71 protein-coding genes and 3 pseudogenes (1 of these 74 running past the window's edge) are annotated in these 81,457 nt (G+C 69.8%); 52 read left to right on the forward strand and 22 right to left on the reverse strand.

What is annotated here, in order from left to right; all coding sequences use genetic code 11:
• Window positions 1-518, reverse strand: partial view of a histidine kinase gene (locus AB0I51_RS30845; RefSeq protein WP_362980736.1) — the 5' portion only. 250 nt of this gene lie to the left of the window's left edge; 518 of the gene's 768 nt are visible here — the first part of the coding sequence; the start codon lies at window positions 516-518; the stop codon falls past the left edge of the window.
• A gap of 325 nt (window positions 519-843) precedes the next feature.
• Window positions 844-1,455 carry a GAF domain-containing protein gene (locus AB0I51_RS30850; protein ID WP_362980738.1) on the reverse strand — a complete coding sequence of 204 codons (612 nt, stop codon included), beginning with the start codon at window positions 1,453-1,455 and terminating at the stop codon, window positions 844-846.
• 588 nt (window positions 1,456-2,043) lie between these two features.
• Between AB0I51_RS30850 and AB0I51_RS30855 the strand changes: the two genes are divergently transcribed.
• From AB0I51_RS30855 to AB0I51_RS30915, 13 genes and pseudogenes are all read left to right on the forward strand, one after another.
• The gene (locus AB0I51_RS30855; protein ID WP_362980740.1) at window positions 2,044-2,517 is read left to right on the forward strand and encodes a hypothetical protein; all 474 of its coding nucleotides are present in this window, start codon (window positions 2,044-2,046) and stop codon (window positions 2,515-2,517) included.
• Between the two features lie 362 nt (window positions 2,518-2,879).
• Window positions 2,880-3,023 (forward strand): annotated as a pseudogene (locus AB0I51_RS30860) (DUF3151 family protein); the annotation flags it as partial.
• A gap of 157 nt (window positions 3,024-3,180) precedes the next feature.
• Window positions 3,181-4,020, forward strand: coding sequence for a tryptophan 2,3-dioxygenase family protein (locus tag AB0I51_RS30865; protein WP_362980742.1), 840 nt, complete (start codon window positions 3,181-3,183; stop codon window positions 4,018-4,020).
• Entirely contained in the window at window positions 4,013-5,239 is a 1,227-nt protein-coding gene (kynU, locus tag AB0I51_RS30870; protein WP_362980744.1) for a kynureninase, read from the forward strand. Before AB0I51_RS30865 ends, kynU begins: the two co-directional genes overlap by 8 nt.
• Window positions 5,240-5,545: 306 nt before the next feature.
• On the forward strand, window positions 5,546-6,439 hold the full coding sequence (locus tag AB0I51_RS30875) for an alpha/beta hydrolase (protein WP_362980746.1): 894 nt from the start codon (window positions 5,546-5,548) through the stop codon (window positions 6,437-6,439).
• Between the two features lie 182 nt (window positions 6,440-6,621).
• Window positions 6,622-7,683 carry an alpha/beta hydrolase gene (locus AB0I51_RS30880; protein ID WP_362980748.1) on the forward strand — a complete coding sequence of 354 codons (1,062 nt, stop codon included), beginning with the start codon at window positions 6,622-6,624 and terminating at the stop codon, window positions 7,681-7,683.
• The gene (locus AB0I51_RS30885) at window positions 7,676-8,866 is read left to right on the forward strand and encodes an acyltransferase (RefSeq protein ID WP_362980750.1); all 1,191 of its coding nucleotides are present in this window, start codon (window positions 7,676-7,678) and stop codon (window positions 8,864-8,866) included. Before AB0I51_RS30880 ends, AB0I51_RS30885 begins: the two co-directional genes overlap by 8 nt.
• A gap of 10 nt (window positions 8,867-8,876) precedes the next feature.
• Window positions 8,877-10,262: a sensor histidine kinase gene (locus AB0I51_RS30890; protein WP_362980752.1), complete on the forward strand. Its 1,386-nt coding sequence runs from the start codon at window positions 8,877-8,879 to the stop codon at window positions 10,260-10,262.
• Window positions 10,259-10,936 carry a response regulator transcription factor gene (locus AB0I51_RS30895; RefSeq protein ID WP_362980754.1) on the forward strand — a complete coding sequence of 226 codons (678 nt, stop codon included), beginning with the start codon at window positions 10,259-10,261 and terminating at the stop codon, window positions 10,934-10,936. Before AB0I51_RS30890 ends, AB0I51_RS30895 begins: the two co-directional genes overlap by 4 nt.
• 150 nt (window positions 10,937-11,086) lie before the next feature.
• Window positions 11,087-12,400 (forward strand): histidine kinase, encoded by a 1,314-nt coding sequence (locus AB0I51_RS30900; protein WP_362980865.1) that lies wholly within the window; start codon window positions 11,087-11,089, stop codon window positions 12,398-12,400.
• Window positions 12,397-13,065 (forward strand): response regulator transcription factor, encoded by a 669-nt coding sequence (locus tag AB0I51_RS30905; protein ID WP_362980758.1) that lies wholly within the window; start codon window positions 12,397-12,399, stop codon window positions 13,063-13,065. Before AB0I51_RS30900 ends, AB0I51_RS30905 begins: the two co-directional genes overlap by 4 nt.
• A 286-nt stretch (window positions 13,066-13,351) precedes the next feature.
• Window positions 13,352-13,621: pseudogene (locus AB0I51_RS30910) on the forward strand (RICIN domain-containing protein); the annotation flags it as partial.
• Window positions 13,622-13,701: 80 nt separating this feature from the next.
• Window positions 13,702-14,907 carry a cytochrome P450 gene (locus tag AB0I51_RS30915; protein ID WP_362980760.1) on the forward strand — a complete coding sequence of 402 codons (1,206 nt, stop codon included), beginning with the start codon at window positions 13,702-13,704 and terminating at the stop codon, window positions 14,905-14,907.
• Between the two features lie 85 nt (window positions 14,908-14,992).
• Here the strand turns inward: AB0I51_RS30915 and AB0I51_RS30920 are convergent, their stop codons facing one another.
• Together AB0I51_RS30920 and AB0I51_RS30925 are read right to left on the reverse strand one after the other, a co-directional pair.
• Window positions 14,993-16,603: an ABC transporter permease gene (locus AB0I51_RS30920; protein ID WP_362980762.1), complete on the reverse strand. Its 1,611-nt coding sequence runs from the start codon at window positions 16,601-16,603 to the stop codon at window positions 14,993-14,995.
• Complete coding sequence (locus AB0I51_RS30925; RefSeq protein ID WP_362980764.1) at window positions 16,600-17,487, reverse strand: ABC transporter ATP-binding protein; 888 nt, start codon at window positions 17,485-17,487, stop codon at window positions 16,600-16,602. Before AB0I51_RS30925 ends, AB0I51_RS30920 begins: the two co-directional genes overlap by 4 nt.
• A 73-nt stretch (window positions 17,488-17,560) precedes the next feature.
• Between AB0I51_RS30925 and AB0I51_RS30930 the strand changes: the two genes are divergently transcribed.
• Window positions 17,561-18,058, forward strand: coding sequence for a MarR family transcriptional regulator (locus AB0I51_RS30930; protein ID WP_362980766.1), 498 nt, complete (start codon window positions 17,561-17,563; stop codon window positions 18,056-18,058).
• Window positions 18,059-18,164: 106 nt separating this feature from the next.
• Here the strand turns inward: AB0I51_RS30930 and AB0I51_RS30935 are convergent, their stop codons facing one another.
• Window positions 18,165-19,676, reverse strand: a complete 1,512-nt coding sequence (locus AB0I51_RS30935) for an APC family permease (protein ID WP_362980768.1) — start codon at window positions 19,674-19,676, stop codon at window positions 18,165-18,167.
• Window positions 19,677-19,836: 160 nt separating this feature from the next.
• Between AB0I51_RS30935 and AB0I51_RS30940 the strand changes: the two genes are divergently transcribed.
• The 3 genes from AB0I51_RS30940 to AB0I51_RS30950 are packed head-to-tail and all read left to right on the forward strand — an operon-like array spanning window position 19,837 to window position 22,633.
• The gene (locus AB0I51_RS30940; protein WP_362980770.1) at window positions 19,837-21,225 is read left to right on the forward strand and encodes an ethanolamine ammonia-lyase subunit EutB; all 1,389 of its coding nucleotides are present in this window, start codon (window positions 19,837-19,839) and stop codon (window positions 21,223-21,225) included.
• Window positions 21,222-21,989, forward strand: a complete 768-nt coding sequence (gene eutC, locus AB0I51_RS30945; RefSeq protein WP_362980772.1) for an ethanolamine ammonia-lyase subunit EutC — start codon at window positions 21,222-21,224, stop codon at window positions 21,987-21,989. The genes AB0I51_RS30940 and eutC overlap by 4 nt, the downstream gene beginning before the upstream one ends.
• Before the next feature lie 35 nt (window positions 21,990-22,024).
• Window positions 22,025-22,633: a Uma2 family endonuclease gene (locus tag AB0I51_RS30950; protein ID WP_362980774.1), complete on the forward strand. Its 609-nt coding sequence runs from the start codon at window positions 22,025-22,027 to the stop codon at window positions 22,631-22,633.
• Here the strand turns inward: AB0I51_RS30950 and AB0I51_RS30955 are convergent.
• Window positions 22,614-23,474, reverse strand: a complete 861-nt coding sequence (locus tag AB0I51_RS30955) for a diacylglycerol kinase (RefSeq protein WP_362980776.1) — start codon at window positions 23,472-23,474, stop codon at window positions 22,614-22,616. The genes AB0I51_RS30950 and AB0I51_RS30955 overlap by 20 nt on opposite strands.
• A gap of 187 nt (window positions 23,475-23,661) precedes the next feature.
• Between AB0I51_RS30955 and AB0I51_RS30960 the strand changes: the two genes are divergently transcribed.
• The 5 genes from AB0I51_RS30960 to AB0I51_RS30980 all read left to right on the forward strand — a co-directional run bounded on the left by AB0I51_RS30960 (window position 23,662) and on the right by AB0I51_RS30980 (window position 31,278).
• Window positions 23,662-24,945 carry an adenylosuccinate synthase gene (locus tag AB0I51_RS30960; RefSeq protein ID WP_362980778.1) on the forward strand — a complete coding sequence of 428 codons (1,284 nt, stop codon included), beginning with the start codon at window positions 23,662-23,664 and terminating at the stop codon, window positions 24,943-24,945.
• 207 nt (window positions 24,946-25,152) lie between these two features.
• Window positions 25,153-26,976: a 5'-nucleotidase C-terminal domain-containing protein gene (locus AB0I51_RS30965; RefSeq protein WP_362980780.1), complete on the forward strand. Its 1,824-nt coding sequence runs from the start codon at window positions 25,153-25,155 to the stop codon at window positions 26,974-26,976.
• A 275-nt stretch (window positions 26,977-27,251) separates the two neighbouring features.
• A complete protein-coding gene (locus AB0I51_RS30970; protein ID WP_362980782.1) occupies window positions 27,252-30,677 on the forward strand; it encodes a DNRLRE domain-containing protein in 3,426 nt (1,141 codons plus the stop codon).
• Window positions 30,678-30,688: 11 nt separating this feature from the next.
• Window positions 30,689-31,003, forward strand: coding sequence for a hypothetical protein (locus tag AB0I51_RS30975; protein WP_362980784.1), 315 nt, complete (start codon window positions 30,689-30,691; stop codon window positions 31,001-31,003).
• 20 nt (window positions 31,004-31,023) lie between these two features.
• Window positions 31,024-31,278, forward strand: a complete 255-nt coding sequence (locus AB0I51_RS30980; protein WP_362980786.1) for a hypothetical protein — start codon at window positions 31,024-31,026, stop codon at window positions 31,276-31,278.
• 1 nt (window position 31,279) lies between these two features.
• Here AB0I51_RS30980 and AB0I51_RS30985 read toward each other — a convergent pair whose 3' ends face one another.
• Together AB0I51_RS30985 and AB0I51_RS30990 are read right to left on the reverse strand one after the other, a co-directional pair.
• Window positions 31,280-31,519 (reverse strand): DUF397 domain-containing protein, encoded by a 240-nt coding sequence (locus AB0I51_RS30985; protein WP_362980788.1) that lies wholly within the window; start codon window positions 31,517-31,519, stop codon window positions 31,280-31,282.
• Window positions 31,516-32,355 carry a helix-turn-helix transcriptional regulator gene (locus AB0I51_RS30990; protein WP_362980867.1) on the reverse strand — a complete coding sequence of 280 codons (840 nt, stop codon included), beginning with the start codon at window positions 32,353-32,355 and terminating at the stop codon, window positions 31,516-31,518. The genes AB0I51_RS30985 and AB0I51_RS30990 overlap by 4 nt, the downstream gene beginning before the upstream one ends.
• A 125-nt stretch (window positions 32,356-32,480) precedes the next feature.
• Here AB0I51_RS30990 and AB0I51_RS30995 point away from each other — a divergent pair, with 125 nt between their 5' ends.
• The 5 genes from AB0I51_RS30995 (at window position 32,481) to AB0I51_RS31015 (ending at window position 35,012) form a co-directional block, all read left to right on the forward strand.
• On the forward strand, window positions 32,481-32,876 hold the full coding sequence (locus AB0I51_RS30995) for a hypothetical protein (RefSeq protein ID WP_362980790.1): 396 nt from the start codon (window positions 32,481-32,483) through the stop codon (window positions 32,874-32,876).
• A gap of 150 nt (window positions 32,877-33,026) precedes the next feature.
• Entirely contained in the window at window positions 33,027-33,830 is an 804-nt protein-coding gene (locus tag AB0I51_RS31000; RefSeq protein ID WP_362980792.1) for a hypothetical protein, read from the forward strand.
• A gap of 120 nt (window positions 33,831-33,950) precedes the next feature.
• On the forward strand, window positions 33,951-34,214 hold the full coding sequence (locus tag AB0I51_RS31005; protein WP_362980794.1) for a hypothetical protein: 264 nt from the start codon (window positions 33,951-33,953) through the stop codon (window positions 34,212-34,214).
• Window positions 34,211-34,624 carry a hypothetical protein gene (locus tag AB0I51_RS31010; RefSeq protein WP_362980796.1) on the forward strand — a complete coding sequence of 138 codons (414 nt, stop codon included), beginning with the start codon at window positions 34,211-34,213 and terminating at the stop codon, window positions 34,622-34,624. Before AB0I51_RS31005 ends, AB0I51_RS31010 begins: the two co-directional genes overlap by 4 nt.
• A 97-nt stretch (window positions 34,625-34,721) precedes the next feature.
• Window positions 34,722-35,012 (forward strand): hypothetical protein, encoded by a 291-nt coding sequence (locus AB0I51_RS31015; RefSeq protein ID WP_019070351.1) that lies wholly within the window; start codon window positions 34,722-34,724, stop codon window positions 35,010-35,012.
• Between the two features lie 73 nt (window positions 35,013-35,085).
• On the opposite strand, the gene AB0I51_RS31020 is transcribed toward AB0I51_RS31015, so the two are convergent.
• From AB0I51_RS31020 to AB0I51_RS31035, 4 genes are all read right to left on the reverse strand, one after another.
• Window positions 35,086-35,736, reverse strand: a complete 651-nt coding sequence (locus tag AB0I51_RS31020; RefSeq protein ID WP_362980798.1) for a hypothetical protein — start codon at window positions 35,734-35,736, stop codon at window positions 35,086-35,088.
• A gap of 90 nt (window positions 35,737-35,826) precedes the next feature.
• The gene (locus tag AB0I51_RS31025; protein ID WP_362980800.1) at window positions 35,827-38,259 is read right to left on the reverse strand and encodes a glycosyltransferase; all 2,433 of its coding nucleotides are present in this window, start codon (window positions 38,257-38,259) and stop codon (window positions 35,827-35,829) included.
• Window positions 38,260-38,285: 26 nt separating this feature from the next.
• The gene (locus tag AB0I51_RS31030) at window positions 38,286-38,987 is read right to left on the reverse strand and encodes a GntR family transcriptional regulator (RefSeq protein ID WP_362980869.1); all 702 of its coding nucleotides are present in this window, start codon (window positions 38,985-38,987) and stop codon (window positions 38,286-38,288) included.
• Between the two features lie 155 nt (window positions 38,988-39,142).
• Window positions 39,143-40,498, reverse strand: a complete 1,356-nt coding sequence (locus AB0I51_RS31035; protein ID WP_362980802.1) for an aspartate aminotransferase family protein — start codon at window positions 40,496-40,498, stop codon at window positions 39,143-39,145.
• Window positions 40,499-40,755: 257 nt separating this feature from the next.
• Between AB0I51_RS31035 and AB0I51_RS31040 the strand changes: the two genes are divergently transcribed.
• On the forward strand, window positions 40,756-43,017 hold the full coding sequence (locus tag AB0I51_RS31040) for a protein kinase (RefSeq protein WP_362980804.1): 2,262 nt from the start codon (window positions 40,756-40,758) through the stop codon (window positions 43,015-43,017).
• A 119-nt stretch (window positions 43,018-43,136) separates the two neighbouring features.
• Window positions 43,137-43,396: pseudogene (locus AB0I51_RS31045) on the forward strand (hypothetical protein); the annotation flags it as partial.
• A gap of 68 nt (window positions 43,397-43,464) precedes the next feature.
• On the opposite strand, the gene AB0I51_RS31050 reads toward AB0I51_RS31045, so the two are convergent.
• Entirely contained in the window at window positions 43,465-44,184 is a 720-nt protein-coding gene (locus tag AB0I51_RS31050) for an SLATT domain-containing protein (RefSeq protein ID WP_362980806.1), read from the reverse strand.
• Between the two features lie 263 nt (window positions 44,185-44,447).
• Between AB0I51_RS31050 and AB0I51_RS31055 the strand changes: the two genes are divergently transcribed.
• The 3 genes from AB0I51_RS31055 to AB0I51_RS31065 all read left to right on the forward strand — a co-directional run bounded on the left by AB0I51_RS31055 (window position 44,448) and on the right by AB0I51_RS31065 (window position 46,114).
• Window positions 44,448-44,792, forward strand: a complete 345-nt coding sequence (locus tag AB0I51_RS31055; RefSeq protein ID WP_026178802.1) for a YbaB/EbfC family nucleoid-associated protein — start codon at window positions 44,448-44,450, stop codon at window positions 44,790-44,792.
• Window positions 44,793-44,859: 67 nt separating this feature from the next.
• Entirely contained in the window at window positions 44,860-45,459 is a 600-nt protein-coding gene (gene recR / locus AB0I51_RS31060) for a recombination mediator RecR (protein WP_019070339.1), read from the forward strand.
• Complete coding sequence (locus tag AB0I51_RS31065) at window positions 45,452-46,114, forward strand: DUF5063 domain-containing protein (RefSeq protein WP_362980809.1); 663 nt, start codon at window positions 45,452-45,454, stop codon at window positions 46,112-46,114. The genes recR and AB0I51_RS31065 overlap by 8 nt, the downstream gene beginning before the upstream one ends.
• A 24-nt stretch (window positions 46,115-46,138) precedes the next feature.
• On the opposite strand, the gene AB0I51_RS31070 is transcribed toward AB0I51_RS31065, so the two are convergent.
• Window positions 46,139-46,858, reverse strand: a complete 720-nt coding sequence (locus AB0I51_RS31070) for a sulfite exporter TauE/SafE family protein (RefSeq protein WP_362980811.1) — start codon at window positions 46,856-46,858, stop codon at window positions 46,139-46,141.
• A gap of 100 nt (window positions 46,859-46,958) precedes the next feature.
• Here AB0I51_RS31070 and AB0I51_RS31075 point away from each other — a divergent pair, with 100 nt between their 5' ends.
• Together AB0I51_RS31075 and AB0I51_RS31080 are read left to right on the forward strand one after the other, a co-directional pair.
• A complete protein-coding gene (locus AB0I51_RS31075; RefSeq protein WP_362980813.1) occupies window positions 46,959-47,150 on the forward strand; it encodes a hypothetical protein in 192 nt (63 codons plus the stop codon).
• A gap of 105 nt (window positions 47,151-47,255) precedes the next feature.
• The gene (locus tag AB0I51_RS31080) at window positions 47,256-47,756 is read left to right on the forward strand and encodes an SgcJ/EcaC family oxidoreductase (protein ID WP_362980815.1); all 501 of its coding nucleotides are present in this window, start codon (window positions 47,256-47,258) and stop codon (window positions 47,754-47,756) included.
• Here AB0I51_RS31080 and AB0I51_RS31085 read toward each other — a convergent pair.
• Entirely contained in the window at window positions 47,722-49,011 is a 1,290-nt protein-coding gene (locus AB0I51_RS31085) for a HAMP domain-containing sensor histidine kinase (RefSeq protein ID WP_362980817.1), read from the reverse strand. The two genes, AB0I51_RS31080 and AB0I51_RS31085, sit on opposite strands and share 35 nt — an antisense overlap.
• Window positions 49,008-49,694, reverse strand: a complete 687-nt coding sequence (locus AB0I51_RS31090; RefSeq protein WP_362980819.1) for a response regulator transcription factor — start codon at window positions 49,692-49,694, stop codon at window positions 49,008-49,010. Before AB0I51_RS31090 ends, AB0I51_RS31085 begins: the two co-directional genes overlap by 4 nt.
• 196 nt (window positions 49,695-49,890) lie before the next feature.
• On the opposite strand from AB0I51_RS31090, the gene AB0I51_RS31095 reads away from it, so the two are divergent.
• From AB0I51_RS31095 to AB0I51_RS31110, 4 genes are all read left to right on the forward strand, one after another.
• A complete protein-coding gene (locus tag AB0I51_RS31095; RefSeq protein ID WP_043667409.1) occupies window positions 49,891-51,162 on the forward strand; it encodes an aspartate kinase in 1,272 nt (423 codons plus the stop codon).
• Window positions 51,162-52,229 (forward strand): aspartate-semialdehyde dehydrogenase, encoded by a 1,068-nt coding sequence (locus AB0I51_RS31100; protein ID WP_362980822.1) that lies wholly within the window; start codon window positions 51,162-51,164, stop codon window positions 52,227-52,229. The genes AB0I51_RS31095 and AB0I51_RS31100 overlap by 1 nt, the downstream gene beginning before the upstream one ends.
• Window positions 52,230-52,629: 400 nt before the next feature.
• Window positions 52,630-53,283, forward strand: coding sequence for a SigE family RNA polymerase sigma factor (locus AB0I51_RS31105; RefSeq protein ID WP_362980824.1), 654 nt, complete (start codon window positions 52,630-52,632; stop codon window positions 53,281-53,283).
• Window positions 53,280-54,629, forward strand: a complete 1,350-nt coding sequence (locus tag AB0I51_RS31110; protein WP_362980826.1) for a hypothetical protein — start codon at window positions 53,280-53,282, stop codon at window positions 54,627-54,629. The genes AB0I51_RS31105 and AB0I51_RS31110 overlap by 4 nt, the downstream gene beginning before the upstream one ends.
• A gap of 54 nt (window positions 54,630-54,683) precedes the next feature.
• On the opposite strand, the gene AB0I51_RS31115 is transcribed toward AB0I51_RS31110, so the two are convergent.
• Complete coding sequence (locus tag AB0I51_RS31115; RefSeq protein ID WP_362980828.1) at window positions 54,684-55,478, reverse strand: SURF1 family protein; 795 nt, start codon at window positions 55,476-55,478, stop codon at window positions 54,684-54,686.
• A gap of 159 nt (window positions 55,479-55,637) precedes the next feature.
• Between AB0I51_RS31115 and AB0I51_RS31120 the strand changes: the two genes are divergently transcribed.
• Window positions 55,638-57,455: a prolyl oligopeptidase family serine peptidase gene (locus AB0I51_RS31120; protein ID WP_362980830.1), complete on the forward strand. Its 1,818-nt coding sequence runs from the start codon at window positions 55,638-55,640 to the stop codon at window positions 57,453-57,455.
• 106 nt (window positions 57,456-57,561) lie between these two features.
• Here the strand turns inward: AB0I51_RS31120 and AB0I51_RS31125 are convergent, their stop codons facing one another.
• Window positions 57,562-59,457 carry an NAD-binding protein gene (locus AB0I51_RS31125; protein WP_362980871.1) on the reverse strand — a complete coding sequence of 632 codons (1,896 nt, stop codon included), beginning with the start codon at window positions 59,455-59,457 and terminating at the stop codon, window positions 57,562-57,564.
• A gap of 180 nt (window positions 59,458-59,637) precedes the next feature.
• Between AB0I51_RS31125 and AB0I51_RS31130 the strand changes: the two genes are divergently transcribed.
• The 6 genes from AB0I51_RS31130 (at window position 59,638) to AB0I51_RS31155 (ending at window position 63,735) form a co-directional block, all read left to right on the forward strand.
• Window positions 59,638-60,699, forward strand: coding sequence for a permease (locus AB0I51_RS31130; RefSeq protein ID WP_362980832.1), 1,062 nt, complete (start codon window positions 59,638-59,640; stop codon window positions 60,697-60,699).
• On the forward strand, window positions 60,696-61,460 hold the full coding sequence (locus AB0I51_RS31135) for a TIGR03943 family protein (RefSeq protein ID WP_362980834.1): 765 nt from the start codon (window positions 60,696-60,698) through the stop codon (window positions 61,458-61,460). The genes AB0I51_RS31130 and AB0I51_RS31135 overlap by 4 nt, the downstream gene beginning before the upstream one ends.
• Window positions 61,461-61,670: 210 nt before the next feature.
• Entirely contained in the window at window positions 61,671-62,339 is a 669-nt protein-coding gene (locus tag AB0I51_RS31140; RefSeq protein ID WP_362980836.1) for a hypothetical protein, read from the forward strand.
• A 145-nt stretch (window positions 62,340-62,484) separates the two neighbouring features.
• On the forward strand, window positions 62,485-62,811 hold the full coding sequence (locus tag AB0I51_RS31145; protein WP_362980838.1) for a MerR family transcriptional regulator: 327 nt from the start codon (window positions 62,485-62,487) through the stop codon (window positions 62,809-62,811).
• 211 nt (window positions 62,812-63,022) lie between these two features.
• Window positions 63,023-63,226, forward strand: a complete 204-nt coding sequence (locus tag AB0I51_RS31150) for a cold-shock protein (protein WP_019063123.1) — start codon at window positions 63,023-63,025, stop codon at window positions 63,224-63,226.
• 179 nt (window positions 63,227-63,405) lie between these two features.
• Window positions 63,406-63,735 (forward strand): SCO5918 family protein, encoded by a 330-nt coding sequence (locus tag AB0I51_RS31155; RefSeq protein ID WP_262061246.1) that lies wholly within the window; start codon window positions 63,406-63,408, stop codon window positions 63,733-63,735.
• A gap of 293 nt (window positions 63,736-64,028) precedes the next feature.
• Here AB0I51_RS31155 and AB0I51_RS31160 read toward each other — a convergent pair whose 3' ends face one another.
• Entirely contained in the window at window positions 64,029-65,087 is a 1,059-nt protein-coding gene (locus tag AB0I51_RS31160; RefSeq protein ID WP_362980841.1) for a helix-turn-helix domain-containing protein, read from the reverse strand.
• A 242-nt stretch (window positions 65,088-65,329) separates the two neighbouring features.
• On the opposite strand from AB0I51_RS31160, the gene AB0I51_RS31165 reads away from it, so the two are divergent.
• From AB0I51_RS31165 to AB0I51_RS31175, 3 genes are all read left to right on the forward strand, one after another.
• Entirely contained in the window at window positions 65,330-65,992 is a 663-nt protein-coding gene (locus AB0I51_RS31165; protein ID WP_362980843.1) for a hypothetical protein, read from the forward strand.
• A 352-nt stretch (window positions 65,993-66,344) separates the two neighbouring features.
• Window positions 66,345-68,492, forward strand: a complete 2,148-nt coding sequence (locus AB0I51_RS31170; RefSeq protein ID WP_362980845.1) for a flotillin family protein — start codon at window positions 66,345-66,347, stop codon at window positions 68,490-68,492.
• Window positions 68,493-68,643: 151 nt separating this feature from the next.
• Window positions 68,644-73,374 carry a DNA repair ATPase gene (locus AB0I51_RS31175; RefSeq protein ID WP_362980847.1) on the forward strand — a complete coding sequence of 1,577 codons (4,731 nt, stop codon included), beginning with the start codon at window positions 68,644-68,646 and terminating at the stop codon, window positions 73,372-73,374.
• On the opposite strand, the gene AB0I51_RS31180 is transcribed toward AB0I51_RS31175, so the two are convergent.
• Window positions 73,349-73,693, reverse strand: coding sequence for a hypothetical protein (locus AB0I51_RS31180; RefSeq protein ID WP_362980849.1), 345 nt, complete (start codon window positions 73,691-73,693; stop codon window positions 73,349-73,351). The genes AB0I51_RS31175 and AB0I51_RS31180 overlap by 26 nt on opposite strands.
• A gap of 191 nt (window positions 73,694-73,884) precedes the next feature.
• Window positions 73,885-75,225 carry a helix-turn-helix transcriptional regulator gene (locus tag AB0I51_RS31185; RefSeq protein ID WP_362980851.1) on the reverse strand — a complete coding sequence of 447 codons (1,341 nt, stop codon included), beginning with the start codon at window positions 75,223-75,225 and terminating at the stop codon, window positions 73,885-73,887.
• A gap of 203 nt (window positions 75,226-75,428) precedes the next feature.
• Between AB0I51_RS31185 and AB0I51_RS31190 the strand changes: the two genes are divergently transcribed.
• The 4 genes from AB0I51_RS31190 to AB0I51_RS31205 all read left to right on the forward strand — a co-directional run bounded on the left by AB0I51_RS31190 (window position 75,429) and on the right by AB0I51_RS31205 (window position 80,514).
• Window positions 75,429-76,175, forward strand: coding sequence for a DUF4232 domain-containing protein (locus AB0I51_RS31190; RefSeq protein WP_362980853.1), 747 nt, complete (start codon window positions 75,429-75,431; stop codon window positions 76,173-76,175).
• A gap of 751 nt (window positions 76,176-76,926) precedes the next feature.
• Window positions 76,927-77,385, forward strand: a complete 459-nt coding sequence (locus tag AB0I51_RS31195; protein WP_362980855.1) for a hypothetical protein — start codon at window positions 76,927-76,929, stop codon at window positions 77,383-77,385.
• A gap of 936 nt (window positions 77,386-78,321) precedes the next feature.
• Complete coding sequence (locus AB0I51_RS31200; RefSeq protein ID WP_362980857.1) at window positions 78,322-79,140, forward strand: serine/threonine-protein kinase; 819 nt, start codon at window positions 78,322-78,324, stop codon at window positions 79,138-79,140.
• A 3-nt stretch (window positions 79,141-79,143) separates the two neighbouring features.
• Window positions 79,144-80,514: a hypothetical protein gene (locus AB0I51_RS31205; RefSeq protein WP_362980859.1), complete on the forward strand. Its 1,371-nt coding sequence runs from the start codon at window positions 79,144-79,146 to the stop codon at window positions 80,512-80,514.
• On the opposite strand, the gene AB0I51_RS31210 is transcribed toward AB0I51_RS31205, so the two are convergent.
• On the reverse strand, window positions 80,507-81,319 hold the full coding sequence (locus tag AB0I51_RS31210) for a hypothetical protein (protein ID WP_362980861.1): 813 nt from the start codon (window positions 81,317-81,319) through the stop codon (window positions 80,507-80,509). The two genes, AB0I51_RS31205 and AB0I51_RS31210, sit on opposite strands and share 8 nt — an antisense overlap.
• Window positions 81,320-81,457 lie beyond the last annotated feature (138 nt).

An 81,457-nucleotide genomic window follows, 5' to 3' on the forward strand; every position in this document is an offset into this window, starting at 1 on the left:
TCGCGCAGTACGGCGATCAGCTGGTCGGCGAGGTCGTCGGCGACCTGGGTGTCCAGCCGGCCGGTCATCCGCAGCGCGGGGCTGAAGCCCAGGACCGCGGAGGCCCGGCCGGTCTCGGCGACCAGCCGGGTCCGCAGGCCGGTGCCGGTGCGGGTGCGGGTGCGGGTGTCGTGCGGTGTGAGGGCGCGGACCGTGGACCGGATGATCTTGATGGCTTCGTCGAGGTCGTCCACGACCCCTTCGATGCGTTCGGTGGCCGGTGGGCGGTCGGCGCACTGTGCGCGGAGTGAGCGCAGGGACAGTCCGGCGGCGAACAGCCGCTGGACGGCGAGGTCGTGCAGGTCACCGGCGATGCGGTCGCGGTCGCCGGCGATCAGGAGTTGTTCGGCCGCGCGACGGTGTTCGGCGATCTCCAGGGCGAGCGCGGCTTGGTTGGCGAATCCGGCGATCATCGCGACGACCGCGTCGCCGAAGGCGGGGCGGCCGGGAAGACCGGAGACCTGGAGCACGCCGCGCACGTGCTCGGGGGTGCCGAGCGGGACGAGGAAGGCCGGCCCCGGGGGAGCGGGGTGGTGTCGTGTTCCGTTCGGGGGTCGGTGCTCCAGTCGTCGGTGGTGATGGTCTCCCGGAGCTGTAGACGCTCGCGGCCAGGTTGGTGTCCGGCAGGACCAGCCCGCGTACGCGGTCGGTGTCCCGGCCTGTGGCGGCCCTCGACGACCAGGACCGAGGTGCCGGGAACGGGCACGGCAAGGGTCACCAGAGCGGCCTCGGCCATCTCGCGGACCGTGGCGGTGAAGGCGTTCAGGACCTCCGCGGGGTCCCTTCCGTGCAGCAGGCTTCGGGTCAGTTCGCCGCTGGCCGACAGCCGGCGTTCGCGGCGCTGGGCGGCGTCGTACAGGCGGGCGTTGTCGATCGCCACCCCGGCCGCGGCGGCCAGCGTCGCCAGCACCACCTCGTCGTCTGCGTCGAACTCCGCCCCGCCCCGCCGCGCTTGTCGGTCAGGTACAGGTTGCCGAACACCGCCTCACGTACCCGGACGGGAGCACCCAGGAAGCCGTGCATCGGCGGATGCCCCGCCGGGAAACCGGTGGCGTCCGGGTGCGCGTTGAGGTCGGCCAGCCGCAGCGAGCGGGGCTCGCGGATCAGCAGTCCCAGGATGCCCCGGCCCTGCGGGTGGTGCCCCGTGGCGGCGACGGTCTCCTCGTCCATGCCGACCGTGACGAACTGCTTCAGGCCGCCTTCCTCGCCCAGTACTCCCAACGCCCCGTACTCGGCATCCACCAGCGTGATCGCCGACTGCAGGACCCGTCGCAGCACCACGGCCAGGTCCAGATCGGTTCCGACGGCCAGGACCGCCTCCAGCAGCCCGTGCACACGCTGCTGGGTGGCACGTACCCGCGCGATCTGCGCCTGCAGATCGTCCAGCAGGTCATCCAGCCGCAGCTGAGGCGCCACCGCTCCCTCCCGCGGTGCAGCGCCCGTGCGCCCGTCCACGCCGGCTCCCCTCGGGAAGGCACTCTCCTCAGCATGCACCCGGTGAGTCCGCGGTGACCCTCCACGCGCGAACTGTAGCCATGTGTTCACTTGAAGTGATACCCGTCGGTGTCTGCCTTTGGGTCGGGCTCTTCTCCCCGCACCGAGCCGCACCCTCTCGGTGCAGTGGGTCCCATGCCCCAACGAGGCAGACGGCGAAGTCGTTCGGCGGGGACATCGCGAGCCGCGGTGTACAACCGAAAGTGCCGTCCGGGGTGCGCTCGGCAAGCACCGGTCGCTCGACGCGGATGCCTCTCTTACGGCGCCGACCGGTCGTCGGCCACGAGCGTGGTCCGGACCAAGCGGCCGCTCCCTGGACGTACATCGTGATTCACTCAAAGTGGCATATCCCGTGCGGCGTCAGCGGTGTAGCGTCGCTCCCAGGTCCCAGCCCCCGGCCTCGCTCTCCGGTGAAGGCCGCAGAGGTGCGCACCTCGGTCCGGCCATGAATCGCTCCGTTCGTACTCACGAACATCAGGGACACAGCCGATGGGACATACCGTTCACCTCGTGGGACTGCCCTACATCCAGCGGCAGGACCAGGACGACTCCGCAGACATGCCGACAGCCGGGGTGGAGATCTCCCTCTGCCTGGAACTGCCCCGTGTCACCGACAGCAACATGGCCACGGGGCAGGTGGCCCGCGCGGTCCTCTCCGCGATCGGAACCCCTGCCTGGATGCTCCAGGACCTCGCCGAGACGGCCCGTGTAGCCGCTCAGTACATGGTCCTCCACAGCATGGCACCGTCCTACCAACTGCTGCTGAGTGCCGACGAGGACGGAATCACGGTATCCGTCACCGACTACACGCCACCCGCCCTCACCGCCTCGCCGGCCTGGCAACCGGTGCCCCACGGCAACGGAGCCGACCCTGAGGCAACCTGGGCGCCCTCTTCCGACGGCATGCAACTTCACCGCACCCCTGACGGTCACCTACGCCTCAGGACCGAAACCCGCTGGAGGAAACCGGCTCCCTCGGCGTGATCCGTGGAGGGGCGAAGCCACTGCTCGTCGCCTCGCCGTGCGTGAGCGGATGAGGTGGCAGAGACCATCACTGCGTGGACTGGGCATGGAGCAGCACCCGTCTTGACCTGCTGGTTCCGGACGCCGAAGCAGCGTCCGGAACCACCCAGCAAGCTTTGGCCAGGACTTTAATCCATTGGACGCGCGTGGATCTCTCCCGTCGGCGGCTTGTCCCCTGCCCACTCCGCGGAGCAGATCCTGGCAAGCTCCGCCACCCATTGCAGGTCCCGCTCCGGCAGCTGAGTCGCGAAGTTGTCCAGCCACTCCTGCTCGGTCGTACCGTGACCCCCTCCCATTCTCGGTTACATCTTCTGCCATTCTTCTGGGAGCACGAGCAGAACCGTGGCTTCCTGCGTGCCCTGCACGCCCTCGCGCGAGCCGCGCAGGCGATCGGTGAGCAGGAGGAGTACGCGCGGTGCAGCCAGTTCCTGAAGGACTCCTCGCCGACGGCGGCCCAGACGCTGGGCCAGCCCGGGTGTGGTGATGCGGGTCCGCCTGGTGTGACCAGGCGGACCTTGCGGTCTCGGGGGACCATTGGGGAGGATGCCCGGTGGGGACCGGGGCCCCCGTGTCGGAATTCGGCAGGGGCGGACCGCTACCCGGAGTACGCATCAGGAGACAGCGATGTCCCAACCGGCTCAGCAATCGCAGGAGCCCGAGGCCCCGCATCTCGACTTCCAGGGGACGACCCCGTACGAGGACTACGTCCAGGCGGACGTCCTCACCCACCTCCAGCACACCCGCTCCGACGACCCCGGCGAGATGGTCTTCCTGGTCACCACCCAGGTGATGGAGCTGTGGTTCACCGTCATCGTGCACGAGTGGGAGACCGCCGCGCGGGCCCTGCGCGAGGACCGGGTGCCGGTCGCGGTCGACGCGTTGAAGCGTTCCGTACGGGAGCTGGAGGCGCTCAACGCCTCCTGGCGGCCCCTCGGCCAGCTCACGCCGGCGCAGTTCAACTCGTACCGCGCGGCCCTCGGCGAGGGCAGCGGCTTCCAGTCGGCGATGTACCGCCGGATGGAGTTCCTGCTCGGCGAGAAGTCCTCGTCCATGCTCGTCCCGCACCGCGGGGCACCGCGCGTGCACGCCGAGCTGGAGAAGGCACTGCACGAACCGAGCCTCTACGACGAGGTGTTGAGGCTCCTCGACCGGCGCGGGCATACGGTCCCGGAGGCCGTGCTCACGCGTGACGTGTCGCTGCGCTACGAGCCGTCGGAGGAGGTCGAGAAGGTGTGGACCGACCTCTATTCCGGTGACCCCGGTGTTGAACTCGCCCGGCTCGGCGAGGCGTTGACCGATGTCGCCGAGCTGGTGTGGCGATGGCGCAACGACCATCTCGTCGCCACCCGGCGCGCGATGGGCGCGAAGACCGGGACGGGCGGCTCCGCCGGGGTGGCCTGGCTGGAGAAGCGCGCGCAGAAGAACGTCTTCCCCGAGCTGTGGACGGCGCGCTCCCATGTCTGAACTCGCGCTGAAGGCAGAGAAGTTGGATGCCGCCGACGAACTGGCCGGCGTGCGCTCGCAGTTCGTCCTGGATGACGTGGTGTACCTGGACGGGAACTCGCTCGGCGCGCTGCCGGTGGCGGTCCCCGGCCGGGTCGAGGACGTCGTACGGCGGCAGTGGGGCGAGCTGCGGATCCGGTCCTGGGACGAGAGCGGCTGGTGGACCGCGCCCGAGCGGATCGGCGACCGGATCGCCCCGCTGGTCGGGGCCGCGGCCGGGCAGATCGTCGTCGGCGACTCCACAAGTGTCAATGTTTTCAAGGCGGTTGTGGCGGCCGTGCGGATGGCGGGCTCGGGGCGGGACGAGATCGTCGTCGACGCCACGACCTTTCCCACGGACGGGTACATCGCCGAGTCGGCGGCCCGGATGACCGGGTGCACGGTGCGGCCGGTGGCCCCGGCCGAGGTGCCGGGCGTGCTCGGCGACCGTACGGCGGCGGTGCTCCTGAACCACGTCGACTACCGCACCGGCCGGCTGCACGACCTGCCCGCGCTCACCGCCGCCGTACACGCGGCGGGTGCGGTGGCCGTCTGGGACCTGTGCCACAGCGCGGGTGCCCTGCCGGTCGGGCTCGACGAGCACGGGGTGGACCTCGCGGTCGGCTGCACCTACAAGTACCTGAACGGTGGCCCGGGTTCACCGGCGTATCTGTATGTGCGCGCCGATCTCCAGAGCCGCTTCGACTCCCCGCTCCCGGGCTGGAACTCGCACGCCGAACCCTTCGGCATGCGGCCCGCCTACGAACCGGCGCCGGGCGCGCTGCGCGGCCGGGTCGGCACCCCGGACATCCTGTCCATGCTCGCCCTGGAGGCGGCCCTCGACGTGTGGGACGCCGACGGTGTCTCGGTCGGGGCGGTGCGGGCCAAGTCCCTCGCGCTGACGGACTTCTTCCTGGAGTGCGTGGCGTCGTACGTGCCGTCGGGGCGGGTGGAGTCGGTGACTCCGGCGGCTCATGCGGAGCGGGGGAGCCAGGTCGCGCTGCGCTGCTCCCCCACTCTCGACTTCGCTCGAGCGGGAGGGGCACCCATCGCCGGCGACGTGATGAAGCGGCTGATCGAGCGGGGTGTGGTCGGCGACTTCAGGCACCCGGACGTGCTGCGGTTCGGGTTCACGCCCCTGTACGTCGGGTTCGGGGACGTGGAGCGGGCGGCGCGGGTGCTGGGGGACCTGGTCCGCTAGAACCTCTGGAGACCGCCGGAACCTCTGGAGACCGCGTACCTTCACCTAACTGCCGTGGGTCGATGGAGCGGTTAGAAGCCGGTGACGTGCCGGTGACGTGCACCGCAGAACCGTTTACGCCTCACCGGGCGTGACAACCGCGGTCTCCGTGCACGTCACCGGCCTGGTAGCGTCCCGGCCGACGGCCGAATTTCTCCGCGTGTTTCTCTCGTGGTCGCCATATCCCGTCACATCCCGTTCCGTCCAAGTCCTCCCCCAGTGCCGAAAGCCTGGGAGGTGCCCCCATCGTCGCTGAGAGGTTGGAGCATGCCGGACGACTCCGCTGCCGCACGTGCCGCCGCAGCCGCCGTGGAAGAGGAGTCCGCCTTCTCGCACCCCGCCGTGGAACCCGACAGCACCGCCGCGTACGGCGACCACCCCGACCAGGTGATCGACTTCTACGCCCCGCACGGCGAGCGGGTGCCGGGCGAACCGGCGCCGCTGGTCGTCGTACTGCACGGGGGCGCGTGGCGGGCGCCGTACGACCGTCGGCACATCACCCCGTTCGCGGACTTCCTGGCCCGCCGGGGGTTCGCGGTGGCCAATGTCGAGTACCGGCGGGGGGCCGCGCTGCCCGCGCAGGGCGGTACGAGCCCGGTCGCGGGCCGTTGGCCGGAGACCTTCGACGACGTCGCGGCGGCGCTCGACGCACTCCCCGCGCTCGTCCGGGAGGCGCTTCCGCAGGCCGATTCGCGCCGCACGGTGCTCACCGGGCACTCGGCGGGCGGCCATCTCGCGCTGTGGGCGGCCGCCCGGCACGTCCTCCCCAAGGACGCCCCCTGGCGCACCGACGCCCCCGCCGCGCTGCGCGGCGTGGTCGCCCTCGCCCCGATCGCCGACTTCACGGTCGCCGAGAAGCTCGCGGTGTGCGGGGGAGCGGCGGGTCAACTCCTGGGTGGAGAGGCCACGTTCGCGGAGCGCCTGCCGTACGCCGATCCGACGCTCCTGCTTCCCACCGGCATCGCGACCACGCTGGTCCAGGGCCGCGCAGACCTCGACGTCCCGCAGGCGGTCGCCGAGTCGTACGCGGACGCGGCGGCCAAGTCCGGCGAGGTCGTGGGCCTCACGCTCCTTGAGGACGTCGGCCACTTCCCCCTGATCGACCCGGCGGCAGACGCGTGCGCGGTGGTGGCGGAGGAGATCGCACAACTGGCTTGGTGAGCCGCCGACTTCGGGCGGGTTCCGTCCACCCCGGTCCACCCCGGTCCACCCCGGTCATACCCGTAGTACCTCAGAGCTACGGCGCAGGTGAGTTCCCTGGCGGGACGCGGACGACGACCGCGGATCCGTAATTTCCCTTCCAGATCGGCCCGACGGCGGGCGGAGCGGGAGGGGAGACGGACATGGGGGTTGTTGAGGCCCGAGCGGATACCGGTACTGCGGTGGCCGACTCGGTGGAGAGGGGCCCGGCGGGAGAGGCCGAGGCGCCACGCGCCCGCAACAAGCCCCGCCGTAAAGGCGGTTGGCACCGCGCGCTCCTCGCCGCGCTCGTCATGGGCGCCGTCGTGATTCCCCTCTCGGCCGCGGCCCGGCCCGAGATCCCCGCCCCCGCTCCGGCCGCGCTCGCGCCGCTCACCCCGGCCACGTTGGACGAGACGTACGCGGCGAACGGCGCCAACGCCGCCGAGGCGTCCCGCATGGCCGCCGCCGACGGGGACGAGCGCCGCGCCGCCGCGGACCGCACCATGGCCGACCCGGCCCGTCACCTCCTCGCCTACGACGGCCGCGGACCGGGCCTGGCGACGGAGGTCCTCGGCGACCTGGCCCACGCCGACCGCATAGCCGTCCTGGTGCCGGGCTCGGACACCTCGCTCGACACCTACGACCGCTTCCGCGCCACCGCGCTGAACCTCCGCCGCCAACTGACCCACGACGCCCCGGACTCCCGTACGGCGGTCGTGTCCTGGCTCGGCTACGACACCCCGCGCACGGTGAGCGCCACGGTGCTGACCGCGGGCCGGGCGGACCAAGCGGCCCCGTATCTGCGGGAGTTCATACGGCAGCTGCGCAGCGTCACCGGCCGCACGGCGCGGATCGCGCTGCTCTGCCACTCGTACGGCACCGTCGTCTGCGGGCGAGCCGCCGCCGGCCTGGACGTGTCCGACCTCGTCCTCGTCGGCAGCCCCGGCACGGGCGCCGACTCCGTCGCGGGACTGCGTACTCCGGCCCGCGTCTGGGCGGCGCGCGGCGCCGACGACTGGGTGGGGGACGTTCCGCACGTCCGCGCCGACCTGTTCGGCACGACCGTCGGCTTCGGCACCGATCCGGTGTCCCCGGAGTTCGGCGCCCGCGTCTTCGCGGCCGGCGACGGCGGCCACAGCGACTACTTCTCACCGGGCTCGGCCTCCCTGGCCAACCTCGCCCGGATCGTCCTCGGCGAGACCACGGAGGTGACCCATGCGTGAACGCCTCCGGCGGGCAGCCGTCCGCCTCGACGCCGCGACCCCGCCCGACCGGGACCGTGCCGTGGACGCCCTGCGTGCCATCGCGATCCTCGGAGTCGTCCTGGGCCACTGGCTGGTGACCGCGCTGGTCGCGGACAGCGGCACCCTGCGCACGGCGAGCCCGTTGCGGGACATGCCGTGGCTCGCGCCCATCTCCTGGGTGTTCCAGACGCTGGCGGTGTTCTTCCTGGTCGGCGGCCATGTGGCGACCCGGGGCTACGCCTCCGCACGCGCCCGGGGCACGACGTACGGACAATGGCTGGCCGCCCGGCTGTCCCGGCTGTTCACCCCGGTCGCCGCGGTCCTCGTCGTGTGGACCGTGACGGCCGCCGCGCTGCTCCTGTCCGGCACGGACTTCGACACGGTCCGCGCCCTGGTCAAACTGGCGTTGTCGCCGATGTGGTTCCTGGTCGTGTTCGCGGGCCTGACGGCGGCCACTCCTCTGCTGACCCGGCTCAACCCGCTGTGGCCGCTGGCCGTCGTACTGCACGTGGACCTGATCCGTTTCGGGCTCGGCGGCCCGTCCTGGCTCGGCTGGGTCAACGTGGCGGCGGGCTGGCTCGTGCCCTACACCCTCGGCGCGGCCTGGACCCGCGGCGAGCTGGACCGGGCCCGGGCGGGCTGGGTCCTGCTGGCCGGCGGTACGACGGCGACGGCGGCACTCGTCCTGTGGGCTGGCTACCCGGCGTCGATGGTCGGCGTCCCCGGCACCACGATCTCCAACCTGGACCCGCCGACCCTGGCCGCCGTCACCTTCGGCCTCGCCCAGTGCGGCCTGGCCCTGCTGCTCCGGGACCGGTTGCGCCACGCATTGCGCCGGCCGCTCGCCTGGTCGGCGGTGGCCCTGGTCAACCTCTCGGCAATGACGGTCTTCCTCTGGCACCAGACGGCCCTGATGGCCACCACGGCCGCGACCCTGCCCCTGGGCCGTCTGCCCGGCCTGCACACCCGCCCCGACGACCTGACCTGGGTGGCGGCCCGACTGGCCTGGCTCCCGGTGTTCGCGCTGGCGCTGACGGTCTGCTGGGCGGCGTTCCGGATGTACGAACAGGGTCCGAGGCGCCGCCCGTCACGCCGCTCACGGGTCGTCCGCGCCCACACCCACCCGCCCCGCCCGGCAGCGAAGCGCCCTCACCGTGCCTAGGGTTGACCGGGTGAACGCAACCGCCGACGGCGCCGGGTCCCCGCACACCGCGCCCATCCTGTTCCCCAGGCACCGTCGGCTGCGCCACCTCACGTACGTGCTCGTCTCCCTCGCCGCTCTCGGCCTCTCCCTCACCGGCACGGACGAGATGGTGAGCGAGTACGGACTGGGCGTATTCCAGGGCGTGTTGGCCGGTTTCGCGCAGGGCGTCGCCCTCGTCCTCGCCCTGCGTCGGCCCGTCCCCGCCTGGGCCCTGTCCCTCGCCGCGACGGCTGTCACGGCGTTGGCGGCGCGTGCCGCCATGGATCCCATCCCGGCCCTGATCCCCGCCCCGAGGTGGCCCTGGAGCACCACCGAAGTCATCGTCCAGGCCGTCGTCCTACTGCTCGTGGCCCTGCGTGTGCCCACCCGCAGAGCTCTCGCGGCGCTGGCCGCGACCGCCGTGACGACGTTCGTCATCCAGGGGCTCGTCGGCGCCTGGAGCTACTCCTCGACGGGCGTGGCCGCGGTCGTTGTCTGCGCGGTGGCCGTCCTCATCGGCACCGCCCTGCGCGGACGCAGCGAGGCCCGTACCCAACTCGTGGAGCAGGTCACGATCACGGCGGAGGAGCGCAACCGCCGCACACTCCTGGAGGAGCGCAGCCGTATCGCCCGCGAGCTGCACGACGTGGTCGCCCACCACATGTCGGTGATCTCCATCCAGGCCCAGGTGGCGCCCCTCCTGGTCGAGAACCCGTCGGAGGAACTCAAGGAGAACCTCGCCGGCATCAGACAGAACGCCCTCGAAGCTCTCGCCGAACTGCGCCGGGTCCTCGGTGTGCTCCGCTCGGAGAACCCGGAGTATCCCGACGACCCCTACGCCCCGGGCGGCCCCGGCACCGGCGCGGCCCCCGACGCCCCGCAGCCCACCCTCGACCGCCTGGACGCCCTGATCGAGAACACCAGGGCCGCCGGTCTCGACGTGCGCGGCGACGTCAGGGGCGAGGTGCGCCCGCTGGCACCCGGCGTGGAGCTGTCGGCATACCGGATCGTCCAGGAGGCACTGAGCAACGCGCTGCGGCACGCCCCCGGTTCCACCGTCGCCGTCGAGGTCGCCCACGACCCCGACGGACTGCGGCTGATCGTCACCAACTCCCGCCCGCAGCAGGCCGCCCCGCCCTCCCCGGGCGCCGGACACGGCCTGCTCGGCATGCGGGAGCGCGCGGCGATGCTGGGCGGCCACCTGACCGCGACGAGAACGTTCCAGGGCGGCTTCGCGGTCGTCGCGTTCCTCCCCAGGGACGGCGTGGCACTTCCCGACGGACCCGATGGCCCGGACAGCCCCGACGGATCCGATGCCCCCGACGGGCTCGCCGCCCCCGAGATCATCTTCCCGACAGGAGACGAGACCCCATGACGAGCGGCACCATCCGTGTACTCATCGCCGACGACCAGCAGATGGTCCGCCAGGGCTTCACCGTGCTGCTGAACGCCCAGCCCGGCATAGAGGTGGTCGGCCAGGCGGTCGACGGCCTGGACGCGGTGGCCAAGGTGGCCGAACTCGCCCCGGACGTCGTCCTCATGGACATCCGCATGCCCGAACTCGGCGGCATCGAGGCCACCCGCCGCATCACGGAGGCGACCCCGCACATAAAGGTCCTGGTACTCACCACCTTCGACCTCGACGAGTACGTGTACGAGGCGCTGCGCGCCGGCGCCTCCGGTTTCCTCCTGAAGGACGCGTCCGCGGAGCAACTGGCCGAGGCGGTACGGGTGGTGGCCGCTGGTGACGCACTGCTCGCGCCGGGCGTCACCCGCCGGCTGATCGCCGAGTTCTCCCGGCTGAACGGGACACCGCGCACCCCTCTCAAATCACGCGTCGGCGACCTCACCGAACGCGAGACGGAGGTGCTCGCACTGATCGCGCAGGGCCTGTCCAACGCGGAGATCGCCGAGCACCTGGTCGTCGCCGAACAGACCGTGAAGACCCATGTCGGCCGCATCCTGGTGAAGCTGGGGCTGAGGGACCGCACACAGGCGGCGGTGTTCGCGTACGAGTCGGGGCTGGTGCGGCCGGGCGGGGGCCGCTGAGGCGGCTGAGGGCCGTTCACCGCCAGGTCTCCGGCATACCCGTAGTACCTGAGACGGACGGGCGAAGACCCGACTCACAGGTGACGACGGCGACGGACCGCTCCGCCTACCGTTTTGAATGTGACCGAGACGACCCAGCAGTTGCCGCCGATGGGCGGGGCCAAGCCGCGCAGCCCGGAGTTCAGGCTCGCGGCGGGCGCCCTGCGCGGACTGCGGCAGGACCTGTTCCACGACGCCTTCGCCTACCGCCCGTTGCCCCGCTCCACCGCCGACGGCCCGCTGACCCGGCGCCTCAGGGGCCGGGCGCGGGAGTACGCGGCCTGGGGCCCGCACGCCCTGATCACCGCGGTCGGCCTGCTCGCGATGTTCATCGCGACGAACGACGAGGCCCGCGGCGCGGGCGGCAACCTCGTCCTCGGCCTGCTCGCCCTGGTGCCGGTGCTGCTGACCATGGTGCGGCCGGTCGGCGCGTTCTGGCTGTCCATGGCCGCGACCCCGGTCGCCACCGTCCTGGCGACCGGGTTCGACGACGAGTGGCCGTGGCGGACCGGCAGCTTCGTCTGCCATCTGTCGGTGCTCGCGATCGTGGCGATACGCACCCGACCGCGCACGGCCGCCTGGATGTGGGCGCTGACGGCGGTCTACGGCATCGGCGCCAGCAGCTTCGCCGGCGGCCACGCCTTCGGTTCGAACAGCGCGCAGATGCTGTTCCTCTCCGCCGTGGTTCTGCTCGGCGTCACCGTCCGCCACATACGCCACGATGCCGAGCAGGAGGTGACCGCGCAGCAGACGGTGACGGCGCACGAGCGGTCCCGGCGCACCCTCCTGGAGGAGCGCACGACCATCGCCCGTGAGCTGCACGACGTGGTGGCCCACCACATGTCGGTGGTCGCCATCCAGGCGGAGGCCGCGCCCTACCGGGTGGAGAACCCGCCGCCGGAGCTGGAGCGCGCGTTCGTCACGATCCGGGAGAACGCGGTGGCGGCCCTGACCGAGCTGCGCCGTGTCCTGGGTGTGGTGCGTGCGGAGGACTACGAGGCGCCGGACGCCCCGCAGCCCACCCTCGCCGACATGGACGCGCTGCTGGCCAATGTGCGCGACGCCGGCCTGAGCGTCGAGAAGGCGGTGACGGGGGCGGTGCGTGAACTCCCGCAGGGCGTCGAGCTGTCGGCGTACCGGATAGTGCAGGAGGCGTTGAGCAACACCCTGCGGCACGCGCCCGGTGCGAGCGCCCGTGTGGAGATCGGTTATGTGCTGGGCGGGTTGGGCCTGCGGATAGTCAACGGTCCGATGCCCGAGCCGAGTCTGGTGAAGCCCTCGCCCGGCGCGGGCCACGGCATCACGGGGATGCGGGAGCGGGTCTCCATGCTGAACGGCGAGATGACGGCGGCCCCGGCGGACGACGGCGGCTACGAGGTGACGGTGTTCCTGCCGGTCCCGAGCGCGAGCGAAGGTGAGGCATGACGATCCGTGTGCTGATCGCGGACGACCAGATGATGGTGCGCGAGGGCTTCTCCGTCCTGTTGGGCGCGATGCCGGACATCGAGGTCGTCGGCGAGGCGGTGAACGGACGGGACGCGGTCGAGCGGGTGCGTGAACTGGCCCCGGACGTCGTCCTGATGGACATCCGCATGCCCGAGATGAACGGCATCGAGGCGACCCGGGAGATCGTCGCGGCGGACGGTGCGGCGAAGGTGCTGGTGCTCACCACCTTCGACCTCGACGAGTACGTGTACCAGGCGCTGCGCGCGGGAGCCTCCGGCTTCCTGCTCAAGGACGCCTCGGCACGCCAACTCGCCGACGGGGTAAGGGTGGTGGCGGCCGGCGAGGCACTGCTGGCCCCCTCCGTGACCAAGCGGCTGATCACGGAGTTCTCGAAGCTGTCCGACTCACCCCGTCTCATGCCGACGGCACAGCAGGCGGCGTACGGAGACCTGACCGAGCGGGAGACGGAGGTGCTGGTCCTCATCGCCCAGGGGCTCTCGAACGTGGAGATCGCCGAGCGGCTGGTGGTCGCCGAGTCGACGATCAAGACCCATGTCAGCCGTGTCCTGGTGAAGCTGGGGCTGCGGGATCGTACGCAGGCGGCGGTGTTCGCGTACGAGGCGCGGCTGGTGACGCCGGGGTAGGAGGCAGCAGGCGGCACCGCCGTATGTTGATCGTTCCTGCGGTGAATCCGTGCGGCCGGTCGGGTGAACGGCCGTGCCCCGGCCTGTCGTCGGGAGCCGGGATCCCGCTGCATCAGAGCCATGATCAATCATCTGGAGCGCGATGTGACCGCGCTCGCCCTCACGGCTCTTCCCCTGCTCGCCGGCACCCCGCCGGTTCGGGCCTCGGCGGGTCTCTCGCAGTACTTCCAGATCACCACGCACCTGAACGGCAAGTGCCTCGCGACCAACGGCGACAACGTCGAGGCGGTGCAACGACGGCACCGGCAACCGGCTCTGGTACTGGAGGAACGGAAAGGTGCTGGTCAACGGCGCCGAACAGCAGTGTCTCGACGTCAAGAACGGCGAGGTGAACGCGGCGGTGCAGGCGGTCGGCGACTGCCACGGTCCGGCCAACCAGCGCTGGTTCAAGGACGGCGGCCGGCTGCGCACCGAGGTCAACAACCAGTGCCTCGGCATCCAGAACAACGGTGACCAGAGCGAGCACACCGGCATCGACGTCCGCAACTGCGGATAGAACACCTGGCAGGGGTGGACCTTGCCCAACCCGCGAGTCCCCCCTGGTCAGAGGGGGGCGAGCCGGGCTAGCGTCCGTGCATGGCAGCCTTTGACCCCTGGGACCCCGCGTTCGTCACCGACCCGTACCCCGCCTATGCCGAGCTGCGTGCGCGGGGTCGGGTGCACCACTACGAGCCCACCGACCAGTGGCTGGTGCCCCGGCACGCGGACGTCTCGGCACTCCTGCGCGACCGCCGCCTGGGCCGCACCTACCAGCACCGCTTCACCCACGAGGACTTCGGCCGTACGGCACCCCCGCCCGAGCACGAGCCGTTCCACACCCTCAACGACCACGGGATGCTCGACCTGGAGCCCCCGGACCACACCCGCATCCGGCGCCTGGTCTCCAAGGCGTTCACCCCGCGCACGGTCGAGCAACTCAAGCCGTACGTCAGCCGGTTGGCCGGTGAGCTGGTGGACGGCCTGGTGGCCCGGGGTGGCGGCGACCTCCTCACGGAGGTGGCCGAGCCCCTCCCCGTCGCGGTGATCGCGGAGATGCTCGGTATCCCGGAGTCGGACCGCGCCCCGCTGCGCCCCTGGTCGGCGGACATCTGCGGGATGTACGAGCTGAGTCCGTCGCAGGACACGGCGGCCAGGGCGGTCCGCGCCTCGAACGAATTCTCCTCGTATCTACGCGAGTTGATCGCGGCCCGGCGCAAGGAACCCGGTGACGACCTCATCTCCGGCATGATCGCGGCCCACGACGAGGACGACGACCGCCTCACCGAGCAGGAGCTGATCTCCACCGCCGTACTGCTGCTCAACGCGGGACACGAGGCGACGGTGAACGCCACGGTCAACGGGTGGTGGGCGCTGTTCCGCAACCCCGGCCAGCTGGCGGCCCTGCGCGCGGACCACTCGCTGATCCCGTCCGCCGTCGAGGAGTTGATGCGCTACGACACCCCGCTCCAGCTCTTCGAACGCTGGGTGCTGGACGAGATCGAGATCGACGGCACGGTGATCCCGAGGGGTGCGGAGATCGCGATGCTGTTCGGCTCCGCCAACCACGACCCGGACGTCTTCGCGTCCCCGGAGCGCCTGGACCTCGCCCGCGCCGACAACCCGCACATCAGCTTCAGCGCGGGCATCCACTACTGCATCGGCGCGCCCCTGGCCCGTATCGAACTGGCCGCCTCCATGCGGGCGTTGCTGGAACGGGCCCCCACGCTCACCCTGGCGGCGGACCCGGTCCGCAAGCCGAACTTCGTGATCCGGGGGCTGGAGGGACTGAGCGTCACGGTTTGACGCGGACGGCTGGTCGGCGCCTGTGTCGGGTGGCGGGTCCGGTCTTGCGGGGTTCCGGGCCGGCCGGAGGTTTCCGTGCCGTCGGTCAGGTCGTGAGGTCGCGTCGCCGCAGGCCCGCCAGTCCTACGGCGACCAGGGCGGCGGCGATCCCGGTGAGCACGGCCACCGGCCCCCAGGCCATGTCACCGCCCGGCAGCTTCGGCAGGTGGCCGAAGGGGGAGATGTCCAGGACCGCCTGGGGGAGGTTCAGCGCCGGGCCGATCCAGCCGAGGAGGAGGGCGAGGCCGGCCGCCGCCCAGGACAGTGGGGACAGGCGTGGGGAGAGGCCGTGGAGGAGGACCGCCAGGGCGCCCAGGGTCCAGATCGCCGGGAGCTGGACCAGCGTGGCGGTCAGGATCGGGCCCGGTTCGGCGCCGTAGCCGAGAGTGAGGCCCAGGCCGCTCAGGAGCATGATCAGGGCCGCGCCCGCGAAGGCGATCGTCAGGTGGCCGGCCGCCCAGCGCAGGCGGCCCACCGCGTTCGCCAGGACGGGTTCGGCGCGCCCGCCGGTCTCCTCGCTGTGCAGCCGCAGGACCGACGAGACGGCGTAGAGCGCGGCCAGCATGCCGAACATGCCGACCATCGTGGCCAGGAACGCGTCCTCGATGCCGGACTGGCCGCCCATCCGCTCGATGATCTCGCGGGTCTTCGCGTTGTCGCCGACCAGGTCCGCGGCGCCCTTGGTGATGCCGCCGAAGGCGACCCCGGCAGCGAAGAAGCCCAGGCTCCAGCCCAGTACGGCACCCCTCTGGAGGCGCCAGGCCAGTGCGCCCGCCGTGCCGAGCCGTCCGTCGGCCGGTCCCGGGCGGGCGGGCAGGAAGCTCATGCCGACGTCCCGGCGGCCGGCCAACTCGTAGGCCGCGAAGCCCTGCAGGAGTGCCGCCGCCGCGAACAGGGCCAGTACCCACCAGCGTTCGGACGCGAACGGGCGCAGGTTCTCCAGCCAGCCGATCGGGGAGAGCCAAGTCGCGGGCGACGAACCGTCGTCGGCTGTCGAGTCGCCCACGGCGCGGAGGACGAACGCCGCACCCACCAGGCCGCCGGTCAGGCCCTTCGCCAGTCGGCCGCTGTCCGTGAACTGCGCGACGATCGCCGCGAGCGTCGCGAACACCATGCCCACTCCGCCGATACCGAGGCCGAGCGCCAGTGCGCCTCCCGCCCCCTGCCCGGCCATCCCGCCCGTGATCAGCAGCGCCAGTGCGGAGTTGGCGACGAACGCCGTCAGCAGGGCCGCCGTCAGGGGTGCGCTGCGGCCCACCATCGCCGACGAGACCAGTTCCTGTCGGCCGCTCTCCTCCTCGTCCCGTGTGTGCCGTACCACGACCACCAGGCTCATGATTCCGGCGAGGATCGCGGCGTAGCCGCCGATGCGCCAGGCGGTGAGGCCGCCCAGGGAGTCGCTGAACACCGGGCCGTAGGTGGCGCGCAGCGAACTGTTGGTGAGCATCTGGCGGGCGATGTCGGCGCGTTCGGCGGGGGTGGAGTAGACGCTCTTCAGGGAGCCGGGCAGCGACAGCACCAGCAGGCCCGTGACCGCCACCCAGGTCGGGATCACCACGCGGTCGCGGCGCAGGTTGAAGCGCAACAGGGCGCCCGTGCCCGCGAGTTGGCGCGAGGCGCCGGTGCCGGTGCGCGTGGGGAGCGCGGTGGCGGTCATTCCGTCTCCTGGTAGTGGCGCAGGAACAGTTCCTCCAGCGTCGGTGGCTTCGAGGTGAGCGACCGTACGCCCGTGTCGCTCAACGATCGCAGTACGGCGTTGAGTTGGTCCGCCTCGACCTGGAGGCGGACGCGATGGCCCTGTACGTCGAGGTCGTGCACGCCGGGCAGGGACGCCAACCCGTTGGGCTCACCGGTGAGTTCGGCGCTCACGCTGGTGCGGGTGAGATGGCGCAGGTCGGCCAGTGAACCGCTCTCCACCGTGCGGCCCTTGCGGATGATGCTCACCCGGTCGCACAACTCCTCGACCTCGCTGAGGATGTGGGAGGAGAGGAGGATCGTCCGGCCCCGTTCGCGTTCCTCCTCGACGCAGCGCTGGAAGACCTCCTCCATCAGCGGGTCGAGGCCCGAGGTCGGTTCGTCCAGGATCAGCAGGTCGACGTCCGAGGCGAACGCGGCGACGAGGGCGACCTTCTGGCGGTTGCCCTTGGAGTACGTGCGGCCCTTCTTGGTGGGGTCGAGTTCGAAGCGGTCGATCAGGTCGGCGCGGCGGGACCTGTCGAGGCCGCCGCGCAACTTGCCGTAGAGGTCGATGACTTCGCCGCCGGACAGGTTGCGCCACAGCGTCACGTCGCCGGGGACGTAGGCGACCCGGCGGTGCAGTTCGACGGCGTCGGCCCAGGGGTCCCGGTCCAGGAGCCGGGCGGTGCCCGAGTCGGCGTGCAGCAGGCCGAGCAGCACGCGGATGGTCGTGGACTTGCCGGAGCCGTTGGGGCCGAGGAAGCCGTGCACCTCGCCGGTCTCGACGTCCAGGTCGAGGCCGGCGAGGGCATGTGTCCTGCCGAACGACTTGTGCAGTCCGGAGACGGTGATTGCCTTCGTCATGAAGCCGAACGTACGCTACGTTCAGAAATTTGTGAAGTTAAGGAAGTGTATGAAGCGTGGGTAGGGTGGGTCCATGACGGATACAACCGGTGGGCGGGACGCGGAGTCCGTGTCGAAGTTCGTCGAGTCCTTCGCGGCGCAGCTTGTCGAGGCCGGGATGCAGCGCATGCCCGCGCGGATCTTCGCCGCGCTGCTCTCCTCGGACGAGGGCGCGATGACCTCCGTCGAGCTGGGGGAGCAGCTGCGGATCAGTCCGGCTGCGGTGTCTGGTGGGGTGCGTTATCTGGCGCAGCAGCACATGGTGTCGCGGGAGCGTGAGCCGGGTTCGCGGCGCGAGCGGTACCGGGTGCAGGGCAACCAGTGGTACGAGGCGCTCACCAATCGCGAGGCAGTTCTCAAACGGTGGGAGGCGGCTCTGAGCGAGGGGGTTGCCAGCCTTGGCGCGGACACACCTGCGGGGCGTCGTATGGCCGAGACCCTCGCCTTCTTCGAGTTCGTGGACGGGGAGATCGCGGCGATGATGGAGCGGTGGAGGGTGCACCGGGAAACGCGTTTCGGTGGAACTGCCTAAGGGCGTGGGGAACTGCGCGACCGGGCACGACGCTCCCGCAGGTCCGCACTCGCCTGCGGCCCGGTGGTGGGCCGGTCGCGCAGTTCCCCGCGCCCCTGAAGGAACCTCAGCGCTCCTTGGTTTCTTCGAGCACCGTGCGGCCGAGCAGGGCATAGCGCTCGGGCGACCGGCGCTTCAGGTACTGGGCGTAGCCGATGCCCGTCGCCGCGACCAGGGCTACCAGCCAGGGCGTTGCCTTCAGGAGCAGTGAGTCGGACTCCGAGCCCGCCGCCACACTCATGTTGGAGACCAGGAGCAGTACCACCGCGAGCATCGCGATGCCGCCGAGGAGCGGAGCGGTGAAGGTCTTGAACCAGTGGCGGCTCTCGGGGTGGTGGGTGCGGAAGTAGGCCAGCACCGCGAACGAGCACACCGCCTGTACGACCAGGATCGCCATGGTGCCGAGGATGGCGAGCAGGACGTAGAGGGCGTTGGCCGGGTCCTTGCTCGTGGCCCAGAACGCGACGATCAGGACGGCGCTGATCACGGTCTGCACGAAGCCCGCGATGTGCGGGGAGCCGTGCTTGGCGTGGGTGCGGCCGATGGTGTTCTTGAGGGAGGGGAGGACGCCTTCGCGGCCCAGCGCGTACATGTAGCGGCTGGCGCAGTTGTGGAAGGCCATGCCGCAGGCGAGCGAGCCGGTGATCATCAGCCACTGCATGAGGTCGACCGCCCAGTGGCCGACGTAGTGCTCGGTGGGGTTGAAGAAGAGGGCGAGCGGGTTCGCCGAGGAGGCGACCTTGACGGCCTCCGTCTCGCCGTTGCCGATGATGGCCATCCAGGAGACGAAGACGTAGAAGACGCCGACGCCGAGGACCGAGATCATCGTGGCCTTGGGGATGATCTTCTTGGGGTCGCGGGACTCCTCGCCGTACATGGCCGTCGACTCGAAGCCGACCCAGGACCAGAAGGCGAAGAAGAGGCCGAGACCCGCGCTCGTGCCCTTGAACGCGTTGACCGGGTTGACCGGGCCGAAGGTGAAGCCGTGCGGGCCGCCGCCGTGCAGGGCGACCGAGATCGCCATCGCGGCGAGGACGGTCACCTCCGTGCCGAGGAGGACGACGAGCAGCTTCTCCGCGACCGAGACGCCGAACCAGGTGCCCGTCGCGTTGACGGCCAGCATCACCAGCGCGAAGACCCACCACGGGATGTCAAGTCCCGTCTGGTCCTTGAAGGTTCCGGTGGCGAAGGTCGAGAAGATGCCGATCAGGGCCGGCTCGAACACGACGTACGCGAAGGTGGCGAGGAGGCCGGAGGCGAGGCCGACGGTGCGGCCGAGGCCGTAGGAGATGAAGCCGTAGAACGCGCCCGTCGAGGTGATGTGCTTGGCCATCGAGGTGAAGCCGACGGAAAAGATTGCCAGGACGACCATTGCGACGAGATAGCTCGCCGGGGCGCCTATGCCGTTGCCGGACGAGACCATGAAGGGCACGTTGCCCGTCATCGCGGTGATCGGGGCGGCGGTCGCGACGGCCATGAAGACCACGCCCAGCAGGCCGATGGCGTTGGGCTTGAGCCGGTGAACGGCGCCGTCCTCGCTTGTGTTCGCCGCGGGGGCGATTCCTTCGTCCACTGCCATCGGGATGGCTCCTCTCCTGCTGCTCGGGTGGTCCTACGGTGCGGAACTCTGTCGGCCGAATGAGTCCGGCAAGGGCTGCGATGCGTTAAATGTTTGTCAACCAGACCTTTAGAAATCTGAGGAAATCCGGTGGCAACACGCGCCTCGTACGGTCGCCGCCATGAGTACGTACACCTCGACCCTCGGCGGCCGTCGCTACCGCTTCGGCTCCCTCGCGCGTCTGCTCGCCGCCGCGAGCCCCGAGCGCTCCGGCGACCGGCTGGCGGGGCTGGCCGCATCGTCCGCCCAGGAGCGGGTCGCTGCGCGGTGGGCGCTGGCGGACGTACCGCTGGCCGCGTTCCTGGCCGAACCGGTGATCCCGTACGAGACCGACGACGTGACCCGGCTGATCGTCGACACGCATGACGCGGCGGCTTTCGCGCCCGTGGCCGGACTCTCGGTCGGCGGTTTCCGGGAGTGGCTGCTGACGGCCGACACTGCCCAACTGTCCGCCGTGGCAGCTGGGTTGACACCTGAGATGGTGGCGGCGGTGTCCAAACTGATGGGCAACGCCGATCTCGTCGCGGTCGCGCGGAAGGTGAGCGTGGTGACGGCGTTCCGGTCGACGATCGGGCTGCCGGGCCGCCTCGCCACCCGGCTCCAGCCCAACCACCCCACCGACGACCCGGCGGGCGTGGCCGCGGCCCTGCTCGACGGGCTGCTGCTCGGCTCCGGCGACGCGGTGATCGGCATCAACCCGGCGACGGACAGCCCCAAGGCGGTACGCGACCTGCTGGAACTCCTGGACGGGGTCATCCAGCGCTACGCCATCCCCACCCAGTCCTGCGTCCTGTCCCACGTCACGACGAGCATGGACCTGATGGCGCGCGGAGCGCCGGTCGACCTCGTCTTCCAGTCCATCGCCGGCACCCAGGCGGCCAACGCGTCCTTCGGTGTGACGCTGGGTCTCCTCGACGAGGCGTACGAGGCGGCACGGGCGCTGGGCCGGGGCACGGTCGGCTCGAACGTCATGTACTTCGAGACCGGCCAGGGCAGCGCACTGTCGGCCGACGCGCACCACGGGGTGGACCAGCAGACGGTGGAGGCGCGGGCGTACGCGGTGGCCCGCCGCTACGACCCGCTGCTCGTGAACACGGTGGTCGGCTTCATCGGCCCGGAGTACCTGTACGACGGCCGGCAGATCCTCCGCGCCGCCCTGGAGGACCACTTCTGTGGCAAGGTCCTCGGCCTGCCGATGGGCCTGGACATCTGCTACACCAACCACGCCGACGCGGACGACGACGACATCGCCACCATGCTCACCATGCTCGGCGTGGCCGGCGCGTCCTTCGTGATCTGCACACCGGGCGGCGACGACATCATGCTCAACTACCAATCCGCCTCGTACCACGACGCGTTGTACCTCCGCGAGGTCCTCGGGCTGCGCCCGGCACCGGAGTTCGAGGCCTGGCTCGACTCGATCGGCCTGCTGGGCGAGGGCGGAGAGATCAACGACGTGTCCGCCACGGCCCACCCGTTGACGGCGATCGGAAGGGAACTGGTGGCATGACGACCGGTCAAGTGGAGCTGATGAGCGGGGAGTTGTGGCCGACCCTGCGCCGTCACACCCAGGCGAGGATCGGCCTCGGGAGGGCGGGCTCGGGCCTCCCGACCCACCACCGGCTGGAGTTGCAGGCCGCGCACGCGGCGGCGCGGGACGCGGTGCACTCGCCGTTCGCGCCGGACGTGGTGGCGGCGGCGCTGGGCGGCGAGCCGACGGTACGGGTGCGCAGCGCGGCGCCCGACCGGCTCACCTATCTCCAACGCCCGGACCTGGGGCGCCGGTTGGACCCCGCCGACCGGGCGCACCTGCCGGTCGGAGACTGGGACGTGGTCTTCGTGGTCGCGGACGGCCTGTCCAGCCGGGCGGTGCACGAGCACGCGGCGGCGATGGTGCGGGCGACGACGGCACTGCTGCCCACGTCCTGGCGGGTGGCTCCGGTGGTCCTCGCGGAACAGGCCCGCGTGGCCCTCGGCGACGACATCGCCTCGGCGATGGGCGCGACGATGGTCGTGGTCCTGGTCGGCGAACGCCCCGGTATGTCGGCGGCGGACTCCCTGGGCGCGTACCTGACGTACCGCCCGAAGCCGGGCGTCACGACGGACGCGGACAGAAACTGCCTGTCCAACATCCGGCCGCCGCTGGGGCTGACGTACGAGGTGGCGGCGGGGAAGCTGGCGGGGTTGATGGGGAGGGCAGGGGAACTGGAGATCACGGGGGTGGGACTGAAGGACGAATCCGATCACGATGGCGTGCATGAGTGGCTACTCTGAGTTGCGGCTGGTCCGCGTCAAGGGGAGAGCGCATCATGACACTCATGGCAGAGCGACCGGTGATGAGCGGCACTGAGCCCAGCGGCGGCTTCGAGGAGCTCTTGGACCTCCTCGACGAGCTGCATGTGCCCGACGGCTACAAGGCCGAGATCATCAGGGGGAACATCGTCGTGGCGCCGTGGTCGAAGGCCTACTACTTCGACGTCCTGGAGCTGGTGTGTGAGCAACTGCGTCCACACCTCCCCGAAGGGCATCGGATCAGTGCCAATCCGTTCCTCTACGTGTTTCCAGGCTCCGAGCGTGCCTACGGCCCCGACATTCATGCAGCGCACCGGAGCGTCAGTCGGCATACGAGCAACCACCTGGACGGTGAAGCCCTCTCCTTCGTCGCCGAGCTCACCTCCCCCTCCACCCGGGCAGTCGACCTCACCGACAAGGTCGAGACCTACGGCAAGGCAGGTGTCCCCGTCTACCTGGTCCTCGACATGCAGGAGCAGCAGGCCATCGTCTTCGGGTCGCCGTCTGCCAAGGGATACGAGGCCCGCTTCACCAAGCCCTTCGGGGAGAAGCTCTACATCCCCGAGCCTTTTGACTGCCCCCTCGACACCACCGGCTTCCAGCCCCCTACCTCGTCGGCAAAGTAAGCCCCCAAGCCCCCTCCCGAACCACCCACGTCCGAGTCCGCACCGGCCCCGCCACCACCGCGTCCGCCCGGTAGCGGAAATCCGCGCCGGACACGGTGACCGACCGCCCTCGTGCGCACAGCGGAGACGCCTCCGCGCCCACCGACACCGGCCGTACCTCCACCTCGGCCAGCCCCGGAGTCGACGGTCTTACGGAAACCGTCTCCACCGGCTGGTCCAGATCGACCATGGTGACCCCGTCGACCTCGACCCGCAGCCGTGCCGGTCCGAACCGGGGCTCACCGACGAGCTGCTCCCGTGGCGGGCGGGCCGGCACCAGGGTCCGTACCAGCGACTGACAGGTCCGCAGCCACGACGCGTGCCCGGAGCCGGCCGGCGAGGGCACCGCGGGCGAGGGGAGCGAAGGGATCCGAAGCGCCCCCAGCACCACCCCGTCACTGTCGTCCACCAGCAGGTCCATCCGCCGTACGACCCCGTCGAGCACCGCCCGCGCCGCCGCCACGGCCCCCGTGGGCACCCCCAGCGCCCCCGCCAGGGACAGCGCGCCGCCCACCGGCACCATCGACAGGGCGCATCCGGCCAGCTCCCGCTGGCGGTGCAACAGGGACACGGTCCGCATCAGGGCCCGGTCGTCGCCCACCAGCACCGGTCTCCGTGAGCCCCGCCTGGCCAGGACCCGGGCGAATTCCTCGGGCCCCTCCGGCATGCACACCTTGGCCGCCGCACCCGCGCTGAGCACGTCTTTTGCGATGCGGACGGACTCTCCGTCGGTGCGCCGGGCGACCGGATCGATGACGACCAGGAGCTGATCGGAAGTCGCGAAAGTCGCCACCTCGGCCATGCCTCGCTTCCTCGGGTAGCATCTTTGTGCAAGAGCCCCTTGCGCTATTGCGCCAGGGGCTTCGTCTATTCCGGGGCATCCGGTCCGACGGGTTGCGGCCGACGAGGGTCGCTGACGTACGAGGCACACGCTGTGCGGCGTACGTCTCTGACCTTGGACATGCCCCGCCCGGAAGGGGTGTACGCGCGTGCCCGCACTTGTGCTGCTCGGTGCTCAGTGGGGTGACGAAGGCAAGGGAAAGGCGACGGACCTGCTAGGTGGGTCCGTCGACTATGTGGTGCGCTACCAGGGCGGCAACAACGCCGGCCACACGGTAGTCGTGGGCGATCAGAAGTACGCCCTTCACCTGCTCCCTTCCGGGATCCTCACACCGGAGTGCACTCCGGTCATCGGCAACGGTGTCGTCGTCGACCCGTCGGTCCTGTTCTCCGAGCTGAACGGGCTGAACGAGCGCGGCGTCGACACGTCCAAGCTCCTGATCAGCGGTAACGCTCACATCATCACGCCCTACAACGTGACGGTGGACAAGGTGACGGAGCGCTTCCTCGGGAAGCGGAAGATCGGGACGACGGGCCGCGGTATCGGGCCCACCTACGCGGACAAGATCAACCGCGTCGGCATCCGGGTCCAGGACCTCTACGACGAGTCGATCCTGACGCAGAAGGTCGAGGCGTCCCTCGACATCAAGAACCAGATGCTCACCAAGCTCTACAACCGGCGCGCGATCGCCGTCGAACAGGTCGTCGAGGAGCTGCTGTCCTACGCGGACCGCCTCAAGCCGTACGTCGCCGACACGGTCCTCGTCCTCAACCAGGCGCTGGAACAGGACAAGGTCGTCCTCTTCGAGGGCGGGCAGGGCACCCTCCTCGACATCGACCACGGGACCTATCCCTTCGTCACGTCCTCCAACCCCACCGCCGGTGGCGCGTGCACGGGCGCGGGCGTCGGCCCGACGAAGATCAGCCGGGTCATCGGCATCCTCAAGGCCTACACGACCCGGGTCGGCTCGGGCCCCTTCCCGACCGAGCTGTTCGACGCGGACGGCGACGCGCTGCGCCGCATCGGCGGCGAGCGGGGCGTCACCACCGGCCGTGACCGGCGCTGCGGCTGGTTCGACGCGGTCATCGCCCGCTACGCGACCCGCGTGAACGGCCTGACCGACTTCTTCCTCACCAAGCTCGACGTCCTCACCGGCTGGGAAGAGATCCCGGTCTGTGTGGCCTACGAGATCGACGGCAAGCGCGTCGAGGAACTCCCGTACTCGCAGACCGACTTCCACCACGCGAAGCCGATCTACGAGAACCTGCCCGGCTGGAGCGAGGACATCACGAAGGCCAAGACCTTCGCGGACCTCCCGAAGAACGCGCAGGCGTACGTGAAGGCGCTGGAGGAGATGTCGGGCGCCCCGATCTCCGCGATCGGTGTCGGCCCGGGCCGCACGGAGACGATCGAAATCAACTCGTTCATCTAGAAGTAACTCGCGCGGCACACGGCGATTGGCGGATCTGTGACCCAGATCCGCCAATCGCCCTTTTTGTGCCCACAGTTGCCCTTCCTTGACCCGGTCATGGGCATTTCCTGGTTCTCGGCGGGTATCGGCGCGAGCAGCATCTACGCGTGTAGTCCCCGCACGGCACACGTACCTGCTCGCGACACCGCAGCCACCCAGGAGCCCTGAATGCCCGTCAATCCCCTGAACCGCCGGGAGTTCGTGAAGAAGTCGGCCGTCACCGGTGCGGCCGTCGCCGTCGCGGGGACGGCCGCGACGACCCCGGCCCGGGCGGCCGACCAGCACAAGAAGCCCGCCCCCAAGCCGAAGACCTGGTCGTTCTCCATCCTGGGTACGACCGACCTGCACAGTCACGTCTTCAACTGGGACTACTACTCGGACAAGGCCTACTCCGACAGCAAGGGCAACACGTACGGCATCGCGCGCATCGCCACCCTCGTCAAGAACATCCGCGCCGAGAAGGGCGAGGACCGGGTGCTGCTCGTCGACGCGGGCGACATCATCCAGGGCACGTCCCTGGCGTCGTACTACGCGAGCGTCGACCCGATCACCGGCAAGGACGGCAAGCGCGGCCCCAAGCACCCCATGGCGATCGCCATGAACGAGATGCGCTACGACGCGGCGGCCCTCGGCAACCACGAGTTCAACTACGGCATCGAGGTCGTGCGCACCTTCGAGAAGCAGTGCCACTTCCCGCTCCTCGGCGCCAACGCCCTGGACGCGAAGACGCTGAAGCCGGCCTTCAAGCCCTACACGGTCAAGCGGATCAGGGTGCCCGGGGCGCCGGACATCAAGGTCGGCATCCTCGGCCTCACCAACCCGGGCATCGCCCTGTGGGACAAGGACAACGTCTCCGGGAAGATGACCTTCACCGGCCTGGTCGAGCAGGCGAAGAAGTACGTGCCGCGCCTGCGCGCGCTGGGCTGCGACGTCGTCTTCCTCACCGACCACTCGGGCCTCGACGGCTCGACGTCGTGGGGCGACGAACTCCCGTACGTGGAGAACGCGTCGAACCTGGTGGCCGAGCAGGTCCCCGGCATCGACGCGATCCTCGTCGGCCACACCCACACCGAGGTCGCCACCTACACGGTGAAGAACGAGGAGACGGGCAAGGAAGTCGTCCTCTCCGAGCCGTACTGCTACGGCTACCGCCTCTCGGTCTTCGACTTCGAGCTGGAGCTGGAGCACGGCTGCTGGAAGGTCACCAGCACCACGTCGACCACGATCAACAGCAACACGGTCGCGGAGGACCCGACGATCACCGAACTCCTCACCGCGGACCACAACTTGGTGGTCAAGTACGTCAACACGGCGATCGGCACGTGTACGGCGGCGATGTCGACGGCGGAGGCATGCTGGAAGGACGTCCCCGCCATCGACTTCATCCACCAGGTCCAGATGGACGCGGTGAAGTCGGGCCTGTCGACGGCGGACGCCGCGCTCCCGCTGATCTCGGTGGCGGCCTGCTTCAGCCGCACGGCCGTCATCCCGGCCGGCGACGTGACGATCCGCGACGTCGCGGGCCTCTACATCTACGAGAACACCCTGTACGGCAAGAAGCTCACCGGCGCCCAGCTCAAGGACTACCTGGAGTTCGCGGCGAAGTACTACCACCAGGTGCCGGCCGGCACGAAGGTGGACACCTCGACGCTCACGAACGCCAACAGCTTCTGGGACTACATGTACGACACGGCGGCGGGCGTCGACTACGAGATCGACATCGCGGCGGCCGAGGGCTCCCGCATCAAGAACCTGACCTACAACGGCACGGCGGTCGCCGACGACCAGGTCTTCGTCGTCGCGGTCAACAACTACCGCGCCAACGGCGGCAGCGGCTACCCGCACATCGCCGCCGCGGAGACCGCCTACAGCTCCACCAACCAGGTACGCGACCTGATGATCGCCTACGCCACGGCGAAGGGCACGATCAACCCGACGGCGTTCGCGGCGACCAACTGGAAGCTGACGCAGGACGGCACGGCGGTCTTCTAGGAGTTCCAGGAGTCCCCTTCCTGGCAACAGGTTGTGGATTCCTGTGAGGTGCTGTGAATGATCAGTTTCACGGCCTCTTCACATCGGACATTAACTATGTTCCGTGCATGTCATATCGAAGACGGTTTTCCCCGGCGGCCGTACGACGTACGGCCGCCGGGCTGTCTCTCCTGCTGCTTTCGGCGGCGGCGACGGATGTGCCCCTCAGATCCGGCACATTCGCTGAAGCCGCCTCAACCCCGGTCGCTCCAAAGACCTTTCAGGTCACCCCCGCGGTGGACACCGGCAGCGACGGCGCCGCGAAGGCGCTGTCGTTCCTGACGCCGGACCAACTCGCCCGCAGGCAGGCCAAGCTGACGGGCGAGCGGGTCGAGCTGACCTCGCAGCGCACCGAGGACACCACGACCTACGTCAATCCCGACGGCACCCTCACCACCGAGAGCTACGCCGGTCCCGTCCGGGTCCAGGACAGCGACGGGACCTGGGAGTCGATCGACACCGAACTCTCGGACGCCGGTGCCGCGTTGGAGCCGCAGGCCGCGGCCGCCGACATCACCGTCTCCGACGGCGGTGACACCCACCTCGCGTCCGTGTCGGCGGACGGCAAGTCCTTCGGGATGAGCTGGCCCGATGCCCTGCCCACCCCGTCCGTCGACGGCGACACCGCCTCGTACGATGTCGGCGACGACCAGAAGCTGACCGTCACCGCGCTGCCGCAGGGCTTCTCGGAGAACGTCGTCCTCGACTCCGCCCCGGCCGACGGCACCGTCTCCTACCGGATACCCCTTGCCCTGCACGGGCTGACCGTGTCGAAGGCGTCCACGGGGCATCTGCTCCTCAAGGACGACGACGGCGACCTGGTCGCCGAGGCCCCGGCGCCGATGATGTGGGACTCCTCCAAGGACCCGGCCTCCGGCGAGTCGAAGCACGTCACGGCCGTCGACTACGACATCGAGACCGCGGCGGACGGCACCCAGACCCTGGTCCTCACCCCGGACGCGTCCTACTTCGACCAGGACCTGACCTACCCGGTCATCGTCGACCCGACCAGCACCCTGGCGGTGACCACCGACACCTGGGTCGCCACCAACTACCCCGACTCACAGATCTCCTCGGCCGAGCTGAAGTCGGGCACGTACAACGGCGGTGACACCGTCGCCCGTTCCTATCTGAAGTTCGACGTCTCGGACTTCGTGGGCACCGACATCGTCGACACCAACCTGGCCCTGTACTCGTACTGGTCGTCGTCCTGCTCGACCGCGGGCTCGGGCACCCAGGTGCGCCGCATCACCTCGACCTGGTCCTCCTCGACGATCGCGTGGGGCAGCGAGCCGACCTCCACCAGCACCGGCGCGGTCACCAGCACGGCCGCCAAGGGCTACTCCGACGACTGCCCGGCCGGCACCGTCAACTTCGACATCGACGACATCGTCCAGGCCTGGGCGGACGGTTCCACCAACTACGGCCTGAAGGTCAAGGGCGTCAGCGAGACCGACAGCCTGACCTGGCGCCGCTGGCGCTCGGCCAACTACGTCTCCGGCGACGGCTCGACCGAGCCGCACCTCACGGTGACGTACAACTCGTACCCGAAGACGCCGACTTCGCTGACCCTTTCGCCCAGCACCAACAGCGGCAGCGAGAAGATCGTCACGTCGGTCAACCCGGTGTTCTCGGCCAAGGTCTCCGACGTCGACTCCGGTGCCAAGGTCCGCGTCCAGTACGCCATCGAGCCGGACCCCGACTACGCCGACACCACGTACACACTGACCAAGTCCACCGCGTACGTCGCCTCGGGCAAGGCGGCCGCCCTCAGCGTCCCGACCTCGACACCGCTGCCCGACGGCAAGCACCTGCGCATCCGCGCCCGCGCCTACGACGGCACCGACTACTCGACGGCCTGGACCTCATGGACGCCGTACACCGTCGACACCGGCGCGCTGGACATCCCGGACGTGCCGACCGGACTGCAGACCGGCGCCACGGAGACGACCACACCGCTGCTCACCGCCGTGGTCACGGCACTCGGACAGTCGGCGGTCGACACCCAGTTCGTCCTGTACGACGCCTCCGGCTCGGTCATCGGCGGTACGCCGCTGGGCACCGCGACCGTCGAGTCGGGGCAGCGCGCGGCGCTCCAGGTGCCGGACGGTCTGCTGAGCGACGCCGGTACCTACTCCTGGAAGACGCGCGCCTGCGTGGGGAGTGTCTGCTCCTCCTACACCGCCAAGAAGTCGTTCACCGTCGATGTGACCGACGCTTCCCAGTCGGGTGACACGGCCGGCGGTGTACCCACCGCGGTACGGGATCTGAGCGCACGAGCCGGCGAAGGCGGAGCCCTGGTCGGGTGGAGCGCACCGGAGGACTTGGGCGGAAGCGACGAGGACGGCGTCACCTACACGGTGAACGTCATCACCGGCTCGTCCACTGTCAAGACCCTTACCGTGTCGGGCACTTCGGCCGTCATCACCGGGCTCACCAACGGGCTCGCGTACACGTTCTCCGTGGCCGCGGTCGACAGCGCGGGAAGCGGGCCGTCCACGGTGTCCGCTTCCACCGTCCCGGTCGCGGTGAGTGGGGGAACGGCTGCCTATCGCACTGTCCTGCAGCAGTATCTGGACGCGCAGACCGGACTCACGGAAGGTACGTACGCGAACTCGTCGGCCGCCGCCGACAGCAGCGACGACGGTACGGCCTTCGCGGACGTTCTCGAAGCGGAGCAGTCCGACCCGCTCACCGAGCGGGCGCTGCTGGCGGACGACGACTCGGAGACCAACGGCTCGACGGTCACCCTGAGCGATGTATTGGCGATGCCGTCCACCGACGGCAAGACGGTGACGCTGCGCGCCACCGCGACGACCGCGAAGACCGTCACGGTCGCCGCGGACAGCACCGACCCCGACGCCGCCGAGGCCGCGGAGGAATCGACCTATCTGTACACGTTCACCGTGGCCACCCCGCCCGTACTCACCGGGCACATCGACGCCGACGCGGCTGAGACCGTCGTCAGTGCGGGCGACGACGCACTCACGCAACTCGGCGACGACACCACGGTGACGGACGACGACACCGACTCCTCAACGGATTCGCCCGCAGGCATGGAGACGGACGCGGACGGAGCCCTGGTGGCCGCAGACGCCTCGTCCACCACGACGGCCACCACGGTCTCCGCCCATGCGCAGTACGCGGCGGACATCTCCGGCAGCGGCACGGCGAAGTGGGCCAGGGACCACTGGAACTCCAAGCACTGGTACGGCAACGACTGCACCAACTTCGCCTCGCGCTCGCTGAACAGCGGCGGCGGTATGGACAAGAAATGGGGTTCGCGCCTCGACCGTCACAAGGACGACTACTGGTGGCGCAACGGCGACTACCTGTACTGGAAGCAGTCGGACTCCTGGAGCATGGCCTATCATCTGGCCGACTTCATCGACAGACAGGCCACCTACTCCTGGCACACCAACAAGGGGCAGGTAAACCTGGGCGACATCGTCTTCTACAACTGGAACGACAAGGGCGACGACCATCCAGGCGGCTTCAAGGGGATCAGCCACGCGTCCGTGGTGACGAAGATCGACTCGCACGGAAACATCTACATCAGTCAGCACAGCAACAACCGCAAGAACTATCCGCTGACGAGCCAGCGCAAGCTGCACAAGAACATGGACGTCTGGATTGTGACGTCCTTCCCCTGGTACGAGTGAGGCTGCCGAAAATGACAGACACAACGGCCTCTCGGGGCCTGACCTGGCGGGTACCGGTCCTGTTCCTGGAGGGGGCGCTCGCCGTATTCGTCGCCGTGAGCCTCCACGCCGACTCGTCGAACGGCGTGTGCGACCTCTCGTCCCAGGACCTCTACCGGAACGTGGCCTATGTGCTGTGGGCCTCGCTGCCCGTGAGCTGGGCGCTGCTCTACCTGGGCAAAGTCTGGCTGCGACGGGTCTCCTGGACCGTCGTGGGACTTCGGCTGGTCTTCGGGGTGGCGGTCGGGGCGCTGATGCTGATCGGCGGGGGGACGAGCCTCTGCTGAAGCCGCTCCGGGAGGAACTCGTGGGGCTCTGGGCCGAGTCGCTCCTCACCGTGGCGTCCGCCACGTGGTGGACCTACCTGCTGTGGGTCCACCGTGACGCCCTGTACGCCGACCCCGCCCCCGTGACGCTGATCCTCACGGTCACGCTGTCACTGCTGCTGACATGGACCCTGTGGCCGTGGACCGGAGGACTCCGGGGCGTGATCCTGACGTCGGTCGCGCTGCGCGGGGTCGTGCTGCTGACGCTGTCCCTGTGGTTTTTCCAAGACCTCTAGCTCAGGCGGTGCTTGAGACGAACGCGGCCCAGGCTTCGCCGGAGACGGTGAGGTGTGGGCCGTCGGGGTTCTTGGAGTCGCGGATGTGGATGGTGGTGTGGGGGCAGGTGGCGATCTCGACGCACTCGCCACCACTGTCGTTGCTGTACGACGACTTGCGCCAGGCGTAGGCGACTTCGAGGCACTGGCCGCCGCTGTCGTTGCTGTAACTCGACTTGAACCACTGCAGGGTGCTGGTCATGCGCGCTCTTCTCCTGCCAACTTCCGGATGAGGCTCAGGGAGTCGTCCGGGCTCAGAGCCTGCGTACGGATCTTCGCATAGCGGTGCGAGAGTTGGGACACCTTCGAGGGATCGCTGATCAGGACGCTCTCGTCCTCGATCTCCAGATAGACGACATGGCGGTGCTCCTTCGTCACCACCAGGACCATGTCACCGCGCGTTCCCGCGTGCCCGCCGTGCAACCCCCGTTCCATCGGGTCCACTTGGACACTGACATTGTCCCGCTCGGCATCCTCCGCGAGCGAGCGCAGTTGCCCGCAGTGGATGTCCCAACTCGCGAACGGCCGCCTCATCACAGCCTCGTCGAGGATCACCTCGATCATGGCCGTCGGATCCCGGTCGAAGAGTTTCCGGCGGGCCACGCGAGCCTCGACCAACTCCTCGACCTTGGCGTCGGGGAGTTTGGGGAAACCGCCGCCGATCAGGGCCCGGGCATAGTCCTTGGTCTGGAAGAGGCCGCCGACCACGTACGTCTGATACGACGACAGCGTCACCGCCTCCGCCTCCATCAGCGCGAAGTTCTTGAACTGGGGCGGGTACTTGTCGAGCAGGACGTACGTGCGGGCCTCCTCGAAGATCCGCATCCCGCCCCCGATCGTCTCCTCCAGCTTGACGAGCATGTCGTCGCTCGCGGGCTGCGCACATGTCTCCATCGCGCTGATGGCGGACCCGGTGTAGCCGGTCAACTTGCCCAACTCGACCTGTGTAAGCCCCTGTTGCTCACGCAGTGCCTTCGCGAGGAGGGCGACGAGGCGCGCCACTCCACTCGCCTCCGACTTGTTCTCCGCCCGCGCCATCGCGGTCACCCCCGAACTCAACCGAACTCAACCGGTCACAAACACCCCGCGCCCGTATCCAACCGTTGCCGATGGTCGACGCAGAGTTATGGAAGACGGTAGCTGTGGCTGCCGAGACTGTCCTCATGGATACGCAAAGTGACCTGAAATGGATCCCCGCAACCGGCATCCAACTCCGCAAGGCGGGGGTCCAGTTCGACGCGGTACGGGTCGACGGCGACGAGGGCAGAGACCTCGCGGACAGGCTCGCCCGCATGACGGGAGGGGCGCCGGGCCCGGTCGTAGAGGAAGCGACGGGTAACCGGGCCGTCTACTTCCTGGTCCCCGTCGGCAGCACGTCCCACCGCGCGTGGCCACCGGGAGTAACCCGCCTCACCGCCGGCCCGCACCACATCTCGTACATCCCGGTCCCGGCCCTCAACGGCCGGACCTGGCCCCTGACTTGGCGCTATCGCCCGACGGCCCCGGACCACTTCGTCCACACCCTGCTGCTGCGGACCGCCCTTCACCCTCAAGAGTGAAGAACGCCAACTCCCGCCCTGAGAAACCCAGTTCCGGCTTGCGTTCGTCGCTTTGCGCGCGCATAGAGTCACGCCAACAAAGAACGCCCCCGCGGTGCGCCAACACCCGGGGGCTTGGCACCAGGTTCCGATGCGTAAGGAGAAAACCCGATGCGTATTCATCGTACGACGCCCACGCGCGCTTTTTCAGTCTTCTCCAACGCCCTTCTCCGCGACCGGAGCATCTCGTGGTGCGCGGTAGGCGTACTGACGTACCTCCTGAGCCTCCCGAACGAGGCCCGCGTCACCATCCGCACGCTTGCCGATCAGCGCAAGGAGGGGCGGTCGCGGATCGCCGCCGCCCTGCATGAGCTGGAGGATTCGCGGTATCTGCGGCGCGTGGTGCACAAGAACCCGGAGAGCGGCCAACTCTTCACCGTGTACGAGGTTTTCGACACTCCGTACGAGGACGAGCCGCCTGCGGGTGAAGAAGAAAAAGTCGAGAACCTGGCCTCCGGCGAGTCGGCCGTCGCGCCGTCGGGCGCTCTCCCTTCGGGAGAAAAGACCAGGGAACAAGAACCTCCCTCCCCGCCGCCGCAGGCCGAGTTGAGCGAGCGCACCGCGCTTGCCGTGAAGTTGCTCGGGTCACTCGGGCGAACCGAACCGCGGCTCACGCTCGGTGCCGCCGAGGCGCTGAAACTCGCGCCGCTGGTCGAGGAGTGGTGGGACCGGGGTGCGACGAGTGTTCAGGTGCGTGCCGCCCTGACGGACGGTCTGCCGCGACGGATGTACTCGGCCGCCGCCATCGTCGAGAACCGCCTGCGCCGAAAGTGTCCGGCGGCCCCCGACGCCATGCCGGTCACCACCGTCCACGTCGAACCCCGTAAACCCGGCGCCTCCGGCTACCGCGAGGCCGCCCAGCGCGGAGGCGCACTCGCCCGCGCCTTGTTGCGGGGGCGCCCCGCGCTCGCGTAACCGCCTCCCCCTCAGACTCCCGGCCGCACGTCCGTGCAGTCGGGTTGCCCAACCGGAAGGAATGCGATGACCGCGTTGCTTGACAGGACCGAAACGGTATACCGACGGTATACTGCCGTCATGGCTGACACCACCGTCAAGGTCGACCCCGCTGTCCGTGACCGCCTCATGGTGCTGGCGCGTGAGCGCGGGATGACCATGCGGGATCTCATCGCCGAACTGGCGGGGGCCACGCCCACGCAGGAGGAACTGCGGAAGCGGTACGAGGAGACCAAGGCGTACTGCGAGACGCACTTCGGGGTGACGCTCACCGGCGAGGATCACGATCGGGCGGAGAAGGTCTGGCAGGACCTTGAGGCCGGCCGGCCCGTGGACAGTCTGTGAGCGGGGCGAAGGCCGGTTCGACCGGTGTCGTCTTCGACGAGTCCGCTCTGCTGGCGCTCGGTTCGGGGAATTCGCTCGCCTCGCAGTTCGTGGCGAACACCGAGCACGGGCCCACCCGGCACGTCTATGTGCCGGCGCTCTGCCTGGCCGCCGCCGACGGTATGCGCAAGGGGCTTGCCGAGCACATCGGGGCGTTGCCCGCCGTGGAGATCGTCGAGTTGGACTTCTCCGGCGCGTCCACCGTGGGGGCGCTGCTGCGGAACGGGGTGGAGTGGCGGCTCGGCCATGCGGTCCATCTGTCCCGGCCGACCGTCGACTGGCCGGACGGGCGGCACGTGGTGACCGCCGACCCGGGCGCGTACGCGGACATGCCCCTTGTACGGACGATCAGGTTGCCGCGTCAGAGGTGAACGGCAAAGGGGGCGCCCTCACCGGGACGCCCCCTTTGTCCGGGCATATCCTGAAGTGGTCCGCTCCGCGCACGCCGACCAGGAGAAGGTGACTGCGATGCGCATGATGCTGAAAGCGTCCATGGACACGGAGAAGGGGAACGAGGCCATCCGCAACGGGACCCTCGGGAAGCTGATGGAGGAGTCCCTGGAGCAGATCAAGCCCGAGGCTGCCTACTTCACCGCCGACGGCGGCAAGCGCACCGCGTTCCTGTTCTTCGATCTGAAGGACCCCTCCGACATTCCGTCGATCAGTGAGCCGTTCTTCCTCAACCTGGGTGCCGAGCTGACCTGGACCCCGGTGATGAACGCGGAGGACGTCCAGACGGGTCTCGGCAAGATCCGCTAGGCCCTCACTCCTGCGGTGTCCCCTGGATCTTGGCAAGGGTCAGGACACCGCCGAGGACCATCCGCATGCAGCGTTAGCTGAACACGATCATCGAGCCCTGGGCCAGGCTGCGCGTCGCCGCCGCGTGCAGCCCGAGCCACACGTGCCGTTCACGCGCGAAGGGGCTGGTGTCGTACGGCGCGGCGACGGCCGGTTCCTCCAACTCCGTGGGAGCGGCGGGGGGTTGTGGTGCCGTCGGTGGGTTCGCCGGGTCGATGCCGATCGTCGGGGCCACGAACTCCAGCTCGCGCAGGAGGGTCTGGGAGGAGCCCAAGGGGCCGCCGCCGGCGAGGAGTTCGTCGTTCGCGAGCGGGTGCGGGAAGTCGACCGGGACGTAGGCGCCCGCGTGGTCGTAGTGCCAGACCAGGTGGGACTGCTGGGCCGTGGTCTCGAACATCTCCAGGAGCTGTTCGTAGTCGCCGCCCAGGTCGTCCACCGGGGTCACCGGGAGCCCGCAGACCTGGAGGAGGTAGGCCCGGCGCAGGAAGTGCAGCGCGTCGTAGTCGAAGCCCGCGACCGGGGCGACCTCCCCGGACAGTCCCGGCATGTACTGGTACACCGGCACCGGGGGGAGCCCGGCCTCGGCCAGCAGCGAGTTGTAGAGCGCGAGTTCGTCGGCGAACGGATTGTCAGGGGTGTGGCACAACACGTCGACGAGCGGGACCAGCCACAGGTCACAGGCCAAAAGAGGGCTCCTCGGTTACTCGCTGCGCAGCGTGGATCTCGCATGGTGGTCAGGCAAGAGTAGGGGGAAGAGTAGTCGGTGCGGCCCGGGTCAGCTCCCCTCGTGCAGGTCCCATACCCACACGCCGTCCACCCGCTTACCAGGTTTGCCGACCAGCTTTTCCACAGCTGTGCGGAGCTTGTCGTCGTTGGGCTGCGGCGCGATCACCAGGGCGCCGGCGTGCCAGTACGCGAAGTCGGCCTTTGCCTGCGCCTGCCAGTTCTTGCCGATGGTGGGGATGACTCCGGTGTAGCGGACGTCACGCAGCATGTTGGAGGTGTAGCGGGGCGAGGCGCCGTAGATGCCGATGCGGTCGGCGCCGTAGGGGCCGTTGAAGTAGCCGCCGGGCATCTTGAAGCCGAGGCCGGAGGCCGTCTGCCAGTGCAGTGCCTCCGCCGCGCCGGGGTCGGCGAGCGGGATCGGGACGAGGGATTCGCCGGCGCGGACGTACGACTTGTAGGTGCCGTCGGTGAAGAAGGCGGGGACCGCGGCCCGGTCGACCGCCTTGAGCGGTGCGGGGACGAGGGGGAGCAGCGCCAGGCATACGGCGAGCAGGCCCACGTACTGCGTGCCCAACTCGCGTGTCGCCGCCAGCCGTTCGACCGCGAGTGCGACCAGCATGCCCAGCGCGGGTGCGCAGATCATCGCCACCCGGCCCTCGATCACCGACTCGAAGAGCGGCTTGTGGGCGAGCAGGGCCCAGGGGCCGGGGTAGATCGTGTCGGTGAGCGGGATGCGGATCTTGGGGCCCATCGACAGGATCGCCGCCGCGATCGCCGTGAAGGCCAGCGCCTTGACCAGGGCGTGTTCCCACAGTCGTACGACGATGGCGAAGGCGAGGGCGACCAGCGGCCAGCCGTAGAAGGCGTTCTGTTCGGTGGGGTTGAGGGAGAGGGAGTTGGCGCGGATCTCGTCGCCCGCCATCAGGGAGCGTTCGGCGAAGGAGAGGAGCGCGAGGGGGCTGTTGCCCGCGTTGTCGCCGTGCAGGACGCTCTTGTAGCTCTGCGGGCCCGCGAACTGGTAGTAGAGCGGGATCAGGATGATCGGGGCGCAGACCAGCGCCGCGATGCCCAGGCCCTTGAGCAGGGGGCGCCAGGACGCCCGGACGACCTCCCTGTCGAGGACGCCGTAGGACGCGGCGAACAGGACCATGCCGATCGACGCCAGGAGCAGGGGCTCCTCGCCGAGGAAGATCTGGTAGGCCGCCATCACGCCGAGCACGACGCCGTCGCGGACCACCCGGGTGCCCGCGCACAGGCGCAGGGCGCGGTCGATGATCAGCGGGATCATGAAGAGGATGACGAAGTTGGGGTGCGCGTTGGCGTGGCTGACCATCGGCGGGGCGAAGGCCGCGAGCGAGGCGCCGACGAAGGCCGCGGCCCGTTGCCGTACGACCCGCTTCACGATCAGCCAGTACCAGGCGGCGGCCGTGGCCGCGAGGCCGAGCGCCATGCAGACGCTGAGGGAGACCGCGGGTCCTGCCAGCAGGGTGAGGGGCGCGAAGGGGACCGACAGGCCGAGCATGACCGTGTTGGCCATGAGGTTCACGCCGTCGGGGAAGCCCTGGAGGTTGGAGAAGAACGGGTTGTGGAGGTGGGCCACGTTGTCGGCGGTGACCGCGAAGAACCACTCCCACTGGTTCTGGTCCTGGAGGGAGTCCTCCAGGTAGCGGTGGTTCGGGCCGAAGAAGCGGCCCGAGTAGAGGGCGACCGACATGAGGAGGAAGAGGACGGGGACCAGCACGTCCACCGGGCGCAGGGAGCGGGCGCGCAGGCGGGCGAGTTCGGTGAGGACCCGGGCGTAGTCCAGGGGCCGTACCTTCGAACCGGACTGGTGGGCCCAGCGCACCGGGACCTCGGCGACGTCCCAGTCGGCGCGGCGGAAGTGCTGGAGGACTTCCACGTCGATGCCCCAGCCGTTGATGCGGGAGGCGGCGAAGGCCTCGCGGGCGCGGTCGCCCTCGAAGAGCTTGAAGCCGCACTGGGTGTCGCGTATGCCGGGGACCGCGGCCTGCCGTATGAGGAAGTTGCCCGCGCGGCCCAGGAGTTCACGGACCGGGTGCTGGTGGCTCTCGATGGTCGCGCCCGGCGCGGCCCGGGAGCCGATCGCCGCCGCACGGCCCTCGCTCAGCTCCTTGTCGAGTTTCTCCAACTCCTCGATGGGCGCGGCCAGATCGGCGTCCGTGACCAGGACCCGGCGCCCGCGCGAGGCGGCGACCCCGAGGCGCAGGGCGTGGCCCTTGCCGCGGTTGCGGGGGCTGGTGACCAACTGCACACGGGGATTGTCCAGAGAGCGGGAGGTGACGACCTCCCTCGTCCCGTCGTCGGAGCCGTCGTCGGCGACGACGATCTCCCAGTCGCCGAAGCGGCCCTCGTTGTCGCTCAGATACGTGGTGATCGCGTCGAGCGTCGGCCCGAGCCGCTGTTCCTCGTTGTAGGCGGGCACGACGACACTGAGGTCCACGACGACGACACTGGGGTCCACGGCCGGAGCGGCCCTTTCCGGTCCGGTCACCGGGCGGCCAGCCGCTCGATGAGGTCGAGGGAGTGCTTGTTGTACGCCAGGACGATCGCGCGCGCGGCCGGGGTGTCGCGGCGCGCCAGGGCGTCGACCAGTTCGGTGTGCTCGGACCACAACTGCCCGCGCAGATCGGTCAGTCGGCGCAGATGCTGCACCGTGCAGACCCAGGACTGGACGCGCAGCCGGTGCAGGAAGTCGCCGAGGTAGGGGTTGCCGAACATGGTGCTCAGCTCGCGCCAGTACCGCAGGTCGTAGCCGATCAGCACGGTGAGGTCACCGGCCTCGGCGGCGCGCTGCGCCTCCTCGCCACGGCGGCGGACCCCGGCGAGCGCGGCGACCGTGCGCGGGTCGTCGGTGCGGTCGAAGACGGGGTGGCCGCCGGCCAGCGCCAGGAACATGCCCTCGGTGACCAGTGCGCGGGCCTCGATCATGCCGCGGTGGTCGGCCACCGAGTACTCGTGGACGCGGAAGCCGCGGTGCTGGTCGGCCTCCAGGAGTCCCTGCGCGGAGAGATCGACGAGGGCTTCCCGGACCGGGGTCGCGGAGACGCCGTACTGCTCGGCGATCTCCTTCACCGTGAATTCCTGGCCGGGCTGGAGCCGGCCGGCCAGGACCTCGTCGCGAAGCGCGTCGGCGATCTGCTGCCGCAGGGTGCTGCGGGTCACGGCGCCGTTGCCGCTGCTTCCGGGCATCGTCGGAGCGTCTCCCTCGTCGCGTTCGATGGCGTACTCGTATATGTCTACGAGCACGTCACCTTACGCGTTCGGGTTCCCGCCCTGCCCGTATCCGGGCACCAGAGGAACGGACCCGCCCATTCCGGGTACTACGAGGTGAATTCGACGGCGTACTACGACGTGAATTCGTCCGCCACGGACAGCGCCGTGTCCAGAGCGGCGAGGCCCTCCTTCAGTTCGGCCTCGCTCACGTTGAGCGGCGGGACGACGTGCGTGCGGTTCATGTTGACGAACGGCCACAGCCCCTGCTGCCTGGCGGCGGCCCCGAAAGCGGCCATCGCCGCGTTGGCCTCACCCGCCGCGTTGTACGGCACCAGCGGCTCGCGCGTCTCCCGGTCCTTCACCAGCTCAAGCGCCCAGAACATCCCGACGCCCCTCACCTCGCCGACACTCGGGTGCCGCTCGGCCAGCGCGCGCAGCGCGGGCTCCACGACGGTCGTACCGAGGTGCTTCGCGTTCTCCACGACGCCCTCCTCCGCCATGACGTTGATCGTCGCGACGGCCGCGGCGCAGGCCAGCGGATGCCCGGAGTACGTCAGGCCGCCCGGGTAGGCCCGCTTGCCGAAGGTGTCCGCGATCGCGCCGGAGATGGCCACCCCGCCGAGCGGCACGTATCCGCTGTTCACGCCCTTGGCGAAGGTCATCAGGTCCGGTACGACGCCGGACAGGTCGGCCGCGAACCACTCACCGGTCCGCCCGAACCCGGCCATCACCTCGTCGAGGACGAAGACGATGCCGTACTTGTCGCAGATCTCACGCACCCCGGCGAGATAGCCCGGCGGCGGCACCATGATCCCGGCCGTCCCCGGCACGGTCTCCAGCACGATCGCGGCGATCGTGGCCGGCCCCTCGAAGGCGATCGTCGTCTCCAGGTGTTCGAGCGCGCGCTCGCACTCCTGCGCCTCGGTCTCGGCATAGAAACGGGACCGGTACAGGAAGGGCGCCCAGAAGTGCACGACCCCGGCGGCGGCACCGTCGCTGGCCCAACGGCGCGGATCCCCGGTGAGGTTGATCGCCTGCTGCGTACCGCCGTGGTACGAGCGGTACGCGGAGAGCACCTTCGGCCGCCCGGTGTGCAGCCGCGCCATGCGCACGGCGTGCTCGATGGCGTCGGCGCCGCCATTGGTGAAGAAGATCTTGTCCAGGTCCCCCGGCGTCCGCTCGGCGATCAGCCGGGCCGCCTCCGACCGGGACTCGATCGCGAAGGCGGGCGCGAAGGTGGTGAGGGTCGCGGCCTGCTCCTGGATCGCGGCGACGACCTTCGGGTGCTGGTAGCCGATGTTCGTGTAGACGAGCCCACTGGTGAAGTCCAGGTAGCGCCTGCCGTCGTAGTCCCAGAAGTACGACCCCTCCGCGCCGGCCACGGCGAGCGGGTCGATGAGCTCCTGCGCGGACCAGGAGTGGAACACATGCGCACGGTCCGCGGCCTTCACGGCGGCGCCGGCCTGGGGGTTGGGCTGAGGGGTCATGGCGGCGAGCGTAAATGTCCGCGATGCGGAAAAGGTATCGGCGGTCTGTCTGCGGTCGGCGGGTTTCCGCGACAGGTTGTCCAGGGTGGGTGTCCGGCGCGGGATGTCCGGTGCACGGCTGGGGCCGGTCTCCCGTTACGGAACCGTAGACACCGCTCCGGCCGTCCCGTCGATTCGCCGCACTATTCTCGGTCTGTCGCGGAGCGCAGGGGTGTGACCGGGGTGTGACCGGGGATTTCAGGGGAGGCGGCGCGGTCGTGGAGAAACTGGGGGCGGCCGATCCGCAGCGGATCGGGGCGTATCGGCTGTTGGGCCGGCTCGGCGCCGGGGGCATGGGGCACGTGTACCTGGCCCGGTCGGACCGGGGGCGCACGGTCGCCGTCAAGCTGGTGCGGGAGGACCTGGCCGCGCAGGAGGAGTTCCGCGCCCGCTTCCGGCAGGAGGTGCAGGCCGCGCGGCAGGTCGGCGGGCACTGGACCGCGCCCGTCCTGGACGCCGACACCGAGGCAGCGGTGCCGTGGGTGGCCACCGGGTACGTCGCCGGGCCCACCCTGCAACAGGTCGTCGGCCGCGACCACGGGGCACTGCCGGAGCGTTCGGTGCGCATCCTCGCGGCCGGGCTCGCGCACGCGCTCCAGGACATCCACGCCGCCGGCATCGTCCACCGCGACCTCAAACCGTCCAACGTGCTGGTCACCATCGACGGCCCCCGCGTCATCGACTTCGGCATAGCGCGGGCCCTGGAGACCCAGGCCGGGGACGGGCTCACCCGCACCGGCTCGCTCGTCGGTTCGCCCGGTTTCATGGCGCCGGAACAGGTGCGGGGCGACCGCATCACCCCCGCGTGCGACGTCTTCTGCCTCGGTTCCGTCCTCGCCTACGCCGCGACCGGCACCCTCCCCTTCGGCAGCGCCGGCAGCGGGGTCCACGCGCTGATGTTCCGCATCGCCCAGGAGGAGCCCGACCTGACGGGCGTCCCCGAGGGCATCGCCGAACTGGTCCGCGACTGCCTGCGCAAGGACCCGGCCACCCGGCCCACCCTGGACCACATCCTCGACCGCACGGGCGCGGAGGACACGGTCTCCGGGGGCCGCTCCCGCGAACCCTGGCTGCCGAGCGGCCTGGTCGCCCAACTCGGGCGGCACGCGGTGCGGTTGCTCGACACGGAGGATCCGCAGACGGCGGAGCTGGAGAAGGCCGGTGGCGACAAGGCCTCCGCCGGGCGGGTCCCGTTGGAGAAGGGCACTCCGGTGGTGCGGGCCCTTCAGGCTCGGGCTTCCGAGCCCCTGGCTCTGGAGGCGGCTCAGGAAGCCACGCCTGACACACCTCCCGCACCCGCCACACCTGCATCCCCCGCACCCGCGTCCGCACCTCCTGCACCCGCGTCCGCATCCCCCGCGTCCGCATCCCCCGCACCCGCGTCCGCATCCCCCGCACCCGCGTCCGCACCTCCTGCACCCGCGTCCGCACCTCCTGCACCCGCGTCCGCATCCCCCGCCTCCGCACCCCCCGCACCCGTGTCCGCGGAGCCCGTCCCCGTCGCCGTAGAGCACCCCGCCGTCCCCGAAGCCTCCCCCGAACACGCCCCGGCCTCCGACGACTCCTCCCCGCCGCCGCCCGCGACGGCGGACGACGGCGCGCCGACCACCCACCTCCCGACGGTGGTCGAGACCCGGCCCGGAACCACCGGGACACCGCCCCCGCCGACCCCACACCCGGCCTACGGCCGCCCGCAGCAACACCCACAGCCCGCCCCCGGCTACGGCTATCCGCAACAGCCGGCACAGCCCGCCCCGCCCGCCGCCGACTACGGCTACCCCCAGCTCCCCGCCCGGCAGCTCGTCGGCTGGGGCGGGCAGGTGCCGTACAACCCCTACCCCCACAACCCCGGCCTCGGCTCCACCCCGCCCTACGGTCCGGGCCCCTACCTGGAGCCCCAGGAGCCGCGCCGCAGCAAGCGGTCGACCGCGCTGCTCGTCGTGGTCGCGCTGGTCGTCGCGCTGGGGGCGGGCGGTTCGGTGTACGCGCTGATGAAGGGCGGCGGCAACGGCAGCCGTACGGCGACCGGTTCGGGCGGCCGGGCCACCAGCGCCGCGCCCACCACGCCGGGTCCGACCACCGGTCGGCCGTCGCCGACCGGCTCGGCGTCGGCCTCCGCGACACCGTCCGGGGCCGACGCCGTACCGAGCGGCTATCTCGGCACCTGGAACGCGTCCATCGACAACTCCACCGGCCACAACACCCGCCAACTCACCATCAGGCAGGGGAAGGTGGGGGACCCCGTACTGAAGCTGGTCGCGGACGGCCCCGGCTACCACTGCGTGTTCAGCGCCGACCTCACCCAACGGCCGGGCAGCGAAGGCCCGTTGCGGATCGGTGCCTCCACCGTCACCTCGGGACAGCCGCTGTCGTCCTGCAGCCCGGGCGCGGCCAGCGAGGTCACCCTGCTGTCGGACGGCACGCTCCAGCGGGTGAACACCGGCAACGGCGAGAAGCTGACGTACACGAAGTCGGGCTGAAGTCCCTTTGCTCCAGGGCTGGTTGAACGTCACCGGAACTTCGGCCGACAGCCCCTGCGGGTTTTCCGGGGCCGCCCGTACCGTGACCCCACGATCCGGCTGGGGAGCGGGGGCCCGCAGTGGAGTGGCTGAGCGCGGAGAACGTCGTCGCCGTGGGCACCGCGGTGCTCGGTATCGTCGCGTCCGGTGTGATGGTCTGGTACGAACGCCGGACGCCGCGCCGCTGGGGGCACCTCCCACGCCTTTAAGGCAGTGGGGGAGGATCGGCTACCGCGTCCAGATGGACACCCCCATTGGCGACGACGTCCGTTCGGGCCGGGCGAACAGACGCCTCGGCCTCTTCGACGAGGTGCCGGGCATGTCCGACGCCACGCTCGTACCTGGTTCCGGCCGGTTCCGGCTGATCCCGTGAGGTCCGGCGCCCGCGTCTGTGCGCCCCCGCTCACTTCACCGCGGCTCGGGCGGCCGCTGCCGCGGCATGTTCGGCCGGCTGCCGCCGCCCGGTCCGCCCGGGCCCGGTGGCATCGGGAACCTGCCGTGTACGACCGCACCCTCCTGCCGCCCCCCGCCGGCCACCGTCGACTGGATGCCCAGCGGCGCCGAGCCCGTCCGGAACTCCACCATCCAGTCGGCCGTCTCCATCCGCACCAGCTCCGTCACGTCCTCCGAGAAGCGCCGCAGCACCCCCAGACACCGGTCAGCGGCCTCGCTCGCCGTCCCGTCGGCCGGCCCCAGCACCTCCCGCACGCCCTCCGACGCCCAGTCGAACTGGAGTACCTGAAGACGCCGCTGCACCGCCTGCGCCGTAGCCACGTCCCTCATCCACCCGGACGTCATCCCGAAGAGCCGGTCCCCGGCCACGCACGCCGCCCCGAGCAGCAGCGCCAGATAGCCCCAGGCGGCCAGCCCGGCCGCCACCCCGGTGAGGTCGAGCAGCGGCAGCGCCGCCCCGACGACCGCGCCCAGCACGGCGCCCGTGCGCAGCACCCGCGCCCCGCGCCGCTTCCACACCCGGTCCGCGAGGTACCACGCCGCCGTCTCCAGCGCCCCGTGCTCGACCCACCGGTACAGCTCGTCCAGCCGGGCCGCGGGCTCGCCCCAGTCCCCGAGCGGAAACGCCCGCCCGGCCAGATCGCCACCCTCGGGTTGAATCTCCGGCTGACCCACCCGGCACTCCCTTACGTTGTGTGACACCTGATGCTGATGTGCCGGATCCTTCCTACCGCCCAATGGGTGGCGAAGGCTCCGGTTTCACCTCTTTTCCGCCCGGAAGTGGGTCTTGATCAGGTATAGGACGCGGTAAGGACTCACTCGAAAGAGTGCTGAAGCGATGACTGCTCGGACCACGTAGGCTCGTGCCGAGCGGGGCGAAAACCTCGCCCGGACAGCCGTACCCCTGACTGACAGCCGTACGAAACCAGGAGCTGATCGTGATTCCCGGTGGTGGCCAGCCCAATATGCAGCAGCTGCTGCAGCAGGCCCAGAAGATGCAGCAGGACCTGGCGAACGCGCAGGAGGAGCTGGCGCGGACCGAGGTCGACGGACAGGCCGGCGGCGGCCTGGTCAAGGCCACCGTCACCGGCGCCGGCGAGCTGCGCGCGCTGAAGATCGACCCGAAGGCGGTCGACCCGGACGACACGGAGACCCTCGCGGACCTGATCGTCGCGGCCGTCCAGGCGGCCAACGAGAACGCGCAGACCCTCCAGCAGCAGAAGCTCGGCCCGCTCGCGCAGGGGCTGGGCGGCGGCAGCGGTATCCCCGGTCTGCCTTTCTAAGACAGGCCGCGGCCAACTACGGTACGTACGTACCTCCCGCACGATCCCGAGGAAGGCAGGCAGTCCGTTGTACGAGGGCGTGGTCCAGGACCTCATCGACGAGTTGGGGCGGCTCCCCGGCGTCGGTCCCAAGAGCGCGCAGCGGATCGCCTTCCACATCCTGCAGGCGGAGCCGACGGACGTCCGCCGGCTCGCGCAGTGCCTGATGGAGGTCAAGGCGAAGGTTCGCTTCTGCGCGACCTGCGGAAACGTTGCGCAGGAAGAGCTGTGCGGCATCTGCCGCGACCCGCGCCGCGACCTCTCGGTGATCTGCGTGGTCGAGGAGCCGAAGGACGTGGTGGCCGTCGAACGCACGCGCGAGTTTCGGGGCAAATACCACGTCCTCGGCGGCGCGATCAGCCCGATCGAAGGTGTCGGACCGGACGACCTGCGTATACGAGAACTTCTCGCGCGGTTGGCCGACGGTACGGTCACGGAGCTGATCCTTGCCACGGACCCGAATCTGGAAGGCGAGGCCACGGCCACGTACCTCGCCCGCATGATCAAGCCCATGGGCCTCAAGGTCACCCGCCTGGCCAGCGGCCTCCCGGTGGGCGGAGACCTGGAATACGCGGACGAGGTGACCCTCGGCCGCGCCTTCGAGGGGAGACGACTCCTAGATGTCTGACGCCACACTGCATGCCACCGCGCAGGACCCGGACGACTTCGCGGTCCAGATCGCGGACCAGGTCGAGAGCTTCCTGGTGGCCGTGTCGGAGGTAGCGAAGGGCGAGGACCCCGACTCCGCGGTCCCCTTCCTCCTCCTGGAGGTCTCCCAACTCCTGCTGGCGGGCGGCCGGTTGGGCGCGCACGAGGACATCGTCCCCGACGAGCGCTACGAGCCCGACCTGGGCCCGGAGCCGGATGTGGACGAACTCCGCGAGCGCTTCGCGGTGATGCTGGAGCCGATCGACGTCTACTCGGAGGTCTTCGACCCCTACGAGCCGCGCAAGCCCCCGGTCCCGGCCCGCATCTCCGACGACCTCGCCGACCTCATCACCGACCTCCGCCACGGAATGGCCCACTACCGCGCGGGCCGCACCACGGAGGCCCTGTGGTGGTGGCAGTTCTCGTACTTCTCCAACTGGGGCTCCACGGCGTCGGCGACGCTGCGTGCGTTGCAGTCGGTGGTGGCTCACGTCCGCCTCAACCAGCCCCTCGCGGAACTCGACGGCCTGGACACGGACCAGAGCGTCATGGGCGACGAGACGCTGGAGTTCGAGGCGGGCGCGGTGATGGCGGAGGAGATCGCGGGGCCGTTGGGGATCCGGCCGGTCAAGTAGTCCTCGGTGTGGGGGTGTTGGGGATCACAACCCCCACACCCCCTTCCCCACCGCCGTAACCCCGCCCGCCAACGCCAGCGTCAACACCAGTGCCCGCGCCCGCGGTTCGGGTATGCGCCCCGCCAGCCCCCGGCCGATCACCCCGCCCACGACCATCGCCGCGGCGACCGCCACCCACCGCGCCCCACTCAACGACGGCACCCCGTTCGCCGCCACCGAGAACGCGTTGACGACGACGCCGTAGAACTGGGCGTTGGGGACGAACTCCCGTACCGTCCAGCCCGCGTTGACCGCGTAGAGGGAGATCGGCGGTCCGCCCACGCCCGCCGCCGCGTTCATGAAACCGCCCGCCGCACCGGCCGCGACGGCCCCCTTCGTCCCCCGTAGCGCCGTCACCCGCACTCCCCGCATCACCAGCAACACGGCGACCGTCACCAACCCGCCCATCACCAACAGCAGTACAGGCGGTGGCAGTTGGCGCGTCATCCACGCCCCGGCCGGCACTGTGCAGACCGCCGCCGCGCACAGCGGGACCATCGCGCGGGCCCGTACCCGGCGCCAGCCGCCCGCCAGGCCCACGACACTGATCGCTCCAGCGGCGCAGTTGGCGAGGACGACGCCTTGCGTCGGGCCGAGGAGGAGTACGAGGGCCGGTACGGCGACCAGGGCGAAGCCCATGCCGGTGAGCCACTGGACGGACGAGCCCAGCAGGACGATTCCGCCGAGCAGTATGTCGGTCGTCATGGACCAACATCATTCAGGGGCCAGGGTGTAGCCCGCTACACCCTCGCTCCGGGACTGGGCTCCCTCGTTGCGGCACCCCGGGAACGGGAACGTTGGACGCATGAAGAACTTCCTCTCCTCCAAGCCCGTCCTCTGGTTCCTCTTCCTCTTCAACCTGGCCGTCGCCGCGGTAGCACCCTTCGTGGTCGACGGAACGCAGGGCGTGATGACCGCCGTCGGGATGGGGGTCGTGTCGCTGGGTGCCGGTGTCAGTCTCGTCCGGGACCGTGGTCAGGCGGACGCGGTGCGTTGATTGGAGCAGCCCTTCCCCGCCCCTGTACGTCCGCTGCACGGGCGCTAACCGGCCGAAAGCCAGTCTGGAGTCATCCCAGAAGACACCAGTACAACTGGAGTTGAGATGACCCGCCGGTCCATCAGCAAGCGCGCAGCCGTCGTCACCGTCACGACCGCCCTGGCCCTCGGCACCCTCGGCACCGTCGCCGCGACCGCCGGTCCCCAGCACGATGCCAAGCCCTCCAAGAAGCAGATCGCCGCCCTCTTCGACGGCTGGAACGCCGCGCTGCGGACCGGTGACCCGAAGAAGGTCGCGAACCGGTACGCGCCGGACGCCGTACTCCTGCCGACCGTCTCCAACAAGATCCGCACCGACCGCGCCGAGATCGTCGACTACTTCGAGCACTTCCTGCCGAACAAGCCGGCCGGGAAGAAGATCGAGACGATCGTGAATGTGCTCGACAACAACTCCGCGATAGACACGGGCATTTACGAGTTCACGCTCACCGACCCGGAGACCGGCAAGAAGCGTGTCGTGGAAGCCCGTTACACCTACGAGTACGAGAAGCGCGGCGGCAAGTGGCTGATCGTCAACCACCACTCCTCGGTGATGCCCGAAGGGTGATGACGACCGACAGTCCGCTTCCGGGAGCGTCCCGCAGGGCCACCGTCCCGCCGTCGTCCGTCACCAACTGGCGTACGACGGCCAGGCCCAGGCCCGACCCGGAGCGCCCGGTGAGGCCCTGGCCGCGCCAGAAGCGGTCGAAGGCGCGGGACTTGTCCGCGTCGGACATGCCAGGGCCCTCGTCCACCACCGTCAACTCGACCTCGTCGCCCCGGGATTCGGAGCGCACAGTGATCGTCGCGCCGTCCGGCGACACCTCCAGGGCGTTCGACAGCACGTTGTCCAGGACCTGTTCGAGATGACCGGGACTGGCCAGCACAAGCGGCCGGCCGTCGACGACACTCCCCCTGAGCGCGATGTGGACACCGCGCTCGTCGGCGGCCGGTCTCCACACCGAGAGGCGTTCGGCCACGATCTCCCGCAGCGGCAGCGGTTCCGCCGCCGTCACCTTCGCCTCGGCCCGCGCCAGCACCAGCAGGCCGTTGACGAGGCGGCTCATGCGGACCACTTCGGCCGTCGCCTGATCGACGTCCTCCCGTACGAACTCGTCGTCCACTCCGTCCGCGATGTTGTCCAGCGAGAGTCTCAACGCCGTGAGCGGGGTGCGGAGTTGATGGGAGGCGTCGGCCACGAAGATGCGCTGCGAGGCGATGAGGGTGTCGAGGCGTTCGGCGCCCTGGTTGAGCGTGCGGGCGAGTGTCTGCGTCTCGTGCGGGCCCGTCACGGGGGAGCGGGCCGTCAGGTCGCCGTCGCTGAACTTGCTGGCCATGTCGTTGAGTTGGCGGAGAGGGCGAGTGAGGCGGCGGGCCACCAGCGCTCCCAAGCCGGCCGCCACCGCCAGGACCGCGAGAGCGAGGATCGCCCGGAAGCCCCAGATCTGCCAGAGCCGCCGGGTCAGGTCCGAGGTCGGATACGAGATGCGTACGGCGCCTACCGTCCGGCCGTCGCGTTTCGCCGGCTCCGTCACCTCCAGTGCCCCGTCGCCCCAGTGCGTCGCCGTCTTCGCCCGAGCGGCGGGCAGTACCTCGGCCGTGCCGGGCGTCTCCTGTGCGTACGCCACCACCATGCGGTCCAGCGCGGCGCGCGAGGCGGCGTCGCCGCTCAGCAGCAACGCCATCGTCTTTGCCTCGCGCCGCACCGACTGCTCGGTGTCGCCCCGGAGCTGGGCGGTCAGCGTGAAGGCGACCGGCACGGTGAACGCCGTCAGCGCCACGGCGACGAGCAGGACGTAGCTGACGATCAGCTGCCGGATCATGAGGCCGAAGGCCCGTCGGCGATCTCCAGGCGGAATCCGACCCCCCGCACCGCCTCGATCGTGATCGCGCCCGCCAACTTCCTTCGCAGCGCGGCCACATGGACGTCGAGCGTCTTCGTCGGGCCGAACCAGTTCGCGTCCCAGACCGCTTCCATGATCTGCTCGCGCGACATCAGCGCCCCGGGCTCCTCGGTGAGGAACGACAGCAGGTCGTACTCCTTGGGGGCCAGGGGCACCTCCTCGCCGTCGAGGCGGACGCGGGCGGCCTTGCGGTCGATGGTGAGGCGGGTGCCGTAGGCGTCGGGTCCCGCGGCCTCGGCAGCCGCGCGGGGCTGTGCGCGGCGCATCACCGCCCTTATGCGGGCGATGACCTCGCGGACACCGAACGGCTTCGACACATAGTCGTCGGCGCCCAGCTCCAGGCCGACCACCCGGTCCGTCTCGTCGCTGCGCGCGCTGATCACGATGATCGGGACGTCGCCGCGGGCGCGCAGCGCCTTGCACACGTCGAGGCCGTCGGTGTCGGGCAGGCCCAGGTCGAGGAGGACGACGTCGTAGGGGTCCTTGTGGCTCAGTGCCGCCCCGCCCGTGGTGACCCAGTCGACCTCGAAGCCGTAGCGCAGCAGTCCGCGTCGCAGCGACTCGGCCACGGGTTCATCGTCTTCCACCAGAAGTACGCGCACATCGCGCACCTTAGTGCTTGAAACTTAATTCACAGGCGCCACCTGTGACGCTCGGCACTTTTCCCGCACCCCTTCAGTGGGCATGCGCTGACCTGGGCGTCCGAAGCTTCCGGATCTCACCATGCGATACCGCGGAAGCGAATTTCGGGTGCTCGTTAAACTGAGCCGACACACCAGGACTGAGCGAGGAGCGCACGTGGGCCTTGTCGTGCAGAAGTACGGAGGCTCCTCCGTAGCCGATGCCGAGGGCATCAAGCGCGTCGCCAAGCGAATCGTGGAAGCGAAGAAGAACGGCCACCAAGTGGTCGTCGTCGTTTCCGCGATGGGCGACACGACGGACGAGCTGATCGATCTCGCCGAGCAGGTATCTCCGATGCCCGCCGGGCGTGAGTTCGACATGCTGCTGACCGCCGGAGAGCGGATCTCCATGGCACTGCTGGCCATGGCGATCAAAAACCTGGGGCACGAAGCCCAGTCGTTCACCGGCAGCCAGGCAGGCGTCATCACCGACTCGGTCCACAACAAAGCGCGGATCATCGACGTCACGCCCGGTCGGATCCGTACGGCGTTGGACGAGGGCAACATCGCCATCGTCGCCGGGTTCCAGGGTGTGAGCCAGGACAAGAAGGACATCACCACGCTGGGGCGCGGTGGCAGCGACACCACCGCCGTCGCGCTGGCCGCCGCCCTCGACGCCGAGGTGTGCGAGATCTACACCGACGTCGACGGTGTGTTCACCGCCGACCCGCGGGTGGTGCCGAAGGCGAGGAAGATCGACTGGATCGCCTTCGAGGACATGCTGGAGCTCGCCGCCTCCGGTTCCAAGGTGCTGCTCCACCGCTGTGTGGAGTACGCCCGCCGATACAACATCCCGATCCATGTGCGGTCCAGCTTCAGCGGACTTCAGGGCACGTGGGTCAGCAGTGAGCCGATTGGGGACCAGAAGGTGGAGCAGGCCATCATTTCCGGTGTCGCGCACGACACCTCCGAGGCCAAGATCACGGTCGTCGGCGTGCCCGACAAGCCGGGCGAGGCCGCGGTGATCTTCCGGACGATCTCCGACGCCCAGGTCAACATCGACATGATCGTGCAGAACGTGTCGGCGGCCTCGACGGGTCTCACGGACATCTCCTTCACCCTCCCCAAGGCGGAGGGCCGCAAGGCCATCGACGCCCTGGAGAAGAACAAGGGCGGCATCGGCTTCGAATCGCTGCGCTACGACGACCAGATCGGGAAGATCTCGCTGGTGGGCGCCGGGATGAAGACGAACCCGGGCGTCACCGCCGACTTCTTCACCGCCCTGTCCGACGCGGGCGTCAACATCGAGCTGATCTCGACCTCCGAGATCCGCATCTCGGTCGTGACCCGCGCCGACGACGTCAACGAGGCCGTCCGCGCCGTGCACACGGCGTTCGGCCTGGACTCCGACAGCGACGAAGCCGTCGTCTACGGAGGCACCGGCCGCTGATGGCCACCACCGGAGCGACCGTGCGTCCGACGCTCGCCGTAGTCGGAGCGACCGGGGCCGTCGGCACGGTCATGCTCCAGATCCTGTCCCAGCACGCGGACATCTGGGGCGAGATCCGCCTGATCGCCTCTCCGCGCTCGGCCGGCCGCAAGCTGGCCGTGCGCGGGGAGCAGGTCGAGGTGGTGGCGCTCACGGAGGAGGCCTTCGACGGGGTCGACGTCGCGATGTTCGACGTACCCGACGAGGTCTCCGCCCAGTGGGCGCCGGTCGCCGCAGCCAAGGGCGTCGTGGTCGTCGACAACTCCGGCGCCTTCCGGATGGACCCCGAGGTGCCCCTGGTGGTCCCCGAGGTCAACCCGCACAAGGTGCGCTGGCGACCGCGCGGCATCATCGCCAACCCGAACTGCACGACCCTGTCGATGATCGTCGCCGTGGGCGCGCTGCACGCCGAGTTCGGGCTGCGCGAGCTGGTGGTGTCGTCGTACCAGGCGGTGAGCGGGGCCGGCCGGGCCGGCGTCGACACCCTGCGCCAGCAGCTCGCCCTCGTGGCCGGTACGGACCTGGGCACCAAGCCCGGTGACGTGCGCCGGGCCGTCGGGGACAACACCGGGCCGTTCCCGGAGCCGGTCGCGCTGAACGTCGTACCGTGGGCCGGGTCCCTGCGCGAGGACGGCTGGTCCTCGGAGGAGATGAAGGTGCGGGACGAGACCCGCAAGATCCTCGGCCAGCCCGCGCTGCCGGTCGCCGTGACCTGCGTCCGCGTTCCCGTGGTCACCACGCACTCCCTCACCGTCCACGCCCGCTTCCAGGGCGAGGTCACCGTCGACAAGGCGCGCGAGATCCTCGCCACGGCCCCGGGTGTCGTCCTCTTCGACAATCCGGCCGCCGGGGAGTTCCCCACCCCCGCCGACGTGGTCGGCACCGATCCGACCTGGGTGGGGCGGCTGCGGCGGGCGCTGGACGACCCGACGGCGCTCGAACTGTTCGTCTGCGGGGACAATTTGCGCAAGGGAGCGGCCCTCAATACGGCACAGATCGCCGAGCTGGTGGCGCGGGACCTCGGGTGAGAACCGGACCCGTCCGCTCCGCCCGGCCGTAAATCCGCTGGCCAGTGGCGCAGGGGTTTGTAGGATCACTGTGCGCGATGTGGCCGGATTAATGGTTGGGACCACTTGAATCCAGCCACCTCCGCATCCGAAGATTTCACTCCCCGCTCACCGCAACCGCGCGGTGAGCGGGGAGCGTCTTTGCGGACGCCCTTCAGCGGGCGCGGGGACGCGATGAGGGGCGTGGGGACGCCCCCGACATTCGTGACACAGGGGAAGAGCGGGTAGGCATGAGGGTGTTCGAAGCACTGTCGGTTGTGCTGCCTGACACCAGACGGGTGGGTGGACTGTTTGTTTCGTCTGACATAAATGTGACGGTCGACGCGTACAACCCCCGAGGGGGGAAGCGTGTCCAACTTGCGTGGCTCAGGTACTCGACTTCTCTGCGGCACGCGGCACGGCCCTACGGCCTCCGCGTGGATCCCGTGCGCCCGGCGGCATGCCGGTGATCGCGCCGATGCCCGCAGCGCAGCCCGCCCGCATCCCGAACCAGCGCGACGGTGTCGACGACGCCGTCGCGGCCGGAACGACGGTCGACCACCTCACCGAGACCTACCGGGCGCACTACCGCTCGCTGCTCGGCCTGGCCGCACTCCTCCTCGACGACACCGCCTCCTGCGAGGACGTCGTCCAGGAGGCGTTCATCCGGGTCCACTCGGCGCGCAAACGTGTCCGTGACCCCGAGAAGACCCTGGCGTATCTGCGCCAGACCGTCGTCAACCTCTCCCGCTCGGCCCTGCGCCGCCGCATCCTCGGCCTCAAGCTCCTCTCGAAGCCGATGCCGGACATGGCCAGCGCGGAGGAGGGCGCCTACGACCAGTTGGAGCGCGACTCCCTCATCAAGGCGATGAAGGGCCTGCAGCGCCGCCAGCGCGAGGTCCTGGTCCTGCGCTACTTCGCGGACATGACCGAGGCGCAGGTCGCCGAGTCGCTCGGCATCTCGCTGGGCTCGGTGAAGGCGTACGGCTCCCGCGGCATCGCCGCCCTCCGGATCGCGATGGAGGCAACGGCATGAGCGACAACGTCGACGGAAACGGCTCACGCGCGCGGCGCGAGCCGGAAGTCCGGCGCGGTCCGACCTGGGCGCGCAGGGAAGAACCGAACGAATCGCACGCTGGGAACGGAATTGTGAACCACGGCCCCGACGAACAGAGCCCCACCGGGCCGAGCCTCGACGGGAACTCCGGAGGAGCCTCCGGAGGGGAGAACCCCGAGAACCCGGACAGCACGGAGAACCGCCCGGGCATCGAGAACCCCGAGACCGCCGAGGGGCGCGACCCCGAAGGATCCGGCGGACTGGCCGGGCTCGCGGCGCAACTCGGCGGACTCGGCGACCACGACACCGAAGGATCCACCGAAGGATTCGCCCCGGACGAACTGGCGCTGCGCCGCCTGCTGCACCAGGCGGTCCAGGAGGTCGAGCCCCGCGACGGCGCCCTGGAGCACCTGCGCAAGGCGGTGCCCGCCCGCCGGGCCCGCAAGCGCCAGGCCGTCGTCGGCATGGCCGCCGCCGCCCTCTTCTTCGGCACCGCCATCCCGGCCCTCGTGCACGTCTCGAACTCCACCGGTTCCGGCGTCGACCCGTCCATGGCGGGCAACAGCTCACAGGCCCAGGGCGGCACCAGCCAGGGCAAGAACCCGGACGGAGGTTCCAGCACCTCCGGCGGCTCCTCCGGGCAGGCGTCGGGCCAGAATCCCGGCGGCCACAAGAACGAGGGCGGGAGCAAGAGCCCGGGCGCCGGCACGGTGAGCGCCAACCCCTCGTCCAGCACCGGGACGGCCGCGCCCATCTGCGCCGCCGCACAGCTCGGCTCGGCCACCTCGTCCGTGGCCGCCGCCGACACGGGGGGCGTTGTCTACGGCACGTTCACCGTCGCCAACACCTCCGGCACCAGCTGTACCGTCGGCGGCGCCGGCACCGTGGGATTCTCCCCGCTGGGGGCGGCGGAAAGCGCCAAGATCTTCGTGACGCGGCACACAGCGGGGGACGTGGCGACCGGCCTGCCCGACCCGTCGACGGAGCCCGCCGAACTGGTGCTGCTGCCGGGCTCCGCCTACCAGGTCAAGTTCGCCTGGGTGCCCTCCGAGACCTGTCCCACCAGCAGCGGCGGCAACAACGGCGGCACCACCAGCGGCGGCACTACGGCCAGCCCTTCGCCCTCGGAGGACACCGGCACGAGCACCGGCTCCACGGCCGGCGACACCGGCACGTCCGCCCAGCTGCTCCCCGAGGACGGCACGCTCGACGGCAGCGTCCAGGTATCCCTCACGGCGGAGGGCGGCTCACCGACGACCTCGACCGTCGTCCCGAACGCGTGCGCGGGGACGATCTACTGGACGGGCCTGCTGCCGACGTCGTAGGACGGCGGTCGGTCGCGCGTTCCGGTCGCCGGTCCACGGGGGACCCGGGCGGCGTCAGACGGTGACGCGGGCCGCCTGCTCGCTCTCGTCCTCCGGCAGCAGCCCCAGTTCCGCGTCCCGCGCGAACTCCACCTCGCGGCGCAGCAGCCGGAACCACATGAAGACGACGAAGCCCGCGAATACGAACCACTCGCCGGTGTAGCCGAGATTCTGGAACGCCTTCAGATCGAGGCCGGTGTTCGCGGGCGCGGTCGCCGGTACGGCCGTCATCCCGGAGTCGGCCCTGTCGAGCGTGATCCACGCGTCGTACACCGGGTAGGGCACCAGGTTCACCAGCGAGGCCGCGCTGATCGCCGCGGTCTGGCCGGACGGCAGCCCGCCCTGGGCGCTGACTCCGTTGTCGCCGGGCGTCTCGGAGGCCTGGAGCGAGCCGGTGACGGTGACCTCACCGGCCGGCGGGGCCGGTGCCTTCGCCGCGTCGGGCGTGCCGGGCAGCCAGCCGCGGACCACGGGCAGCGCCTTGCCGTCGTCGGTGCGCAGCAGGGTGAGGACGTAGAAGCCGTTCTTCCCGTCCAACTGGCGGTCGGGGACCAGGAGTTGCTTGCCGTAGCGGCCGGTGGCGGTCGTCTGCCGACCTGACGTGCTCTGGTCGACCGGCAGCAGTTCGGCGAGCGGGCGGGCGGCTTCCGTGCGGTCCGTCTCGACCTGCTTGGTGGCCTGGTGGCTGCTGTCCACGCGCGCCTGGAACCGGCTCAGCTGCCACGACCCCATGAAGATGCAGAAGGGGATGGCGAGCAGTACGAAGACGTTGATGCCCCACCAGCGCGATGTCAGCAGAAACCGGTACACGCCTTCCACGGTACGGGGCCGTCGCGAGGGCCTCGGCCCGGGGGTCGGCCCGAAGGTTCACCGGTCGTCGGCAATGGTCCGACCGGGTCTTGGTCGAAGTTATCCACAGGCTGAGGATCCAGTCAGTGCAATGTCTGTGAGGGCGGGCAGTATGGGGCCATGACTGAGAGCAACGGGTCCGAGTACACACCGGACTGGGAGAAGCGCTTCAGGGCGCCCCGAGTGTCCCTGCCCGACTGGGCGGAGGACGCACCCGACCGTTCCCTGTTCGTGTCGAACGCGACGGGGACGTATGAGCTGTACGCCTGGGACCGGGCGACGGGCGAGCAACGCCAGGTCACGGACCGGCCCAACGGCACGACGGACGGTGTGCTCTCCCCGGACGGGGAGTGGATCTGGTGGTTCGACGACAAGGACGGCGACGAGTTCGGTGTCTGGCGCCGCCAGCCCTTCAAGGGCGGCCCCGACGAACCGGCCGTCCCCGGCCTCGAACCGTCCTACCCGGCCGGCCTCGCCCTCGCCCGCGACGGCCGCACGGCGGTCGTGGGCCGCTCCACGGACGAGGACGGTACGACGATCCACCTCGCCCGCACCGGCGACGAGACCACGCTCCTCTACCGTCACCGCGAGTCCGCGGGCGTCGGCGATCTCTCGCACGACGGCTCGCTGATCGCCATCGAGCACACCGAGCACGGCGATGCGATGCACTCGGCGCTGCGCGTCCTGCGCCCGGACGGCACGGCGGTCGCCGACCTGGACGACACCAAGGGCGGCACCGAGGAGCTCGGCCTCGAAGTGCTCGGCTTCGCACCCGTGGAGGGCGACACCCGGCTCCTCATCGGCCATCAGCGGCGCGGCCGTTGGGAGCCCCTGGTCTGGGACGTGGTGAAGGGCGGCGAGACCGACCTGTCCCTCGACCTGCCGGGTGACGTGAGCGCCGAGTGGTACCCGGACGGCTCGGCCCTTCTCGTCGCGCACAGCTTCGAGGCCCGCAGCGAGGTGTTCCGCTACGACCTCGCGTCGGGCGCCCTGGAGAAGGTGCCGACCCCGCCCGGCACGGTCTCGGGCGCCACGGCCCGCCCCGACGGCAGCGTCGAATACCTCTGGTCGTCGGCCGCCGAGCCGTCCGCCGTGCGCTCGACGACCGGCGAGGTCGTCCTGGACCCGCCCGGCCTGAAGTCACCGGGCTCGGTCCCGGTGGAGGACGTGTGGGTGGAGGGCCCCGGCGGCCGTATCCATGCCCTGGTCCAGAAGCCGGCCGGCGCCACGGGCCCGCTCCCCACGGTCTTCGACATCCACGGCGGCCCGACCTGGCACGACAGCGACTCCTTCGCGGCCGGTCCGGCGGCCTGGGTCGACCACGGCTACGCCGTGGTCCGGGTCAACTACCGCGGCTCGACCGGGTACGGGCGGGCGTGGACGGACGCGTTGAAGGTCCGGGTCGGCCTGATCGAGCTGGAGGACATCGCGGCGGTCCGCGAGTGGGCGATCACGTCCGGTCTGGCGGACCCCGCCCGGCTGATCCTCACCGGCGGCTCCTGGGGCGGCTACCTCACCCTCCTCGGCGTCGGCACCCAGCCCGATGCGTGGACCCTGGGCATCGCGGCCGTCCCGGTCGCCGACTACGTCACGGCCTACCACGACGAGATGGAAGCCCTGAAGGCCATGGACCGCACTCTGCTGGGCGGCACCCCCGAAGAGGTCCCCGACCGCTTCGAGGCGTCCTCCCCGCTGACCTACGTCGACAAGGTCACGGCCCCGGTCTACATCTCGGCCGGCGTCAACGACCCCCGCTGCCCGATCCGCCAGATCGACAACTACGTGAAGCGCCTGGAACAGCGCGGCGCCGTCCACGAGGTGTACCGGTACGACGCGGGCCACGGGTCACTGGTGGTGGACGAGCGGATCAAGCAGGTGAGACTGGAACTCGACTTCGCGGCAAGGCACTTGGGGGGAGCGGCTTCGGTGTCCGTCTGACCGCGGGCAGTCGTGCGGCTGGGGCGGCACGGGTGGGCGCGGACGGCACCCCACAGCGCCGGGTTGCGGTTCCACCCCCCGGCCGACCCCGGCGCAGGGCACCCGATCAGGTCGCGGCCCGCTCCCGCGGCCGGCGCCCGAGCAACTCCGCCAGCCCCCGCCGGGTAGCGGCCAGCACCACCCGGTCCGAGCCCCGCAGGACATACGTGTCGGGCAGATCCCACACCAGCCCCGACCGCCGTACGTCCTCCGACGCCTCCCGGTTCGCCGTGTCCAGCGCCAGCACCCGCCACGACCCGGCCCGGAACGCCTCGGCGACCGTCTTCCCCTCCAGCTGGGGATGCCCGCCCACGGTCATCGCCGCGAACAGCAGCACCCGCCGCTCGACGGGGATCGCGCCCAGGATCTGCCGCCCCATCATCGCCCCGGCGAACGCGGGCGCGGCCAGATGGGAGACGCTCCGGCTCCGGGTTAGGGCACCGGGGTGGGCGGCACGCAGGGTGCGGTACACGGCGGTCGCGAAGTCGTCGTCGTAGAGCCGGAGTACGACGCGCAGATCGGACCGCACGGAGCGGGCGTAGAGCACGGCTTCGAGGTTGGTGGTGTCGGAGCTGGTGACCGCGAGCAGGGCGTGCGCGCGGTGGATCTTGGCGGACTCCAGGACGCCTTCCTGGGTGACGTCACCCAGGATGACCGGTACCCGCAGCCGGCGCGCGACCGCGAGACCACGCGCCTCGGGGTCGGCCTCGACGCACACCACGGGGATGTTGAGTTCGCGCAGCCGGGTCAGTACCCGGGTGCCGATCTTGCCGAGCCCGAGCAGCACCACATGTCCGCCGAGCCCGCGCGGCGGCTTGCGCAGCGCGGACGCCGTGCGGAACGTGCCGAGGGCCTCAAGGACGGCGGCCAGCAGCACCGGCAGCATCAGCAACCCGACGAGTCCGGAGAGGAGTTGAAGGATCTGCCGGCCCAGCGGCGCCCCGATCGCGGGGTCGTCGATCGCGAAGAGATCGAGCAACGTCAGATAGAAGGCCCGCACGGGATGGATACCGGTCACCAGCCACAGCGACACGGCAAGCGCGATCACACACGCCACCATGCCCGCCAGCGACCAGCGCAGCCGCCGCGAGAAGAGGGAGGAGAAGGCCGGTACGACACCGCCCCCGCGTCCGCCCGGCAACTGCGGCCCGGCGTACGACACTTGTTCAAGGACGACGGTCCCGCGCCCGGTGGCCGAGGCGACGGCCGCCGCGTCGGGCAGCAGGCGCGGGCCGTGTTCGCCCATGCCCTCGGAGCCGTCCGCGCCGGCCGGGTCGCTGCTGGTGGCCGACAGCAGGGCGAGCGTGGCCAGCCCCGGGTCGGCGACCTCCCCGGGTGCGGGCGGCGGCCGTTCCACCGCGCGCAGCAGCAGCCCGTCGGTCTGGACGACCTTGCTGGTGCCGGCGAGGGCGGTGGCGGCGAGGGCGGGCGCGGCGGTGTCGGCGTCGGAGAGGACGGTCGTGGACGCGTCGAGCCCGAGGCCGGCCCCGTACGTCGTCCCGTCGCCGGTCGCCAACGCGGCCGCCTGGTCGAGGAGTTCCTCGATGTGCTGGCCAAGACGCCGGTTGTAGAGGCGGAGCACGAGCCGGATACGGGGGTTGAGGCGGCGGGCGGTGAGGGCGGCGCGGATGTTGGTCTCGTCGTCGTCGTGCACGAGCGCCAGCGCGGTCGCCCGCTCCACGCCAGCCTCCGCGAACACCGCCTCGGTCAGCTCGGGGACCTCCAACACCCGTTCCCCGCGCGGGGTTTCGGGGACGGGCGGCGCGCCGTTGCCGTTCGCCCTGGCCACCGCCGCGTTGACCCGGTCGCGCAGCGCCACCGAGGCGGCGCGCGCACGACCGACGACCGGCGGCCGGGAGGCGGCCTCGGAGAGCGGTACGACGAGGGTGATCTGTTCGCCGTAGACGGTGCGCAGTTCGGCCGCGAGCCGGTGCGCGAGCGCGTCGTCGCCGCACACCACCATGTGTGCCCGAGCGGTGCCCGGCGGGGTCTGATGAGGAACGCTGCTCGCCACGAGGGGAAAGACTGCCCCAAGGAGGCGGGTGGTTCCAGTATTCCGCTGAACACCCGCGCCCCGGCTGCCGTATGCAGAGACAGGGAGCAAAACTCGCGAAACCCCGCACTTGCCGGAGGTAGCACACCCGTGGCCATCACCACCGAACCAGCCGCGTCGACCACGGAGACTCCGCCGACCGCGGAAACGCCCCCGCAGCCGCAGGCACCGGCCAAGGAGCCGCAGCCACCGGCCAAGGACGGCTGGCAGCTCAACTCGCCGCTCGTGCTGACCATGGTGCTGCTCCTGGTGGTACTGGCGCAGGGACCGATCCGTACGGCCCTGTCCGCGCCCGTGATGCAGAGCTGGATGACGGTGTTCGTGGCCGTGGTTGTCCAGGCGCTGCCCTTCCTGGTGCTGGGCGTGCTGTTGTCGGCGGCCATCGCGGTGTTCGTACCGGCCACGTGGTTCACCCGCGCGCTGCCGAACAATCCCGTCCTCGCCGTACCGGTGGCCGGAATGGCGGGCGCGATCCTGCCGGGCTGCGAGTGCGCGTCCGTGCCGGTGGCCGGGGCGCTGGTGCGCCGCGGCGTCACCCCGGCGGCGGCGATCGCGTTCCTGCTCTCCGCCCCGGCGATCAACCCGATCGTGCTGACCGCGACGGCGGTGGCGTTTCCGCGCAACCCGGAGATGGTCCTCGCCCGGTTCGCGGGCAGCCTGCTCGTGGCCTGTCTGATGGGCTGGCTGTGGACGCGGCTCGGCCGCACCGACTGGCTGAAGCTGCCCGCCCACGAGCCGCACGCGGGGGAGACGAAGGGGGCCGCGTTCTGGGGCTCGGTGCGGCACGACGTGATGCAGGCCGGCGGGTTCCTGGTGCTCGGCGCGATGTCCGCGGCGACCCTCAAGGCGGTCGCGCCGGCGAGCTGGCTGCGGACGGCGGCCGACAACCCGGTGGTGGCGGTCCTCGCCCTCTCGATACTGGCCGTCCTGCTGTCGATCTGCTCGGAGGCGGACGCGTTCGTGGCCGCGTCACTCACCCAGTTCTCCCTGACGGCCAAACTCGCGTTCCTGGTGGTGGGCCCGATGATCGACCTGAAACTCTTCGCCATGCAGGCGGGCACGTTCGGGCGCGGCTTCGCCCTGCGCTTCGCGCCCGCCACGTTCGTCCTCGCCATCGCGGGCACGGTCGTCACCTCGGCGGTGCTCCTGTGAGCCGGCAGGCACAGGCGGCCGTACTGTTCCTGATCGGCACGGCCCTGCTGCACGCCGGCCTCACCAACCTCTACCTGCGCTACGTCAAGGCCGGCCTCCAGCCGCTGCTGCTGCTATCCGGCGCGGTCCTCATCGTCGCGGCACTGGCGACGGCCTGGTACGAGTGGCGCCGGGCGCGGGCGGAGAAGGCACAGGCAGCCATTCCGATGACGGACGAAAGCCACGAGCCCGAGCCCGGTCACGGCCATGTGCACCGCGAACCCCGCATCTCCTGGCTCCTGTTGCTCCCTCTCTTCGCCCTCATCCTGGTCGCACCGCCCGCCCTCGGCTCCTACAGCGCGGTCCGCACGGGCACGGCCATCCAGCAGCCCTACGGCCTCTCCAAACTCCCCGACAGCAACCCGCTCACCATCGGTCTGGTCGACTACGCGACCCGCGCGGTCTACGACCACGGGCACTCCCTCGGCGACCGCCGGCTCAAGGTCACCGGCTTCGTGGCCCTCGACAAGTCCGGCGCCCCCTACCTCGTCCGCATGGCCCTCAACTGCTGTGCCGCAGACGCCCAGCCGGTCAAGATCGCCCTGACCGGCAAGATCCCACCGGTCCTGCAGCCCGACACCTGGCTGCTGGTCACCGGCACCTACTCCGCCAAGCAGACCAAGGACCCCGTCAACAACCGCCCCATCCCCTACTTCCAGGTCACCCAGGCCAAGCCGGTCCCGACCCCGAAGGACCCGTACGACGAGAGCTGGAACCAGTGACGCGGTAGGGCCCGGGGCCGTAGGGGGCGGGGCGGCCGGACCCCGCCTCCAGGCGGTGCCGCACCCCGCGGGCGTACCGTGAAGAGACCGAGGATTTCTCGTGTGCCGGATCGCGCCGGTGCCGTCCTCGGCGAAGGACGACGCCGGGGCGGACGTGTCCGCACCCGGGACAGGGCTCGCCCCATGACCGTGAATGTGCCCGGTCGGCCGATGACCACGAACCTCGTCGGGCACGGCGGTGCGGACGCGCACGCCGGTGCCGACGCGGCCCACGGGGAGAAGCCGTGGTCACCCGGCCGGGAGCGCGGCCCCTCACCCCGGCAGGGAGACCGACTCCGCCCGCTCAGCCGACGCCAGGTCGAGGACCGGTTCGAGGACCTGGGCGATCTCTACGAGGAGACCTCCGGCGGAGCCACCCGCGCCGGGACCCGCTCCCGCGCCGACTTCCTCCGCCGGCTCGCGAGCGACGTCCGGCGGCCCGGTTTCACCCTGCTGATCGCCGAGAACACCACCCTGACGGCCTTCGCCTACGGCTTCCCCGTGCGCGGCGCCGATCCGTGGTGGCAGGGGTGCGACACCCGCCTTCCCCGGACCGTGCGCGGTCTCGCGGTCACCGGCGGACTCTTTGCGGTCTCCGGGATCGTCGTCCCACCCCGGGTGCGCACCCACTACCAGGACCGGGACTGGAACCTCGCGCGGCGCCTGCAACGCCGGCTGCTAGCCGATCACGCGCCGGCCCTCGGCGTCGCCCTGCTGCCCGCCGCCGACACCGAGACGCTGGCCGCGTACCGGGCCTGGGGCTGGCGGGACGTCGTAGCGCAAGCGCGCGATCCGCGGCCGTCCGCCAGGGCCTGCCGAGTGCTGCTCCTCGGCCGCTGAGCGCGTCAACCGGCGTCCACAGGCGTCAGGACATCTGTGCTCGCCGCAACAGAGATTCCCCGGGTGCGACTAGAGTTCCCGTAGGGGGAAACACGCTCCCCTGCGGCGGGCCGTTCCTCTCCGGTGGCCCGCAGGAAAGGTGTACATGCCCGCAGAAAGCCAGCCGCCCGCGGCCGACCGGCTCGACGACGACGACTACCCCGCCTACACCATGGGCCGGGCCGCCGAGCTGATCGCCTCCACCCCCGGTTTCCTCCGGTCACTGGGTGAGGCCGGGCTGATCACGCCGACGCGGTCGGACGGCGGTCACCGCCGCTACTCGCGCCGTCAGCTCCGTACGGCCTCCCGCGCCCGCGAGCTGGTCGACCAGGGGACGCCCATCGAGGCCGCCTGCCGCATCATCAGCCTGGAGGACCGGCTGGACGAGGCGCTGCGCGTGAACGAGGAGCTGCGCCGGTCGTCCCATCGTTAGAAAATCTGATGCCGACGAAACAGAAATTCACTGTTTTGGGCGGCGCTTTTCCCCCGCAATTCCGCCGTCGCCGAAATGGGTTCCGTGCTAGGCTGACTTCAGTTGCAGTTGTGGTTGCCAATTTTGAACCGGTTCTCCGGGCAGGTGATCATCACGGCGATGGAGGAGATTCGTAAAGTGCGGATCTCGTGCACTGCCTAGGAGTTAAGACATGGCCACCGGTACCGTGAAGTGGTTCAACGCGGAAAAGGGCTTCGGCTTCATCGAGCAGGACGGCGGCGGCGCTGACGTCTTCGCCCACTACTCGAACATCGCCACCCAGGGCTTCCGCGAGCTGCAGGAAGGTCAGAAGGTGACCTTCGACATCACGCAGGGCCAGAAGGGCCCGCAGGCGGAGAACATCGTTCCCGCCTAAGCACGCGAAGCTGCGAAACAGGGGCCCGCACCTTGGGTGCGGGTCCCTTTTCGTATCTGCTCATTTAGTCGCCGTTCTTCGGCCACCCACCGTTCTTCGGCCGTTCTCCGGCCGCTCGGTTTTCCCCCCGAGGAGAAATCCTCCCCTCTCCTCCCGCTCGAACCCCTTGGTGAGGCACCATGCGCTGCGTGATCGCCCGTTACCCCTTCGATCTGACAAAGAGCGAGGTGGAGGAGATGCTCAAGGGCATCCGCCCGGAGCAGCCCGTCAGCGGCCCCTGCGCCGTCATCAGCCGCAAGCTGTACCCGGTCAAGCAGGTAGGCGAGGTGATCACCAAGCAGGACCGCCGTGACTTCACCGCCTTCGAGGTGACCCGGGCCCTGACCCGCCTCGGCTTCACCTGCCACGAGACGCCGCCCGCGCCGGCCACCCCCGCGCCCGCCGCACCCTCCGCCGAGTCCGACTCTGGCCCCGAATCGACCTCGTACATCGGCACCACCCTGGGCTGACGCCTCCGCCCCCACCATCTCCGCAACCCTCAAGCGACCACGCCGCCGACGCATTATCCGGGCGCGGGGTCGCTTTTTTCTGCGCCCAGCGCCCCGTGCGCCGTGCGGGCTCTTCGAACTTGAGCGGTGCGGCCCTTTCCGGCGTCCACCGGTAGGGGGCCCCTCCCCACAGAAGTGTGTCACTTCAGCGCCGAGTGTCACGCTTTCGCGCCTCACCCCCGGTGACACCGAGCGTTCCCGCGCACCGCCCACCTGCGAAGACTCGCCTTGCGCCCAGCGGCCGGCGCTCCGCCTCACAGCTCCTTGTCGGGCCAGTCCAGCAGCCGTGCCCCGATCACCGCCGTCTGCAGCATGTACCGCTGGCCGGGGTCCGCCGGGTCCGCGCCGGTCAGCTGGTGGATGCGTTCCAGGCGGTACGTCAGCGCGCGCACGCTCAGTGAGAGCCGGCGCGCGGCCTCCGCGGCCACACAGCCGCAGTCGAAGTAGGTCGAGAGCGTGTCCAGCAGGGGGCGCGGACCGCCGCGTGCCCTGGTGAGCGGGCCCAGCGCGTCGAGCACCAGGTCGGCCATCGCCTGCCGGTCCCGGGTGAGCACCGGGTAGACCAGCAGGTCGGCGGCGCGCAGCAGCGGGCCCTCCAGGGTGAGCCGCTCGGCCAGTTCGAGGGTGTTCAGGGCCTCCTCGTACGACTGGACGATCCCGCCCGCGCCCGGCTGCGGCCGGCCGATCGCCACCCGGGCGCCCTCCGCCGCCGCGTACGACTGCTTGGCGAAGTGGGCGAGGACGTCGTCCTGGTCGCCGGGTGCGACGCACAGCATCCGGCCGGCCTTCGTGGTGAGCAGGATGTTGCGGTCACCGAAACGGCTGATCATCGCGCGCTCCACCTGACGCGGCACCGGCGCGCTCTCGTCGTAGGGCGTCGGCCCCTGGACGACGGCGACGGCGTGCGTGTGCGACAGCCGCAGACCGAAACGCTCGGCGCGTTCGGCGAGCCGCCCCAGATCGCTGCGGCCGTAGAGCAGATCGTCGATGAACTCACGCCGCGCCGCCTCCTCCTGGCGTACGGCGACCCGCTGGGCGCGTTCGTAGCCCTCGCTGAAGGCGTCGACGACCTGCTGCACCGCGGCGAGTGTGCAGTCGGCGGCGCCGGGAGTCTCCGGCCAGGCGGCGCGGGTCGCGGTGAGATGGGCGTTGACCAGGGCGCGCAGTCCGTGTCCGGCCTCGGCCGCGTGTTCGCCCAGGGCGCGGCGGGCCTCCAACTCGGCCCGGGTCAGGCGCCGTCCGGTGACGGCGACCTCCGCCAGGAGCTGCGCGTACCCCTCCAGATACTGCTCAGGTATTCCGCGCTCCGGCAACGCCGCCCCCTGTTTTCTTGACGCCCTGGTGACGCTTTCTTAGCGCGTCACCGGCATCAAGACCCTAATGAACACTGCCGGGTTCCGGCAATGCGCGGGCGCGCACCCCGCGTGCACCATGGCGCCAGGGGAGCACCGCGGATGGTTCGGGTGCCGGACACCGGCAGGTTTCCGGCACCAGAACCGCGATCCGGGCATCCCCGTCGACAGTCGGGCGAGTACGAGAACGGGGGGCCGGGATCATGGGGGCGTTCATCGCTGCCGCGACCGGTTTTCCCGCCGTCGTCTTCACCGCGGCGCTCGCCGTGGTCGTCCTCTACTGGCTGCTGGTCGCCCTCGGCGCGGCCGACGCGCACGGTCACGGTCATGCCCATGTGCAGGTCCACGTCCGTGGGCACGCGCACGTCAACGCTCGTGGGCACGGCCATGGCCGGTGGCTCGGCGGGGTCCCGGTGACCCTCGCCTTCTCGCTGTTCGTCGCCGTCGGCTGGCTGATCAGCTTCTGCGCGAGCGTGCTGATCGTCCCCTCGGGCCCGGCCGGCGTCCTGGCCGGGGCGATCGTGCTGATCGGCACGGGGTATGTCTCCTGGCAGGCGACCAAGCTGCTCGTACGGCCGCTGCACCGCCTCTTTCCCGACGAACACGGGCCGTCCCGGCTGGACTTCGTCGGGCTGACCTGCACCATTCGAACCGGGCGGGTGGACGCCGGGTTCGGGCAGGCCGAGGTCAGGGCGGCGGACGGCTCGGCCGCGACGGTCCAGGTCCGGCAGACGGGCAACGACGCCCTCGCCAGCGGCAGCACCGGACTGCTCTACGCCTATGACGAACCCGGCGAGTTCTTCTGGGTCGCGCCCTACGACAGCGCGCTGGACCCGAGGACCGGTCCCGGCGGCAATCCGGGGTAGACCGCCAACACTTGTTGGCCTGCGGCCGTTGCCCACGGGTGTTGGCGGACGACCGTCGGCCGCCCGCCGCGCCTGGTGGGGTCTACGCCTGGTGGCCCACGCAGGTTGACCCACGCCTGTTGGCCCACGGCCGTCGGCCCGCGACCACCACGACCGTCGGCCCGCGCCTGTCGGCCAGCACCCGTCGGCCAACAGCCGTTGACCAACACTCGTTGACCAACACTTCGGCGGTCAACGCCTGTTGGCCCACACCCCGTAGCCCAACGCATGTAGTCCAACGCCCGTTGGTCCACATCTGTAGGCCCACGCCCCGCCCGTTCACCACCCTTCTCATCCCACGAGGACCCATGTCATGAACGCCATCACCGTGGGCATCGGTGTGTTCGTCGCCGTTGTCCTGCTCATCGCGCTCGCCCTGCTCCTGCTGGTCGGGCGGCTGTTCCGGAAGGTGGAGCAGGGACGGGCGCTGATCGTCTCCAAGACGAAGAAGGTCGACGTCACCTTCACCGGTGCGGTCGTCCTGCCGGTGCTGCACAAGGCCGAGTTCATGGACATCTCGGTGAAGACGATCGAGATCCGCCGCACCGGGCGCGAGGGTCTGATCTGCCAGGACAACATCCGGGCCGACATCCACATCAGCTTCTTCGTGCGGGTCAACAAGACCGTCGAGGACGTCATCAAGGTCGCGCAGGCCATCGGCACCCAGACCGCGAGCGACCCGGTGGCGATCCAGGACTTCTTCGCCGCGAAGTTCTCCGAGGCGCTCAAGACTGTCGGCAAGCAGCTGGACTTCGTCGATCTCTACACCAAGCGCGAGGAGTTCCGGGACCGGATCATCCAGGTCATCGGCACCGACCTGAACGGCTACCACCTCGACGACGCGGCCATCGACTTCCTCGAACAGACGCCGATGACCCAGCTGGACAACCAGAACATCCTGGACGCGCAGGGCATCCGCAAGATCACCGAGCTGACGACGATCGAGCACGTCCGCACCAACGAGTTCCAGCGCACCGAGCAGAAGGAGATCACCCGGCAGAACGTCGACGCCCGGGAGACCATCCTGGAGCTGGAGCGCCGGCAGGCCGAGGCGGAGATCCGGCAGCGGCGCGAGGTGGAGACCCTGCGCGCGAAGGAGGAGGCCGCCACCGCGAAGGTGCAGGAGGAGGAACGCCTCGGCGCGCAGGCCGCGTTCCTCAGGACCGAGGAGCAACTCGGCGTCCAGCGCGAGAACCAGGCCCGCGAGATCGCCGTCGCGCAGAAGAACCGCGAGCGGGTCATCGCCGTGGAGAACGAGCGCATCGAGAAGGACCGGCTCCTCGAAGTCATCGCCCGCGAGCGGGAGACCTCGCTGTCCGGGATCGCCCGCGACAAGGAGGTCGAGGTCGAGCGGCGCGAGGTCGCGGACGTGGTCCGGGAACGGATCGCCGTGGACCGTACGGTGGCCGAGCAGGAGGAGGCCATCAAGAAGCTGCGGGTGGTCGAGGAGGCCGAGCGCACCCGGCAGGCGGTGATCATCGCCGCCGAGGCGGAGGCGCAGGAGAAGCTGGTCAAGGACATCAAGGGGGCCGAGGCCGCCGAGGCCGCCGCCAAGCACCGCGCCGGGGAGCAACTGACCCTCGCCGAGGCCCGGTTGAAGTCTGCCGACCTCGACGCCCGCGCCAAGCTGCGCCTCGCCGAGGGCATCCAGGCGGAGGCCGCCGCGGCCGGACTCGCCGAGGTCCAGGTCCGCGACAAGGAGGCCGAGGTCACCGTGAAGGCGGGCCGCGCCGAGGCCGAGGCCACGGGGGCGCGACTGCGGGCGGAGGCGGAAGGCACCGAGGCCCGGCTGCGCGCGGAGGCCGAGGGCACCCGGGCCAAGGCCCTCGCGGAGGCCGAGGGTACGCAGGCCAAGGTGCTCGCGCAGGCCGAAGGCGTACGGGCGAACGCGCTCGCGGAGGCCACCGGCATCGGCGAGAAGCTCAAGGCCGAGGCGGAGGGGCTCACCGAGAAGGCCGCCGCGATGGCCGCCCTCGACGACGCCTCGCGCGGTCACGAGGAGTACCGGCTGCGGTTGCAGGCCGAGAAGGAGATCCGGCTCGCGGGTCTCGATGTGCAGCGGCAGGTCGCCGAGGCGCAGGCCACGGTCCTCGCGACCGGGCTGGAGAACGCCGACATCGACATCGTCGGCGGCGACACGGTCTTCTTCGACCGGCTGATGTCGTCGATCTCCCTCGGCCGCAGCGTCGACGGCTTCGTCCAGAACTCCGAGACGGCACAGGCGTTGGCGCGCCCGTGGCTGGACGGTACGTCGAACATCGCCGACGACCTCGGGCGGGTGTTCGGCTCGGTCTCCACGGCCGATGTGCAGAGCCTCACGGTCTCCGCGCTGTTGATGAAGCTGATGCGGACGGACACGGCGAACGCCGGTCAGCTACGGCAACTGCTCGACAGGGCAGGTGAGTTGGGCCTCGCGGACACCCCGCTGACCGCGCTCAACGGCCACCCGGCGAAGGCCTGACACCCGGCTGAGGCGCGAGGCCCGGCGAGGGCTCGACGCCCGGCCGGGGCCCAGGCCCAGCCCCCACAGACGGTCCGGAACTGCCGCACAGGGGACGGCAGTTCCGGACCCATCCACCCCCCCCGATCGCCCGAGATTCTGAGAGGGACCCATGACCACCGGCCTGGACACCGGCACCTACGAGGTCCTGCGCGACCGCCTCGCCGCACAGGCCGCCGAACTCGCCCACCGCGCGGAGACGCTCAACACCCGCCGCGCCGAGGAGTTCGGCTCGACCCGGGTGGAACTCACCGGCACCGGACGCCTGACCACCGAGCACCCGGCCGTACCGAGGGACGTTGTCGCAGTAGGAGACGCGCTGCTCTTCGGCCATCAGGTCTCCCACGGTGTCACCCGGGAGACGACCGTGGCCGACGTCCTCGCCCTGTACGACCGCCACGACCTGCGCGGGCTGCCCGAGAACGCCGTACCCGGACTCCTCGACGACCCGGAGTTCGTAAGGGAGTTCACCGCCCTGCACCGCTACTACCGGCAGGCGCGGCTACTCCAACTCCGTTCGGTCGACGGCAAGTTGCTGGCCGTGTTCCGCACCGGTGAGAAGACGGACGACATCCGGGTGCTGCGCTGGGCGCTCACGGACGACGGCCGGTCGGCGACCTTCCTGGATGCGCACGGCGAACGCGACCACGTCTTCCCGCCGCCGTACGACTTCGACTGGACGGGGACCGGGCGTGAGGACCTGGTCCCCGGCAGGCACCCGCACGTTCGGATCCAGGACGGGCTGTACGTCGACACGCTGGGCGGCACCCTCACCGTGAAGGTGGAGGACAACACCGAGACGGGGGAGGGGATTTACGCCGAACCGGTGGACGAGCCGCTGCAGTCGCCGGCCGACGCGGAGATCGCGTACGCGCGGGTGGGTGCGCTGGTGCTGCTGCGGGTGCTCCCCTACAAGGAGGAGGCCCACCGCTATCTGGTCTTCAACACGCTGACCAGGAGTGTCGTACGGCTCGACGGGATCGGGCGGTCGTGCCGGCGGCTGCCGGAGGAACAGGGGATCGTGTTCCCGGGCGGGTACTGCCTGGCCACGGGGGAGTGCAAGACCTTCGAAACGGACATCGCAGGGCTGGAGTTGGAGCGGATCGTGCGCTCGCCCAACGGGGAGGACGTGCTGTTCGGGTACCGGGCGCGGGGTTCGGGGCGGAGCCTGCTGCTGCCGTACAACCTGATCCGCAAGGAGGTCGCCGCGCCGCTGTCCGGTCAGGGACGGGCACTCTTCGACAACGGCACGCTGATGGTGCTGGGCGCCGGGGAGGGGGAGGCGGCCCGCGTCCATCCGGTGCGGATCTGGCGTACCCCGTTCGTCTCCGACGCCCATGCCGCCGCCCAACCGACCGGCTCCGGACCGCTGTTCCGGGTCGGCAACGCCGATCTCGTGCGCGGGATCTCCGACTGTCTGTCGCTGACGGACGCGGTCGCGGGGATGGAGCCGACGGCGGAGGTCTACGAGGCGCTGGTCGCCGCCTGTGTCCGGGCGGCCGACACGCATCACTGGCTCGGGGACGCCGAACTCGGTGATCTGCGCGGGCCGTTGGAGGAGGTGCGGGGTACGGCGGAGCAGGTCCTGACCGAGTTCGGGACCGTCCGGACTCTCACCGGGCGGGCCGCCGACGCCCTTGCCGACGCGACGGCTCATCTCGCCTCCCTCGTCAGGCGGTTGCGGGGTGAGGCGCCCCGGGACGCGGCGGGCTGGGTCGCCGGGCTCACCGAACTCCGGCGGGCACAGGGGCACTTGCTGACGCTGAAGGAGATGCGGTACGCGGACACCGCGCGGATCGAGGAGACGGCGGCCGAAGTCGAGGCGGATCTGGGGGTGTTCGGGCAGCGGGCCATGTCGTTCCTGGCCCGCGAGGACGCGTTCGCCGGGCACCACGAGCTGATCGACACCCTGGTCGCGGAGGCCGGGGCGCTGTCCAAGGTCGCCGAGGCGGCCCCGGTCGCGGCCCGGCTGGACGAACTGACCGAAGGACTGCGGACGGTGACCGAGGTGGTCGCCGGTCTCGACATCGGTGACGCCACGGTCCGTACGTCGATCCTGGAGCGGATCGCCGAGGTGCTGGGCGGCGTCAACCGGGCCCGCGCCATGCTGGACGCCCGGCGCGCGGAACTCCGGGACCGGGAGGGCCGGGCGGAGTTCGCGGCCGAGTTCGCGCTGCTGGCCCAGTCGGTGACGGGAGCCCTCGCGGACGCGGCGACCCCTGAGGGCTGCGACACCCAACTCGCCCTTCTGCTGGTGCGGTTGGAGAACCTGGAGGCCCGCTTCGCGGACTTCGACGACTTCCTCGCCGAACTGGCCGGCAAACGCACCGAGATCCACGAGACCCTCTCCGCCCGCAAGCAGACCCTGGTCGACGAACGTGCCCGCAGGGCCGAGCAGTTGGCGGGGTCGGCGGTCCAAGTGCTGGAGACCGTGGGGCGGCGGGCGGTCGCGCTCGCCGACGCCGACGCGGTGAACACCTACTTCGCCTCCGACCCGATGGTGGCGAGGATCCGCCGCATCGCCGACCGACTCCGCGAACTCGGCGACCCGACAAGGGCGGAGGAGCTGACGGGCCGACTCACGGCCGCCCGCGCGGAGGCGGTCCGCGCCCTGCGCGACCGCGCCGACCTCTCCACGGACGGCGGCCGGACCCTCCGCCTCGGCCGCCACCGCTTCGCCGTGCACACCGAGCCCCTCGACCTCACCCTGGTCCCCTCCGGCGACGGCCCGGCCTTCGCCCTCACCGGCACGGACTACCGATCCCCGGTCAGAGACCCGGAGTTCGCGGCCACCAGCCAGTTCTGGGACCGTCCGCTGCCCTCCGAGTCACCGCGGGTCTACCGCGCCGAACACCTCGCCGCCCGCCTCCTGGACGAACACGGCGCGCAGGCCCTCGCCCAGGAACCAGACCTCGCGGCCCTGGTCCGCCGGGCCGCGCAGGAGTCGTACGACGAAGGCTACGAACGCGGTGTGCACGACCACGACGCGACCGCGATCCTCACGGCCCTGCTCGGCCGGTACGAGGAGGCGGGCCTGCTGCGCCACGAACCGGCCGCCCGGGCAGGCGCGTTGCTCTTCTGGGCGCACGGCACGAGCCCGCGGGCGCGCGAGAACTGGACCCGGCGCGCGAGGTCCCTGGCCCGGGCCCGCGACCTGTTCGGGCCCACCCCCGCCGACGCCGAACTCCGCGCGGAACTCGCGGGGGAACTGGGCGGCGAACCCGCTGCGGCCTACCTCCTCGACGAACTCACCGCCGCCCCCGAGGGCTTCGTGCTCAGCACCGGCACCCGCACACTCCTCGACAAGTTCCGCCGCACGGTGGGCAGTTCGGCCTACGACGACGATCTCCTCGCCCTCGACGACGACCTGCCCGCGCGCCGGCAGCTGGTGGAGGCGTGGCTGACGGCGTACACGACGGCGTCCGGTACGCGGGTCGACCCGGGAGACCTGGCGGAGGCGGTGGCGGCCGAACTCTGCCCCGGCACACCGCGCTACGAGTCGGACGCGCGGCTGACCGAGACGGTGGGCGGACTGCTGGGCAGCCATCCTCGTGTCGTAGGCGGCGAGTTGGATGTGCGGATCGACGAACTCCTCGCCCGTACACAGGAGTTCCGCACCCGGGACGTCCCCGGCCACCGCGCCTACCAGCGCCGCCGTACCGCCCTCGTGGCGGCGGAGCGCGCCCGGCTGCGGCTCGACGAGTACCGTCCGCGCGTCCTGTCGTCCTTCGTCCGGGGCCGGCTCGTCGACGAGGTGTACCTCCCGCTGATCGGCGACAACCTGGCCCGCCAGCTCGGCACGGCGGGGGAGGACGCCCCCGTCGGCACCGGCGGCCTGCTCCTGCTGATCTCCCCGCCGGGCTACGGCAAGACGACCCTCATGGAGTACGTCGCCGACCGGCTCGGACTGGTCCTGGTCAAGGTCGGAGGCCCGGCCCTCGGGCACGGCGTCACCTCCCTCGACCCGGCCGAGGCGCCGAACGCGACCGCCCGACAGGAGGTCGAGAAGGTCAACTTCGCGCTCGCGGCGGGCAGCAACGTGCTGCTCCACCTGGACGACATCCAGCACACGTCCCCCGAACTCCTGCAGAAATTCATCACGTTGTGCGACGCGACCCGGCGGATGGAGGGCGTGCGGGAGGGCGTACCGCGCACCTACGACCTGCGGGGCAAGCGGTTCGCCGTCTGTATGACCGGCAACCCGTACACCGAGTCGGGCAGCCGGTTCCGGGTGCCCGACATGCTGGCCAACCGGGCCGACGTCTGGAACCTCGGCGACGTACTGACCGGCAAGGAGGCGCTGTTCGCCCTGAGTTTCGTCGAGAACGCGCTGACCTCCAACCCGGTACTGGCCCCGCTCGCCGGGCGCGACCACGACGACCTGGACCTGCTGATCCGGCTGGCGCAGGGCGACGCGACGGCCCGCCCGGACCGCCTCTCCTACGCCTGTGAGCCCGCCGAACTGGCCCGGACCGTCGCCGTGTTGAGGCATCTGCTCGCCGCCCGGGACACCGTCCTCGCGGTCAACGCCGCGTACATGGCCTCGGCGGCGACCACGGAAGCGGCCCGCACCGAACCGCCGTTCCGGCTCCAGGGGTCGTACCGCACCATGAACCGGATCGCCCGGCGCATCGAGCCGGTGATGAACTCCCGTGAGTTGTCCGCGGTGTTGGACGACCACTACACGGCCGAGGCACAGACCCTGGGGGCGGAGGCGGAGGCGAACCTGCTGAAACTGGCGGAGCTGCGGGGCACGCTCACCAATGAACAGGCCGTGCGCTGGGGCGAGTTGAAGACGGCGTACCGGCGGGAGCGGGCTAGAGCTGGAGCAACCGCTGGGTGATCTCGCGATACTGGCGCAGCGCGTTGCGGAGTTCGTCGGACTGGGACTCGGGGTCCTGGTCCGCCCAGCCGGCGCGCAGGAGTTCCCGCCGGGCCGCGAGGGCGCCCACCAGTTGGGCGGTGGCCTCGTCGTAGGCGCTCTCCGCCTCCGTCAGGGCGTCGCGCGGGGTTTCGGCGAAGGTGTTCATGGCGTGCCGCAGCCGCTGGAGGACCTGCTCACGCTCGGCCGGCGGGAGCAGTGGCTCCGGGCCCGGCGTGCGGCGTTCGGTGGGGGGCCGGTTCTGGCCCGCGGGCTGCTGGGCGCGTGTCTGGTCGTACATGAGGATGCCGCTTCCGTTCCGCCTGAAGGCGTTCGTGCCTCGTCGGTCTTCTCGACGGCCTGTTCCAGGCCCCCGGAGACCCGGTCGGTCGTACCCTTCAACGACTGCGCAGTGCTGCCAGTCAACGTCCGGCGACGGTCGGTGTCAACGCGGGCCCGGCGGCGCGGCGGGGTGCTGGGGACCGCCGTGGTTCAGTCGGCCTTGTGGGGCACCCACTCGCTGTCGTCCAGCGAGTAGCCGTACTGCGGACGTCCGCTCATGCCGCTGGTGCGGAACGGCTTCCCCTGGTCGTCGATGCGCAGCACGCCGTTGCGGGTGCCGCTGGACCACGCCAGCTCCAGATACCAGCGCACATCGTGGGAGGCCGCGGCGGCCGTGATGTACAGGACCTCGGGCTCGCTCTCGCTCACCTTGTACGGCAGACCCGTCTGCCCGGACTTCGGCCTGGCCACCGGGCGGACCGCGTCCAGCCCGATGTCGAAGGAGTGCGTGGGCACCCCGCCGCCGCAGCCGACCCCGATGTACCCCATCTCGTACACGTTCCAGGCCGGCGGCGCAGCGCTGCCGACGACCCGGACGTTCAGGGACTGCAGCACCACGGTGTCCTGTCCGGTGCCCTGCACGGTGAGTTCGAGGTACTGGCTGCCGGCCGAGACGGCGCCCAGCGCGCTCACCCAGCTCGGCGCGTCCTGCTCGGTCGGCGGCGGCGGCACCTTGGCCGCGTCCTGGTCGACCAGATAGGTCTGGCCGCACGGGCTCTCCCAGGCGTACGGCCGGGTCGTCACCGTCAGCGGAACGGCCGCCGCCACGTCCGCGGCCCCGCCGGCCTTCGCGCTCGGGGAGGCGGACGCCCCGCTCTTCGCCGTAGCGGACCCGGAAGGACTCGCGGAGCCGGAGGGCGAGGCCGACGCGGACGCCGAGGAGGTCGGCCTCGCGGAGGCGGACGCGGAGGCGGTACCGCGCCCGGTGGAGGTCACGGAACCGGCCTCCTGCTTCCGGTCCCCGCCGCCGTCGCCGGACACGAAGTGGGGGACGAGCGCGGTGGCCGCGAGCACTACGGCCACCGCGCCGGCGGCGAAAAGAGCGGTTCGGCGGCGGTTGCGCGGGGCGGCCACCGGTTCGGCCGGTTCGGTCGCGGGGGAAAGAGCGGGCCCCGGCGCGGCGGAGGGGACGTCTGCTTCAGGGATGGGAGCGGCGGCCGTCTCGGTGACCGCGGTGGTCGCTGCCGTGGTTGCCGCTGTGGCCGTGGTCGCGGCGGTCGCGGCGGACTTCCGCTCCCGCTGACGGGCCCCGTCAGCCAGGATCCACCGGCGGTGGGCCTCGACGAGTTCGTCGGGGGTCGCCTTGCAGAGGCGCGCGAACCGCTCCACGGGGGCGTACTCGGTGGGTACGGCGTCGCCGTTGCAGTAGCGGTGCAGCGTCGACGTGCTCATGTGCAGCCGCTTCGCGAGAACGCCGTAGCTGAGCCCCGAACGGTCCTTGAGCTCCCGTATCAGCGCCGCGAAATCGGCCGTCTCGTCCACCGCTGCCACCCTGCCTCCATTCCAGTCCAGCGTTCCAGGGAAGCCATGTTCCCCCAGGTAAGAGCCGGTGCGAATGTTCCAGGTTCCCGTAACTCCCGGCTGCCGTGGCGGGTGGGACGGAAAGCGGCACAAGCTCTGGTCATCAAAGCACGCCGCCCGCCGACCGGTTGGACGGCGGGCGACTTCCCGCCTCTCCGAAAGGGAGCACAGCCATGTCCGCGTTCACCGCCCGTCCCCGCACCCGCCTCTTCGCCGCCGCCACCCTCGCGCTCGCCGCACTCTCGCTCACCGCCTGCAACGACAAACTGGGAGTACAGGACTCCGGCGCGGCCTCCTCGGACTCCTCCAAGGTGACGACCCCGGCACCGTCCGGGACGAAAACCGGCCAGAGCGGCGGCAACACGTCGGGCGGCTCCTCGACGGGGGGCTCCTCGACCAGCGGCGGCACGCGGTCGGGCGGCAGCAAGACGAGCGGCGGCTCGGGTTCGACCTCCGGTTCGACCTCTGGCTCCGGTTCGAGCAGCTCCACGAAGACCGTCACCTGCAGCGGCGCCAACACCAAGGTGACCGCGCAGCCGGTCAGCCGCCCCATCAACCACATGCTGCTCACCGTCACCAACACCGGCTCCAAGACCTGCAACCTCTACTACTACCCGGCCGTCAACTTCGGCGACGCCCAGTCCGTACCACCGGTGATCAAGGACTCCCAGCCGCAGGCGGTGACCACACTCACGCCGGGCCAGTCGGGCTACGCCGCCGTCGCCCTCGCCGGCGGAAGCGACGGCAGCGGCACCAACGGCCGCACCGCCAAGTCCCTCTCCGTCTACTTCTTCGACCGCAACATGAACAGCATCAGCCCTGCCGCCACCCCTGCCCTCCCCACCAAGGGCGTCTACGTCGACGACTCGCTGAGGGTGACTTACTGGCTGACCAGCGTGCAGGATGCGTTGACCTACTGAGACGCGGGGCGCGGGGGCTCGGGGTAGCGGGGGGCCGGCACTGGATCTGAATCCGGTGGCGGCCCCCCGGGGACTGCCTGGCTGTCGGCTGTCGGCTGTCGGCTGTCGGGGTTGGTGGGGATGTGAAGCTGCGGGCTCTTCGTCCCGCAGCATGAGGTTGATCAGAAGGCGCTCTGCCACCACCTATTCGGTGGATTGGCGTACGGCACGGCGTCCGGACGTTCGAGGATCCGCCTGTCCAGAGGCTCCACGATGCTGCGGAACTCCCGAGCGCTCTTCTTGGGAAGCGCACACATGGCGAGCTCCAACAGGTCTCGCTCGTCCGCCGGCTCAGGACAGCAGTCGGGTACACCACATCGATCGCTGAACGGTGAAGGGAGCTGATTCCGCGGTGCCCTTGCGATGGCAGCCCATCGGGAGAGCGCCTGCCCGATGAGGCCTGGTTGGAGCCGCGTCCGCTCCAACCGAATGATCTGAGCCCGAGGTGGGCCGGAAAGCCGACCGATCTTCGAGTAACTGCCACGTGCGGCAGACCCTCCATCCGCGAGGTCGGGCTGTACAACAGCCAGGGCTGGTTCAACAAACATGGCATCAAGGCTTCGGAAGTCGAGGTCTCGCCCGGTGTGGAGAACGCCGTCAAGGGACGGATGCTCTACGAGCTGCGGAAGGTCGGCCGCATCGCTCCCAAGGGGACCGAGGACATCACCGGAGACAAATGGAGGCGACCGCCTCTCGCCGCGGAAGGATGCAAATGAAGTACGTCACGGCCGTCTGGGACGACGGAGGGTTCCTCGTGGATCCCGGGGCCTATCTGGCCGAACTGCCGCGTCTGCGCGCCTACCTGCCCCCAGGCGCCCGGTCCTTCGCCACCGACCCCGGCCACTACGACATCGCGGGCGCGACCCGCTGTATCAAGGATCTGGAACTGGCAGGGGTCCACCTCGCCACCGACAAGAGCGGCAGCCTGGTCCTGGACTTCGCGCCCAACAAGTTCAAGCACGACTCCGGCCTGCGCATCACCTACTCGGGCGTGACGCACTTCTCCGTCGACTATGAACACTCCATCGACTGGATGCTGGTCGACACCGTCCTCTTCGACGAAATCCTTCCGGACGAGGACGGAGGCTGCACACACGAAATCTCGCTGACCGACGCGAGCATTCTGGTCCGCTGCCGGGACCTGGAAGCGGTGTGGGGCGGCACGAGCTGACGGAGACGGGTTCGGTGGTCCCAGGCCACCTGGCCCGACTCTCCCCGCACGCGGGCGTCGACGGGGCAACCGCGTTCGCACGCGCGTGGGCGGTGAGCGCGAGCTCGGGGCTTTCTGACGTGACGGGGTCGGTCCGGGCCCCGATGCGGGTGAGGAGTGCGAGCTGCCGGTCGTTTGTCGGAGACCAAGGGTGCATGGCGATCGTCGTATCGTCTGTGGGTTCCTCCGCACAAGCCGTGGGGACGGCTCTCCCGGGGCACATGCGGCGCGCGGGCCCGCTCGAAGGCGGAATGCTCCTCGCTGGGAGCCACCGGGGAGCCACTTCCCGAAGTCGGCTCCCAAATGGCTCCCAAAATGGACCCGCAACGCCAATCAGGGCCGGCGCTGATCTCTCAGCACTGGCCCTGACCTGGCGTTTCAACTGTCGGGGTGGCGGGATTTGAACCCACGACCTCTTCGTCCCGAACGCGATCGCGGCCTTGATGACCTTGGCTCGCGTACCTTGACCTGGCGGTTCCGCCTCCATCGCAGTCCACTACTGTCCGCAGCAGTCTTTGCGCAGCCACTTCGTTTGGCCCCCTGTTTGGCCCCCCAACTCGACCGGCAATCGCTGCCGTCTCAGGCGCAGGAAGGGGCCGCCTCCCCGTCACAGCACGTACAGGATGCAGTGCTCATCTGATCACCTGCTCCTGGCTCAGCCTTCGTGGCTGGCAGACGGTCCGGTCCTGCACCCGAGGGCGGCCGGCTCTCCGTGGGGCTCCAGATGATGTTCGGCGTAGGCACGGGTCCGTGCCTACGAAACGGGGGGACTCACCAGTAATTAAAGATGTGTATCTCGACACTCGGAATTGAATGCTCCGGTACCCTGGCGCGCGCTCAGATGTCGTATAACCTGTCAGGGCGTCATATGCCTGATTGTGTACGGGGGACGAACCCATGCCGCAAAAATTCTCTGCCGCCGACGTCGAACAAGCCGTCGGCATCTCTTCCGTGTCATACCTCGGCACGGGTGCTTTCGGTGAGACCTGGAGGGTTGTCGCCAACGGCAAGGACGCGGCATTCAAGATCATCTATCGAGACGATGCGGATCTTGAACGGCTGCGTCGAGAGATCGTCAGCTACCGCCGGGTAGCCTCCGAGAATGTCGTACGCCTGGATGAAGTTGCTCCCCTGGATATCGCAGGGAATCGCAGAATTACCCTCATTTTCGAGTACATTGAGGGTGGCGACCTGGCTGAGGCGATCCCGAAGTCACGTCCCACGGCCGACCAACTAGTCAATCTCGCGAATGGATTGTTGCAAGGTATATCTGCTATCCATGCGGCGAATCTCCTTCATCGAGATCTGAAGCCCGCCAATGTTGCCCTTCGGGGAGGCGAATACTCTCATCCCGTGATCTTGGACTTGGGATTGGCCAAGCTGATGGACGTGGAGTCCATTACACGATACCCGCAGGCCATCGGGACTCCAATGTACATGGCGCCCGAGCAACTTCGAGGTGAGAGGGCGCTAAAGGCCAGCGACCTATGGGCTATCGGTGTTGTGCTCTACGAGTCGGCCACTGGAATGCACCCGTTTGTTGCTCAGGGAGAGACGCTATCTTGGGATACGTTCTTTGAGCGGATCAAGAGCAAGCCTGCGCTTCCGGAGTCCATTCCGTCTAGCGTTGCCGATTTGATTGACCGCTGCCTTTCAGAGCAACCGTATAAGAGAGGAACGGTGGCGAAAGCCATCCGTCGCATCAAGGGGGAGTAGGATATGCGCGGCGATGACGAACTGCACTTCGTTGTTGACACGGTGAATGCTGAGGCATCAGATGCTGAAACGATTGATGAAGACTTCTTCGATTGGAGCGCCGAGGCAGAAGCCGACGCCGAGGCGCTCGGGGAGGTGATTGATGAGGAGCGTTTCGCAGAGGCGAGGGATTGCCTTCAGGGTGGCAAGCCACTGTTTCTTATCCAGCGGAGCCACCAACACTCAGTTTCGATCCCGGCAGCGCTGAACCATATCAATGCCGCGCACGGCACCTCTCTCAACCTGGGTGTTGTTGCTCCGATTCCCCGCATGCGACCGAGTGGGGCTTCGGGTATCCCGACTTTCTTTCGCAACACGGCAGTAGCTCCAGTTCAGATTGCAGACCCGGAGTGCTTCGCGAGGATGGACTCGTATGGCACGGTTCTTGCGGAGCAGCGAGACGATAAGCCATTTGCTGGCGCATCTACATCAACTAAGTGGCCGTACTTCAATCGTGCCCTTCCCTCAGGCTGGACAGCTGATTGGGTCGCAGATGTCATTCAGACTCAGCGCGAACAGGGTGCCACTGTACTTCTCACGCCTGGATTGTGGATGGACTCCGCAGACCGGGCGGGCAGCCTGAAGACATTGAGGGACTGCGTAAGCTGGGCACGCGATGAGACGCGTGACTACGAGAATTTGGCAGTCAACCTCACGATCCCCTATACGTGGCTGACCACTGAGAGGCTACGTGACTCGCTTTTTGCTGAGCTGCTAGACATGGACGAGGATGTCTTCTACGTCCGGGTGCGCTGGCCTCTTCTTGCGCAACCCTACGGTCAGCTTTCCTCGGCAGACATTCTGGACGGCTATATTGAGCTGTCGAGCGTTTGCGAGGAAAACGATAAGTTCTTGATTCTCCCCAACACTGCATTGACTGGCTGGGTCGCCCTTGCCTGGGGCGCCAACGGTTTCTCCACTGGCATCGGCTCAGGCGAGCGCGCGTTCGCGGATACGAAGGTAATCAAGATCAAGCGCACCACGCCGCGACCGGCACCAACCAACAGGACATTCCGTCGCAGCTTGTTGCACGTGGTCGATGTCGACACCGACTCCCTACTGTCAGCGCTTCCCGGACAGAGTGCGTGTGACTGCGACTTTTGTCGCGCACAAACACCTGGCCTGTGGGATAAGGCGAAGGCCGGCGCGCATTATCTGGTCAAAGTGGCCGAAGCCGCAGCCGAAGCGTCAGACCACGCTCGTGGCACAAGAGCTGGCGCACGCACAATCGCCCGGAGCGCCAGAGACTTTAGGGACACAGCGTCAGCTATCGTGCCGCTCACCGGTGCGAATGACCCAAAGCATCTGGATCTTTGGCTGGACCGGCTCAAGTAAGAAGCAACGCGGACCTTCGAGGGTCGTCGCCGCTACTTGTAGTGACTAGCCTCCCGAAAACGTGTCCCCAGAACCCTGAATTGCCCCCTGAGTCGCGCACGGCAAGGATTCGCTCCGACACGACCGAGCGTTCACTATTCCTTGGTGACTTGCGTGCTGGATTCGCGACTACCGTCAGGGGGCTGTTCAGTGCGTCAGCAGATACAGAGAGCAATCCGACACCAGCGTGATCCAATGCTGTACGCAGCATATTTTGAGACCTAGGTAGACGTTCGGCATCCATTGCCAGGAAAGTCTTGTTGGCGAACTTCGTATGTGACGCAGCCTGACTGAGTGCCCGTTGCCAATCGGAACGTTTTACCTCGATGGCATAAATGCTTGTGGTTGGACACTTGTAATAATGCTTGGCGTGCCACTGTCCTCTACCTACACGCTCAACCCAGCCGTATTCGATCAGCTTGGGCAGCAATTGCTGACTTAGGTGAGACGTCGAAGTGAGGGTTTTGCTGGCAATGTCTGATGTTGGAAGCGATGGAGGTGTTGGTTTTCCGGCGGCGTTCTGTTTCTGTGCATCACTGAGCAGCGAAATGACGTCAATTGCCGACTTGGATTGAATCGGATGAACTCCCCGCCTTTTTCTGTCCTCGACGGTGCGTTTATCGAACACTGCAAAGATGATGTCGGCAACGCCTTTTTGGGTTTGGATCTCGTAGAAGTGCTCCCAGGGGGTCCTTCGTGATGTGAACTCGTATCGGCTAGAGATGATGGGGCGCAGCATGTCTGCTTCACGTTCGAAAGTAGTCATGTGACCCTTCCTCTAAGTCAGATACTCGAAGTTCGTATCCTACTGTCGGCGGCGGTTGAACGCGGACCCACTCTGGTCGGTTGAATCGTGACCCGTGTGGCTTGTGGTTGGTGTGTTCAGCCGGTTTCTGTTGTGGCG

Origin of the sequence: Streptomyces sp. NPDC050549 (assembly GCF_040655035.1) — a bacterium.
In the GTDB taxonomy this organism is placed as follows: Bacteria; Actinomycetota; Actinomycetes; order Streptomycetales; family Streptomycetaceae; genus Streptomyces.

Excerpts from the sequence above, each read along its gene's own strand:
- AB0I51_RS31150 (WP_019063123.1), top strand. The coding sequence starts at position 63,023 with ATGGCCACCGGTACCGTGAAGTGGTTCAACGCGGAAAAGGGCTTCGGC.
- AB0I51_RS31070 (WP_362980811.1), bottom strand. The coding sequence starts at position 46,858 with ATGACGACCGACATACTGCTCGGCGGAATCGTCCTGCTGGGCTCGTCC.
- AB0I51_RS31170 (WP_362980845.1), top strand. The coding sequence starts at position 66,345 with ATGAACGCCATCACCGTGGGCATCGGTGTGTTCGTCGCCGTTGTCCTG.
- AB0I51_RS30950 (WP_362980774.1), top strand. The coding sequence starts at position 22,025 with ATGACACTCATGGCAGAGCGACCGGTGATGAGCGGCACTGAGCCCAGC.
- AB0I51_RS30925 (WP_362980764.1), bottom strand. The coding sequence starts at position 17,487 with ATGACGAAGGCAATCACCGTCTCCGGACTGCACAAGTCGTTCGGCAGG.
- AB0I51_RS30905 (WP_362980758.1), top strand. The coding sequence starts at position 12,397 with ATGACGATCCGTGTGCTGATCGCGGACGACCAGATGATGGTGCGCGAG.
- AB0I51_RS31100 (WP_362980822.1), top strand. The coding sequence starts at position 51,162 with ATGGCCACCACCGGAGCGACCGTGCGTCCGACGCTCGCCGTAGTCGGA.
- AB0I51_RS31110 (WP_362980826.1), top strand. The coding sequence starts at position 53,280 with ATGAGCGACAACGTCGACGGAAACGGCTCACGCGCGCGGCGCGAGCCG.
- AB0I51_RS30880 (WP_362980748.1), top strand. The coding sequence starts at position 6,622 with ATGGGGGTTGTTGAGGCCCGAGCGGATACCGGTACTGCGGTGGCCGAC.
- AB0I51_RS31140 (WP_362980836.1), top strand. The coding sequence starts at position 61,671 with ATGACCACGAACCTCGTCGGGCACGGCGGTGCGGACGCGCACGCCGGT.
- AB0I51_RS30955 (WP_362980776.1), bottom strand. The coding sequence starts at position 23,474 with ATGGCCGAGGTGGCGACTTTCGCGACTTCCGATCAGCTCCTGGTCGTC.
- AB0I51_RS31080 (WP_362980815.1), top strand. The coding sequence starts at position 47,256 with ATGACCCGCCGGTCCATCAGCAAGCGCGCAGCCGTCGTCACCGTCACG.
- AB0I51_RS31175 (WP_362980847.1), top strand. The coding sequence starts at position 68,644 with ATGACCACCGGCCTGGACACCGGCACCTACGAGGTCCTGCGCGACCGC.
- eutC (WP_362980772.1), top strand. The coding sequence starts at position 21,222 with ATGACGACCGGTCAAGTGGAGCTGATGAGCGGGGAGTTGTGGCCGACC.
- AB0I51_RS30915 (WP_362980760.1), top strand. The coding sequence starts at position 13,702 with ATGGCAGCCTTTGACCCCTGGGACCCCGCGTTCGTCACCGACCCGTAC.
- AB0I51_RS31195 (WP_362980855.1), top strand. The coding sequence starts at position 76,927 with ATGAAGTACGTCACGGCCGTCTGGGACGACGGAGGGTTCCTCGTGGAT.
- AB0I51_RS30920 (WP_362980762.1), bottom strand. The coding sequence starts at position 16,603 with ATGACCGCCACCGCGCTCCCCACGCGCACCGGCACCGGCGCCTCGCGC.
- kynU (WP_362980744.1), top strand. The coding sequence starts at position 4,013 with ATGTCTGAACTCGCGCTGAAGGCAGAGAAGTTGGATGCCGCCGACGAA.
- AB0I51_RS31030 (WP_362980869.1), bottom strand. The coding sequence starts at position 38,987 with ATGCCCGGAAGCAGCGGCAACGGCGCCGTGACCCGCAGCACCCTGCGG.
- AB0I51_RS31120 (WP_362980830.1), top strand. The coding sequence starts at position 55,638 with ATGACTGAGAGCAACGGGTCCGAGTACACACCGGACTGGGAGAAGCGC.
- AB0I51_RS31180 (WP_362980849.1), bottom strand. The coding sequence starts at position 73,693 with ATGTACGACCAGACACGCGCCCAGCAGCCCGCGGGCCAGAACCGGCCC.
- AB0I51_RS31155 (WP_262061246.1), top strand. The coding sequence starts at position 63,406 with ATGCGCTGCGTGATCGCCCGTTACCCCTTCGATCTGACAAAGAGCGAG.
- AB0I51_RS30935 (WP_362980768.1), bottom strand. The coding sequence starts at position 19,676 with ATGGCAGTGGACGAAGGAATCGCCCCCGCGGCGAACACAAGCGAGGAC.
- AB0I51_RS30985 (WP_362980788.1), bottom strand. The coding sequence starts at position 31,519 with ATGACCAGCACCCTGCAGTGGTTCAAGTCGAGTTACAGCAACGACAGC.
- AB0I51_RS31035 (WP_362980802.1), bottom strand. The coding sequence starts at position 40,498 with ATGACCCCTCAGCCCAACCCCCAGGCCGGCGCCGCCGTGAAGGCCGCG.
- AB0I51_RS30885 (WP_362980750.1), top strand. The coding sequence starts at position 7,676 with ATGCGTGAACGCCTCCGGCGGGCAGCCGTCCGCCTCGACGCCGCGACC.
- AB0I51_RS31190 (WP_362980853.1), top strand. The coding sequence starts at position 75,429 with ATGTCCGCGTTCACCGCCCGTCCCCGCACCCGCCTCTTCGCCGCCGCC.
- AB0I51_RS30930 (WP_362980766.1), top strand. The coding sequence starts at position 17,561 with ATGACGGATACAACCGGTGGGCGGGACGCGGAGTCCGTGTCGAAGTTC.
- AB0I51_RS30875 (WP_362980746.1), top strand. The coding sequence starts at position 5,546 with ATGCCGGACGACTCCGCTGCCGCACGTGCCGCCGCAGCCGCCGTGGAA.
- AB0I51_RS31210 (WP_362980861.1), bottom strand. The coding sequence starts at position 81,319 with ATGACTACTTTCGAACGTGAAGCAGACATGCTGCGCCCCATCATCTCT.
- AB0I51_RS30990 (WP_362980867.1), bottom strand. The coding sequence starts at position 32,355 with ATGGCGCGGGCGGAGAACAAGTCGGAGGCGAGTGGAGTGGCGCGCCTC.
- AB0I51_RS31165 (WP_362980843.1), top strand. The coding sequence starts at position 65,330 with ATGGGGGCGTTCATCGCTGCCGCGACCGGTTTTCCCGCCGTCGTCTTC.
- AB0I51_RS30965 (WP_362980780.1), top strand. The coding sequence starts at position 25,153 with ATGCCCGTCAATCCCCTGAACCGCCGGGAGTTCGTGAAGAAGTCGGCC.
- AB0I51_RS31075 (WP_362980813.1), top strand. The coding sequence starts at position 46,959 with ATGAAGAACTTCCTCTCCTCCAAGCCCGTCCTCTGGTTCCTCTTCCTC.
- AB0I51_RS31015 (WP_019070351.1), top strand. The coding sequence starts at position 34,722 with ATGCGCATGATGCTGAAAGCGTCCATGGACACGGAGAAGGGGAACGAG.
- AB0I51_RS30940 (WP_362980770.1), top strand. The coding sequence starts at position 19,837 with ATGAGTACGTACACCTCGACCCTCGGCGGCCGTCGCTACCGCTTCGGC.
- AB0I51_RS31005 (WP_362980794.1), top strand. The coding sequence starts at position 33,951 with ATGGCTGACACCACCGTCAAGGTCGACCCCGCTGTCCGTGACCGCCTC.
- AB0I51_RS30975 (WP_362980784.1), top strand. The coding sequence starts at position 30,689 with ATGACAGACACAACGGCCTCTCGGGGCCTGACCTGGCGGGTACCGGTC.
- AB0I51_RS31000 (WP_362980792.1), top strand. The coding sequence starts at position 33,027 with ATGCGTATTCATCGTACGACGCCCACGCGCGCTTTTTCAGTCTTCTCC.
- AB0I51_RS31085 (WP_362980817.1), bottom strand. The coding sequence starts at position 49,011 with ATGATCCGGCAGCTGATCGTCAGCTACGTCCTGCTCGTCGCCGTGGCG.
- AB0I51_RS30995 (WP_362980790.1), top strand. The coding sequence starts at position 32,481 with ATGGATACGCAAAGTGACCTGAAATGGATCCCCGCAACCGGCATCCAA.
- AB0I51_RS31200 (WP_362980857.1), top strand. The coding sequence starts at position 78,322 with ATGCCGCAAAAATTCTCTGCCGCCGACGTCGAACAAGCCGTCGGCATC.
- AB0I51_RS31205 (WP_362980859.1), top strand. The coding sequence starts at position 79,144 with ATGCGCGGCGATGACGAACTGCACTTCGTTGTTGACACGGTGAATGCT.
- AB0I51_RS31145 (WP_362980838.1), top strand. The coding sequence starts at position 62,485 with ATGCCCGCAGAAAGCCAGCCGCCCGCGGCCGACCGGCTCGACGACGAC.
- AB0I51_RS30865 (WP_362980742.1), top strand. The coding sequence starts at position 3,181 with ATGTCCCAACCGGCTCAGCAATCGCAGGAGCCCGAGGCCCCGCATCTC.
- AB0I51_RS31125 (WP_362980871.1), bottom strand. The coding sequence starts at position 59,457 with ATGGTGGTGTGCGGCGACGACGCGCTCGCGCACCGGCTCGCGGCCGAA.
- AB0I51_RS31065 (WP_362980809.1), top strand. The coding sequence starts at position 45,452 with ATGTCTGACGCCACACTGCATGCCACCGCGCAGGACCCGGACGACTTC.
- AB0I51_RS30900 (WP_362980865.1), top strand. The coding sequence starts at position 11,087 with ATGGGCGGGGCCAAGCCGCGCAGCCCGGAGTTCAGGCTCGCGGCGGGC.
- AB0I51_RS30895 (WP_362980754.1), top strand. The coding sequence starts at position 10,259 with ATGACGAGCGGCACCATCCGTGTACTCATCGCCGACGACCAGCAGATG.